Origin of the sequence: Pseudoruminococcus sp. (genome assembly GCF_047012705.1) — a bacterium.
In the GTDB taxonomy this organism is placed as follows: domain Bacteria; phylum Bacillota; class Clostridia; order Oscillospirales; family Acutalibacteraceae; genus Pseudoruminococcus.
Window position 1 is genome coordinate 170,530 of record NZ_JBKXNW010000003.1, and the last position, 106,896, is coordinate 277,425.

Consider the following 106,896-nt stretch of genomic DNA (forward strand, 5'->3'; position numbering starts at 1 on the left):
TTCGGAATTTTCTGTGTGAGCGGTAACTTTTACAACTTCAGGAATAATCTCACCGGCTTTTCTGAGAACAACAGTATCCCCGATACGCAAATCTTTTTCTTTTATAAAGTCGATATTATGCAAGGTTGCTCGGCTGACAGTTGTACCGGCAAGAGAAACAGGGGAGAATATTCCGGTAGGAGTGAGAACACCGGTTCTGCCGACATTTATTTCAATATCGAGGAGAGTAGTTTCCTTTTCCTCAGGTGGATATTTATAGGCTTCTGCCCATTTCGGAAATTTTGCTGTACTTCCCAGTTCTGCACGCTGTGCAAAGCTGTCAATTTTAATAACCGCACCGTCCGTCTGAAAAGGAAGCGACTGACGAACTTCACCGACACGCTCTATTTCATCAATAACCTTTTCTATATCATTAAAATCATTGTAGAAAGGCAAAACAGTAAAGCCTAATTCCTTTAAGAAGTTAAGGCTTTCTTTGTGGCTACTAAGAGTTACACCATCTATTTGCTGAATGTTGAAAACAAAAATATCAAGAGAACGGGCTTTTGTGATTTTAGCGTCTTTTTGACGGAGAGAACCAGCAGCGGCATTTCTTGGATTCTTGAAAGGTTTTTCACCGTTTTCGTCTTGAGCGGTGATTATTTTCATAAAGGTATCGTTTGACATATAAACCTCGCCACGAACCTCAAGATAGGGAATAGATTTATTGAGTTTCATAGGAAGTGATTTTATAGTCATTAGATTTTCTGTAATATCTTCACCGACAGAGCCGTCACCACGAGTTGAACCACGCACAAATATTCCGTTTTTGTATTCAGCGGATACTGAAAGTCCGTCAATTTTAGGTTCAACAACATAGGTTGGATTTAATATAGTTTCACGAACCCGCTTATCAAAATCTCTTATTTCGCTATGTGAAAATGAATCGTGCAAACTTTCCATAGGGACTGTGTGCACAACCGGAGCAAATTTCTCGCTAGAAGCATTTCCTCCAACCTTTTGTGTTGGAGAATCTGTTGTAATCAATTCGGGATAGTCGGATTCAATATTTTCAAGTTCACGAAGAAGTTTGTCATATTCAAAGTCATCAATTTCAGGAGCATCTTCGTTGTAGTATTTCTGATTGTGGTAATTTATAAGCTTGCGGAGTTCTTCCGCTCTTAATTCAGCATCATTTTTATTCAAAATATCATACCTTTCTATTGTTAGGACAAACATAGTTTGCCCCTACATTTCTTCATTTAAGATAATTAAAGTTTAGGTCAAGCCTTTTTAAAGGCTTGCAGGATCGAGGGACGGAGTCCCTCGTGGGTTTTAAGGGCAAAGCCCTTAACATCTCATTTTCTCAAGAGGCGGATTTTATCCGCCTTTTAATACTTTCGGTAGTTTTCTATATAGATTATATCCGAAATTCTATTGTAAGGCAAGAAATAATTGTATTTAGCGAAGAACAGAAACCTTGAATTTTATATAAATTTCTAAGAATATTGTTTATTATTGTAATAAATGCCGTATTTAAGGGTATTTGCTTGACAAATTGTTGTAGTTAGTCTATGCTAAATTTGAAAGTTAGCAATGATTAACTTAACTTTTAAAAATTAAATAAATTTCCAGATGAGGGAGTAGTAGGCGTACATTTTATGTATGTAGTAAGTCAACATAATGACCTTTCAGGTCTGGCTTACTTCAAATTACGAGACTCATATATAACTTAAAATAGCTATATGTGTGTTAGTGTTGAGGTCTTGAATATAGCTTAAAAAGCTGTTTTCAAGGCTTTTTATTTTTGTTAATTGTATTTTATTTAAAAATATTATTGACAAATGAATTTTCCTAAGTTATAATTACGATAACATATGAACATATATTCATATGTTAAATAAAAAATAGGAGGAACGACTGATGTTTTTGGAAATTCAGAATATTGAAAAATACTTTGGTGAGGGCGACACACGAACACAAGTTCTTAAAGGAATAAGTGTAGGCATAGAAAAAGGAAAAATCTGTGTACTTTTAGGTCCATCTGGTTCAGGTAAATCTACTCTCCTAAATATTATAGGAGGAATTGAAACAGCTGATGCCGGAAATATAATAATTGATGGAGAAAAGCTTGAGGCTATGAACGAGAAAAAGCTTTCGCTATATCGCAGAAAGCACCTTGGTTATGTTTTCCAATCATATAATCTTATTCCTAATCTTACAGTCAAAGAAAATATAGAGGTAGGAGAATATCTAAGTGATAACCCACTTCCGCTTGATGACTTATTACATACTCTTGGCTTATGGGAACACAGAAATAAGATTCCGAATCAGCTTTCAGGCGGTCAACAGCAGAGAACTTCTATTGGTAGAGCGATTATTAAAAATCCAAGTATATTACTTTGTGATGAACCAACAGGTGCTTTGGATTATAAAACCTCTAAGGAAATTCTTAAGCTTATAGAAGATGTAAACCAAAAATTCGGAAACACAGTTGTTCTTGTTACTCATAATGATGCAATTAAAAATATGGCAGACCAAGTTGTTCGACTTCGTGATGGTCAGATTCGTCATAACGATATAAATAAAAATAAAATTTCAGCTGTCGATTTGGATTGGTAAGGGGGTGTATTCAAAATGAAAAATCCTCTTAGAAAAAGGGTTTGGCGAGAAATTGTTCAGGATAAAGGAAAATATATAGCTTTGTTTTTGTTCCTCACAATTATGATAGGGTTTATTTCAGGTTTTCTTGTTGCAGACGGAAGTATGAAAACTGCCTACGATAGAGCTTTTGAGAAATATAATGTTGAGGACGGACATTTTGTTCTTGCAATGGAAGCTGATGATAGTCTTATAAAAAAGCTTGAAGAAAAAGATATAAAAATATATGAGCTTTTTTATAAAGATAAAGAACTTGATAATGGAAATTCAATTCGAATTTATAAAAATCGCAATGATATAGACAGAGTATCAGTTATTGAAGGCAAAGTCCCAACAGAAAATAACGAAATTGCCATAGACAGACTTTATGCCGAAAATAATGAGCTTGCTGTTGGTGACTCAATTAAAATTGATGATAAAAGCTATAAAATCAGTGGTTTGGTTGCACTTTCCGACTATACAGCATTGTTTAAGAATAATACAGATACTATGCTTAATGCAAATAGCTTTACAGTTGCTGTTGTAACAGATAAGGCTTTTGAAGATATGAGCGATGGTGGCTTAAAATACTGCTATGCTTGGGATAATAACAAAAATCTTTCTGATAAAGAAAAGAATGACCTTACGGAAGATATAACAGAGATTCTCGTTAAAAATACGATTATTACTGATATGGTTCAACAACTTGATAACCAAGCAATCATTTTTGCGGGAGATGATATGGGCTCCGATAAATCTATGATAACTTGGATGCTTTATATTGTTATAGTAATTCTTGCATTTGTTTTTGCAATTACCATAAAAAGCACAATCGAAAAAGAATCCGCAACAATAGGTACACTTCGTGCATCAGGCTATACAAAATGGGAGCTTATCAGACACTATTTAACGCTTCCTCTTTTTGTATCTCTTGTAGCGGCAATTATCGGAAATATTTGTGGTTATTCATTTATGAAAGAGGTAATTGTTAAGCTTTACTATCATAGTTATTCATTACCTACATATGAAACAATCTGGAATACAGAAGCCTTTGTCCTTACAACAGTAATCCCTTGTATAATAATTCTCATAGTTAATTTAATAGTTCTTTCTTCAACTCTTTCTTTGCCACCGCTTCAATTTTTGCGTCACGAGCTTAAAAGAAAGAAAAAAAACAAAGCAACAAAGCTTCCGAATTTCAAATTTCTTACAAGATTCAGAATAAGAATTATCATTCAAAATATTCCTGCATATATAACAATGTTTATCGGAATACTTCTTGCAAGTATTATGCTTATGTTTGGTATGATTATGACACCTATTCTTGATAATTTCAAAACTGAGGTTTTAGATTCAAAATTTGCAGATTATCAATATATTTTGAAAGTACCCGTTGAAACTAAAAACAAAAATGCAGAAAAATATTGTGTTACGGCTCTCAAAAAGGGAGATTCTGAGGATATTAGCGTTTATGGCATAAGCGATAATTCAAAATATCTTACAAATCTTGATTTACCGAAAAATAAAGATGAGGTTATAGTATCTAATGGATATATGGAAAAATTCTTACTTAAAGTAGGGGATACTATTACACTTTCTGAAAAATTTGAAGGTACGGAGCATAAGTTCAAGATTGTAGGAAGCTTTGACTATGCCGCATCGCTTGCCGTATTTATGACAAAAGATAATTTTATAAAAGAGTTTGATTTAGATAAAGACTATTTCACAGGTTATTTATCAAACGAAAAGATAGATGATATAGACGATATATATATTGCTTCTACTATTACAGAGAAAGACTTGACTGCTCTTGCAGACCAGGTAAATGATTCCGCTGGAGCAATGTTGCCAATGTTTGGTGCATTTGCAGTAACTCTCTATGTATTGCTTATATATCTTCTTGCAAAGATGATTATAGAAAAGAACTCACAATCTATATCTATGATAAAGATACTTGGTTATAGCAATAGAGAAGCAAGTAAACTTTATAATAGAGCAACGGCTTTAGTAGTTATATTTTCTTTTATAATTAGTCTGCCGATTTGCAGTCTTGCTATGAAGGGCATATTCTTTATGTTTATGCAGGAAATGAATGGTTGGCTTACATTCTATATAGCTCCATGGATTTATCCTGCTATGCTTGGAATAGGTATAGCTTGCTACGCAGTTGTACATATGATACAAATGAGAAAGATAAAGAAGATTCCTATGTCACAAGCTCTGAAAAATGTAGAATAAAATTTTTAGTATTTCGTGTGAAAATATGAGTAAAGCCATAGTTCAGTATCGGACTGTGGATTTCTTGTCGTAAAAGGCGATTTTTAAAATGCCGTTGAAAAATTGCAAAATATGAGTTATAATTGGAAGTATAATTTTAGAGCAAGCTACATTTTGTGCTTTGAAATTAAATACTTTAAATGCTGCAAAGCTCAAAAATGAACTCTGTGGCGGAATGGAGATTGTTTATGGATAAGCTATTAACACTTCTTGAAGATAACGCACAATTTACCTATTCACAGCTTGCGGCGATGCTCGGCGAAACAGAAACCGAGATTAAAAAAAGAATTGAAGATTATAAGGAAAAAGGCGTTATTAAGGGTACAAGTACCATAATAGACAGAAGCAAGCTTCAGAATGCAGGCGTTAATGCTATTATTGAAATTAAGGTTACGCCAAAGGCAGAAACAGGCTTTGACGAAACTGCAAAAATAGTTGCGTCTTTCGATAATGTAGATAGTGTATATCTTGCGGCGTCAGCGACATTTGACCTTATAGCGTTTGTCAGAGGAGCTAATATACAAGAGGTTTCGAGCTTTGTCGCAAAACAGCTTTCTACCTTAGATTCAGTTGTATCAACGGCGACACACTTTGTTCTTACAGAATACAAAAAGAGCGGAATTTCTTTTATTGATGATTGTAATGAAGAACAAAGGAGTATGGAACTTTAATGGATTACAATAGATTTATTAACGAAAAAATACGAACAGTAAAGCCTTCGGGCATAAGAAAATATTTTGATATTGCAAACGAAATGGGCCATGTAATTTCTCTTAGCGTCGGTGAGCCTGATTTTCAGACACCTTGGCATATTCGTGAGGCTGGTATAGATTCACTCCAGCGAGGAAAAACATGGTATACACCAAACAGAGGTTTTTCTGAATTAAGACAGGAAATCTCAAAATACTTTGAGCGTCGTTTCCATGTAACATATAACCCTGATACACAGATTCTTGTAACTGTTGGTGGTTCAGAAGCTATCGACGGTGCTATAAGAACAATAGTTTCAGAGGGCGACGAAGTTCTTATACCAGAACCAAGCTTTGTATGTTATAACCCTTTAACAAGACTTGCAGATGGTGTGCCTGTTACAATAGAAACAAAGGCAGAAAATGGTTTTAGGCTTACTGCTGAGGAACTTGAGAGTAAAATTACACCTAAGTCAAAGCTTCTTATCTTGCCTTTCCCTAATAACCCAACAGGTGCGGTTATGAGAAAAGAACATCTCGAAGAAATCGCAAAGGTTGTTCGCAAGCATAATTTGTTTGTGCTTTCTGATGAGATTTATGGTGAGCTTACATATGGAAATACATCACATATATCTATCGCATCACTTGAAGGTATGGCAGAAAGAACAATAGTTATAAGCGGATTTTCAAAATCATATGCTATGACAGGTTGGCGTTTAGGTTATGCGCTTGGTCCGAAAGAAATCATAGAGCAGATGACAAAACTTCATCAATTTGCTATTATGAGTGCTCCGACAACTGCACAGTATGCCGCAATAGAGGGGCTAAGACATGGTGACGGCGATATTGAGTATATGCGCAATGAATATAATATCCGTCGCAGACTTATAGTAGACGGTTTTACACGAATGGGTCTTACCTGCTTTGAGCCGGAAGGAGCTTTCTATGTCTTCCCATCAATCAAAAGTACAGGTCTTACAAGTGATGAATTCTGTACAAAGCTAATAAAATCAAGACGAGTTGCCGTTATACCGGGAACAGCTTTTGGTGATTGTGGAGAAGGATATATTCGAGTATCATATTCTTATTCACTTGGACATATTATGGAAGCATTAAATAGAATTGAAATGTTCATAAATAACCCTGATGCCCCTGAGATAGAAGCATAAACAGTGATTTTTTGAAAGGATGTTGCTCTAAATGAAGGTTAATGTTGATGCCCCGGCGAAAATCAACCTTTTTCTTGATATAAGAGGAAAACGCAGTGACGGCTATCATATAGTTTCTATGGTTATGCAGTCTATTAGTCTTTGCGATGAGATAACGGTTTCTCGTACGGACGATGGAGAAATTAAAATCGTATGTTCAGATGAGAATATTCCGCTTGATGAAACCAATACAGTATATAAGGCTGTTGAGCTTTTCTTTAAAGAAACAGAAAAAGAAAATAAGGGCATTGAGATTAAGATTAAGAAAAATATTCCGACAGAGGCAGGACTTGGCGGAGGAAGTACAGACGCAGCTGCAGTGCTTCACGCATTGAATAAACTGTATGATACACAGCTTTCTCGAAAAGAGCTTGCAGAAATCGGAGCAGAAATTGGTGCTGATGTTCCGTTTTGCGTTTACGGTGGAACAATGTCTGCGAGCGGAATAGGAACAATCTTAAGTCCGTTGCCGGATTTACCGGAATGTTATTTGGTGATTGTAAAGCCAAATATTGGAGTTTGCACTAAGGAAGCCTATGAAAAATCAGATTCACCAGAATTTTCAGCAATAAAAGGAATGGATAAAATTACAGAATCCATTTGCGAGGCAAATATAAAAAGTGTTGCTAAACATCTTTATAATAAATTTGAAGTCGTTATGGCTTTGCCAGAGGTTGAGAAAATCAAGCAGATAATGCTTGATTGCGGAGCTTTAGGTGCGGCTATGACAGGAAGTGGTTCAGCGGTATTCGGAATTTTCGATAATGACGATATGCGTGATGATTGTGCAAAAAGGCTCGATGATGATTACGAGTATGTATACAAAGCAGAACCGGTTTCAGAGGTCTTTTTCGGATAAAATTATATAAATTTAATGATAGTGGTTATTTAATAATAGCTTTTAAAGGGCTTGAGTAAAACTTTTATTTGTTTTATTCAAGCCTTTTAATTCATTGATGGTTTTCTCAATTCTGTTAACTATATTCCAATGTTTCACTATGAGCGAGATTTGTCGAGCAATTCTGTATTTTCTCATAGGAAACTCATTTCGTTGGAATGGGTTTCTACCCTCCTGCACTTAGAGGAGCATAAAGTGTTTCGCTCTCTGCGGAGAGCGACCAAAGGCTCTGACGTAGGTGACTACCTTTGAAAACTGCAAGCTTTTGAAAAAGCTTGAGCAAAACTTTTAATTTTATTGAATTTACATAAGAATAAAATTATAAAATCCCGTCCATAATCTTTGCATAAGTAAAGAAAAGGACGGGATTTTTTATGAAAATAAAAATTATACTTAAGATTGTAGCAACAGCATTAGTTATGGCATTTGCGTTTTCGGTAGTATCATTTGCGGGAGCTTGTGAGGATATAGAATCAAGAGTTTTGCGACTACATATCTTGGCAAATTCAGATTCAGAATCAGACCAAGTATTAAAGCTAAAAGTCAGAGATGCTATTTTAGAAATAAGCCCAGAAATTTTTGGTAATACATCATCAAAGCAAGAGGCTATAAAAAGGGCAAAAGCAGATTTGCCGAAAATAATAGACGAAGCAAAGCGTGTTATCAAAGCGGAGGGCTGTAATTATAATGTCAGAGCCGAAGTTGTAAATGATAAATTCAATACTCGTGTTTATGAGAATTTCACACTTCCTGCCGGAGATTATGACGCTGTAAGAATTATTATAGGTAGCGGTAGCGGACATAACTGGTGGTGTGTGATGTTTCCAGCACTATGTTTGCCGTCAGCGGAGGGCAATGAATTGCAGAATGAACTTCCAAATTCTGAAAAGTGTATAGTTGATAACAACGAGAATAGCAACGGCTACGAAATTCGTTTTGGAGTAGTAGAGGTGGTTTCGAGTTTTTCAGATTGGCTTTGTAGCTTGTTTTAATAGTTTATTGTTCTGATTTTAACTTTTCTATTTCGGCTTTCAAAGCTTCGAGGTTTTCAGATTTTTTATTTTTTTCCTTAGAGTAGGAATGTTCCATAAGAACAAAAACCAAAACTATGATAGTTACAATAAAGAATGGATTTTGCACAAATGAGATTACATACCCGACCTTTGGAAAAATTTTAATAACCTTTCCCTTAACCTGCTCTATTGAAATAGACTTATCTCGTACATTATTAGCATCGCCCTGAGTGATTATTTCATCATCAGTGATTTTTATTATTCTATGAGTTACAAGCATATTATCATTATCTATAAAGGTTATAATATCGCCGACCTCATAGCTTTCTTGCTCGTGTATAATAAGCCAATCATTAACGCTGATTGCAGGTTCCATACTTCCTGAAAGTACAACAGCATTTCCGTATCCTGCAAGCATAGGTAATTGTTCATGAAGAAGTAACCTTGAATTCATCATAAAAACACAATAGCCTATCATAATTGAAACTATAAGAAATCCAAATATTTTTGAAGTATATTTCAAAATCTTCTTAATCATTTTTTGAAACTCCACTGTGCTTTTTTCTGAAAATGGTAATCAATGCGAGAATTATAACACTAAAAACTGCTATAACGATATATAATGTAAAGCTTCTGCTATCACCTGTTTTAATAGTTGAATTATCTGATGGAGTATCACTTGAATCAGACTCAACAGAGCTTTCATCATAATCATATTCAGATATAACATTGATATTTATATGGCAAGCTATTTCTTCATCAACTGCCTTATTTCCAAGAAAGGTATCGTAATCGTCAGTACCATTTTCAAAAGCCCATTTCCAACGGATTTGATACTGTGTGCTTGAATAAGGCTTAACACTGCCATCGGAGCTTATAGAATTAAGCTCTTTAATAGGCTTCATATCTCCAGAAAGAGAGTTGCCATTAGCATCAAGAATCTGAACCATAACAGGAATTTCATATTCACTATCATTTTCGCCTGATATATTCAGGTTATATTTAATTGCGTATTCCTTGTCATTGTTAAGACTAAATACATAGTTGTTTTCTGTTCCGGGAGCTATTGTATGGTTAGTACTTCCAGTTCCGTCAGTTGAAACATGAGGGTCGTTATGCTCAAAGATATTTACTGTTGTGTTGGTAGTCCATGTCTGTTCAGAATCAGAAACAGACAAACCACCATTTTTTGATGAATCAGAAATATATTCTTGTGAAAGGGGAGAGCTTTCCATACTATTTTGCACATAGGCTTTATTATAAATGGGAGCATTATTTGTAAGGCTTATGGTTTTGTTTGAAGTTGGATTGGTGCTTGCAGAGAATGCAATATTTATTACAATATCACCAGTTATAATAATAAAGAGTAACAAAATCATAGCTACAGACCAAGATTTCTTAGCTTTATTCATAGCGATACCTCCTTTCAAAAAATTCAGTCCATATGCGAACCAACTGCCCCGAAGGACAGTTGGCTCAGTATAGATTGAAGTTTTTAGTATTATTAGTCGATTTGGTCTACTGTAATAGACATATCGAAACCTACATTGAGGTTATAATCGTCATTTTCTGCGACTGCTGAATATGTTGTACCGTCATCAGCAGTTTTGACAACGATAGAACTTGCAGCAATATCACCAAGGATAGTATCTTTGGTATCGGTATCAGTATCTTTACTAAAAGTCCATTCCCAAGTTATAGTTTTTGTACCAATTACATTAGCAAGGTCTGTGTTTGCTTGATATGTAGCATCAAGATTATCAACAGCAGTAGCAATATCAGCTATTTTTGAGTAGGTTTGTCCATCATAGCTGTATGCTATAGGGTAATAGTCGTCTGTAAATGTAACCGTATTGCCAACTACTTTATAATATGTAGCTGAGGCATTGTAGCCTTCAGGATGCTTATATGTTGCATTATCAAGAATATAGAGATTAGCAGCTTCAAAATTTTCCTCAGTTACATTATTAACTTGTGATAAAACAGCATATGAGCCAGCTTTAAGATATACATCTTTAATTTTGCTGTTATCAATATTTGCTGTAACTTGAACATCAACCTCAGGTTTACCAGCTACGGTGAAACCTAAGCCAGTATCATTTTTAGTACCAGGAGCAACAACATTTTCTCCCTGTGCAGAAACCTGTACAGTACCTGTGTTTGTGTCGCCACTAAAGTTGATAGGCTTGTTGCCATTAGCAGCATCTGCGTATTCTTCACCAAAAAGTGAACCGTCGGCAGTTACCGTAACGCCGAATTTTGCTACTCTTGCAGAATCCTCTGCACTGTCGCCTGTTGTATACTTAGCAAAGGTTCCTGCTGTCATGCAAGTAGTAAGCATGGTTGCAAGAAAAAGTATACCTGCGGCACGAAGTGTCTTATTCTTTTTCATACTTTAATCTCTCCTTTATTAAGTATTTACCCAAGCAGACCGTATGAAGTTTTCTGTTTCGGGCATTTTGAGTAAGTAACTACTCGAGTTTATTAAAAAATCTAATCGGTAGTTAGACTTCTTAATCAGATTTAATTTTTGCTGTCTGATTCAAGCTTAGCTTTTTCACTTTTAAGCTTTTCGATTTCAGCCATAAGTGCGGCAGCTTCGGTTTGTTCGGATTTTTGAATGTGTCTGCGTCTTAAAATGTCATAAATAACAAAAATAGCGAGTGGAAGAATAACACATATAATCAATCCGGGAATAGTTTGCATAAATAAAGCAACATTTCCCAAACCCGCTATTCTTCCTTGATATGTACCTATAATTTTTTCCGGATAAACAAGCTTTGCATCGGCGGTGGCGTTGGCATCACCTTTTGTACGATAGGCAAGTTTTCCGTTATCATCTTTAGTTACTTCTATAATTCTGTGGGTTACAAGAGAACCACCCTCTGCTTTATCCCAATATACGATAATATCACCTTTTTTAAAGGCTGAGGTATCTTCGGCAGTATGTGCGAACATCAGGTCTCCCGTTTCGATAGTACCGCTCATAGAACCTGATTTTACTATAAGCGGAAAAGTTCCGCCTATGTTTGGAATAGAATTACTATCTACGGTAAAACCCTGTATAATCAAAATTATATTTAGAATCAATATAGGTGCAAGTATGATGCAAGCAACAATTCCAAGAATAGTAAGAGTTTTATTAGATGAATTATTCTTATTCTGCTTGGAATCTGACTTGGAACTTTTATCGGAAACTGATTCAATAGCAGTTTCCGTAGAATTATCGTTCATTGTATTCATTCCTTTTTAGCTAAAAATTCAATTATAAATAAGTTATGTTTAGCAATATTGTAACATAGAAAAATAAAAAAATCAATGAGTTAGTAATAAATACTAATTTTTATATACAAATATATATTATAATTGCAAGATTACATTAAAATTCTTATTAAGAAAAATAAATTAGTATTCTATGATATAATTATAACAAAATATAATGTTATATTTATACATAATTGTAAAAAATGTAAAGACTTTAAATATAATTTCTAATTGTTTAAGGAGGCAATGTTAATATGAAATTTAAAAATACAAAGAAAAAGCGAGTAATTTCATTTGCATTGGTAATTTTAATAGTTGGAGGACTTATTCCAAGCGATATGCTTTCTGGATTTTTCGGTTTGTTTGCACCTCTTTTTGCAAATGCAGCGGATAATAATGCTCCAGCATATCAATATATGAATGAGCTTTACGATGGTTCGGATGCTATTTCACCATTGCCTACATATGTTGAATATAAAGAGCAGACAGGTTATATTGAGCCTAAGCGAATATCTCTTACAGATTTTCGTGAAAAAGTAGGCGAGGCTTTGCTGTTCAATATGGGTACGGCACAGAATTATATGTCACAGGGCTATAAACTGATGATTTGTGATGCTGAAGAATTATATCTCTATTCGCAGATTGTAAATGGTAAAGGCTCGTCTCCAGCAGAAGCTAAATTTTATCTTTCTGCTAATATCGTACTTGGTAATAATATTGAATATTCAGAGGTCAGCTATAATGAACGATATTTTATGCCTATAGGTGGAGACGGTAATCCGTTTACCGGCACATTCGATGGTCAGGGCTTTGAAATTCGTGACCTTTATTTTGATACAGATTATACACCTGTAACCGTAGGATTTTTCGGTGTAGTTGGTGCTAATGCAGTTGTAAGAAACTTTGGCATATATCATCCTACAATAGATTCTACAAACAGTGCCGCAACCTTTACTGCGGTAATTGCCTCAAGAAACTATGGCACTATTGACGATGTATATGCTATCGCTCAAGAAGTTCAGCCGGAAAAAGATGCTATCGCAAATGTCAATGTTGTAAAATCTGCAAACTCTACCGCCGGTGGACTTGTTGCTATAAACTATGCAAGTGGCAAAATCACAGACTCATATTTTGCAGGTATGCTCGATGCTCGTGAACCAGTTGTGCAAAATCCAGTATGCCCTAATAATAATGGTACTATATCAAACTGCTACTATGATAGCGATACCTTCAAGGTCGGTACAACTCCTAATCAATTAGACAATCCCGATGAAGAAAATATCATACCTCGCACAAATTTACAGCTTAAAACCCTTGATGGTGTTACAGGCACAGAATTTAAGCCACTTAATAATAAAGCTGCCAGAAGTAATAAAAGGACTTATGATTGGACTTATCCACGAATCTATGGTTTTAGTGGTATGGGTACAGAGAGTGACCCATTGATAATTTCTACTCCTGCACAGCTTATTCATTTCCCTTGTTCATATGAGTATACACAGACATATTATTTTAAAATAGATAGATGTATAGATATGAATGAAGTTGCTCCGAATGCCTATAAACCAAAGCTTGATATAACAGTGACATCAAATTGTATAGAGAGTAAACGTTGGGTTAACAAAACAAACACTTCAACAAATATATCTTTCTGGGGTAAGCTTATAGGTACAGCTGATGATGGCGATGAAAATTGTCCTATTCATCATACTTCATCACTCGGAAACGACAGTAATGGCAAAAAGCTGAGAGATAATCATATAATCCTTAATCTTACAATAAATACACCAGCCACAACAACCAATAATAAAAGTAATAAATTTACTGCTCTTATAGCACAATCTAACAGTAGTAAAACTATTCAGTATAATTCTTGTGTTAAAGACTTATCTTTTGTTGGTGGCGAAATTTCGAGCGGTGATGCCGACTGTATGCCAACTACAAATACAGATAGCTCTTTTAATGTAAGAAGTGCAACAGTTGTTGCAAATTCAACCTATATTGATATGGAGAATGTACATTCCTCGGCAACTGTTAAGCTTGGAACAGGCTTACAGCGTTCCACAGCGATAGGTGGACTTATTGGTGGAGGATCATACCATTTTATAACAGACTGCACCAATAGCGGAGATATTATCGGCGGTGCATTAGAAATGGTACCGGATATTTTCAGCTATAATGTTCGTGTAGGTGGTTTGCTTGGTTCTGCAGGCACAGGTCACAATTCACAATGGGGATACCATGGAAAGCTTACTCATGTTGCTAACTACGGTAATGTTTATGGTGCGTATATGATAACCGATGAAAGCAACGATTGGAAATTGATAAACGGCAGTTTTAATACAGCAGGCATTACAACAGGTCAGGTAGGAAACAATTTTACCGGCTTAACTGGAGAAAATGGTTCTAAGCCTGCCATAAATATAAATGATTCTGTTCGTGCAATCAAAATTGCCAATTTTGGAAATATATATGATGTTCCGGTTCTTAAAAATGAGCTTACAGGTGAAGTTATATATGATGAAAACGGCAAGCCCACAGCCGAAGCAATTCCAAGTGGTAAACGCTTAGTAAATAATGATTCCAAAGCAAGGTCGAATATGTGGGGAATAGGTAATAATATTATTTGCAATGCCTATAATGAAGGCAATTTCTATTCCGTTGCAATAAATAAGTGCCTTATGAGCGGTATAGGCTATATGAGTAGTGCTAAAGGTACAAATAACGGTCAATATTATAATTATAGAAACTATAATAAAGGTAATTTCTATATGTATAATGGTGGTATAGGTATTTATGGTATAGCACAGGGTTATACTTATAAATCTTATAACTGCGGTAATATCTATTTTTATGGCGGAACTATTTTTACTAATGGAAATAATAGTGTTATAATTGATAATGGTGGATATTTTGTTGGTATCTGTGGTATGGATACAGAATATTCCTATAATGCAGGCGACATTTATATGGCACCAACAAATCGTGAGCGATGCAACAGTAATCCTACCTATTGGTACACTTCTACTGACACAAATAGTGCTGCATATATAGGTGTTATGGGAACTTCTATGCGATATGCAGACCATACTACAAACATAGGAAAGCTAACCGTTGACCTTGATAAGAATAATTTTGACCCTGTTTACGGTACATCAAACCTTACTTCGGAAGACTATTTCCCTCATATTGCAATGTATTCTAATGGTTTGGGTTCGTATAATTCAAGCTATGGAGAAATAAATTTCATTCCAAATAAAAAAGATACTAATAAAATGATAAGACTTGCAATATCAGGTTGTTTAAGAAGTACATATGGCAATGATTGGTATAATAACAGCAATTATAATCGCAACTATGTTGATATTACAGTTGATACAACTGAAGCTCCGGATTGCGTAAGAAGTTTAGAAATAACCGGAATAGGCTATAATCATACAACAGACTATAACGAAAAGAATCAGAACCAATTTACCTTTAATAATAATATTAACTATGGAAATATCACTGTTAAAGGAAAATATAATGGTGCAGTTACAATTCGTACAATTGGTTATCAGGCACTTTTCGCAAATAATAACCTTAATCTCGGAGATGTTACAGTAGACGCTGAGATTACCGGAACACTTACCGTATTTGGTTATCAAACGATGAATCAGAACACTAACCGACAATCAAAGATAAAAAATATAGTTAATGGTTGGTATGATGGCTGTTATATTCCAGATGGTATGAAGTCAGATAAATGGAACGAAGTTTTTAATAGCCTTGATAAATCCCGCAGATATGGAAAAATAAATATTTCTGGCAAAACTAAAGCTATAATTGTATATGGTGTATTATATCAATATAATAGTTATCAGGCGGAGAAAACAGAAAATCTTATCAATAATGGCGAGATAAATCTTACTAATCTTATGGTTGAGGATTCAAATATAACTGTTTATGCTGTTTCAAATAGTATTTGTTATAAATCAAGGAATTATGCTCCTATGACAATCCGAGACAGCTACTTTAATTATATAACTAATAATTATAATGTCTATCTTAACGGTGGCTTATCGGGTGAGAATAATATAAATTTTGCACCTATTACAGTTGAAAATTGCGTTAATAATGCAAAATATAAAGATTCTGGTTTATATTTATCGGGTATAACACATAGCGGAAGAGCTATTCATAGTGAAAACAGAGGAAAAATCACAGTAAGAAATCTTTATACAGCTAATGTCAATGGCACAGAGTATATAAGCTCGTGGTGTAAATCTTCAGGAGCTTCAGGCTTTGGCTGGTATGTTCATATCGGTGGAATCAGAAGCATAGGAGGAGAAACAGACTATTGTGTAAACTATGCTGATATTTCCGTAGAAAATGCAGACGCATATCGTGTAGGAGGCATTGTTGGGTATGTTACTTCAACTTCAGCTATATCGAATAGCATAAATTATGGTGATATAAATATTAACGAGAGTGGTGGTGAAGGTTTTGTTGGTGGCATTGTGGGATATGTCAGTGTTGCAAAATTCACTTTAAGCCATTGTTATAATTTTGCAAATGTCAATGTAACAAATCCAACATCATATTCTTGGGGTACTGGTGCAACTCTTTATATGGGAGGCGTTGCTGGATATTTAAATGCAGCTTCTATAACTCAGTCAGAAAATTTCGGAAAGCTTTATTATAATAATGATAAGCCTTATAATACTGATAATACCAATGATAATACAAGAAAAAGCTATATGTTTATTGGCGGTGTAGTAGGTAATGCACAATCCTTTGATTACATAAACTCGGTTTTGAATTATGGTGATATAGAAATTGGTACCGAACGAAACCGTACTGCAACACATGTAGGCGGTATTATAGGTATAAATGATAGATGGAATGATAAAAACCAAAAGTATATAGGTTATAATATGATAAACTACGGTAATATAAGCGTTGGTTATCTTGAGAGTGGTGGCTTATATGCGGGCGGAATAATCGGATATGCCTATCCATACAATACAAACAGTTTAGGCCCAAGACTTACTAATGGCATAAATTATGGTACAGTCGGATATAAGGGTGATAATAAAAATAATAAGATTTATGTAGGCTCTATTCTTGGTGTAAATGCTCATGGCACACCTATATATCTTAATAATATGGTAGACCTTTCAGAAGCACCGGAGGGTGTAAGCGATTATCCTGTTATAGGTGGATACTTGAATAATAACGGAAAGGTTTATGATAATTTAACTCTCTATACCAAAAATAAAGCTGCATATGATTCTAACGACCAAAACAGATGTAAATTAAAGCTTGTGACTCTTGATAAGACCGATACCGAAGATACAGTAGCTATTTATAGCAATAACTTCATATTCAGAAAAGAGATTATCCACGAGCTTACAGACTACGATTCTCACCAAAATAATGCAATGGTTTATCAGGATTATGATAATCTTTCACCATATTTGCAGGCTTATTTGACAAGTCGCTTTGGCGATGAGGTTAAAAGCAACGGCGCATATGTAATTATAGATAAGGCAATAAATGAGTACAGAAGCGTAGACGTATTTATGCCAAGAAGAAAAAGTATTGAGGATAGCTATAAGAATATACAATTCGGTGTTCAGTATGATGAAAAGAGCGAATCAGCTTGCTTTGACAGCTCTCTCGTCAACGATAACGAACTTAACTCATTATATTCCTCTATGGTTTCTCCGTCAGAGAGAACCCTGCAAAAGGACCTTGATATTTATGCACAGCAGATTAAGGATAGTAGTCTTGATGAGCTTATCGAATATAAAATGCAGACAAAGTGGGAATATACAAATAATGATACAACCTACTATCAGTTCTTTGATAACTATTTGAGCGATATAGAAACTCATTATGCACAGCTTTCTGACGGAACATATTCCGATAAGATTAAGTATACGGATATAAATGTCTATATGTCTATAGATGATATAGATTCTTCTGTAGCTCGCAGAAAAGTTCGTGATTCTCAGACCGGCAAACCGATAAAGGATGAAAACAATAACTATGTTTATGAAGATGTTGATACAAATGAATATATCTATATTTCTCCTAATATAGAAAGTATATCAGAATATTCAAAAATTCAATTCTATCAAGGCGATACAGTAGATACTACCAAGCGTCTTAAAAAGATGAATCATTATACCGACCCATATCCAAAGAATTTATGGCTTGACGCTAATAATCTTGAGGATAAGCTTTCTGACGAAAATGTAAAGTGGAGTAAATCCATTAACAGCTATAATGGCGATTCAAAAGTAATATTTAATGATAAGCAAGAAAGTATCGAATATCGTGATATGTGGGAAATTGCTGTACCATATCGAACCAACAATGACCTTGATAATATGTATACTAAGGTTCTTGGCGTTATAACGGCAGAAGACGGAATTCATAAAAATATAGTTGTTGTCCATGTTGTTATAGATAAATATAAGCCTTATGCAACTCTCGATTCTGTATCACTTAATACACCAACAGATGGCATAGTTACAAGCACAACAGATAATGGCGGACTTGAGATTGACCCTGATAAGCATGATTCGGTTACAGATAAGGATAAAAGCGATCAAACAAAGCCTGCACAGGATGTTATATATTATTCTGTTTCAGATAATTATAAAAATTCAGATGAAAATAGTTTGAAAGGAGAGAATATACAGACTTATAAAACTTATTCAAAGGGAAGTAATATCAGTAAATATCCGATGATAACCGTTACAACTCATAATATGAGCAAAGGTGATAAGATTTGGGCAAGTGTCTATAGGCAGGACAGACTGCCGTCTGCCGAAAATACAAGCTATAACAAGCTTAAATGGAATGAAGACAAAGCTGCTAATCATTATAAAAACTCCTACAAAATTGAAGTCGGTGAAGTTGAATATGACGAAGACCAAAAGAGTACGGGTAAGGTAGAGATAAGCATTGACGGCTTGATAAATAATTCGGATTGTTTCTATGGTGGTTTATATAAGGTGGACCTTATGTATGAGCGAACCAAAAATTCGGGTTCAGGAAAGCATTTTGCAACAATATATTTCTGCAAAGAACATTCGCCACTTAATGCTATTCAAGGAACTGGTTGGGGTTATATAAGTTTAGGAGGCTCTCAATATTATCCGAGCCCAGCTACATATACGCGTTACTGGGGAGCTGAAATTAGAGTTTTAGACCCTCTTTCATATGATAAGCTATATGGAAAATCTGCTGATGGTTACCAACAGGGTTTACTTTTTGTAGGTAGACCAACATATGGTATAAATCCACTCAGATATTATTACTATTCTAAAGAAGACAACGATGCAACACGAATAGTTACTAATTCAAATAACTATGGTACATATATGAGCCTCAAAGCCTCTATTGCTAATAATCCAACTTCTACTTACTATGTTGATGCTGATAATCCTATATATAATAAGGAAGAAGAAACAGGTGAGGGAACAGGCGAAGAGACTGACGAAACACCAAAGGGAAAATCTGTATCACTCGAAAATGCCGTAGATAAAATCTATGTCAAGAGCGATGCTAAAACAGGGGCTTACTATCCAACAAAATATACCGGTCATACAGATATTATGGCTGAGAATGGTGATATTCGCCGTTATATCTATGAACAAATTCATATGGGCGAATACGGAAAAAAAGAAGACGGTACGGCATGGGGTACATATGAAAATGAGCCAAAAGTAATAATAAATTCAGCAACAAAAAATGGCTATACCATTTTTGATAAGAATGAGGACGGCTCATATGTTGGAAAGGTTCTCGGAAACGAAACAAGCGATGTAACCTTTACTGCACAATGGATGAGTTCTAATGTTTCTATGGCAAGAACAGACTCTACCGCCTATAGTGATGCAAAGTATAGTGGAAGTGGTTATGCTGCTGACAGAATAAAGATTTATTTCAAGGGAATTTCCTCTGATGATTATACCGAGCTTACAACAGAACAGATAAATAAATATTTCCAAAATTCCAAAGGAGAAACAGGCATATCCGTAACAGGTAATAATAATTGGACATTTATTCTGAAAAATAGCGCACCTGTTGGCACATACAAAATTGTTCCGTATTTCAAATATCGTATGGACTTTACTGATAAAGCTGTAAACAATACGGCAGTTAAGCTTTATGATTATGATACAGGCGAATATCTTGAGAATAAAGATGCTCTTAATTTTACATGGACAATTCCTTATAGTGTTCCATTTATTATAGAAAATATCCCTAATGATGAAACCTATATAAAAGAATTTAAGGTAAATAATCAGCAGTATACACCTTTCATCTTTGAAAATAGCAATATAGATGGTGCAGATTCAAGAGATGTAACTATTCTTAAAGCCAGCGAGAGCGGAGAAATTGTCTATAAAGGCTATGAAAATGTTATGACAGGTGATAATAGAGTAGATACCTTTAATGTATTTTCATATGTTAAAAAAGACCAGCAGGAGAGCAAAATAACCCTTCGAGTGCCTTATAAAGCTAAGCTTCAAAAATATACAGGAAAGATTTCCGGTGAAGATTCTTACCCGAGCTTTAGTGATAGCAAGTGGGAGAGTGCCGATGCAGAAGAAATTCTTGTTTATGATGAAGAAGGTAATGTTGTAGAAAACGATTATAAGCAATATAGCTTTACAGTAACATATAACGCATATGACGAAGAAGCTAAAAATTATAGCTATTCTCCATCTATAACATATTATAAGGCTATTGCCGAAGACGGCAAAACCGAAACTCTTTATAAGGTTTCAGTCGTTCCTGGTGTAAGAAATAAGAGTACGACGCTCGAAGTTGCACAGGAAGGCGAAATAGAAAAGCTCGGCGGTGAGGATGAATTCAAAGAAAAGATGACAAAGATATTCCAAAAAAGCGATGAAATCTATAAAGAAATTATAGAGAAATATGGAATGATTTCTGCAACTATCAAAGAGCTTAATGGTGATGAAGTAGACGTTTACCAGACAAAATATCTAAGCGGAACTTCATCAGGCGAATCTCAGCCATATATATATAACCTCAAAAGCTTTGCTTATGATATAAGCGTAGATTTACCTGCGGGGTATACATATGATGTGTTGGTTTTCAGTCAAAGTATGGACAATGCAAATACTCTTAAAAATTCTCAGAATGGCTTTGATGGCAAACAGCTTATTCTCAGCAGTAGCAGTAAGCAAGATTTGAATATCCGAATAGTCATAAAGAGAGACACTTCAAGTACAATTTGGGGCGTTGAGTATATTTGGAATATGAATAACGCCGCAAAAGATAGTAGTAATATTGCAATACTTGGCAAGGGCGGAATTTTCAATAACTATGTTTATAGGCGTGAAATAAATCCATAATCAGTTAATGTTATAGGGCGTGATTTATTGTGAAAAAGCTGTTTCATAACCGTTACTTTTCATTTCTTATGATATATCTTTGTATAATCTCGATGGTAGGTTTGAGCTTATCTTTTTCCCGTTATACAAGCGGTGATACTAAAACGGAAGATGCACGAGCGGCAATTTATGATGTTGAGATTCATAGCGGTGATTTGCAGTCTGTTGAACAGAATATGACAATGACTGTTTATGCAACGAGCAAAATATCAGAAACAAAAAGTATGATAGATGGAACCTATGAAAAGAAACAAGTAAATATTCATAATTTCAGCGAATGTGATATTTCACTTTCTGATATGGGAATTCAAGACCAATCGGGAAATTTATACGAAAAGCTTATTATTCCTATGAATGAAGAAGAAATATCCGCTTATGAAACAAAGTGCGGAAGTATTCCACTTATGGTTTTAGATTATCTCGGAAAAACTGAAGCTGAACTTGCAAATTATACTGATGTAAGAAATATTATAAATGAAAAGAACAAAGAATCTTTTAAAGCGATAGAAAATAGTGGAGCTATTGATGCAGGGGAAAGCAGAACGTTCTTTATAATTTCTTGGGTAGAGCATGATAATATATACAAAGCAGATGCAGACATAAATGAGGATAAAATTTCTCATAAAACATTAAAAGAACTTAATTCTGAGTCAGAAAGTTTTGCTGTTAAGCTTACTTCAGCACAGGTAGATTAAAAGAAAAGGAGAGAGTATGATGAATCTTATCCAATTTAAGAAGTATATAACAAAAAGAAATATTATACTTGCTGCCTTTTCGCTTTTAATGATAATTGGTTTGATATGCGCAAGTACATTTTCAAGGTATAAATCATTAGAACAGCTTGAAGCTGATGCTTATCTTGAAAATTTCTATGCTATTGCAAGACTTTATTATATAAAGGACGGAGAAACAACCAGACGAGAGGCGACTATAAACGATGAAGGCTATATAGAGCTTACTCCTAAGGAATTTCAAACGATAACAGTTGATGTAGAATATACCGGAAAGGCAAAAACATATTGTCGTTTTAAGCTTGATTGTAGTTGGATTCGCAGTGCCTCAGAAACTGTTCCGGACGAAAATGGCAGAACCGTTAAAAATGATTATATTGAATTAGTTCCTCACGATTACCCTGAATATACTTGTAGTGATGAAATTTATAATAATGTTGAAAAGGACGGATATTTCTATTTTAAGGATATTTTAGAGTCTGAAGAAAATGTTGTAGAACATTATAATGTAATCACTAAAGTGAACTCAGTTGGTAAAGATGTTGAAGACCTTATCAACCCTGATAAAGACTATTCTCAGCGAGTAAGAATAAGCTTAGGTGTTGACTGTGTTCAGTATAATAGAGTTTCAGAGCTTTGGAAGATGAATAAACTTCCTTGGTGGTAATAAAATTATAAAAGCATATTTGCACATTCTGTATTGTAGAATTGTGCAGATATGCTTTTTATGTTATAATAAATTCAAGTGATTTTAATATGAATTAAAAGTTTTGCTCAAGCTTTTTCAAAAGCTTGCAGTTTCCAAAGGCAGAGCCTTTGGTCGCCGTCCTTAGACGGCGAAATACTTAATGCTCCCTAAAGCGCAGGAGGGTAGAAAAACATTCCAGTGGAATGTTTTTCGTAGGGAACCCTCGCAGGGGGTTCCCTGGTGAAGTGCTTCCGTTGTAAAGATATGAAATTGTTTGACAAATCTTGTTCGTAGTGAGCGTGGGAAGATATTTGATGCAATCGGAGAAACTACCAAAATGATTTTATAGCAACAATGAGGTGAAATTTAATGGTGCATATAATAAACGGCAGAAGTGGCAGTGATAAAAGTACAGTTTTATTAGATACTATTTGTGAGAGAGCAAAAAATAATGATAATATAATTCTTATTGTACCTGAACAAGCATCATTTCAGAATGAAAGTGAAATATTAAATCGACTTGGCGCAAAAAATGCCAGAAATATAGATGTATTAAGTCTTCAGCGTCTTTGTGACCATATAGAAAGGAAATATGGCAAAGATTCCAGAAAAGAGCTTTCTGATGGTGCAAGGCTTATTTTGATGAGCCTTGCTATTGAGGCTGTTCAGGATAAGCTTGAGCTTTATGGCGAGCGTACAGGAAAATCGGATTTAACCTCACTTATGCTTACAGCAGTTTCCGAATATAAAATATGTTTGATTACCCCCGAAAAGCTTATGGAGCTTAGTAAGAAGGTTCCAGAGGGCAGACTTAGAAAAAAACTCCATGATAGTGCATTGATTTATGAAGCTTATGACGCACTTATTTCAGAAACATATGTAGACCCTTTGGATAAACTTATTTCGGCAAGTTTGGTTATTGCGGAAAAGAGTTTTTTTAGCGGAAAGGTTGTTGCGATAGATTCTTTTCACAGCTTTACTGCCGAAGAATTGGGAATTGTTTCTCTTGCGATTCAGCAATCAAAGGATTTTTATATAACGCTTTGCAGAGATATAGAAAACAACGATAATGATTCAATGTTCTATTTTGTAAATCGAACACACTCCGTAATAAAAAAACTTGCTTCGGAAAATGGCATAAAGTGTGAGGATATAAATCTTTCCGTAGATAATAATAAGCGTTATAAAAATGATGATTTAAGATATGTTGAAGAACTGATTTTCCGCAATGAAGATTTAGAGCAGGATTTTGGCGGTTCAGTTATGCTATATGAAGCGGAAGATATTTACGATGAATCCGAACAAGTCGCTCGTGATATTAAAAAGCTTGTTGCAGATGGATATAGATATGATGAGATTGCAATAATATGCCGAGATTCGGAAATGTATAGAGGAATAATAAATTCGTCATTTACAAAATATGATATTCCGCTTTTTGTTTCATATCCGGAAAGATTAGAGGCAAAGCCGCTTATGCGATTGGTACTTTCAATGCTTGAGGCGGCAGTCGGAAATCTCACAACCGAATCAATACTTACTATATTAAAAACAGGTATGACATCAATTCCAGATGATGATATATTCACTTTAGAAAATTATGCTTTTGTGTGGAATTTAAAAGGTTCGGATTGGAATAAATCTTTTACAAGAAGTATAGATGGATTTGTAGATAGAAGCGGAGAAGACGGTGCGAAAATTTTAGGAAAGCTTGAAACTCATAGAAAGCTTATTTCAGAAACCCTTTTAAGATTGCGTGATAACCTAAAAGATGCCGATGGTGCAGGAATGACAAGTGCAGTTTTTAAGGCACTTGAAGATTTTGGAGCTTTTGAAAAGGTTAAGCAATTATCCCTTTATTTTGAACAAAATGATGAAAGTATACTTGCTGAGGAAGAATTGAGAGTATGGGATATGCTTATGCAGTTATTTGATACTCTTTATGAAACTCTAAAAGAAAAATATATATCACCGAAAAGATATTTTGAACTTATAGAAATGATAATTTCGCAAGGAAATATATCGACTATTCCAAGAACTCTTGATGAAGTTACTCTCGGAAATGCAGATACAATTCGTCCTGATAAACCGAGAGTAGTATTTATAATTGGTGCAGTTGATGGAATTTTTCCAAAAACGCCAACAGATAATGGAATTTTCACAAGCTTAGAGCGTGATGAGTTGATTTCAATGGCACTTCCGCTCACAGATTCGATAGGAAATATCTATCTTCAAGAGGAATTTTTCGCTTATAAGGCGTGTTCATATGCAAGTGAAAAGCTATTCATAAGCCGATATTTAGAGAATACCGCAGGCGAAACTACAATAGAATCTAAAATTATATCCGAAATAAAAGCAATATTTCCTGATATAAAGATTCGTGCAAGGTCTGATATGCCTATAACAGATATAGTATGTTCAAAGACAACTGCTTTAGAGCAGTATGCGCTTTTAAAGCATAGAGAACCATCAACTTCTGAAACAATCAAAGAATGTATAAAAAAATATCCAGAACTTTCGGGCAGAATTGATTCAACAGACAGAGCCTTTGAGAAGAAACCTTTCCAAATATCGGACAAAAAAATTGCAAAAAGCCTTTTCGGCAATAATATGAATATTTCTGCGACACAGATTGAAGAATATTACCATTGTCCGTTCAGATATTTCTGTCACTATGGAATAAAAGCCAAACCAAGTGAAAGAGCAAAATTTGACCCTCGACAATACGGAAGTGCGGTACATTATATATTTGAAAAGCTTCTTTCAAAGGAATATGGTGTAGAAAAGCTTTCAGAACAAAGCTATGAGGGAAGAAAGAAAGCTGTTGAAAATGTTTTAGACAGCTATCTTGAAAGCTTAGGCGGAGAGGATGAAAAGTCTGCAAGTTTTATGCGTATGTATAAGGGAATAATTTCATCAGTTATGATTATTCTTGAAAGACTTATTGCAGAACTTACGGAATCTGAATTTAAACCTGTTGAAGTTGAACTTCCGATAGGCGGAGATGAAGCCAGAATTTCATATAAGATTATCCTGCCTGATGGTGGAAGAGTATTTATAAGAGGCTCGGTCGATAGAGTTGACAAAATGGAAAAAGCTGATGAGAGCGGAAAAGCCTGTGATTATATAAGAGTAATCGACTATAAAACGGGCAATAAGAAATTTGTGCTTGATGATATTCTTTGCGGAATAAATGTTCAGATGTTGCTATATCTTTCAGCGATAACCAAGAATGGAAATGAACTTTTCGGCGATAATATCATACCTTGTGGAGTTTTATATGTTCCGTCAACAAGTGGTTATATAGATTCAGAAAATAAAAGCTCTGATGATATAGTTGATGAGCGAGAAAAAGAGCTTTCTATGAACGGAATAGTTATAAATGATGAAAGCATACTTTCTGCTATGAACGGAAGTAAGGGGTTTGTTAAGTTTGGAAAATGGGGAACTAATGGCAGAAGAACGCCGATTGTAGAAACTTGTTCAGATAAGGATTTTGAAAGTATATTTGATAAAATAGATGAAGTTATTTCAGATATGGCTATGGAGCTTCGTGGCGGAAATATTTCAGCAGAACCTCTGGAAATCAAAAAAGGTACTAAGGTTGATCTCGATGGTTGTGAATACTGCATATATGACAGTATTTGCAATTTTGAGGATAGTATGAAAAGAAAAACTCATATGAGAATAGACAAAGCGGAAAATGTTCTTAAAGAGATTAAGGAAGACGAAGAAAATAATGACGGGAAGGAGTGATAATCTTGCCTAAAAGAATATATACGGAACAGCAGAAAAAAGCAATAAAGGCAAGAGGCGGAAGTGTGCTTGTTTCTGCGGCGGCAGGTTCGGGCAAGACAAGTGTTCTTACTGAAAGAGTTATAAGACTTATTACAGATAAGGAAAATCCGATAAGAGCAGATAGACTTCTCATTGTTACATTTACAAAGGCATCTGCGGCAGAAATGAAACAAAGAATAATTTCTGAACTTCAAGAATATCTCAAAGAGGATTCGCATAATACTGAACTTAAACGCCAGCTTATGCTTTTGCGTAATGCTGATATATGTACAATAGATAGCTTTTGCAGTAAGATTGTTCGTGAAAATTTCTTTGAATTAGGCGTTAAGCGTGATTTAAGAATAGGTTCAGAAAGCGAACTTGCTATTGCAAGCAATGACGCACTTGATGAAGCATTAGAGGAGCTTTATAAAGAGAGTGAAGAACAGAATGGCAATGATGATTTTAATAAACTTGCCGATGCTCTTGCAACAGTTAAATCTGATAATAACCTTAGAAGTGTCATTCTTTCGATTTATGGAAGTATACTTTCTCACCCATTTCCCGTTGCTTGGATTGAAAATGCTGTTAAGATGTATGAAACAGATTTGCCATTCAAAGAAACAGAATGGGGAAAGGTGGCTATTTCAAGGCTTGAACATATAAATAGCTATATGGAAAGATTGTTAAAATATATTTTAAGGGTAATTACTGAAAGATTAGTTGATTTTGAAGGTTTAGCTTCTACGATTTTGGCGGCTACAAGTAAGCCAAAGGGAGAAGATAAGAAAATTCTTACCTATGTTGAAAAATTGAATGCTTTCAAGAATTGTTTTGAAGATTATGCGAAACTTTCAGAAAAACTTTCTAAAGAACTTTCTTGGAATGAAATTGTAGCTACTATTTCGGAATTTAGTCCTACATCTGTTTCTTTGCCATCAAAAGTTCCTGAGGGGGAAGAAGAACTTAAAAAAGAGATAGCCAACTATCGTGAAGAGCTTGTCTCAGCTGTAAAGGAAATTAAGGATTTATTTTCAAGAACCGAGGAACAGTGCAAGGAGGAAATTAAGGATTCTGAAGGTCTTGCAAGAGGACTTTGCAAGGCGATTAAGCGTTATGATGAGAAATTCAAAGAAATAAAGAATGATAGAGGAATTGCGGATTTCTCCGACCTTGAACATATGACACTTAACCTACTTCTTGAAGAAAAAGACGGCAAATATATTCGCACGAAGCAAAGTATAGAAATTGCTGCAAAGTATGATGAGATTATCATAGACGAATACCAAGATACAAATATGGTTCAGGATATGATTTTTACTTCTGTTTCTAATAATGAGGATAATCTCTTTACTGTTGGTGATGTTAAGCAGAGCATTTACCGTTTTAGAGAGGCTATGCCTGAAATATTTCTCAACAGGCGAGAAAATTACCGCCAAAAAAATCGTAAAAATTCAGATAGCAAGAGTTATCCACCGATTTTTCTTTCCGGCAATTTCAGAAGTCGTAAGGGCGTTATCAGCAGTGTAAACTTTATCTTTGAGCAGATTATGTCAGAAACAGTTGGTCAAGTTAAATATGATGACGAAGAAAAGCTTATTGCAAAGGCTGATTATTCTGAAATAGATGAACCTGAAACTGAGTATCACATAGTTGCCTCAAAGCCTGAAAATCCATGGCAGATTGATGAGGCAAACCATATAGCAGATATAATCGAAAATACCGTTGGTAAGCTTCAAATTAAGGATAAAAACGGTACACGCCCCGCTAAATATAGCGATATTTGTATTCTTATGAGAAATCTTCAGAATAATATTGATACATACGCAGACATATTCGAGCAGAGAGGTATACCTGTTTCAAGAAATAATAGCGGAAATTTGTTTGAACGAAGTGAGATTAAGCTGCTTATTTCATTTATTACGGCTGTGGATAATCCGCAGAAAGATATTCCGCTTACAAGTATAATGATGAGTCCTGTTTATGGCTTTACTCCTGATGATATGGCAAAGCTAAGACTTACAAATCGTTCGGGTAAGATATATTCTACGGTGATAGAATATATAGGTTTGGAAAATCCGGAAGATGAACTTTTGCAGAAAAAGTGTATAGATTTTAATAATGAAATGTACTTTTATAGAAAGCTTTCATCGACAGTTCCGTCTGATAGTTTTCTTGATGTGTTTTTTGCAAGAAGTGGTTTTCTTTCTATTATTGGTGCTGAGCTTGACGGTGAGGCAAGAATAAAGAATGTAAGAAAACTGCTTAATCTTGCGAGAGAATATGAGAAAAACGGTTTCAGAGGTCTTTCGGGCTTTATACGAATGCTGGAAAGACTTAAAGAAACTGGTGGAGTGCTTTCGAGTAGTCAAAATAAATCTGATGGCGATGTTAAGATTATGACTATTCACAGTTCTAAAGGACTTGAATTCCCTGTTTGTATTCTTGCGGGAACTGCCGCACAGAGAAATTCTGATGCGAATGCTGTTGTATATCACCCGACACTTGGAGTTGCATTCAAAAGCTATGACCGAGAAAATATGCTTTCAAAGACAACAGAAGTTCGCACTATCGTTTCAATGGAGAAAGGGCGTGAGGCGATAAGTGAGGAAATGCGAATACTCTATGTTGCATTGACAAGAGCAAAGGAAAAGCTTTATCTTGTAAATACGGTAAATGAAACGAAAACAAGAGGCGTTGGCGATTGGTTTTTGAGCTTGGTTAGTAAGTTGCCTGTTTATGATGAATTGAACGATTCGGATAATACAGCAATAGACCCTTATGCTGTTGAAAGCTGTAAGACCTTTGCACAGTGGATAGCACTTTGTGCCTTGCGTCATCCGTCAATGTCGGCTCAGTTAAATAGCTTCGGTGTTGAACATATTGAAACAATTCCGACAGATAGCATTTGGAAAGTTGTTGTGACGGATTCTGATTCTATCGAATATGAAAAAGAATCAGAAGATAAAATGATTGATATTGCAATAGATAAAGAACTTGAGAAAAAGCTTACTGAAAATATAGAAATAAAATATAAGTATCAAGACCTCGTTGCTATTCCTACAAAGGTTTCTGCATCATCTGTCAGCCATAAAAGTACAGGAAAGAGTTTTATTGTAAAAACCAAGCCAAAATTTATGAACACAGGCAAGATTAAAGGTGCTTCGAGAGGTACAGCTTTTCACGAATTTTTGCATTATGCGGATATTTTCTCGGATAACTTTGATATGACTGCTGAACTTAAAAGGCTTGTGTCTGATGGTTTTCTTAGTCAGGAACAGGCAGATGCAATAGACAAAAATGCCGTAAAGAAATTTATGAGCGGAGAGCTTTTTGCGAGAATGAAATCAGCGGAAAGAGTTATGCGTGAATATCGTTTTGCTGTTATGATTCCTGCGAAACTTGCAGAGATAGCCGTAACAGATGAAACAGCAGATACACCGATTTTTATGCAAGGTGCGATTGACTGTGCATTTATTGAAAACGGAAAGGCTGTTATTGTGGACTATAAGACAGACAGAATTGATTCTGTTGAAAGCTTGGCGGAAAGCTATTCAAAACAGCTTTTACTTTATAAAAATGCTTTAGAACAATCCGAAGAGATAGAGGTTTCTGAGTGCATAATTTATTCATTAGAACTCGGAGAACAGATAAAAATATGCTAAGTGAATTATATTATTATAAACTAAATAATATAATTTACTAACAGACTTTTCTGAGACAATTAAAAGTTTTGCTCAAGGCGAAGTGCCTTCGCTGTCAAGTCGCGGAATCGGTTTTGCAAGCAAAACCTCGACATTGACAGAGAAAGTTCATTGACGCGAATTAAGAATTTATCAATGAATTATCGCTTAGACAACAAACTTCCCAAAGATACTTAAAAGTTTTGCTCGAGCCTTTTTAAAGGCTCGCAGTTTCCAAAGGTATTCACCTACGGCAGAGCCTTTGGTGGGTTTTAAGAACGAAGCTCATCTCACACTCTCTAAGAGGTGAACGAAGTTCGCCTCTTAATTTCTTTTGATATAAAAGGCTGACCTAAACTTTGAGTGTCTTGAGGAAAGATTGTTAGCTATTGACTGTTTTTTTGTATAATGGTAAAATTATAATTGATAAACTGAATGGCGGAATATCATCTTATTTTATTATATGATGGTAAAATATTTTGCGGAGGATTTATAAATGCACTTTAAAAAAATAAGTATAGAGTTTGACGGAGAGTGGATTTTAAGACACAGACTATCTAAAAAGCTTCCGATAAGCACTTTTATTGATTTAATAAATGATAGATTCAATGGTGAAATTGAGGTACTTTATACTTCCTTTACCGATTGCGAAATTTCTGTTAAAGTTCCCAATATTTCAAAGGAAGATATAGCATATGCCATTGATGAGATTTTATCAGAAAATTTTGATATAGAAAATGATGAAATAATAAATCTTCGTATAGATGATTTTTCTGAAGATAGTATTAAGAACAAAGAAAGTATAGTTGAAGAAAAGAAACCTGTTATTGTTGAAAGCAAAAAGGCAACAAGACCTGCGGCTCTTGATAAGATAGAGGATTTGATAGGTGCGGACGATTTTAAGGCACTTATCAGAGAAATAGTTACTATTGCACCGGGTATTATCAGACATAATACTTTTGAGGCGTTTGCATTTCAAAACTATCTTTTTTCTATAAATGACGGTTGCGGATTTACAACATATCTCAATCTTTTTGCAGAGCTTTTAGAAGAATTGAAGCTATTTAAATTCAGAAACAGACAGAAGGTTGTTGAAGTAAAGCTTCCACCGCAAGGAAATGACAGGGTAGACCCGTTTGCGGGGGTTATGAATTGTTTTCAATCACATACCAATAACAAGGGTATGCTTATTTCGATAGATATAAGCGAATGGATGACAAAGATTACTGAAAAGCAATTCCGTGATTTCTTGCTTTATCTTGAGGACTATACTAACGATAATGTTATTGTTTTTAGAATACCATTTGTTGAAAAAGATGTTCTTAGAGATATAAATACCGCTTTACAGGATATTCTTTTTGTGAGGGAGGTTTCCTTTCCGCCTTTGGGAATGGAAGAACTTACAGAATGTGCTGAAAGATTTCTTACAAGGATGGGCTTTACTGCAAATAATGATGTATGGGATGTTTTTCATGCAAGAGTTATGGAGGAAAAAAGCGACGGAAGATTTTATGGCATAAATACTGTCAATAAAATTGTTCGTGAAATGATATATCGCAAACAACTTAGCGATGCACAGAATAATAAAGATAATTCAATTATAAGAAAAGAAGATATTCTTTCACTTTCGCAGTCTTATAGCAATAATAGTAGTAAAGGTATGGATATGCTTGATGATATGATTGGTATGGAGCAGATTAAGCATAGTGTAGAAGAAATTATAGCACATATTAAATTTTCACGAAGGATTCCAAATATAAGCTATCCTTGCATACATATGAGATTTGTCGGTAGTCCTGGAACTGGTAAAACGACTGTCGCAAGAATAATCGGAAAGATTTTAAAGGAAAACGGCGTTTTAAGAAATGGTAATTTCTTTGAATATTCTGGCAGAGATTTCTGTGGAAGATATGTCGGCGAAACGGCTCCCAAAACTGCTGAAATGTGCCGAGATGCTTATGGTTCTGTGCTGTTTATAGACGAGGCTTATTCACTTTACAGAAACGAAAATAATACACACGATTTCGGGCAAGAGGCACTTGATACGCTGATTTCAGAAATGGAAAATCATAGAGATGATTTTGTTGTTATTATGGCGGGATATACAGACGAAATGAATGAGCTTATGAAGGGCAATAATGGTCTTGCAAGCCGTATGCCTTATGTTATAGAATTTCCGAATTATACCAGAGAACAGCTTTGCCTGATTTATTTTAAAATGCTTGGCAATTCCTTTGAGTATGACGAAGATTTCAAGGCTGCTGTTACTGAATATTTTAATTCTATCAGTGATGAAACTCTTGCGGCTAAGGATTTCAGCAATGCGAGATTTGTTCGCAATCTTTTTGAGAGAACTTGTGCAAAGGCAAGTATGAGAATGCAGTTGAGTGGAGTAAGTAAGCTTACTCTTACAGTAGATGATTTTAAGCTTGCTTCAACAGAAAGAGCTTTTCAGGCTTTAATTGCTAAGAAATCAAGAATAACAATCGGATTTTAATTGTAGTTAATGAGAGGTAATTTTATAATGTCTGACAAGAAAAAACAGATTGATTTTGTTTTGAAAAATATTATTAAAGCTCTTGATGAGGAGGGAATAGAATATTCAAAGGATGAGGAAAATCTTAGCATAAGCTGTATGACGCACAAATTTGGTTTACATATAGATTTTATATTTAAAGTAAATGTAGAGAATATGTCTGTACTGCTTGTATCTGAACTACATTGTATAATTAAAAAAGATAGAATAGAAGATTTAGCGGCAGCGGTTTGTTTTATCAATAACTTTACTGCAAATGGTTGTTTCGATTTTGACATTGATAATGGAAAGATATTTTTCCGAATGGCAAATTGTTTTTTTGATAGCCTTATTGGAAAAGAAGCTTATGAGTATATGATAAACTGTTTGTTGAATATGTTAGATGAATATAGCGAACAGTTTAAATTGCTTGCTGAAGGCTCAATAAGTCTGGACGAATTTGTTGATAGAAATGGTATTTAGGAGTGTAGATTATGGCTGATAAGAATGAAATGATTTCTGCTAATAGAGTTTATGAGTCACTTTTGAATATCGTTAGAAAGAATAAATACGATTTCGATGACGATGAAGAAATAATGACAGTAAATTTTGATGTTCAAAGTAAGGAAAGTACTGTACCATTTACTATGACTGTTGATGTTGAAAGACAGCTTATAAGACTTTATTCGCCACTTGATGTTCAGATTGACGAGAATAACAGGTTTGAAGCTTGTGTGAACATTTGCAAGTGTTCTTGTGAATTGGATATGGGCAGTTTTGATTATGATTTATATAGCGGCTCGATAGAATTTAGAATGACGACTTCGTTTAATGGAAGTTTAATAAGCGATAGGCAAATGGAGAATATGATTTCGTATACTTGTGAAGTAGTAAAGAAATATACGGATAGGCTTTGTAGCTAACAAAATTTCCCAAGGACCTCAAAGTTTAGGTCAAGCCTTTTTAAAGGCTTGTGGATTTCAAAGTTAAAGCCTTTGTTCGCTCTACGCAGAGAGCGAAACATTTTTGGGCGAAGCCAAACATTCTTTACTTTTAAGCGGCGGATTTTATCCGCCGCTTTTTTCTTTTGTCAGCAACATTAGTAACACAGGGCCCCCCCTGCGAGGGTTCCCTACGCTTAGAGGAGCATAAAGTATTTCGCTGCCTGCGGACGGCGACCAAAGGCTCTGCCTTTGGAATCTGCAAGCTTTTGAAAAAGCTTGAGCAAAACTTTGCGGCGAGCCGCCGCTCACAAGACGCGGAATCGGTTTTGCAAGCAAAACCTCGGCATTTGCATAGGCAGTTTATTGACGCGGATTAAGACTTTAGCAATGAATTACCTAATCAACAAGAAGAAACTTAAAAGTTTGTTAGGTAGCTCGCTACTTGAAATAAAAAGAAAAATTCTTGCAAAAAAATTGTTGAAATTTTGTGAAACTATCATATACTAATTGAAATTATGAATTTTAATAAAAAAATATTGCATAAAAGCTTGACAAACAAGAATATATATGATATTCTAAACGAGTAAATGAGTATTGGGAATAATGGCGTTCACCAATTTGGGCTCATTCCGCACAAAATTGGGAATGAGCTCTAATGGTGGACGCATTTTTTGACCTATAAATCAACTGTAAAGGAGAATTACTTCTGATGGATAATTTCAGAAATCAGGAACCTTTCGCAAAACAGGGACTTTATGACCCTCGCTTTGAGCATGATAACTGCGGTATAGGTTCCGTAGTCAATATCAATGGTATAAAATCTCGTCAGGTTGTAGATAATGCTTTGAGCATTGTTGAAACTCTCGAACACAGAGCTGGTAAAGATGCAGAGGGCAAGACCGGTGACGGTGTTGGTATTCTCTTGCAGATTTCACACGAATTTTTTAAGGCTGAAACAGCTAAGCTTGGCTTTGACATTGGCGGAGAAAGAGATTATGGTGTCGGAATGTTCTTCTTCCCACAGAATAACCTCAAAAGAATGCAGGCTATGAAGCTTTTTGAAATCGTTATAGAAAAAGAGGGTATGGAGTTCCTCGGTTGGAGAGAAGTTCCTACAAACCCTTCTGTTATCGGTCAGAAAGCTCTTGATAGTATGCCGTACATTATGCAGGCTTTCGTTAAGCGTCCTGTAAATGTAGAAAAGGGTCTTCCTTTTGATAGAAAGCTTTATGTTGCTCGTAGAGTTTTTGAGCAGAGCAACGAGGAAACTTATGTTGTTTCACTTTCAAGCAGAACTATCGTTTATAAAGGTATGTTCCTTGTTAAAGAACTTCGTAAGTTCTTTTATGACCTTCAGAGTGAAAAATATACTTCTGCTATTGCGACTGTTCACAGCCGTTTCAGTACAAACACAAATCCGAGTTGGCAGAAGGCTCACCCGAATCGTATAATCGTTCACAATGGTGAAATCAATACTATCACAGGTAATGCCGACAGAATGCTTGCAAGAGAAGATTCAATCTCAAGCGACATTTTCAAGGACGATATTGATAAGGTTTTCCCGATTGTTGATACAAACGGTTCTGACTCCGCTCGTCTTGATAACTCTCTTGAGTTTATGATGATGGCCGGTATTCCACTTCCGCTTGCGGTTATGATTACAATTCCTGAGCCTTGGGAAAACAGCAAGACAATCTCAAACACAAGAAGAGATTTCTATCAATACTACGCAACAATGATGGAGCCTTGGGACGGTCCTGCATCAATTATCTTCTCTGATGGCGATATCGTTGGTGCAGTTCTCGATAGAAACGGTCTCAGACCTTCAAGATATTATATTACAACAGACGGCTTCCTCGTACTTTCATCAGAGGTTGGCTGTATAGACATTCCACCTGAAAAGGTTCTTGTAAAAGAGCGTTTGCGTCCTGGTAAGATGCTCCTTGTTGACACAACAAAGGGTAAGCTTATTGATGATACTGATATTAAGGACTACTACTCACATAGACAACCTTACGGTGAATGGCTTGATAATAACCTCGTTCACCTCAAGGATTTGAAGATTCCTAATAAGAATGTTATCCACTTTGATGATGAACAGCTTGTAAGACTTCAAAAAGCTTTCGGTTACACATATGAGGAAATCAGAACAAGTATTCTTCCTATGGCTAAGAATGGCACAGAGCCTATTGCGGCTATGGGTGCAGATGTACCAATTCCTCCGCTTGCTGATGAAAAAGCTCCGCTTTTCAACTATTTTAAGCAGCTTTTCGCACAGGTTACAAACCCACCATTTGATGCAATCCGTGAGGAAATAGTTACTGATACAAGCGTTTATATTGGTTCTGATGGTAATATCCTTGATGAAAAGCCTGAAAACTGTCATGTACTTAAAATTCATAATCCTATCTTGACAAACACTGATATGCTCAAGATTAAAAATATGAATGTTCCGGGAATTAAGCCGGCAGTTATTCCTTTAACATATTATAAGAATACAAACCTTGCTAAGGCTATTGACCAGCTTTTCTTAAAGGCTGATAAGGCTTATAAAGACGGTGCAAATATTCTTATTCTTTCAGATAGAGGCGTTGACGAATATCATGTTGCTATTCCGTCATTGCTTGCAGTTTCTGCACTTCAACAGCACCTCGTTTCTACAAAGAAGAGAACTTCTGTTTCTATGCTTCTTGAGAGTGCAGAGCCTTGCGAAATCCATCATTTCGCAACACTTCTTGGTTATGGTGCTTGTGCTATTAACCCATATCTCGCACAGGAAACTATCCGCCATCTTGTTGATACAGGTGCTTTGGATAAGGATTACTATGCAGCTGTATATGACTACAATTCAGCAGTTCTTCACGGTATCGTAAAGATTGCTTCTAAGATGGGTATTTCTACAATCCGTTCTTATCTTGGTTCTAAGATTTTTGAGGCTATCGGTATCTCTAAAGAGGTTATCGACAAATATTTCACAAATACAGTAAGCCGTGTAGGCGGTATTACTCTTGATGATATAAGCAAGCGTTCAGAGAAACTTCACTCCGCAGCATATGACCCACTTGGACTTAATGTTCTTCTTGAGGTAAATAGTGCAGGTAGCCACAAGCTCAGAAGTGGCAAGGAAGAGCATCTCTATAATCCTGAAACTATACATCTTCTTCAAGAGTCTACAAGAACCTGCAACTATGATATGTTTAAGCAGTATTCTGAGGCTATCAACAAAGAAGACAGACATATGAATCTCAGAAGTTTGCTTGATTTCAACTTCCCAGAAGATGGCGGAATTCCTATTGATGAGGTAGAGAGCGTTGAGAGTATTTGCCACCGATTTAAGACTGGTGCTATGTCTTACGGTTCAATTTCACAAGAGGCTCACGAAACAATGGCTATCGCTATGAATACTATCGGCGGTAAGTCTAACTCCGGTGAGGGTGGTGAAGATGTTGAGCGTCTTACAATCGGTAAAGACGGTCTTAATCGCTGTTCTGCAATCAAGCAGGTTGCTTCTGGTCGTTTCGGCGTAACTTCTGAATATCTTGTAAGTGCTAAGGAAATTCAGATTAAGATGGCACAGGGTGCTAAGCCTGGTGAGGGTGGACATCTTCCTGGTAAGAAGGTTTATCCTTGGGTTGCTAAGACAAGACATTCAACACCAGGTGTTGGTCTTATCTCTCCGCCACCACATCATGATATTTATTCTATCGAAGACCTTGCACAGCTTATCTATGACCTTAAAAATGCAAACAAGAATGCAAGAATTTCTGTAAAACTTGTTTCTGAGGCTGGTGTAGGTACAATCGCAGCCGGTGTTGCTAAGGCTGGTGCAGGAGTTGTATTGATTTCCGGTTATGACGGCGGTACCGGTGCTGCTCCGAGAAACTCAATCTATAATGCCGGTCTTCCTTGGGAGCTTGGTCTTGCTGAAACTCATCAGACACTTATTATGAACGGTTTGCGTTCTAAGGTTGTTATTGAAACAGATGGTAAGCTTATGACAGGTCGTGATGTTCTTGTTGCAGCACTTCTTGGTGCAGAGGAATACGGCTTTGCTACTGCTCCGCTTGTTACAATGGGTTGTGTAATGATGAGAGTATGTAATCTCGATACATGTCCTGTTGGTATAGCAACTCAGAACCCTGAACTCAGAAAGAGATTTAAAGGTAAGCCTGAGTATGTTATAAACTTTATGCACTTTATTGCACAGGAACTCAGAGAGTATATGGCTAAGCTTGGTATCAGAACTGTTGATGAGCTTGTTGGCCGTTCTGATCTCCTAAAAGTAAAAGAAACTGAGGACGGTTCTAAAGAAGGCAAGATTGATATGACAAATATTCTCCGTAATCCTTATATTGGAGAAGATGTACCAAGAATATTCAATCCTGCTGATAAGTATGATTTTGAGCTTGAAAAGACAATAGACGAAAAGGTTATTATGAAGAAGCTCGGTTCTGCTCTTAAAAATAAGACCAAGAAATCTATTGATATTGATGTTACAAATACAGACCGTTCAGTTGGTACAATCTTTGGTTCAGAGATTACAAAGCGCTATCATGATAACACTCTTGATGACGATTTCTTCGTTGTAAGATGTCATGGTGCAGGTGGTCAGAGCTTTGGTGCATTTATTCCAAAGGGCTTGACACTTGAACTTGAGGGCGATAGCAACGATTACTTCGGTAAAGGTCTTTCTGGTGGTAAGCTTAAAGTTTATCCTCCAAAGGGTTCTAACTTCAAGAGAGATGAAAATATCATTATCGGTAATGTCGCACTTTATGGTGCAACAAGCGGTAAGGCATTTATCAGCGGTGTTGCCGGTGAACGCTTCTGCGTAAGAAACTCCGGCGCAATCGCTGTTGCTGAGGGTGTCGGCGACCACGGCTGTGAATATATGACTGGTGGTAGGGTTGTTATTCTTGGAAAGACTGGCAAAAACTTTGCCGCAGGTATGAGCGGCGGTATTGCTTATGTTCTTGACGAGGATTCCGACCTCTATATGAAGATGAATAAGGAACTTGTTTCTATCGGCGGTGTTAAGGATAAGTATGACATTGCAGAGCTTAGAGATATTATCCAAGAGCATGTTGATGCAACAAATTCTCCTAAGGGTAAGGAAATTCTTGATAACTTCGAGTATTATCTGCCTAAGTTCAAAAAGATTCTTCCAAATGATTATGCTAAGATGATGCAGGCTATCTTTGTTCTTGAAGAAAAGGGTATGAGTCCTGAGCAAGCAAAAATCGAAGCATTCTATATGACAACTAAAAAGTAAGGAGGCGGACAAAATGGCTAAACCAACAGGTTTTATGGAATTTGAGAGAAAAAATAACAAAGGTTCAGAGCCTTCGGAAAGAATAAAGAATTTTAACGAATTTCATACGCCTATGCAGGCTGATGAGCGTCAAAAGCAGGCTGCAAGATGTATGGACTGCGGCGTACCGTTTTGTCAGAACGGCAGACCGATTATGGGTATGGTTTCGGGCTGTCCGCTCAACAATCTTATCCCAGAGTGGAATGAGCTGGTATATACAGGCGAATTTGATGCGGCTGCTCACCGCCTTTTGATGACTAATAACTTCCCGGAGTTTACTTCAAGAGTTTGTCCCGCACTTTGTGAGGCGGCTTGTACTTGTGGACTTAATGGCTTGTCGGTAAGCGTTAAAGAAAATGAAAACTTCATTATCGAAAACGCTTTTGAAACCGGTATGATTAAGCCTAATCCTCCGAAAGTCAGAACAGGCAAGAGGGTTGCTGTTATCGGTTCAGGCCCTTCTGGTCTTGCTTGTGCAGCACAGCTTAATATGAGAGGTCATAGCGTTACTGTATATGAAAAGGACGATCGTCTTGGCGGACTTCTTATGTATGGTATTCCTAATATGAAGCTTGAAAAACAGATTATCGAAAGACGAATAGAGCTTATGAAAGCAGAGGGAGTTAATTTCGTAACAAACGCTAATGTCGGTGAAAATTACGATGCTAATTCAATTCTCAATGATTACGATGCTGTTGTTCTTGCTTGTGGTGCAGGAAATCCTCGTGATATAAATGTTTCTGGCAGAGATGCAAACGGAATCTACTTTGCAGTTGACTTCCTTACATCAACAACAAAAAGTCTTTTAAATTCTAATCTTGAGGACGGAAATTATATTTCTGCAAAGGATAAGAATGTTATAATTATCGGTGGCGGTGATACAGGTAATGACTGCGTTGGTACTTCTATCCGTCACGGTTGTAAGTCTGTTATTCAGCTTGAAATGATGCCTAAGCTCCCTGATAGCAGAGCAGAGAATAACCCTTGGCCTGAATGGCCTCGTGTCTGTAAGACAGATTACGGTCAACAGGAGGCTATCGCTGTATTTGGTTCAGACCCAAGACGCTATCAGACAACCGTTAAGGAATTTGTCAAGGACGAAGGCGGTAATCTCAAGGGTGTTGTTATTGTTAATGTTCATTTCGTCAAGGACGAGAATGGTAGAAATGTGATGCAAACAGTTGAAGGCTCAGAGCAATATCTTGAAGCAGAGCTTGTACTCATTGCAGCAGGTTTCTTAGGTCCTAAGGGATATATTGCAGACGCTTTTGGTGTTGAAACTAATGCAAGAAGTAATGTTGCAACTGAGGCTGGTAAGTTTAAGACAAATGTTGAAAAGGTATTCACAGCAGGAGATATGCATAGAGGACAATCTCTCGTTGTTTGGGCAATCAGAGAGGGCAGAGATGCTGCCGCTGATGTAGACGAATATCTTATGGGCTATGCAGGCTTAAAGTAATATATAAGCAAAATTAAGAAATGCGAATCTCAAAACGAGGTTCGCATTTTTCTTTTTAATGATATTTATAATTGAGTGGAAAATAATTCCTCTTTAGAAATTTCAGCAATTTTACAGATTGCTTTTATATTGGTAATATAGTTATTTTTTGTTTCAGCAAGATAAACCTTGCCAGATTCTTCGAGATGATAGTATACTCTGGTTCGCCTTTGACCTATTTTTTCTATTCTACTTGTAATATAACCTTTTTCCATAAGCTTATATAAAACAGGGTACATTGAACCTTCTTTAAGGCATAGGTGGCCATCGCTCAAATCTAACGTTTCTTGAGAAATCTGATAACCATACTTATCTTCATTTTTTAGCATGGCGAGCAAAAGTAATTCTACAACGCCAAATTTAAAACTATCTTTAGCAGCCAAAATTTTCATCATCCTTTTATTATATATTTTATTTATCATAATATATAATAAACTATAAATAAAAATAAACTATATCAACTAATTTATACTTTTTAAACAACATTAAATCTTAATTATTGCTTTTTCAAGCAATAATGCGTAATTTTCGTACAAAAGTTGCTTTTTTTATAAATAGGTGTTATAATGTTCAAGTAGGAAAAAATTATCGGAAATTTTTTAGGAGGAAAATATTATGAAAAAGTTTCGTGCAGTTATTGCGTCCGTTTTTACAGCATTGACACTTATTTGTGCTTCAGCAATGAATACATTTGCTGCTGAATTAGGAAAGTCAACAATTGTGAAGCCTGACGACATAAATAATACAGTAAAAACAGGCGACAACAGCCAGACTATTATCTTGATTGTAGCTGGTGTTGCTGTTGTTGCACTTGCTGTTATTATTATCAGCATTGTTGCAAGCAAAAAGAAAAAGTAATAATTATGCAATAAAAATTTAACTCGGCTTGTCTACTTAAAAACAAGCCGAGTTTTTTATTTTTGCAATTTATAAAAGCTTCCGATTTTTATTGCTTTGGAATCTTTTGAATGTCCAATTTCTTGCGTTCTTACAATAGGAATATCTTCGTTTTCTATTTCACGCAAGATTATTTCTTCTATTGATGGTTTGCAGTTATTTTCTGTCATATATGTAAATTGTCCTAAAATGACTCCTTTTATACGATTGAAAACTCCAAGCTGTCTGAGTTGACTTAAACATGCTACTGCTCGTTCAACACCTCCGCCTAAACTTTCAAGAAATAAGATTTTTTCTGAAAAATCAGGCATATACTCAGTTCCTGCAAGCTTTAATAAGCAACGAATATTTCCGCCGACAACAATTCCACTCATGGACTCTCCTCGAATAAAGCTGTAATCAAAATTAATAAGTGAATTTTTACCAAGCATTATTGTATCAATAAATCTTTTTTGCTGTTCATTAGAATATTCTGAGGCAATGTTTTTTATTTGGTACAGATATGATATATTTCCTGTTTTGGTATAAATTGCATTTATGATAGCAGTTAAATCGCTATATCCGAAAAATATTTTATTGCTTTCTTTGATGATGTTATAATCAAGTTTATCCAATAGCTCATTGCACATATCTCCGCCGGAAATATCAAATATGGCTTTAATGCGATTATCAGTATAAAGCTCCATAAGTGCATTTGCTTTTTCTTTGATACTCGTTGAAAAAGTATCATTATTTGCATAAATATATTTACTTGTAATAATATTTAAGCCCATATTTTTTAAAACATTATATAGCTCATCAATGTTTTTTCTTTCAGATTCTTTTCTACCATCAGAGCAGGCAGATATTCCAATATAATCTCCTTTTTTAAGCATAAAACCACCTTTGCTTATTGACTTAATCTCTTTATAATGATACTATTTCAAATGAATAAATTCAAGATTTAAAAATGATTTAGCAATATAATAAATAGTAAAATAAGATTTTAGTATAAAATTTATTTTACTATATTATATAAGATTTTTAAAATTATATTCCAAATGTTGTAAATAATAAAAATTATTTAAAAAGATAAACGGCGAATTTTTTCCATAAAATCAGCAATAATTATATTATGACAAATTCAATTATACATTATACAAATTCAAAAATCCTAAAAAAATTGAAAGATAGCATTTGACAATAGCGTATAAGTGTATTATAATGAAATTAATCCACCGATTTTCGCGAAATTTTAAGATTAAAAGTTACTTTTGTGTAAATTTTACGACATATCGTATTATATAAAAATTTATTCAGAAAAGGAAGTTAAGTATGTTACTACACAAATTCTTACCGAGAACCGAATTTGACTCATATGAGGATTTTAAGGCTAATTATAAGGTCAATATCCCAGAGGATTTCAACTTTGGTTTTGATGTTGTTGACGCCTGGGCAGAGGCTGATGAAAACAAGAAAGCTCTTGTATGGTGTAATGACCACGGCGAAGAAAAAACATTTACGTTTAGTGATATTAGCCGTCTTTCAAATAAGACTGCTAACTATTTCAGAAGTCTTGGTATCAAAAAAGGCGATGTAGTTATGATGATACTTCGTCGTCGTTGGGAATACTGGATTTGTGCAACCGCACTTCATAAGGTTGGCGCTATTTTAATTCCAGGTTCACTTCAGCTTACTAAGAAAGATATAGTTTATAGAGGTAATTCAGCTGAGGTTAAGGCTATTATCTGTATAAATGATGATTTTGTTATCAATCAGGTTGAAGCGTCTGAAAAGGAAATTCCAACACTTGAAAATAAAATTGTTGTTGGCGAGCCTCGTGACGGTTGGCGTTTCTTTGAAGATGAAATCGAACCTTTCTCAGATAAATTCCCTCGTCCAACAGGCGACCAGGCTACTAACTGGAACGATATTATGCTTGTTTACTTCACAAGTGGTACAACAGGTATGCCAAAGATGGTTCAGCACAATTTTGCTCACCCTCTCGGACACATTGTTACAGCTAAATATTGGCAAATGGTTCAGGAAGATAAGCTCCATATGAGTGTTTCTGACTCAGGTTGGGCTAAGTTCGGCTGGGGTAAAATTTACGGTCAATGGATTTGCGGTGCAGTTATCTTCGCTTATGATATGGATAAATTTATCCCTGCAAAGCTCCTTGAAGTTATTTCTAAGTATAAGATTACTACTTTCTGTGCACCTCCTACAATGTACAGATTTATGCTTCAAGAGGACTTGAAAAAGTACGACCTTTCAAGCATTCAGCGTTGCTGCACAGCAGGTGAACCTCTTAATCCTGAGGTTATCAAGAAATGGCAAGAATATACAGGTCACTTCATTTATGAAGGTTTCGGTCAAAGTGAAGGCAGCGTTCTTCTCGCCAATTTCCAATGGTTTGAGCCTCGTCTTGGTTCAACAGGTAAGCCATCACCTATTTATGACATTCACCTTGTTGACAAGGATGGAAACGATGTTAAGCCAGGCGAGGAAGGCTCTATCGTCGTTATGGATGTTAAGAATCATCCTCCTGTCGGTCTTTTCACAGGTTACTACAAAAACCCTGAGATGACAGAAGAAAAGCTTCTCGGAAAGTTCTACAACACTGATGATATGGCATCTTGCGATGAAGACGGCTACTATTGCTTTATCGGTCGTGACGATGATGTTATCAAGTGCTCCGGTTACCGCATTGGACCTTTCGAGGTTGAAAGCGCATTGCTTGAGCATCCATCTGTTGTTGAGTGTGCTATTACAGGCGCTCCGGACCCGATTCGTGGTCAGGTTGTTAAGGCAACAGTTGTTCTTGCAGCTGGTTATACACCAAGCGAAGAACTTAAAAAGGAACTTCAAAGCCATGTTAAGAGAGTAACTGCTCCTTATAAATATCCAAGAGTTATTGAGTTTGTTGATGAACTTCCTAAGACACTTGGAGGTAAGATTAAGCGTGGTCAAATCCGTAAGTCTGATGAGGACGCAGCTAATAAATAAATTTTAATCGAATATAATTACTAAAAGGCTAACCGATTTTATTGTGAATTGGTTAGCCTTTGCATATTAAACGGAGTGCCTCCGCTCCCAGGACGCGGAATCGCTCGACAAGTCTCGCTCGTAGAGAATTAGACAAGATTATTGCCGCGGTCGATGAATTTTCCAATGAACTACCGATTAGTTTCATAACTTATCTAAGACAATTAAAAGTTTCGCGCGAGCCTTTTCAAAGGCTCGCGGATTCCAAAGGCAGAGCCTTTGGTGAGTTTTAAGGGCGAAGCCCTTAACCTGTTTTGCTCCCTTAGGGGTGAACTTTGTTTGCCTCTAAATTCTTTTGTTAGCACCATTAGTTATTAGGTGCGGACAAAGTCCGCACTTAGAAAGCAAAGAATGTTAAGGGCGTTGCCCTTAAAACCCATGAGGGACTCCGTCCCTCAACCCTGCAAGCTTTTGGAAAAGCTTGTGCAAAACTTTTCGGCGAGCCGCCGCTCCCAAGACGCGGAATCGCTCGGCTTTGCCTCGCTCGTAGTTGATTAGATAAGATTGTTTCCGCGGTTAAAGTAATTACCAGTGAATTACTTTTTAGATAGAAGTAACTTCATTGTGCATAATGCTGAAAATTGCTTTTAATTATGTGCAGTTTGCACGAAGATTTCCGTTTTGCTGTTGACTTAATCTTAATAATATTAGATAATATATTAGTAGATTTCTTGAAATTTCGAGAAATGAATATTATCTTATCCCATAATAGAAACGAGATGATAAAAATGATAAAGAGTATGACAGGCTTTGGAAGGTTTGAGGGTACTGCTGGAGGAAGAACTATTTCTGTTGAGATTAAAACGGTAAATCATAGATTTCTTGACTTTACTTGCAAGACTAACCGAGGATATGGCTTTCTTGAGGAGCGTTTAAAAGGCTTTATATCTGATTATATTGCAAGAGGTAAGGTTGATGTTTTTGTAGGAGTTTCTGAGGACGAAAACACAGAATCTATTGTTCAAATCAATCATTCGCTTGCCGCAGGCTATGTAAATGCTTTGCATGAGCTTGCACAAAAGTACAATATAAGAGAGGATATTTCAGTTTCACTTCTCTCAAGATATAATGATGTTCTTACTGTTCGTAAGCCTCCTGAGGACGAAGAGCAGGTATGGCTTTTGGTTAAGGAATGTGCTGAAAAGGCAGTTTCCGGACTTGTAGCTATGAGAGAAAAAGAGGGTGAAAAGCTGAAAGAAGATGTTCTTTCGCGCTGTGATATAATACTTTCTCTTGTTGAAAGTGTTGAAGAACGTTCTCCCAAAACAGTTGAAGAATATCGCCAGAAGCTTGTACTTCGTATGCAGGAGATTCTCAACGGAGTAGAAATTGATGAACAGAGGATTCTTACAGAGGCAGCAATTTTTGCTGATAAAACTGCTGTTGCTGAAGAAACAATACGCTTGCGTTCACATATTGCTCAGATGCACGAAATGCTTGAAAGCGATGTGCCAATCGGACGAAAGCTTGATTTTATCGTACAAGAAATGAACCGAGAGGCAAATACAATCGGCTCTAAGGTCAGTGACGCTGATTTGGCGCATATTGTCGTTGACATTAAAGGCGAGATAGAAAAGATTCGTGAGCAGATTCAGAATATTGAATGATGAGGGATTAAGATGCGACTTATCAATATAGGATATGGAAATCTTATTTCGTCCGAAAGAATGATAAGTGTTGTTTCGCCTGATGCCGCACCTATTAAGCGTATGGTTCAGGATGCAAGAGACAGAGGAACACTTATTGATGCAAGTTGTGGAAGAAAAACTAAAGCAGTTATATTTACCGATAACGGTTATATCGTTTTATCAGCTTTGCAGCCGGAAACGATAGCTAATCGTGCTAATAGTAAAGAAGAAAATTCTGACAAGGTTATAGAAAGGAGAAATTTTAATGAAGAATAAAGGCTTATTGTTTATACTTTCAGGTCCTTCCGGAGCAGGAAAAGGAACTCTCGTAAAGGAGCTTGTAAAGCTACCTGAAAACGAAGTTTCTGTATCTGTTACGACAAGAAAACCAAGAGAGGGAGAAATTGATGGTGTACATTATCATTTCTTTACAGTAGATAAATTCAGAAAGCTTATAGATGAAAACGGATTTCTTGAGTATGCACAATATTGTGAAAACTACTATGGAACTCCTCTTGCACAGATTGAAAAGTGGCTTTCTGAGGGCAAAAATGTAATTCTTGAAATTGATGTTCAAGGGTGCCGTCAGGTTAAGGCAAAGCGTCCTGAGACTGTTACATTATTCATCGCACCACCTTCTATGGAGGTTCTTGAACATAGACTCAGAAATAGAGGTACAGAGGATGAGAAAACTATCCAGAAGCGCCTGAATGCTGCTAAGAGCGAAATGCAAAAAGCGGGTGAATATGACTATGTGGTCATAAATGGCCCTATTGAAGAATGTGTTGAAGATGTTCTTGCAATTTTCAAGGCTGAGAATATCAAGGCTCAAAATTCAGAAAGTATTAACCTTTAATTGATTATAGATAAAATTTATTAAGGCGAAGGTTTTGACTATTCGCCGCTGATATTATATTTTTGAGGTGTATTATAATGATAAAATCATCACTTGACGATATGTTAATGGGAAGACAGAGCCGTTATGCTCTTGTTATTGCAGTTGCTAAGAGAGCAAGAGAACTTTCAGAGGAAATGGCTGAGGGTAAGATTGAAAAGAATGAAAAGCCTGTTCTCGTAGCTTATGAGGAATTTAAAAATCATAAGTATGCTATCTATGAAGCGGAAGTAGATGACTAAGCTTATTGCAGGAATTGCCGTTGAAAAAACGGCTCTCCACTTTGATAAAATTTACGATTATATAATTCCGGAAAACCTTTTGGAATCGGCACAGGTAGGCTGTCGTGTTATAGTTCCGTTTGGAAATAGTCCAAGGAGACAGGGCATAATTGTTTCAATCTTTGAGGAAAAAGAGGCTAAAAAAGGTCTTAAAAAAATAAAAGAATTGCTCGATAGCGAGCCTGTTCTTTCTAAAGAAATGCTTGCTATGGCTAAATTTATGAAGGAACGCTATTATTGTACCTTTTATGAGGCTTGTGCGGCAATGCTGCCTGCCGGCTTGGGTATGAAGCTGACATATGCTTATACCTATACTCAAGACGGTGCAGAGGCTGAAAATCTTTCTGCTGATGAGAGTATGCTTATAAACTTTCTTATGGTAAGAAAAAAGCCGGTAAGACACGATATTCTATTGAAGAATATGGGCTTTTCTGATGACGGCATTTTGATTAAGTTATGCAAAAAGGGCTATATTCTGAAAAAAGAAGTTATTAAGAAACGCTTTCTTGAACCGACCATAAAAATGGTTCGTATATGTGAGGATGCAGATATTCCAGAAAGGTTATCACCTAAGCAAAGCGAGGTTATTTCACTTTTACAGACGGCCGGAGAATGTTCTGTTAAGGAACTTAATTACTTTCTTGGTGTAACTTCGGCGGTTTCAGACGGTCTTGTCAAAAAGGGAATATGCGAATATTTCGAGGAGGAAGCTCCAAAATATATTCCAAGTGTAGAATCCAAGCCAAAGCAACAACCTGTAATATTTCTTACTGACGAACAGCAGAAAGCTTATGACGATTTACTCGAAAGACAAAATTCCGGAAAGGCGTCTGTTTCCTTACTCTATGGAATTACAGGAAGTGGAAAAACTTCTGTATTTATGAAGTTGATAGATAATGCGATTGATGTAAATAACGGAAATGTCATTGTAATGGTTCCGGAAATTTCACTGACACCACAGCTTTTGGACAAGTTTACTACACGCTACGGCGATAGAGTTGCTATATTTCATAGTGGATTGCCGATTGGCAAGCGTCTTGAAGAATGGAAGCGTGTCAAAAATGGCGAGGCGAAAATAGCTGTCGGAACTCGTTCCGCAATATTTGCACCATTTGATAAAATTTCGCTCATTGTAATGGACGAAGAACAGGAATATACCTATAAATCTTCTGCAACACCGAGATTTCACGCAAGAGAACTCGCAAAATTTCGTTGTGCTGAGAATAATTGTTTACTCTTACTTTCTTCTGCGACACCTTCTGTTGAAAGTTTTTACTTCGCAAATGAGGGAAGATACGGCTTGCAAATCTTAAAAACAAGATACGGCACAGCCAAATTGCCAGAAGTAATAACAGCAGATATGAATATTGAGCAAGAACAGGGCAATATGAGTGCGTATAGCTCAAAATTGCTTGGGTCTATTGAGGAAAATCTGAAAAATCAAAAGCAATCTATTATTCTTTTGAATAGGCGTGGTCATAATACCTTTGTTTCGTGCCGTTCGTGCAAGGAGGTTATATCTTGTCCGAACTGCTCAATTTCGCTGACCTATCATTCTGCGAATCATAGGTTGATGTGTCACTATTGCGGATATTCTATTCCTGTTCCGAAAAAGTGTCCTGCTTGCGGAAGTGAAAAACTTCGTTTCGGCGGAACTGGTACTCAAAGGGCAGAGGAAGAACTTTCGGAAATTTTCCCAAGTGCAAGAGTTCTTAGGCTTGATACAGATTCTACTATGCAGAGATTTGCTTATGAGAAAAAGCTTGCACAATTTGCGAATGGTGAATATGATATTCTGCTTGGAACGCAGATGGTTGCAAAGGGACTTGATTTTCCGAATGTAACTCTTGTCGGAGTTATAAATGCAGACCAGATGCTTTATGGCGGAGATTTCAGAAGTTATGAGAGAGCATTTTCGCTCTTGACACAGGTTGTCGGTCGTTCGGGCAGAGGTGATTTCGAGGGAAAGGCCATTATTCAGACCTATGCTCCTGAGAATCCTATTATAGCTCTTGCAAAATCTCAGAATTATGATAAATTTTATAGTAGTGAGATTAAGCTAAGAAAGGCAATGATATATCCGCCGTTTTCGGATATAGGTGTTGTGGCTTTTGTCGGAACAAACAGAAATCTTGTTGAAAAATCAGCACAGCATTTTTCGGAGCTTTTAAAAGAAAAGCTCGCTAATGAATATAAGGGTATGCCCCTTGTTATATTAGGTCCTGCACCTGCGCTTGTTTCTAAAATAAGCAATAAATACAGGTACAGACTTATATTGAAATTCAGAAATAATAAGGCATTTCGCAGTCTTTTATCATCTTTACTTTGTGAACTTGGTGCAGACAGAAATTATTCTGAGGTTACTATTTATGCAGATATTAACCCGGAAAATGTAATGTGATTTGCCGAAAAGGAGTCTTTAAACTATGGCACTTAGAAATATTGTTAAAGAGGGCGACGAAATTTTAACAAAAAAATGCCGTCCTGTTGAAAAGTTTGACGAAAGACTTGCATCTTTGCTTGACGATATGTACGAAACAATGATGGCAGGAAATGGTGTTGGTCTTGCTGCACCACAGGTAGGTATGCTAAGACGAGCATTTGTTATAGACATCGGCGAAGGTAAGCTTGAGTTTGTCAACCCTGAAATTATTAAGACAAGCGGCAGACAAGAAACAGGCGAAGGCTGTCTTTCCTGCCCCGGTGAATACGGAATAACTGTTCGTCCGAGATTTGTTACTGTTAAGGCTCAGGACAGAAACGGCAAGGAATTTACTATGGACGCTTCTGATTTGCTTGCAAAGGCAATTTGCCACGAAAATGACCACCTTGATGGAATACTTTTCAAGGCTCATGTAATAAGAATGTTAGATGAGGACGAATTGGAGGGATAAATATTGCGAATAGTATTTATGGGTACTCCTGAATTTGCTGTTCCTTGCTTATCAGCCCTTATTGAAAAATATGAGGTTCTTGCTGTTTTTACTCAACCGGATAAACCAAAGGGCAGAAAGCAGATTCTTACACCGCCTCCGGTTAAAGAAGAGGCTTTAAAGCATAATATCCCGATTTATCAGCCAAAAACTCTCAAGGACGGCGAGGCTTTTAAGATTCTTTCAGAGATTAAGCCTGATGTCATTGTAGTAGTTGCATATGGTAAAATCTTGCCTAAGGAAATTCTTGAATTGCCGAAATATGGCTGTATAAATGTTCACGCTTCACTTTTGCCTAAGTATCGTGGAGCGGCTCCGATTCAGTGGTCAATCATTGACGGCGAAAAGGAAACAGGCGTTACAGCTATGCAGATGGATATTGGTCTTGATACGGGAGATATGATTAAATCTGCATCACTTACTATTGGTGAGAATGAAACTGCCGATGAACTTCACGACAGACTTTCCGCACTCGGTGCAAAGCTTATTATTGAAACACTTGAATCTGTTGAAAATGGTACAGCAACACGCACAAAGCAAGATGATAGCTTATCTAATTATGCGTCTATGCTTTCTAAGGACATTTCACCGATTGATTTTACACAATCTGCACAAGCAGTTCATAACAAGGTCAGAGGACTTAACTCTTGGCCGTCTGCAACTGCGATTATGGATGGTAAGCGTATAAAGATTCATAAGACAAGGCTTGCTGATGCTTGCGGACAGGCCGGAGAAATAGTTTCGCTTGAACCTTTTATTGTAACTTGTGGGAGTGGTGCTATTGAAATTCTTGAACTTCAGCCTGAGGGCAAAAAGAAAATGAATGCGGCGGACTTTTTGAGAGGCCATAAAACAGAACTTCATTCATTTTTGAAATAAGGAGATTTTTGTATGGGATTTTATTATTTTGATTATACTTATCTGCTATTTGTAGTTCCCGGACTTTTGATTTCGATTTATGCACAATATTGTGTTTCGACTGCTTTTAATAAGTATTCTAAGGTTAGAAATTCTGCAGCTATGTCGGGTAGAAATGCCGCTGAAATGGTTCTTAGAATGAATAATGTTCCGCCTATTCCGATAAATCCGATAAGCGGAAATATGAATGACCACTTTGACCCCCGTTCAAATTCTATAAGACTTTCTGACCCTGTTTATAACAAGACAACAGTTACAGCAATGTGCGTTGCGGCACATGAAGCAGGACACGCCGTACAACACGCAACAAGCTATGCACCTATGACTATAAGACGAGCATTAGTTCCAATAACACAAATAAGCTCATCTCTTGCTTGGCCAATGGTTTTAATAGGCTTGATACTTCCTGTACAATATGATTTCTTCATTTACCTTGGAATTTTGCTCTATGGCGTAGCACTTCTTTTCTCTATCGTTACACTTCCTGTTGAATTTAATGCAAGCCGCAAAGCAATGGTTGCACTTGAAAATTCAGGTCTTTGTACTGCGGAAGAATTGGCAGGAGCAAAAAAGGTACTTCGTGCGGCCGCTATGACCTATGTAGCATCTACACTTACAGCAATGCTCAATTTGCTCAGAATTATTTTTATAGCAAATAACAGACGGAGATAGTATGGATAACAATATAAATGGCAGAACCCTTGCATTTAATGCTTTGTTAAGAGTGCTTGAGGACGATGCTTATTCAAACATAGCCTTTGATACGATAATTTCAAGGTCAGAGGCAAATCCGAGAGAAGTCGGACTTGCGGCGGCTATATTCTATGGTGTGCTTGAGAGAAAGCTTACTCTTGATTATGTAATCTCAAAATTCTCAAAAACACCTATAAAGAAGATTGAGCCAAAGGCATTAATAATTCTTTATATGGGTATTTATCAGATAATCTATATGGATAGAATACCTGATTCCGCCGCAGTAAATGAGTGCGTTAAGCTTTGCAAAAAACAAAAGCTATTTTCAGCGAGTGGTTTTGTAAATGGTGTTTTGCGTTCGGTTTCGAGAAGCGGTATGCCCGAAATTCCAAACAAAAATAAAGCTAAGTATTTTTCTATAAAGTATTCATTCCCGAAAGAGATAATCGCTCTTTGGCAAAAATCATATGGTGAAGAAATTACTGAAAAGTTGCTTGAATCTCAATCGGGCAGACCGCCTCTTTGTGCAAGAGTAAATACACTCAAAACTAATACCGATGAGCTTATTAAGTTACTTACTGATAAGGGAATTTCGGTTGAAAAAAGTAAAATTCTTGAAAATGCTATTCTTATAGAAAATTCTGGTTCGCTTACAAGGCTTGCTGAATTTAAGAAAGGCTTATTTCATATCGAGGATATTTCGAGCCAACTTTGCTGTGAGGTGCTTTCTCCGAAAAAAGGTGACAGAGTGCTTGATGTTTGCGCCGCACCTGGTGGCAAAAGCGTTACTATGGCAGAAATGATGCAAAATGACGGTATGATTCTTGCCTGCGACCTTTATCCGCAAAGGCTCAAACTCATAGAAGAAAATGCAAAAAAGACTTCTGTTGATATTATCAGAACGAAGGTTGCTGATGCACAAAATCAGGATTATGAACAAAAATTTCAGAGAGTTTTGTGCGATGTGCCATGCTCAGGTTTTGGAATTATAAGAAGAAAGCCTGAATTACGATATAAAAGCGTTACAGGGCTTGACACTCTGCCGGATTTGCAGTACCTTATATTATGTAATGTTGCGAGATTTGTTGCGGACGGTGGAGTATTAGTTTACTCTACCTGTACGCTAAATCCAAACGAAAATGGTAAAAATGCGGAACGCTTTTTAAAAGAGCATAACGACTTTAAGCCTTACGATATAAAGCTTGATAATATTGTAAGAGGAATAGATGAGCCAAACAATCAGCTTACACTTTTCCCTCATACAAATGGCACAGATGGTTTCTTTATATCTGCATTTGTGCGTAAATAGGCTGTTAGTTAATGTGAATTTGATAATAACTGTTAGTTTATAATTAAAGTTGAAAAGTCTTGAGAGAGACTTTTCGAGTGATTTCTCATCTTGGGAACGGAGGCTTGCCGTCAGGGAACCCTCTGCGAAGGTTTCCTACGATTAGATGAGCATAAAGTGTTTCGCTCTCTGTGGAGAGCGACAAGGGCGTTGACCTACGAGTAGCTTTCATCAACGAAGCTTGTGTAGAAAAGGCTCGAGCGAAACTTTTAATAAAAATTGCTTGAAAGAAAACTGAAAGGAGGATAGTTTGTGATAGATATAAAGTCTTTGACTCTCGAGGAATTGCAGGCAGAGCTTAAAAATATGGGACAGCCATCATTCAGGGCAGGTCAGATATTTAAATGGCTTCACGAAGGGGTAAAATCCTTTGATGAAATGACTAATATTTCTAAGAGCTTAAGAGAAGAACTTGGTCAAAAGTGCTATATATCCTCTGCAACTATTGAAAAAAAACTCGTTTCGGATTATGATGATACAGTAAAATATCTCTTTTCATTCAGAGATGGGGAAACCGTAGAATCAGTTTTGATGAAATATCATCATGGATATACAAGCTGTATATCAACGCAAGTTGGCTGTAAGATGGGTTGCACCTTCTGTGCAACAGGTATGGGCGGATATGTTAGAAATCTTACACCGAGCGAAATGCTTGCACAGCTTCAAGCTGAACAGGCAGATAGAAATATCAGAATTTCAAATATCGTTCTTATGGGTATGGGAGAACCACTTGATAATTTCGATAATGTAATACGCTTTCTGAAGCTTGTTTCTGACGATAAGGGAATGAATATCGGTATGCGGCATATATCGCTTTCAACCTGTGGAGTTGTGCCGAAAATATATGAGCTTGCAGATTTGAAGCTTCAACTTACACTTTCAGTTTCACTTCATGCACCAAACGACCAGATAAGAAGTAAAACTATGCCTGTAAACAGAAGATGGGGGATAGATGAACTTCTTGAGGCTTGCCGATATTATCTTAAAATGACAAACAGACGCATATCATTTGAATATGCGATGATTGATAATGTAAATGACAGCGATGCCTGTGCAAGAGAATTAGCTAAAAAACTGCATGGAATGTTGGCTCATGTCAACCTTATTCCTGTTAATGCAGTAAATGGCACAGGATATAAAAAGAGTAAGGCAGAAAGGCTTAGGGCTTTTTCTAATATACTTGAAAAAAGTGGAATCACCGTCACTGTACGAAGAACCCTCGGAAGTGACATAAATGCCTCGTGCGGGCAGTTGAGGCGGGGTACAAAATCTGAAACGGCTAAAAAGGGGGCTGAGAATGATGCAGGTATTCAGCAAGAGTGATACGGGAATTGTCAGAAAGCAAAATCAGGACAGTTGCAAAACAGGTGAGTTTGATGAAAAGACCGTTTGGGCTGTTGTCTGTGATGGTATGGGCGGAGCAAATGGCGGAAGTGTAGCAAGTGCAACTGCTGTTGATGAAATCTCGCAATACATATCAGAAAATTATGAGCTTGACTTTGACGAAGACCGCATAAAACAACTTCTGGCAGATGCAGCTACTGTTGCAAATAATGCAATATATGCAAAGTCTGTTAGCTGTCAGGAGCTTAGCGGAATGGGGACAACGCTTGTTGCTGCAATCGTCAAAGAAAATAAGCTTTATATTATTCACGCAGGTGACAGCCGAGCCTGTCTTATAGATGGTGAAAGCTTTATTCAGCTTACACAGGATCACTCTATTGTTCAGGAAATGGTTGATATGGGAGAAATCACTCCTGAACAGGCAAAGGTTCACCCTAAGAAAAACATAATAACAAGGGCTTTGGGAGTAGAACCGAGGATAAGGCTTGATTTTACCGTTTCTGATTTTCCGGAAAACTCGATTTTTATGATATGTACTGATGGACTTACAAATTATCTTAGTCCAGAAAGAATGGTCGAGCTTTATAAGAAATTCAACGGTGATGAGCTTACTGAGGCTATGGTCGCAGAAGCTAACGAGCAAGGCGGAGGTGACAACATAACTGTTGTCATCATAAACCGATAATCGGTTGAAAGGGGTTATTTTTAAATGGATAAATATGTTGGTAAAAGGCTTGACGGCAGATATGAGCTTCAAGAGCTTATAGGCGTCGGCGGTATGGCAACGGTTTATAAAGCATATGACACTATTGATGATAAGATTGTTGCTGTAAAAATCTTGAAGGAAGAATTCCTTGGCAATGATGATTTTATTCGTAGATTCAAGAATGAATCTAAGGCTATTGCAGTGCTTTCTCACCCAAATATAGTTAAGGTTTTTGATGTCAGCTTTGGCGATAGGATTCAATATATCGTTATGGAATACATTGATGGTATAACTCTTAAAGAATATATTGAGCATCAGAAGGTTATAAACTGGAAAGAGGCTGTACATTTCACAGTTCAGATTCTTGAGGCTCTTGAGCATGCTCACGAAAAGGGCGTTGTCCATAGAGATATTAAACCTCAGAATATAATTCTTCTTCAGGACGGAACTATTAAAGTTACAGACTTTGGAATAGCTCGTCTTACAACAAGCGAAACTCGTACAATGACAAATACAGCTATTGGCTCAGTTCATTATATCGCACCTGAACAGGCTCGTGGCGATTTGACAGACGGTAAGGCTGATATTTATTCTGTTGGCGTAATGCTTTATGAAATGCTTACAGGTAAGCTTCCTTTTGAGGCTGATAGTGCCGTTTCTGTGGCTATTATGCAGCTTCAAACAGAGCCAAGTCCTTTGCGTGATATAAATGAGGAAATTCCTGAGGGACTTGAAGAAATTACCCTCAAGGCTATGAGAAAAGACCCTGCACAGCGTTATGAAACAGCCGCAAAAATGCTTGAGGCTCTCGAAACTTTCCGCAGAAATCCAAGCGTTCGCTTTAATTATAAATATTATGATGACACCACAAGCGGAGACACAAAGTTTGTTGAAACCTCTATAAAAAATAATAATGCACCCGCTGTCCCTGACCAGCTTTATAATGATAATTATGATTATGATGAGGAAACATCAAGCGATACACGCTCAAGAACCGCAGTAAAATGGGTAACAATAGGAATTGCTTCTGTTGTTGTTATTGCTATTGCAGTTCTGATATTTATGTTTACTTCAAAATCTTGTCAGGGCGGTTCATCAAAAGATGTTGAAATTCCGGACTTCATCGGTCAAATGCTTGATGATGTTCAGTCGAACAAATCATATAAATTTAACTTCAAGATTGAGGTTAAATATGACGCTTCAAAGCCTCTTATGATGATTCTCGACCAAGACCCTAAGGCAGGAACTAAAACTGTTAAGGAAAATTCTGAAATTATTCTTACTGTCAACAGTAGTGAATCTAAGGTTAATGTTCCGATAGTTAAGGGACTTAGCCAAAAGGATGCTGAAGAAAAGGTTCAAAATGCAAACCTTTATACAGAGATTAAGAAGGTTTATAGCAATGTAGTTGATAAGGGCTATGTAATTGACTGCTCACCTGGAGAGGGTACTGAACAGCAAATCGGTACAAAAATTACTTTGTTTATAAGTGATGGTCCTGAGGGCGAAACAGTTCAGATTCCTACAAAGCTTATTGGCAAGACTAAGGACGAGGTTAAGGCAGAGCTTGAAAAGCTTGGTTTAAAGACAGAGTTTAGCGAACAGCCTTCTACTGAAAAGAAAGATATAGTAATTAACCTTGAGCCATATGAGGGCAATACAGTTCAAAAGGGTACACTTGTTACAATCTATGCAAGTAACGGTAAACTTCCGACAGGTTCAGAAAGAAAAATTGAACTTGACGTGGGTTGGCCAAACGAAGAAGCAAAGGTAAATCTTGAAGTATTTATCAATGGTATTAAGGACGACAGCCTTTCAAATGATTCCGTATATCTTCCTGATGTAGGAAAGCTTAAAATTACTGGCAGAGATAAAGATGTAAAGGTTAAGATTAATATTAACGACAGCGAATATAAGATTTTCACAATCGACTTTACTAAGGACCCGCCTGTTGCAACTCTTACAAAGGAAAATCCTTACACATCAAATTCATTCAAGGTTCCATCCGTTGCAGGTTCTTCTGAGGAAGATGCAAGAAAGGCTTTGATTTCAGCTGGTTTTGATGCAGCAAATATCTCTGTTGAAGAAGAAACAAGCGATACAGTTTCTAAGGGAAATGTTACAAGAACAAATCCTTCAGAGGGTTCAGTTGTTTCTGCACATTCTTCAATTACAATCTTTGTAAGCACAGGTAATGGCGAATCTCTAGATGAATCATCTGAGCCATCTTCTGGATCATCAAATGAGGAATTTAATGATATTATCGGCAGCACATTCAGATATGTATATGATAAGTATGGTGCAAATTATCGCTTTAGCTATGAGGGCAATCCTTCTGACAGTACAACGATAAAGAGCTACTCTGTATCTGGTAACGAAATTACACTTTATTTCAATGAGGAATCATCGGGCGAAACAACTGATGTTCCATCAAATAACCAATAAGTTTAATAACAATAGTTAAGTGATTAAGGTCTGCTTTGCGGATATTCGCAGAGCAGACCTTATCTATAGAGAATTTTTAAGAAGGTGTGAAATGAAAAAAATAGATGGATTGCTTATAAAGGTTTTGGGCGGTTTTTATTATGTAGAGGCCGAGGATAATATGTATGAGTGTAAGGCTCGCGGAAGCTTTCGCAGACAAAAGCTTTCGCCGTATGTTGGCGATAGAGTGACGATTTCTATTCCTGATGACGGCTACTGTGCAATAGAAAGCATTGCAGAGCGTAAAAATTCCCTTATAAGACCACCTCTTGCAAATATAGATACTTTGTTTATTGTGGCATCTACGACCGAACCGGAGCCAAATATGCTTGTTATTGATAAAATGACAGCGGCAGCAGTTTCAAAGGGAATAGAGCCTATTATAGTTATTTCTAAGACGGATTTAAGCGGTGCGGAAAAGCTTAAAGAAATTTATGCGACAACAGGTTTTAAGCTTATAGAATGTTCTAAGGAAAATAACGATGGAGCAGAAGAGATTAAGTCTATGCTTGGAGGAAAAATTTCAGCTTTTACCGGAAATTCAGGTGTAGGAAAGTCTACTATACTTAATTCTATTCTTCCTGAGCTTGAACTTGAAACTGGTGATATAAGTCGAAAACTTGGTCGTGGCAGACACACTACTCGTCATACAGAGCTTTATAAAATTTGCGGAGGTTATATAGCCGATACACCAGGATTTTCTACAGTTGATATAGAACGATATGAACTTATTCGCAAAGAGGATTTGCCGAATTGCTTTCCCGAGTTTGAACCTTATATCTGTAATTGTAAATTTACTTCGTGTGCTCACATAAAGGAAAAAGGTTGTGGCGTCCTTGAGGCACTTAACGAGGGAAAAATAAGTCAATCAAGGCATAACAGTTATGTTATGATGTATGACGAGGTTAAAGACATCAAGGATTGGATGAATAAATCATAAGGAGAATAATATGAGTCGTTGCGTTATTATATCTTCCTCACCCAAAATAGAGATTCCGTTTTTGCTGGGTGAGGTTCGTTCTGATGATTTTATAATATGTGCTGATGGCGGATATAAACACGCCGAAAAGGCAGGTCTTACGCCTGATATAATTATTGGAGATTTCGATTCCGCAGAAGCACCGTCAAATACAAATGCTAAGGTTTTGAAGCTTCCTACAAAGAAAGATGATACAGATACTTTCAGATGTGTTAAAGAGGCTCTGAACCGAGGGTTTGACGAAATAATTATATTTGGCGGTACAGGTGGAAGAATGGACCATACCTATGCAAATATTTCTGTTTTAAGTTATATCCGTTTGCACAATGCAAGGGGAACTCTTATTGATGAAAGCAATTCATTGACGGTTATTTCTGATGAGGAAATTCTTATAAATGGTAAGTGCGGAGAGCGATTTTCAATTTTTCCTTTTGGCTGCAAAAGCTGTGTTGTTACGCTTTCCGGTTTTGAATATGAGCTTGAAAAAGGCAGACTTTTTGCAGAAATACCATTAGGAATAAGCAATGTTATAACTGCTGATACTGCAAGAGTGAAAATTGATGAGGGCAGTGCCGTAATAATTTTTTCAAAGGAATAGGCACAAAAATTACACCGCCGAGTATTATGTACTAAGAGCGTTACGAAAGGCTCAAATACATAAAAAAGGCGGTGTTATTTATGGCAAGAAAGCGAAGGGGCTGCAATAACTGCAATAGCGGAAAAACAGCGCTTGCGTTTGCTTTAGGGCTTTTGATTTCACTGCTTTTCCCACAAAGATGCCTTTTGATTATCGCAGCGATAATTGTAATAATACTTGCGATTGCGTTGTCGAAATGCTGCTGAATTTATGGAGGTATACTTATGAAAATTGTTGTAGTTGACAGACCAAAATTCTTTTCATTCTTTTTAAGAAAGATGTTCGGAATTAAAAAATTAAAGCCTGAGGAAATTTAAAGTTTATTTTCTATATTTTTCAATAAACGGGAGCGGATATAATCCGCTCTTTTTTGTGTGAATAATTATCCTGAATATATGCATAATAATTGTATATATAAAATTAAAAATCGTGTCGAATCTTTGGTCGATTGATAAATTATTAACAAACATATACTAAAATCATTGTTAAAATTTAGACAAATTGTCTTATTGCACAAAAAACTAACTAAAACTTAATGCACATTACATCTATCTTTTATTCAAATTGTGTAGTATAATAACAACATCAGATACAGAAACACTTGATTCTAAGAAATCTGTTAAACTAAATATAAAAGCCGAAAGGGGACTTAATTTATGACATTCGAAAAAGTTTTAGCTGAACGCAAAGATAAGGTTATTTACAAAAATGGCGACACTACTATAAAAGTATTTGACAGCAACTATCCTAAGTCAGATATTCTTAACGAAGCTCTTAACCACGCAAGAGTTGAGGAAACAGGTCTTCCTATCCCTGCAATTAAGGCAGTTTCGGTTATTGATGGCAAGTGGGCTATTTCTATTGAGTATGTAGAAGGTAAGACACTTGAAGAAATTATGGAAGAAGACCCGGATAATTTCGATAAATATCTTGAACAATTCGTCGACCTTCAGCTTATGGTTCAGAGCAAGAAAGCCCCTCTCCTTAATAAGCTAAAGGATAAGATGAACAGAAAGATTTCAAGCCTTAGCAATGAGATTGACGCAACAACTCGTTATGAACTTCATACAAGACTTGAATCTATGCCAAAGCACGATAAGGTTTGCCACGGCGATTTTAACCCGTCAAATATCATTGTTGCTCCTGACGGCTCAATGCATATTCTTGACTGGTCGCACGCTACTCAGGGAAATGCTTCCGCGGACGCAGCAAGAACATATCTTTTGTTTGCTCTTAAAGATAAGACTGTTGCTGATAAGTATCTTGACTTGTTCTGCAAGAAGTCTGACACTGCTAAACAATATGTACAGCAGTGGTTGCCGATAGTTGCAGCCTCACAGCTTGTAAAGCATCGCCCAGAAGAAGAGGATTTCCTCAAGACTTGGATTGATGTTATCGACTATCAGTAATATTTAATTTCGATTATAAGTTTTCTTTTTTCTTCCTTTCTTTTTTTCATAAACAGGAATGCCAACCGAGCTTTTCGGTTGGCATTTTTGTATTTCAATATGAATAGTAATAAAAATAATTATTTTGTGCTTTAATCATAAATCTTATGTTCAACATACATCATCATTTTATTTCTGAAAAAAATATATTCTATAATACCGATTAAAGAAATTCCTGCGATAAATTCAGGGCGATGAAAAATTCCAGCAAAAATAAGAGCAATAATGTTTAAAATAACTACAAATAGAATTAAGGCTAAATGCTCTTTAAGCCATTTTGATTTCCAGAATTTATACTTTTCATCAAGTGAAAATGTTGCTTTCATAAATATCACAACTTTCAATTTTTATTTTATAATTAAAATATACCAAATAAAAATGATTTTGTCAATATTTATTCAATCCTTATTGTAAATCGTAGATATATCATTTTTTCAAGTGTTGCAACAAGCTTGAATTTTATAGGTATGTGTGGTAAAATTGCCTTATGTAAATTGTTGCCTATCCGATAAATTGAGGATATTTTTATATATAAATAAAACAAAATTAAATATAAGGAGAGATAAAATGGAAAACGCCATTCCCCAGAATACGCTCCTCGGCAACAAAAAGGGGCATTATTATCTAAAAGCATTTTTGATTCCTGCTATAATAGCAATCGTGCTTTTTCTTCCATTTATTATAATGGATAAAGGATATTTTCTTTATTACGGTGACTTTAATGTTCAGCAGATACCGTTTTATCAGATGATTCATGATTCCATTCAGAGCGGAAATTTTGGTTGGAGCAATACCACAGACCTCGGAGCAGATATAGTTGGTTCATATAGCTTTTATATGATAGCAAGTCCGTTCTTTTGGCTGACAATGCTTTTCCCAAGTACAGCTGTACCGCATCTTATGGGACCACTATATGTTCTGAAATTTGCTTGCTGTTCACTTTCAGCTTTTGTATATCTGAAAAGATATGTCAAGAATAAAGACTATGCAGTTATCGGTGGTATACTTTACGCATTTTCAGGCTTTGGAGTTTATAACATATTCTTCAACCATTTCCATGAGGCAATGATTACATTTCCACTGCTTCTTGCAGCGGTTGATGAGGTTATGTATACGGGACGCAAGGGTGTACTTGCAATTACAGCATTCCTAAGCTGTACTATAAACTACTATTTCTTTGCAGGACAGGCTGTTTTTGCGATCATTTATTGGTTAGTAAAGCTTGCTTGCGGAGATTTTCAGCTTACACTTAAAAAGTTCTTTCAGCTTGCCTTTGAGGCAGTGCTTGGCTTTGCCGCAAGCTCATTCATATTCTTGCCAACACTTGCAACTATAACAGAAAATCCTCGTATATCAAATTCTCCGAGTGGTTGGAGTGCTTTGTTATATGGTTGGGAACAGAGATATATGCACATTATAGAATCTTTCTTCTTCCCACCGGATTTGCCGGCAAGACCAAACTTTACTCCGGATTCAAATGCAAAATGGGGTTCTGTTGCAGCATATCTGCCGATGTTCAGTATGGTTGGCGTATTCAGCTTTATGAAACTTAGAAAGAAAAAGTATAAGTGGTTAAAATATCTACTTCCGATACTTTTCCTTTGTGCTTTAGTTCCGATATTAAACAGTGTATTCCAGTTGTTTAATGCATCATATTATGCAAGATGGTATTATATGCTTACGCTTGTTATGGCTCTTGCAACTATACTTTGTCTTGATAGTGAAAGAGCAAATTTCAAATATGGATTGAATTTTACATTCGGAATTACCATAGGCATAGCGGCAGCTATCGGACTTATGCCCAAAACAGAGAAAGTTAACGGTATAGAAACTACCACATATGGCTTAATGGAATATCCTGAACGCTTCTGGATTTATGTTGCTTTTGCACTTATAGGACTTGTTCTTACAACCATTGTACTTTATCTTTGGAAAGCTAAGAATAAAAACTTTATGCGAGTTACATCTATCTTGCTTTCAATCTTCTGTGCGGGTTATTCCCTTTATATTGTTGGTACAGGTAAAGACCAAGGACAATATAAGAGTGATTTTATAACTTCAGATGTTATTGATGGTGGCAATAGATTAGAGCTTGACGATATAAAAGATGTTCGTTCAGATTTCTATGATTGTATGGACAATATGGGTATGTTCTGGCAGATTCCTACTATTCAGGCATTCCAGAGCGTTGTGCCGGGTTCTATAATGGAATTTTATGAATCTGTCGGTGTAGAGCGTTCAGTTGCATCAAGACCTGAGGCAGATTATTATGGTTTAAGAAGTTTCCTTTCTTGCAAATATCTCTTTAATTACAATGGCAAGTTCAGAAATGTTGTCACAAAGGAAACAAAGATGCCATACTGGACATATCTCAATAAGCAGAATAATTTCGATGTTTATACAAACGATTGCTATATTCCATATGGCTTTACCTATGATGAATATATCACAGAAAAACAGTATGAACAGTGTTCCGAATCTAACCGTCATTTGCTCTTGCTGAAAGCTATGGTTCTTACAGATGAGCAAGCTGAAAAATATGGTGATATTCTTACTAAGGCAAAGAATATCTATAAGTATGAATATACCGAAGAAGCTTATAAAAAGGACTGTGAAAACAGAAACAAGCTTACCTGCACAGACACAAAATTTGATAACGGCGGCTTTACTTCTCACATTACAACAAAGGACAGCGATGAACTTGTATTCTTTAGCGTACCATACACAAAGGGCTGGACAGCATATGTAAATGGTAAGCAAACTGATATTGAAAAGGTAAATGTTGGCTTTATGGCTATAAGAGTTCCTGCTAATACAAAGTGCGAAATTCGTTTTGATTATAAAACACCTAATTTTACACTTGGTTTAGGTATTACAGGTGCTTGCGTAGTTATCTTTATAGCTTATATGATTGTCCCTGCAAAGCTTAAAAAGAAAAAAGAGGGAAAACACGCTCTTGCTGAGGATAATACCGAAACAGATGATGTTGATATTTCCGGCTACGCAAATTCAGAGGTTGAGGAGAACATTCCGCAGGAAAATGAAAAAGAACCTGAAAATAGTTCTCAAGATAAAAATAATGAATCCGATTTAGAATAAAATATTAAATAAGGATAGGTGATATTATGAGTTTTGGTGAAAAGATTCTTGATTATAAGGAAGATATTTTAAAAGACTTAGATGAACTTTTAAAGATACAGTCTGTTTCGTCCAAAAGCCAGGAAGATGCGTCTGAGGCATTAAAATTCATTCTTAAGAGAGCAGAAGAAATGGGACTCACAACAGAGAATGTAGACGATATTGCCGGTCATGCAGAATATGGCGAGGGAGACGAGATAGCCGCTGTACTTTCTCATGTTGATGTAGTGCCGAGCGGTGACGGTTGGAGTGTTGAACCATTTGCACTCACAAGAAAGAATGGCAGACTTTATGGCAGAGGAATCGCTGATGATAAAGGTCCTGCAATAATTGCACTTTATTGCTTAAAGGCATTAAAGGATAGCGGAGTTCCATTTAAACGCAGACTTCGCACTATCTTTGGTGCCTCTGAGGAAGTCGGTATGGCTGATATGGATAGATATTTCTCAAAACAGCCACTTCCTAATATGGGTTTTACTCCAGACCTTGAATACGGAATCTGCAATGTTGAAAAGGGTATCCTACAAATTGAAGTTTACTCCAACGAAAACAATGCAAAAACTCTTACTGCTATGAAAGCAGGAAACGCAATTAATGCAGTTGCAGCAAAGGCTTATGCACTTATAGACTGCTCCGAAACAGAAGACCATCAGCTCCGCCGTTTTGCTGATGCAAAACCGGGCGATTATGATTTCGATTACACAATAGACGGTATGCAGATTATCTCAAAGGGTAAGGCGGCTCATGGGTCAACTCCTGAACTTGGTTTTAATGCGGCAACAAATCTTATAAGACTTCTTGCCGCTAATTTCGGTCAAACAGTTCTTGGTGGACTTTGTGCATTTATTGATGATGCTATAGGTCTTGAAACAGACGGTTTCTCACTTGGAATCAAGTGCAGTGACGAACAATCAGGAGCTTTGACAGTAAATGTTGGTACAGTAGATATTGGCGAAACTTATATGAAAGCTACTCTTGATATAAGATATCCGGTATCAGCGGATAGCGATGATATTATCTTCAAAATTCGTCAGCGTGCCGCATATGATGGTTTGAAAATTAAGATTAAAACAAATAATCCTCCGCTTTATGTTCCTGAAACTGCTCCGATTATCGAACTTCTCAAGGATGCATATAAGACTGTAACAGGAGAAGAAGCTAATCTTTTCTCAACAGGCGGCGGCACTTACGCAAGAACTCTCAAAAATAGAGGAGTTGCGTTCGGTGCAATTATGAATGAGGAGTGCAACATTCATGCCGTTGATGAGAGTATGGACGAAGAAAAATTCTTCCTCCATGCGCAAATTTGCCTTGAGGCTATGTATAATCTCGCAACAAAATAAGAAAATTAGAAATTTCTTCTGATATTTATAAATAAAAGTTAAAAAAGTGCTTGCATTATTTTTACTATTGTGATAAAATAATAAAGCTATTGAAATGAATTTACTTATTTTTGTTTATAGATTTTAGGAGGAAATTATCAATGAGTATTTGGGAAATCGTTTTGGGTGCAGTTCTTCTTCTTTTGGCAGTTGTAATTATAATTATCATCATGCTTCAAGAGGGACATCAACAGGGTATGGGTGCAATTATGGGCGGAAGCTCAGATACATTCTACTCAAAGCATAAGTCACGCTCACTCGATTCTTTCCTTGCAAGATGGACAAGAATAATTGCTATTGTATTCTTCCTCTTGGTTATAGCTCTTAATGCTATCGCATTCTTCTCTTAATCAGAGAAATATAATAAAGATTTTAACGGCATAGCTTGTAGGCTGTGCCGTTTTTATGTTATTCTGAATAGGTGATAAAATGAAATTTTTTAAGCATTTAAAAACGATAAATCATCATAAATGGCTTGTTATGAAACATTGTTTTAAGGCCGGCTTATATAAGCAGGGACTCTTGCACGATATGTCGAAATATTCTCCGACGGAATTTTGGGCAGGCGTGAAATATTATCAAGGAACAAGAAGTCCAAACGATGCTGAAAGAGAAGATAAAGGCATAAGCTATGCTTGGCTTCACCATAAAGGCAGAAATAAGCATCATCTTGAATATTGGATAGATTATTCGCTTGATAAAGGTAAGCAGATGGCAGGTCTAAAGATGCCTATAAAATATGTTGTAGAGATGTTCTGCGATAGGGTTGCCGCAAGCAAAAATTATAATGGCGATAAATATACCGACGCTGATGCTTATAATTATTACCTAAGGTCAAAAGACCACTATATGATTCACCCGGAAACGGCAGCCTTGCTTGAAAAGCTTTTAATAATGTTAAGGGATAAGGGTGAGGACGAAACCTTTGCATATATAAGAAAAGAAATTCTCGGAAAGAAAAAATAAGCTTTGTTTCTTATTAGCTAATAAACTTGTCTTAGACAATTAAAAGTTTCGCTCGAGCCTTTTCAAAGGCTCGCAGGGTTGAGGGACGGAGTCCCTCATGGGTTTTAAGGGCAACGCCCTTAACTTTTCTTGCCTTTAAATGGCGGACTTTGTCCGCCATTTTTATTTATGTATTTGCTGAATAAATTAAGATGTATATAAATCCCACTTCGTAAACAGTTTGTAAAATTATGTAAAATATTTAAGCTTTACTTGCGGAAATTTTGTCGAACTGATATAATAAAAACAATAACGCTTATATCTGTAGATAGGGGGTTCTTTTGTGAATAAACGAAAAAATGTAAAGGAAAATAAAAATATTGCCGCTGTTATAACTATTGGTTCGGAATCCGTAAATATGAAAGTAGCAAGTCTTTCTCTTGGTGAAATAAAACTTGTAGATACATTATCCTATCCGCTTAATCTTGGACATGAGGTTTTCGCCACAAAGAAAATCAGCTTCGAAAGCCTGAAGGAGATTTCAAAGGTTCTCGATGGCTTTATGAGAATTATGGACGAATACGGTATTACGCAATATAAAGCGGTTGCGACTTCTGTTTTTAGAGAAGCTACTAACCGTGAATTTGTAATCGACCAGCTTAAAATCAGAAACGATATAAATATAGAGGTCTTTGGTCTTGACCGAGCAAAAAGCTTGATTTTCAATGAAATCATAAGACGCTCAGGTATTGATGAAAGCAGTCTTGCGAATACTCTTATTTCATATCTCGGAACAGGAAGTATTGCCCTTTCTGTTTATAAAAAGGGTACTATGGAATACACAAGAAATTTTTCTATAGGTTCAATGAAGCTTATGGAAATCCTTGATATGGACGATGGAACTCTTGATGAATACTATACCGCCCTTGATGAGTATATAGATTCTGTTCTTGATAAGGTTGTATATGAAAATGTAAATAAGGGCATAAACAATATAGTTTTGTCTGGCTCAATGGTTAGGACTATTGCAAAACAATGCGGCGTAGAATCTACTAATGGAAATTATCGTATAAAGCTTGAAGCAATAGAGAATTTTTATAATCAGTTAAGAAAAATGCCGCTTAATGATATGTGCAAAAAATTCAATATAACAACCGCAGACGCAGAACTTCTTTATACAGCTTCCGCACTTTATATACATCTTTTAAAGCTAACAAAAGCAAATGAAATTATCGCAGTAGATACCCATATATCTGATGCACTTATGGCACAGCTTTTGCTTAAATCTGAAAAGAATAGCTATGAAGAACATGTAGCAAAGAATGCAGCCTCCTGTGCAAGAGCTTTAGCAAAACATTATGGTTGTGATAGCAAACATTATGAGGCCGTATGTAAATATGCTCTTGCCATATTTGATAAACTCAAGAAACTTCATGGTCTTAACGCAAGGCGTAGACTTATCTTAGAGCTTGCCTGCATACTGCATGAAAGTGGTTCATTCATAAATACACATCACAAACTTCTTGGTACATATGATATTCTAAAAAATACAGAATTTTACGGACTTACTGCAGAAGAGTCACTTCTTATTGCTACAACGGCAAGTACCGATGAAATGCACCTGATAGATATAACAGAGCCTTTTGAGAATCTTTCTCATAAAAATAGCCTTGTTGTAACAAAGCTTTGCACTATACTTTGCGTAGCAAACGCCTTAGATAAATCCCAAAATTGCAAATTTGATAATGTAAGCTTAAAGCTCAAAGAAAACGAGCTTATAGTTTATGCTGAAACAGATAAAAATGTTCATCTTGAGAAGTGGGCGTTTGGCGAGTGTACAACGCTATTTGAAGATGTTTTTGGAATAAAACTAAGACTTGTAGTAAAAACACCGTTTTTTAAATAAAGGGGGAGAACGCTGTGTCAGATAAGATTAAAAAGCAAAAGGAAAAAGATAAAGAAAAAAATTATCCATTCAATAATCGTGAACTAAGCTGGATGGATTTCAACTATAGAGTTCTTGAGGAGGCACACGAAAAAGAAAATCCGATTTTGGAGAGAGTTAAGTTTCTTGCAATCACTGCCTCTAATCTCGATGAATTTTTTATGGTAAGAGTTGCAGGACTTATGGATCAAGTACATTCGGGTTATAAGAAAAAAGACCCATCTGGTCTTACACCTGCCGAACAGCTTGAAAAGCTCATAGAAAAGACGCATATATTTATGGATAAGCAATATTCATGCCTATCCCGTTCAATAATTCCCGCACTTAAAAAGCATAATCTTTTCTTTTTAAGATATGAAGATATGAACGAGAAACTCAAAGAAAAGTGTGATAGCTATTTTGATAAAGTGCTTTTCCCAGTATTAACTCCACTTGCAGTTGATACGAGCCGTCCATTTCCGTTTCTTGCAAATAAGACACTTAATATCGCAGTAAGACTTGCAAAGGATAGCGGAGATGCTTTCGCAGTAGTTCAAGTTCCGTCAATCATTCCAAGATTTTTTGAAGTTTCAAGCGAGAACGGCAGATACTTTGTTATGCTTGAAGACATTATTAAGAATAACCTCAATAAGCTTTTCCAGCTTTATACTATTGAAGCTTATGCAGATTTCAGACTTACAAGAGATTCAGACCTTGACATTGACGAAGAAGCAGAAGATTTGATGGTTGCTATTGAGAAATCTATCAAAAAGCGTCAGAGAGGCGAACCGGTCCGAGTTGAGATTGCTCAGAAGTGTGACCAAGCATTGAGAGAATTTCTTGTAGATATGCTCAAAGTAAATGAGAGCGAAATTTATGAAATTCCGGGACCACTCGATTTAACATTCTTATCAAAGTTTGGTTCTATTAAAGGCTGTGATGATTTAAGATTTGAGCCAATCAAACCGGTAACACCGCCAGCAGATTTCTATGGATATGATGATGTTTTCGAGGCTATTCGTGAAAAGGATAGACTTGTACACCACCCATTTGAAAGCTTTGATTCAGTTATTCGTTTTGTTCAGGCTGCCGCAGAGGACGAAAATGTTCTTGCTATCAAGCAAACACTTTATCGTGTCAGCGGAAATTCCCCGATTGTTGCCGCATTGATTCGTGCCGCAGAAAATGGCAAGCAGGTTACTGTACTTGTCGAGCTTAAAGCAAGATTCGATGAAGAAAATAACATCGTATGGGCGAAAAAGCTCGAAAAAGCTGGTTGCCATGTAATCTATGGTCTGCAAGGACTTAAAACCCACTGCAAAATTTTACTTGTTGTACGCCGAGAGGAAGACGGTATTCGCCGTTATCTTCACCTTGGAACAGGTAACTATAATGATATTACCGCAAGATTCTATACAGATATTGGTATGTTCACTTGTCGTGAATCTTTCGGTCGTGACGCATCATCATTATTTAATGTAATTACAGGTTATTCTGCACCGCCTGAATATCTCAAAATGAATGTCGCACCACTCGGACTTCGCACATTCTTTGAATCTATGGTTCAGAGAGAAATAGCAAATGCCAAGAATGACCTTCCTTCAGGCATTATAATTAAGGTTAATTCAATGGTTGACCCGGATTTGATTTCACTTCTGTATGATGCCTCAAGATCAGGAGTTAAGATTACACTTATCGTTCGTGGAATCTGCTGTCTTATTCCTGGAATAGAGGGAGTCAGTGAGAATATTACCGTAATAAGTATAGTTGGTCAGCTTTTGGAGCATAGCAGAATTTTCAAGTTTGAAAATGGCGGAGAACCGGTTGTATATATCGGTTCAGCAGACTGGATGCAGAGAAACCTTGATAAGCGAGTTGAGCTTGTTTTCCCTGTTGAAGATGAAGACTTAAAAAAGCGTGTTTTCGGTATGCTCGATATTATGATGAACGATACTATAAATGCAAGGGTTCAAAAAAGTGATATGACATATGTTATGATTGATAAGCGAGGAAAACAACCACTTAATTCCCAGCTTGAATTTTACAGACTTGCAAAAGAAGCTTTAGAAGAAGTCAAGAACGATAGGCAACAACCAATGTTCGTACCAAAAGAAAGTGAAAATAACTAAAAGCTATAACAAGGCGTGGAGATTATCTCCACGCCTTTAATATTTTTTAGAATCAAGTTGATGCGGTTGGAGAATTTTCCAATAAACTATCGAACTGGCGAACACAGTTCACCCCTACGATTTGTTGACCAATTTTCCCAAGGCAATTAAAAGTTTCGCTCGAGCCTTTTCAAAGGCTCGCAGGGTCGAGGGACGGGGTCCCTCGTGGGTTTTAATGGCAAAGTCCTTAACATTAAACATACCGATTCGCTAAATTTTGAAAACCCTTGAAGAAAAAGCCTAATTGTGATAAAATAATACGGAATACCTTTTATAAGGTCTATTTTTGCAATATTTTTAGGAACGGAGAGTTCATTTTGGATAATCAACTTAATCAAAATCTTAACACAGCCGATTTGAACGGGATTCACGAATATTCCGAACTCTTGAGCGATATTCTTAAATTTCGTGCAAGAGGCGAAGTACCGATGGCTCTTGTCAGAACATATGGATGTCAGCAGAATGTTGCTGATAGCGAAAAGCTAAAGGGAATGCTCAAAGAAATGGGTTGTGATTTTACCGAAGATGAAAACGAAGCAGATATTATAATTTTTAATACCTGTGCTATTCGTGAACACGCCGAGGATAGAGTTTTCGGAAATGTCGGTGCATTAAAGAATATAAAACGCCGTCACCCGTCATTGATTATAGCATTATGTGGCTGTATGATGGAGCAGGAACATATAGCAGAGAGAATTTATAAGAGCTTTTCGTTTGTTTCGCTTGTTTTTGGAACACACGAAATTCATAATTTCCCGAAACTGTTATATTCCACAATTACAGAAAATCATAGAATAGTTGCTCGTGGAAATGACGATGGAATGATTCACGAGAATATTCCAACCCTGCGTGACGGAACTTTCAAGGGTTGGCTTTCGATTATGTATGGTTGCAATAATTTCTGCACATACTGTATTGTCCCTTATGTTCGTGGCAGAGAGAGAAGTCGTGAGCCGGAAGTAATTATGCAAGAGGCTCGGGATATGATTGCCGCAGGCTATAAGGATATTACACTTCTCGGACAGAATGTAAATTCCTATGGAAAAACTCTCGAAAGCAAAAAGACCTTTGCATCATTGTTGGCAGATATAGCCGAACTTGACGGCGATTTCAGACTTCGCTTTATGACTTCACACCCGAAGGATTTATCAAATGAACTGATTGATGTTATTGCGTCACACGATAAGATATGCAACCATATTCATTTGCCTTTCCAGTCAGGAAGTGACAGAATTTTAAAGCTTATGAACCGCCACTATGACAGAAAGCGTTATATGGAGATAGTAAACTATGCCAAGGAGAAAATTCCGAATCTTTCTCTTACAAGTGATATTATAGTAGGTTTCCCTGGTGAAACTTATGAAGATTTTCAGCAGACCTTGAGCCTTATCAAAGAAGTTGAATATACCTCATTGTTTACATTCATATTCTCTCCAAGAGTCGGTACTCCGGCCGCAAAAATGGACGACCCGATTCCATATGAAGAAAAGTCAAAGTGGTTCTCCGAGCTTTTAAAGGTTCAGGAAGAGATTGCCGCAAAACGCTGTGAATCTATGGTTTCAAAAACATATAGGGTACTTGTCGAGAGTGCAAAGCCGAATGGCGAGCTTACTTCTCGAACAGAAGAAAATATAATAGTCGAGTTTGAAGGCAGTGAAGACCTCATAGGAACATTCCAAAATGTAGAGGTCACAAAGGCAAGAAACTGGATATTAAAAGGAAAATTAGTATAAAGGAGATTTTCAAAATGGCAGATGTAATAGAAATGGCAAGAGAAATCGGCAGACAGCTTCAGAAAGATGAGCTTTACCTCAAGCTTGAGCTTACAAGACAGCAGAGCGAGGAAGACGAAGAACTTCAGAATGCTATTGGCGAATTTAATTTAAAGCGTATGGCAATAAATAATGAAGCATCAAAGGCAGATAGAAGCGATGAAAAAATGCAGCAGCTCAACGCAGAAATGCGTCATGCTTATGCAATTATTATGTCTAACGAAAATATGATAGCTTATAATGAAGCTAAGGCAGAATTTGATGTTGTTGTAAACAGAGTTCTTGCAATTATCAATCAGTCAGCACAGGGAGCAGACCCAGAAACAGCCGATTATACACAAAGCAGCTGTTCAGGTAGTTGCGAAACTTGTGGCGGTTGCGGTGCGTGACAGCACAGGACAAGACACGGAATCGCTCGACAAGTCTCGTTTGTAGTAAGTATTAGAAGTTGGTTAACGCGGTCGAAGAAACTCTCGAGTAGCTAATAAACTTTCCTAAGACACTTAAAAATTTCGCTTAAAATTTTTTAACAGCAACACTCTTGTCGCTCTCCGCAGACGGCAAAATACTTTATAAATTTAAGGAGGTGATAGCAATGGCAGAATTTTCGCCTATGATGAAACAATATTTTGAGGTCAAGGAACGAAATAAGGACGCTCTACTATTCTATCGTGTCGGTGACTTTTATGAAATGTTTTTTGATGATGCCATCACCGCATCAAAAGAACTTGACTTAACCCTTACAGGCAAAGACTGCGGGCAGGAAGAAAGAGCACCTATGTGCGGAGTGCCTTTCCATAGCTGTGAGCCATATATTGCAAAGTTAGTTCAAAAGGGCTATAAAGTCGCAATCTGTGAACAGACGGAAGACCCTGCAAAGGCTAAAGGACTTGTTAAGCGTGATATTATACGAGTTGTAACTCCGGGTACAGTTATAGAGCCTACTATGCTTGATGAAGCACAAAATAGCTACATCGGCTGTATATACTGCGAAAATGGAATAGCCGGACTTGCTTTCTGCGATACGTCTACTGGTGAATTTGTTGCATCAACTATAAATGGCAAGGATATAATTCGCTCAATCAAAGACGAATTACTGAAATTCTCTCCAAAAGAAATATTAATCAGTACAGGAGTTCTCAACTTTAAAGAACTTGTACCATTTCTAAAGGAAAAAATTGTTTGCTCGGTAGAAGCTCTTGACGATACAGACTTTGACGAGTACAACGCTAATGAAATCCTTAAAAAGTATTTTGATGATACTATTGATAATATGCTCGGAAATTCATATTCCAAAGAAAGTAAGCTTGCGTCTGCGGCACTTTTAGGCTATCTAGAAAGAACTCAAATGACAGGCTTAGAGCGAATAACGAAAATTATCCCCTTTGCTGAAAGCGAGTATATGAGCCTTGATTTTTCAGCAAAGCGTAATCTTGAGCTTACCGAAACTTTGCACGAAAAAAAGCGTTACGGTTCGCTTTTATGGGTTCTCGATAAGTGCGAAACCTCTATGGGTAAGCGACTTTTAAAGAGTTTTATAGAAAAACCGCTTGTAAATATCGGCAAAATCACACGCCGACAAAATGCCGTTGCAGAGCTTTTCGAAAATGTTCAGATGCGAATTGATTTGAGAGATGCTCTTGGAGGTATTCCGGATATTGAACGAATTATGACAAAGATTGTCTATGGTTCTGCTAATGCGAGAGATTTAATTTCTTTGCTGTCAGCTTTCAATAAACTTCCTGAAATAAAAGAGGCTATCAAAAATTCCGAAAGTACGCTTATGAAAGAACAACTTTCAGAGCTTAATCTTCTTGAAGATTTGAAGGATTTAATTGAAAATTCCATTGTTGAAAGTCCTCCGTTTTCAGTTCGTGAGGGTGGAATCATCAAGGAAGGCTGTAATAAAGAACTTGATGAACTTCGTTATGATATGAATAACAGTGCGGAGCTTCTTTCAGGAATAGAATCAAGAGAAAGAGAACGCACAGGTATACCTAAGTTAAAGGTTGGTTATAATCGTGTTTTCGGATATTATATAGAGGTTACGAATTTATATAAAGATTCAGTTCCGAATGATTATATCCGAAAACAAACTCTCACAAACTGCGAAAGATACATAACAGAGGAACTTAAAGAAGTTGAGAGAAGAATACTCGGAGCAAAGGAGCGTTCGTTCGCACTTGAGTATACTATCTTTGAGGAAATCAGAAAGCAAACGGCAAAGCATATTGAGCAGATTGAAAACACAGCAAGAGCGGTTGCTATGCTTGATACAATTTCTTCACTTGCACAGACAGCCTATGACAATAACTATTGCCAGCCTGATATAACACAAAACGGAAAAATTATAATAAAAGACGGCAGACACCCTGTTGTCGAAAGACTTTTAAAGACTATGCCGTTTGTGCCGAATGATGTTACACTTGATTCGGCAGAAAATCGTGTTGCGATTATAACAGGTCCGAATATGGCAGGTAAATCTACTTATATGAGAAGCGTAGCCTTGATAGTGCTTATGGCTCAGATAGGCAGCTTTGTTCCTGCAAAATCTGCAGAAATATCAATCTGCGATAGTATTTTTACAAGAATAGGCGCATCTGACGATATGACAACAGGTCAATCTACATTTATGGTAGAGATGAACGAGGTTGCATATATTCTGAAAAATGCCACAAAGGATAGTCTACTTATTCTCGATGAGATAGGCAGAGGAACATCAACCTTTGACGGAATGAGTATTGCGAGAGCGGTTCTTGAATTTGTTGCAGATAAGAAAAAGCTTGGTGCAAAAACGCTTTTCGCAACACACTATCACGAATTGACAGTGCTTGAGGACGACCTTGACGGCGTTAAGAACTATAATATTGCCGTTAAAAAGCGTGGAGATGATATTACATTCCTGCGAAGAATAGTTCGAGGTGCTGCTGACGATAGCTATGGCGTAGAGGTCGCCAAGCTTGCAGGCTTGCCGACAAGCGTTATAAATCGTGCAAAGCTTGTTCTAAAGGAACTTGAAAGCGGCAGAAATGACGCTCCCAAAAAACAAACGGAGCCGGAAGAAGCCGAGGAACAGCTTTCATTTGTTCCTGAAACAGACGAAATTCGTGAAATGCTGAGAAGTACAGATATAAATACATTAACCCCAATAGAAGCTATGAATGTTCTTGTTAAGCTTATTGCTCTTGCTGAAAAGTAAATTATGATATATAAGCTTTAATCATTCAAATTACAGTAAGTCGGTGCTTTTGACTGAGAGATGAATTTGGAGAGGAAAACACAATATGAAAAAAGTAAAAAGGACATTGCATAATATGTTTATTGCGGTAGGGTTTGGAACAATGGTGTATGTTCCTATGCTTTTGCTTGATAAGGGTCTTAATGATACTATGCAATCGGTTCTTACTTGGGTATTTGCCTCTGTTCTATATGGACTATCATTTGAGATAATAAAAATTAAGTCAAAAATAAAATATCCGATACATATTGCAGTATGTTTTATTATTACAATCGCTACACGCCTGGTTTATTCATATATTGAGAATGGAACAGTCGATGTGATAAAAACGGTGATAATCACAATACCGATATTTGTGGGTGTTTATATCGCGCTATATCTATTTATGAAATATATTGGAAATGTAAAAGAAGAAAAGTAAAATTCTGATTTATATAAAGATATATTAACTGCGAGAAATCGCAGAAATAATAAAATTATGGAAAGCTTAGTCTTTCCGAAATAATGGAGGATTATAAAAATGGGTAAAAAAGGCGAAATCGTATCATTCAGACCTGATATAAAAGTTCTTGACGCTACAATCAGAGATGGCGGACTTGTAAACAATTTCTACTTCACTGATGAGTTTGTAAGAGATTTGTATAAGACAAATATTAAAGCAGGCGTCGACTATATGGAATTTGGCTATCGTGCGTCTAAAGAACTTTTCGATGTAGATAAGTTTGGCAAGTGGAAATTCTGCGATGAAGAGGACATAAGAAATATTGTCGGTGAGAATGATTCTGATATGAAGATTTCAGTTATGGCTGATGTTGGCAGAACTGATTTCAAAAAAGACATTATAGACAGAAAGGATTCTGTTGTTGATATGTATAGAATTGCAACATATCTCAATACAATCCCTTCAGCAATCGAAATGATTGAATACTGCCATAATAAGGGCTATGAAACAACTGTAAATATTATGGCTATTTCAAATGCAAATACAGCCGACCTTGATACAGCACTGGATATTCTCGGTCGTTCTTGCGTTGACGGAATCTATATCGTTGATAGTTACGGTTCACTTTACCCTGAACAGACAGCAGCACTTTCTGAGAAGTATCTCGAAATTGGCGATAAGTATGGCAAGCAAATTGGTATGCACGCACATAATAATCAACAGCTTGCTTTCGCAAATACAATAGAGGCACTTTCGCTCGGCGTAAACTACCTTGACGCAACAGTCAGCGGTATGGGCAGAGGTGCAGGAAATTGCTATATGGAACTTCTCCTTGGTTTCCTCAAGAATCCTAAGTATAATCTTATTCCGCTACTTGACTTCATCGAAGGACACATTCAGAAGCTCAGAGATGACGGTGTAGTATGGGGCTATGATGTTCCTTACCTCCTTACAGGCAGACTTAATAAGCACCCAAGGTCAGCTATTGAATTTATCAAAGAGCATAAGACAGGCTATTCCAATATGTACCTTGAGCTTTTAGAAAATAATATCTGAGTTTGTTTAGCGGTATAATTTTGTGTTATTGATTTAAGGAGGCTTTAAGATTGAAAATCGGGATATTAGAAAAAACCATGTGGACAGTATTTCGCCCAACATTTCAGAAAAACACCTCAATTATCGGTGTTGAAGATTCCAAAACACTTATGAAAAAGGCAAAGATAAAATACTATGAAATTCTGAAAGATATTCCCGAATACGGAGAAAATGATGTTCTTCTGATAAACCTGATTGGTTATACATAAGCCTTGAAAAAAAGCCAACTATTGACCAGCTTTCCGAATATTATGAGATTGCGATGAATTCAAATATTGTAATGAAAATATTTTTGAAATCATCAAATTACTATTCAAAAAAGTATCAGAATTCCTTGATAAAATCAGCGGAAAAAAGTCAGAAATCTTCAAACCCGTATACATGGAGATTCAAGGTTATACAAGGCGATACCTTAGAAAGCTTTGACGCTATTTTCGATAGATGCGGAATGGCATATGATGAATCAGCTTGGAATACCGGAAGCTACACCGGCTCTATGCAGATATGATTACGGTATGGCGAAGCTTACAAATACAGTTTTCACAAGAGAACAAACACTTGCGGGCGGCGGCACTATGTGCGATTGTCATTACCGAAAGAAAAAATAAGTGGGGAATTCTAAATGATAAGATTGCGTCCATATAAAGCCTGTGATGCAGAGCATATTATTAAGTGGATAAAAGATGAAGTTTCATTTCGTCAATGGTGTGCGGATAGATATGATAAATTTCCGATTACAGCCGATGATATGAACAAACACTACAACAATTTTGCTTATGCCGATAATTTTTATGAAATGACAGCATTTGATGAAACGGGTGTAGTTGGACATCTTATTATGAGATTTACAGATGAAGAAAAGAAAACACTCCGTTTTGGCTTTGTAATTGTAGACGATACAAAGCGCGGTATGGGCTATGGAAAAGAAATGCTTATACTTGCGATAAAGTATTCTTTCGATATATTAAAGGCTGAGAAAATTACTTTAGGTGTATTTGAAAATAATGAATCCGCCTATTATTGTTATAAGTCTGTAGGTTTTAAAGATGTTCAGTTAAATGAAACAGAATTTTATTATATTTTTAATGAAGATTGGAAATGCTTAGAGCTTGAGATGCAAGGATAATTTGATATATAAAGTGTTCCTTTGACAGCGGTGCAGACGCACGAATTTTAGAGGATTTGGCATATGGGCTGTTTGTGCACGGCTATTATGATGACATACATTCGGTTTATGAATATACTACACAGACTAAATTCCCAAGTAAGGGAGTATTTAATGTTTGGAGCTCATTACATAACATCTGGGGTTTAGAAATTTATCTGTCTCCTAACGAGCCTGAACGCAATTATAATTGCCGAGATAGAGAAACATATAGTAACTGCTCATATGTATAATGAGCTTTCAGAAAAATTAAGGCGTGAAAGAATAGATTTTGAATTTATTTTCTGTGAGAATAAGTTTGAACCTGATGATAAATCTGCCTTTGCTATGGGTTACAGACTTATCGGTTTACAGGAAATGATAAGTATGACCTCCATAGGAATTTACCCTAAGCTTTTAGCTGATAAACAAAGAATAGGCGAAAACATAGAAGAGTATCTTGAGATATTGAGAACGGTAAAGTAAAATTAACCTATAAGGAGTAATAATGTCTGTAACAGATAGAAATGTAATTGACCAGATGGTAATAGATGAGAATAAAAAATTAAGGCTTATTATCTTTGATTATTTGCAGTGGAACTGTGTTATAAGATAGAATCATACACATATTCTTAAGGATAAGATAAATGATTATCTGAATTTTATTGTAAGTGGTCAGATAAATGAAAGCTATGGCAGCTCGCAGTATGAAAGAATTGTAATAACAATAGTCGCACAATATTATTACAGTAAATACTGTATAGAATTTTTAGAGAGATTTAAGAACGCCATAAAGCAAAACGGCGACTTATGCGAACTGGAATGGACGCATCTGCCTTCCAAGCAGGAAAATGGAAACTTTGATGACGGTTTCAGCGATGACTATGTTTTTGACCCTGAAAAAATTTATCCCAAACTGAAATATAACTTTGCAAAAAATCCCTTAGAAGCTGTTGAGGTTATGTTTACAAGTAATAATTCCGGTGATAATTCAACAGGAAAATCCAATAATATGACTATGTTCAGAGTTTGGGATAAATATGTAATATTCCTTGTTCAGGATGTTGGTAATGTGTTTAAATATATTACCTATGATGATATCCCGAAGGGCTATACAGCTGAGCAGTTAGAGCATAAAGCCTTTGAAAATTTATACCGAGATATAAATTTCAGACTTGCTGAAAGCAGTGTTAAGCATGGTGGCGTATATGGAATACTTGCAGGAGGAGATTTCGAGGCTGAAGCCCTTTTAACAAACATATGGAGTGATGTAAGCCAAACGCTTGGCGGTGATTTACTTATAGCTGCTCCAACTAAGGATATTGTTTTAGTCGTATCCGCTGACAATTCAAGAATAGTAAAGAGAATGCTAAAGTTCGCAAGAAAAATATTCAGTGATAATATAAATTCGAGCAGAGAATTGATTTTCACAAAAGATGTCTTCAAGTATAGCAGAGATACCGATAAAATTGAAATAAGCTCAAAATATAAGCTTTAAAAAATAAGAGGTGTTCAATATTGTTATTTTCAAAGGCTGAATATAAAGAAATTATTTTACCGTTTAAATATGAGCGTGAAGAAATTCGTATTTCAGAATTGCAGGGTGGAAAATATTCTTATGAAAAAGATGAGATATATAGAGGTTCAATAGGCATAGAGGCTTACGGTAATATATTTGGCGAGAGTAAATATTGCTATTCGCTATATTCAGCAGATGAAAAAATTATTGATGAAATAGTAGATTTATTAAAAAATAATCCTGATAAGACCGTAAAAGTTATTTTAAAAATAAAAAAGGGAAAACTTAAAGATTTCAAAATAAATTTGGATAGTTTAGCCGAAGTATACAATAACGAAAAATTTAAGTCATTAGAACTTCTTGGCTGGGGGTTAAATGATAAGAGCTTTGAAGATATCAAATAGTATAAGATTATCCTTTAAAATTGGTGGTGAATTGTATGGGAGTAATTAAGCTTTTAGATAAGCATATGTCAGAGCTGATTGCCGCAGGTGAGGTAATAGAAAGGCCTTCGTCCGTGATAAAAGAACTTGTTGAAAATTCAATAGATTCAGGTGCTAAGCATATAACTGTAGAAATACAGCATGGCGGAATTACTTTTATGCGAGTTACCGATGACGGTTGCGGAATATCAAGAGAAGATATTCCGACTGCATTTTTGCGTCATGCAACCAGTAAAGTTCACGAAAAACAAGACCTTGACGCAATCGGAACACTTGGTTTCAGAGGAGAAGCGTTAGCGTCTATTGCCGCTGTTGCAAAGGTTACTATGCTGTCATGCAGAGAAAATGAAGATATTGGAACAAGATACGAAATTCATGGCGGCGACGAGATAGAAATTGATGACGCAGGTTGTCCGAAAGGAACAACAATTATTGCTCGTGATATTTTCTATAATGTTCCTGCGAGAATGAAATTTCTTAAAAAAGATGTTTCCGAGGCTAATAGCGTTTCGGGAGTTATGGATAGAATAGCACTTTCGCATCCGGAAATATCCTTTACATTCATTCGTGACGGAAAACAAACAATGAAAACCCCGGGTGACGATAACCTAAAGAATGCTATTCTTTCAGTTTTTGGCAAGGATTTTACATCAACGCTTATCCCTTTGAATTATCAGCACGAGGGAATAAAAATTCAAGGTTATATAACCCGTCCGATTTCATCTCGTGCAAATAGAAGTATGCAGCTTTTCTTCATAAACGGAAGATATATAAAAACCCGTACAGCTATGGCAGCGCTTGAGGAAGCCTATAAGGGCAATATAATGACCGGAAAATTTCCGGGCTGCGTTCTGCATATGACCATGGATTGCTCTACTCTTGATGTTAATGTTCACCCGTCAAAGCTTGAGGTAAGATTTACGAATGAAAGACCTATTTTCGATGCGGTTTATCATGGAGTTAAATCTGCACTTTTAAGTGGAGATAATCGTTCTCCTATAAAAGAGGAAGAACCTTTAAAACCTGAAATCTTAGAAAAAACGGCCACAAAAATTGAAAACGAGCAGTTACAGTTCATTTATAAGCCAAAAGAAGTAAAACCTGTTGAAAAATCCGAAAAAATTTCTGAAAAAGATTCAGTTCTTAAAGAAGATTTAAAGAAGGAATTTGTTCAGAAAAATGTTGAGCTTGATAATCTTGAAGAATCTAAAAGTGAGCCTGAAATATTTATGCCTAAGCCCTCAAACTTTTCTCCGATGATAGTTTCCGATTGCATTACGGTTGACCCATATACGGCAAGCGTCCGTAAAAAATTAGAAAAGGCAACGGCAGAAACAGGTGGAGAAAACGAAGAAAAAGAAACTCAGGTTAAAACTGTTAAAGAAGATGAAGAAAAATTCTCCGAACCTACTATATCACAGAAAGATAATGAGCCGTCTGTTGTTAAAAATCAGGACAAGCTTATTGATTCATTTCTGAGTATAGCGGGTGTAAGACTTGACAGTGAGCGTGATGCTCCTATGAAATTCTTAGGCGAAGCTTTTGCGACATATATAATCCTTGAAAAAGGTAATGCGATTCTTTTTATCGACAAACACGCCGCTCACGAAAGACTTTTATATGAAAAGTTAAAGCGTGATTGTGGTAAAAATTATGCTCAGATACTTCTTGAACCTATAACTGTAATGCTTGATAAAACCGAATATGACGCACTTTTAAATAATCTTTCAGCTATGGAAGATGCGGGCTTTGAAATTGACGATTACGGAATGGGTACGGTTGTAGTCAGAGCAGCACCTCAGATTGTTGAGCGTGACGATATAGCCGACACTGTTGTAGAAATGGCAGGTTATCTTGCAAAAAATAAGCGGGATATTATGACAGAGAAGATGGATTGGCTTTATAAGAATGTTGCTTGCCGAGCCGCTATAAAGGCCGGTGATAAAAGCAGCGAGGGAGAGCTTATGGCTCTTGTCGAGGAACTTATGAAAAATCCTGATGTAAAATATTGTCCGCATGGCAGACCGATTTGTTTTACAATGACGAGACACGAACTCGAAAAAAGATTTATGAGGGTATGATATAAGATATGAATAATAAGATACCGCTTCTTTGCATAGTAGGTCCGACAGCGTCGGGCAAGACAGGACTTTCGGTAGAACTTGCCGAAAGATATAATGGAGAAATAGTTTCCTGTGATTCAATGCAGATTTATAAGGGTATGGATATTGCGACAGCAAAGGTTACAAAAGAAGAGGCTCGTGGAATACCGCACCACCTTGTAGATTTTTTACCGATAGGAGAAGCTTTTAGTGTTTCGGACTATGTCAAGCTTGCCCATAAGGTCATTGCAGAGATATACGAAAGAGGAAAGCTTCCCATACTCGTTGGTGGAACGGGACTTTATTATTCATCTCTTGTCGGAAATATAACATTTTCCGAAGAAAAGATTGACGAAAAACTTCGTGCGGAGCTTAACGAACAATATTTGCGAGAGGGTGGAGAAGTTCTGCTTAAACAGCTTGCAGAGTTTGACCCGGAAACTGCGTCAACACTTCACCCTAATAATGGCAAACGAATTATTCGTGCGATTGAGATTTATCGAAATACAGGAATAACAATGAGCGAACAGATGAAACGCTCAAGAGAAAAGCCTTCGCCATATAATCATCTTACAATCTGTCTTACTTATAAGGATAGGCAAAAGCTTTATGACAGAATAAATCTTCGTGTTGATAAAATGCTTGAAGCCGGAATACTTGATGAGGCAAAAGCTTTCTTTAATCAGAACCCGAGCAAAACAGCCTCAGCGGCTATCGGAATAAAGGAATTTAAGCCGTATTTAGATGGCGAATGTTCTCTTGAAGCTTCGGTAGAAAAACTAAAAATGGAAACCAGACGCTATGCAAAGCGTCAGCTTACATGGTTCAGAAGATGTGAAGATATAAAATTTTTAGAATGCGATTGCTGTAATATTCTTTCAGAGAGTGAAAAGCTTATCAATGAATGGAATTATGAAAAATTGTCCTAAAGTATGCCTGTATTAATAACAAAAATCCGTCAAATATCATAATAAACGCCAAAAATCGTGACAATCGGAAGATGATGTAGTATAATCATAAGGTAGATTGATTCAGAGAGGTGAGTATGTGGATAAATCTATAATCAGAAGAATAATTATTGCCCTGCTTTCTGTGCTTTTGCTTGTTTATGTAATTTATCTTTTGAGTAATGCGAGCTTTAAGAATATAAGAACAGAATCTGCAACTTACTCTACTATGACAGAATCCCTTGATGTAGACGGATATTTTATTAGAAGTGAAACCGTTATGAATTCAAAAAATGTTGGCGGTGTAATTTCCTATAAAGCTGATGATACAGATAAGGTCGCTAAAGGAGAAAAAGTTGCCGAGCTTTATAATTCGGCAGAGGACGCACAAAAGCAAGCCGAACTTCAAAGCCTTGAACAGCAGCTGTCTGTTTTAAAGGAATTGCAAAGTAGTGCAGAAAATCTTTCAGTTACCCCTGATGTTATTGATGAGAATATATCAACATATCTTATTGATATGGCGATAAACAAAAATGATGGCAATCTTTCAAAATCTGATGACAGCATAGACCAGATAATATATAATATCAATGAGCGACAAATCCTTACAGGAAAGATTAAGAATTTTAGCGAGAAAATTTCAGAACTTGAGGGTAAGATTAGCAATATGAAAAAATCCTCAAGTAAGAAGATTTCAGATATTACAGCTCCGGCTGCTGGCTATTTTACAAGTGAGCTTGATGGCTATGAAAATGTTCTTAATATAAAGAATATCAATTCTATTATGCCTGAAGATTTAAATAAGGCAAAAAATTCAAGCAAGAAAACTTATGATAATGCTGTTGGAAAGGTAGTTTCCGATGTATTTTGGTATGTTGCCTGTCCTGTAACCAGCGAGCAAGCTATTAAGCTTAATGAATATAAAGATAATCAGATGACGCTTACAATGCAGTCGGCATCACTCAAGAATATCAATGTTACTCTTGTAAGTATAAATCGTAAGGATAGCAAGTCAGATGGAGTTGCGATTTTTCTGGGAACAGATATGAATGAAAATTTGCTATCTGTTCGTTCAGGAACTGTTGCAATAAATATGAATTCTTATACAGGAATTTCCGTCCCGAAATCAGCAATTCATCAGGATACAATTACAATAACAACCCAGGATAAAGATGGTAAGGAAAAGAAAGTTAGCAAAAAAGTTTCAGGCGTCTATGTTCAATATGGAAATGAAATCAATTTTAAAGAGGTTATTCCGCTCTATTCCGATAGCGGTTTCGTAATCTGTAAGCAAGACCCTGGTGACGATGAGTTGTTTTCTGGTTCTACGATAAATGTTTATGACAAGGTTGTTGTTGAAGGAGTGGATTTATATGACGGAAAAGTTATCAACTGAGTATGAGCAAAGGCTCTTACAAGTCAAACAAAATTATGAGCACATTATGGCAAGAATAGCTGAGGCAGCTGAAAAGTCAGGAAGAAAGCCGGAAGATATAAAGTTTCTTGCCGCTACAAAGACAGTTTCCTATGATATTATAAATTATGCTATTTCTCTTGGCTTGAAATATATCGGAGAGAATAAGGTTCAAGAGCTTAATTCTAAATATGATGATTATAAGCTTGGCGATTGTGAGCTTCATCTTATCGGACATTTGCAAACGAATAAAGTTAAGCAGGTTGTCGGCAAAGTAAGTATGATTCAATCTGTTGATAGCGTTAAGCTTGCAAAGGAAATTGCAAAGGTTTCATCAAATCAGGGTATTACGACAGATGTACTTATAGAAGTAAATATCGGCAGAGAGGAAAATAAAACAGGACTTAATCCTGATATGCTTTATGAACTTCTCGAAGAAATATCATATTTTGATGGAATAAAGGTAAGAGGACTTATGGCTATTCCGCCAATTTGTGCAGAAAAAACAGAATTATGTAAATATTTTGAAGATATGCACAATTTATTTGTTGACATTTCGGGCAAAACAATGGATAATATATCTATGGATTATCTTTCTATGGGAATGTCTGCTGATTACTATGAGGCTATTCTTTGCGGTGCTAATATGGTAAGAATAGGCAGCGGGCTTTTCGGAGCAAGAAGCTATACATAATCTAAGGAGGAAATTTAAATGGCAGGTATTATGAATAAATTAAAAGATATGTGGAAACCACCGGAGGACGAAGTGGAATATACAGAAGATAATAGCTATTATGATAATGAATCCGCAGTTGATGACGGCGGAGTTTATGAAACAGAAGAGGAGTACGGCCCGGCATATGAAGAGCCGGAACCACCTCAACAGCATGTACAAAGACAAGCGTCAAGGCAAACTGCACCAAGATCATCTCAGTCTGGCAATAAGGTTGTTAATATCAATGCAACCGCTCGTTTGCAGGTGGTATTATTCAAGCCTGAACGTTTTGGCGAAGAAACAAGGGATATTGCTGTTGAGCTTATGAAGATGCACACAGTTCTCCTTAACCTCGAAAATACAAATAAGGATATGGCAAGAAGAATTCTCGATTTCCTTAGTGGCGTAGCATTCGCAAATCAGGGAAAAATCAGCAGAGTTGCTTCTAATACATATATGATTACTCCGAATAATGTTGACCTCACAGGTGAAGAAGTTCTTGATGAACTCGAGAGCAACGGACTTTATATGTAAAAACTATAGAAGCTTATCCGCTTCAAATTTCGGACAGAGGCATTATTGCGTCTGTCCGATACTGTCATTATAAGGAAAGGGAGATTATATGCTTACACTTGAAGAAATAAAAAATGTAACCTTTCATAAAGCACGAAATGGTTATCAGACAGAGGATGTCGATGATTTTATAGATGGCGTTATTGAAACTGTAGATAATATTCTCCGCGAGAGAGACGATTATCTTAAAAAGCTTGATATTTTTGCAAAAAAGGTTGAGGAATATCGCTCCACAGAAGAAAGCGTAGGAAGCGTTCTCCTAAGTGCACAAAGACTTGCAGATTCTAATATCAGAGAAGCAAATCATAAGGCAGATGTAATTCTCAGAGATGCTAAGGCTAAGGCAGACGCTATGGTTAAGGAGGCTAAGGAGAAATCTGAGGCTATGCTTACAGAAGCTCAGGAAAAGTCTGATGCTATGATGACAGACGCAAAGCAAAAGTCTGATAAGCTCATTGCTGATTCAACAGCAAATAGCCGTCGTGCAATAGCTGCCGGCAACCTTGAGCTTGAAAGACAGAAAGAACTTCTTAAGAAGATTACAGAAGATGTAAAGAGTTTCCAAACGCTGCTTATAAGAAGATACAGAGCTCAGTTTAATGCTATTAGGAATATTACGGACATTCAGGAAAAAATTAGAACTGATGAGGAACTTGATAAAGAATATCCGACCCCTAAAAAAGAAATAATAGCTCCAAAGGCAGAAGAAAAAACAGCTGAAAAAACAGAAAATAAGCCAGTTGAAAAACCTGCGGAAGAAATTAAAACTGATGAGGAAGTAAAGCCGGCAGAAAAAAATCTTGTCGAAACTCCGGTTGAAGAGAAAAAAGAACCGACTAAAGAAGTAGTAGAAAAGCCTGTAAGAACATCTGTTGAACCAATTTTTGCTTCAGTAGAGCATAAAAAAGAAACAGAAAGAAAATCTGCTATTGAAGATACAGAGGATAATATCGATATCAGTAGTTCATCTCCATCAGTAAAGAGAGAACATATTGAGCAGAGTTCAGAATTTGCAGAAGAAAAAGAAGTTAGATTTAACGATTTTAAGTTTGGTTCAGATTTTGATATTCACAGCAAAAAGTGATAATTTTATAAAAAGGGAGCGTAACAGATAATGGCTCAAGATTATAACAGCACATTAAATTTACCAAAAACGGACTTTCCGATGAGAGCAGGACTTCCAAAGTCAGAGCCTCTTATGTTAAAGCATTGGGAAGAATCTTCCGTTTATGAAAAGCTTATGGAGAAGAACGAGGGCAAGCCTCTTTTCGTACTTCATGATGGACCTCCATACGCTAACGGTAATATCCACCTCGGCACAGCACTTAATAAGGTTCTCAAGGATATTATCGTCCGCTATAAGAATATGTCAGGCTTTAAAGCACCATATGTTCCTGGTTGGGATACACACGGACTTCCGACAGAACTTAAAGCAAGAAAAAAAGCAGGTGTGGGCAATTCCACAACTATTGATGATATAGAGCTTAGAAAAATCTGCCGTGAGTTTGCACTTGGTTATATTGATGACCAGCGCAACCAGTTCAAGCGTCTTGGCGGTATCGGTGAGTGGAATAATCCATATATCACACTTCAGCACGAGTTTGAAGCAAAGCAGATTGAGATTTTCTCAGAAATGGCTTGCAAGGGTTATATCTATAAGGGCTTAAAGCCAGTTTACTGGTGTCCTGAGTGTGAAACAGCACTTGCAGAGGCTGAAATTGAATATGCGGAAGACCCATGCCATTCAATCTATGTAAAGTTCAAGGTTACAGACGATATGGGCAAGCTCAAGGCTCTCGGAGCAGACCTTGATAAGACATATTTCGTAATCTGGACAACTACAACTTGGACACTTCCTGCTAATGTAGCTATCTGTGTTGGCCCTCGTTTTAACTATGCTTTGGTTAAGAGCGGCGACGAATATTTCGTTATGGCAGAAGAGCTTTATGCATCTGCATTTGAGGCAGCAGGAATCACAGATTATGAAGTTGTCGGCACAATTATGGGTTCAGAGCTTGAGTATATGAAGACAGCTCACCCATTCATCGACAGAACATCTCTCGTAATCGTTGGTGACCATGTTACTCTTGAAAGCGGTACAGGCTGCGTTCATACAGCACCTGGTCACGGTCTTGATGACTATGAGGTTTGTAGAAATTATCCTGAAATTCCGATTGTTGTACCAGTTGATGCTCATGGCAAGCTTACAGAAGAAGCAGGTCAGTTTGCAGGACTTACAACAGAGGAGGCAAATAAGCCTATTGCACAGCACCTCGAAAAAATCGGTGCATTGTTTGCATTAAAGAAGATTATTCACCAATATCCACACTGCTGGAGATGTAAAAAGCCAGTTCTTTTCAGAGCAACAGAACAGTGGTTCTGCTCAGTTGAAGATTTCAAGGACGAAGCAGTAGAAGCAATCAAGGGCGTTAAGTGGATTCCTGGTTGGGGTGAAGACAGAATCATAAATATGGTTCGTGACAGAAAAGACTGGTGTATCTCCAGACAGAGAAAATGGGGTGTTCCGATTCCGATTTTCTTCTGCAAAGAATGCGGCGAACCTTATATCAATAAAGAAGCTATGATGGCTGTTTCCGAGTTGTTCAGACAAGAGGGTTCTGACGCTTGGTTCAAGAAATCTGCAAGCGAAATCCTCCCAGAGGGTACAAAATGCCCTAAGTGTGGTGGCACAGATTTCGACAAAGAAAAAGACATTATGGATGTTTGGTTCGATTCAGGCGTAACACACGCAGCAGTTTGCGGTCAAAGACCAAACCTCAGAAGACCTGCTGACCTTTATCTTGAGGGTGCAGACCAGTATAGAGGTTGGTTCCAGTCATCACTCCTTACATCTGTTGCAACAACAGGTGAAGCACCATATAAGGCAGTTGTAACTCATGGTTGGGTTGTTGACGGAGAAGGCAAGAAGATGTCAAAGTCACTCGGCAACGGTATCGACCCTTCAGATGTTGTCAACGATTACGGTGCAGACATTCTTCGTCTTTGGGTTGCGTCTTCAGATTACCATGCTGATATCAGAATTTCTAAGGAAATCCTCAAGCAACTTTCAGAGGCATACAGAAAGATTAGAAATACAGCAAGATATATCCTCGGAAACCTCAACGACTTTGAGCCTGATACAGATTCAGTATCTTTCGATAAGCTCCTTCCTATTGATAAGTGGGCTTTGATGAAGCTTGACGAGCTTAATGATAAGGTTCGTGAGGGCTATGAAAGCTTTGAGTTCCATCAGGTATTCCACGCTGTTCATAATTTCTGTGTTGTAGATATGAGTAACTTCTACTTTGATGTTCTCAAGGATAGACTTTATACAGAAAAGAGCGACGGTGAACTTCGTCGTGCTGCTCAGACTACAATTTATACCATTCTTGACGCTATGACAAGAATGATTGCTCCAATTCTTGCTTTCACTTCTGATGAAATCTGGAAGTATATGAAGCACAGCAAGAAAGACGATGCAGAGAATGTAGTATTTAACTCTATGCCTGAAAAGACAGGTATCAATGCTGATGAAGAATTTATCACAAAGTGGGATAAAATCCACGAAACAAGAGATATTGTCAAGAAGGCAATCGAGGTTGCTGTTAAGGCAAAGGAAATCCGTTCTTCACTCGAAGCAAAGATTACACTCAAATGCACAGGCGAGATGTACGACTTCCTTAAGTCCGTAGAAAATGAGCTTACAGCTGCATATATCGTTTCTGAAATTGAAATCGTAAACGATGAGAGTGCAACAGAGCTTAAGGTTGAAGTATCTCACGCAGCAGGTGAGAAGTGCGAGCGTTGCTGGTGCTTCAGCAGCACAGTTGGCAAGAATCCTAAGCACATCACACTTTGCGAGCGTTGTGCAAAAGTTCTTGAATAATCGCATATAATATAGTATAATAAATTCGCTCCAACCCATAAATTTGGAGCGAATTTTTATTATATGTTTAAAGCTTTTAACAGAACGCATTTATATTTGGGAGGAGTTATTTTGGCAGCAATTATTACGGCGGTAATTTCCGCAGTTCTTGTTATCATTGACCAGGTTATAAAATATTTCGTCTTAGGAAACCTACACAGCGGAGATAATGTTCCATTCATAGGCAATCTTCTTACACTCACATATGTTGAAAACCGAGGTGCTGTTTTTGGCATTATGCAGAATATGAGTTGGCTTTTTGCAATTATCACAATTCTTATGATTGCACTTTTCTTTTATGTAATCATTAAGAAGAAAATCACCAATAAGCTATTTCTTACAAGCGTAACGCTTATCATCGGCGGCGGAATAGGAAATCTCATCGACCGACTTTTCAGAGGTTTTGTTGTAGATTATTTGCAGCTTTCATTCTTTCCGCCGGTATGCAATTTTGCCGATTATTGTATAACGATAGGTGCGGTACTTATGGTTGTTTTTGTACTGTTTTTCAGCGATAAAAAAGAAGATAAGCCAAAGAGGATAGATTCTGATGAGTGAGATAATTTTAACTGCTGAAATTTCTGATGAGGGAACAAGACTTGATAAGTTTATATCTGATAATTCCGAGCTTTCCCGTTCACTTGCACAGAATATCATTGAAACAGGTAGCGTAACTGTTAATGGCAAAACTGTTGCGAAAAGCTGTAAGCTTAAAAATGGCGATAGAATTTGTTTCAGCGAGCCTGAACCCGAACCTCTTGAGATTGAGCCACAGGATATTCCGCTCGATATTCGCTATGAAGATGATGATTTGCTTGTTGTTAATAAGCCAAAGGGAATGGTTGTTCACCCAGCACCGGGTAACAATGATTCAACACTTGTAAATGCCTTGCTTGCATATTGCGGTGACTCACTTTCTGGAATAAATGGTGTTCTCAGACCAGGTATTGTACATCGAATAGATAAAGATACAAGTGGTTTGCTGATAGTTGCAAAAAATGATTTTGCACATAGAGGACTTGCTGAACAGATTAAGGAACACAGTTTCACAAGAAAATATCAGGCAGTCGTTTATGGCAATCTGAAAGAGGATAATTTCACAGTAGATTTACCAATAGGCAGACACCCAAAAGATAGAAAAAAGATGGCTGTCACCTATAAAAATAGTAAAAATGCGATTACTCATGTAAAGGTTCTTGCGAGATATAACGGCTTTACTCATGTTGAGCTTACTTTAGAAACAGGCAGAACGCATCAAATCAGAGTTCATATGGCACAGCTTGGACACCCTGTCGCTGGAGATATTGTATATGGACCTGCAAAAAATCCGATAAAGTCTTTGAATGGTCAATGCTTACATGCATATTATATCAGTTTTGAGCACCCAAGAGATAAACGTATAATAACAGTAGAAACCGAATTGCCGGAATATTTCAAAAAGTTTTTGGCTACTTTAATTAGCTAACGGATTTCTAAAAAAGATTTAGGGGCGAACTTTGTTCGCCCGTTTTTTGTGCATAACTAAATAGTATAAGATTCCAAATCATTTTTAGCGGCGAGCCGCCAACCCCAGACGCGGAATCGGTTTTGCAAACAAAACCTCGATATTTATAAGAAAAATTTGTTGCCCCGGTCGAAAAGATTACCAATGAACTACCGATTAGCTAATAAATTCCCAAAATCTTTATAAGATACTTAAAAGTTTCGCTCAAGGCGGCGAGCCGCCGCAGCCAAGACGTGGAATTGGTTCTGCAAGCAAAACCTCGGTATTTATAAGAAAAATTTGTTGCCGCGGTCGAAAAGATTACCAATGAACTACCGATTAGCTAATAAATTCCCAAAATCCTTATAAGATACTTAAAAGTTTCGCTCAAGGCGGCGAGCCGCCGCAGCCAAGACGCGGAATCGGTTTTGCAAGCAAAACCTCGGTATTTATAAGAGAAATTTGTTGCCACGGTCGAAAATATTACCAGTGAACTACCGATTAGCTAATGAATTCCCAAAATCCTTATAAGATACTTAAAAGTTTCGCTCAAGGCGGCGAGCCGCCGCAGCCAAGACGCGGAATCGGTTTTGCAAGCAAAACCTCGGTATTTATAAGAGAAATTTGTTGCCGCGGTCGAAAAGATTACCAGTGAACTACCGATTCAAAAGATACAAGACTTGATTTTCAGGTTTTGTATCTTTTTTGAGTTTATGTCAGAAAATATCAAATTTCGACAAAAGTTTTTCTCAATCTATTATAAAAATTGCAATTTTTTAAGAAAAATATGTTATTATTTTGTAGTAATTTCAAGAATTTTGTAATTTTCTTGTTACAAATTTGCCTAAATTACTTGAAATAGTGAGAAACTTGTTATATAATTGTAATGGATAAAATTTAATAAGGAGAGTTTCTATATGCACGCAAAAAGGTTAGCACCAGAAATTAAACCGATGAAACCACGTTTTGCAATAAGAACTAAAATTATTGCTTCTTTTTGTGCGTTTATGCTTGCAGCCTCTGTTACAGTTACGGCTATACCGTCAACTACTGCTAATGCAGATACATATGTTATGGCAACCTCAACGGTATATCTGAATGTAAGAGAGTCGGCAACAACCTCTTCTGCTGTCATTACTACGATAGACCCGGATACAAAGGTCACCGTTATTGGTGATAGAAATAAAGACTGGGTTCATGTTAAATTGAATGATGGAAGAACAGGTTATTGTTTTGCAGAGTATCTCAAAATTGATGATGTGTCAATTAAGTTGTCAAGGTCATCGAGAGATCTTGCTATAGGAAGCACAAAGAATATGCCTGTTACATCAAGCTGCAGCAGTAACAATATTAAATGGACAAGTTCTAACACTAAGGTTATGAAGGTTGACCAAAATGGTAACATGACAGGAGTTTCAGCAGGAACAGCAATAGTTACGGCTACCAACCAAATCACAGGAGGAAGCTCAACCGCTAAAATAACAGTTAAACATCCGGACTTTGATAAGATTTATGTTGACCCTCCTAAAAAAATTTCAATTGGTAGTTCGGTAAATGTCAATGCAAAGGCATCTAAAGAAGGAGGAAAACTTTACTACTTTACCTCTGATTCAACAATAGCAAAGATTACATCAAATGGAGTTATTAAAGGTATTAAAGCTGGTAGAGTAAGAGTAAGAGTAACTGAAAGCACAGGAACGATTTCAAAATTCTTCTATATAGATGTTGTAGAACCTGTTGCAACAAGCGTTTCACTTTCGCCTTCTACTGCAAAGGTTGCGGTTGATGCAAAGAAAACGCTTACTGCTAAGGTTTCACCGGTTGCCGCAGACATTACATATAAATCATCGAATACTTCAACAGTAAAAGTTGATAAATCAGGTGAATATAAAGGTGTGCATGAGGGTACTGCAACAATATCGGCATCAAATTCACAGGGTAAGGTTCTTGCAACAGCTAAAGTTACAGTTAAATATCCCGATTACAGTTCAATCACACTTACAAATGCACCATCATCTGTTACAGTTGGTAAAAGCTTTAATGTAGGAGCTAAAACTTCAACAGGAAGCGGTAAGATTTATCATCGGTCTAGTGATACATCAGTTGCAACGATTTCAGCTGATGGTACGGTTAAGGCACTTAAGGCTGGTACAGCAAGAATTTATTCATATGATGATACAGGTTCTGTTTATAAAAACTTTAACCTTAATGTAGTGCCAAATTCAAGTGTTACGCTTTCTAAGACATCTGCTACTATAACAAGAGGCGAAAATGTTAAGCTTACTGCAACAGTAAAACCTTCAGGTTCAGTTACTTGGAGTTCAAGCAATACTTCAGTTGCAACTGTAAGAAACGGTGTTGTAAGTGGTCTTAGAAAGGGTACAGCAACAATTACGGCCAAGACTTCTGCCGGAGCGACAGCGAGCTGCAAGATTACTGTTAATGATGTTTACTCGAACGGAAAGATTTCTCTTAATCAAACTTCTGCAACAGTAAACAGAACAAGAACGCTTTATCTTGAAGGCTATTCTTCATCAGGAATTACTTGGACAAGCAGCGACCCTTCTATAGCTACTGTTTCTGATGGCTTTGTTACAACAAAAGAAGTTGGTCAGGTTGCTATTACAGCTAAGGATTCAAATGGAAACAAGGCTGTTTGTGTAGTAAATGTTCTTGCGGCTACTCCGTTGAAGTTTACTTATACAAATCCAAATTCCGCAACTCTTAATTCAACAGTTACTTTCATTGCTATTACAGATAAAAAACGCACAGCTGTTAAGTTTAATGTTACAGTCGGAGATAAGACTTATGTTGTTAATGCAACTTCTAAAACTTCAGACGGTAACGATTATATCTGGAAGGGTACTCTTAAGATGACAAAGTCAGGTACATTTAATTACACTGCTTACGCATATCTTAATAATAAATGGAGTACTTGCAGCGATGCGAAGGGAACAGTATTTGTTTCTAATGTTACAAGCAAAAGCACAACGGCTATTCAGTCACTCAGAGCAAGTAATGATTTGATTTCATTTATTGCTGAGAAAGAAGGCTTCCTCTCGCACTATGAGCGTGACCAAATGGCTTATGACCCGGTTCCTACAGTTGGTTATGGCGTTGTTGTTTATCCGGGCGATATTTTCTATAATTCGCTTACAAAGAACGAGGCTTATGCATGGTTGGTTAAAGAAGTTAATGAGGGTGCATATACAAGTGCAATCAACAGATTTTCTAAGAATAATAACATCAAGATAAATCAATATCAATTTGATGCTCTTGTAAGTTTCTCATATAACCTCGGAACAGGCTGGACATATGGTGGCTGGGATATTTACGACTTTCTTACATCTTATAGTGATTTAAATAAGGTTAATCAGACAAAGCTTGTAAATACATTTGCTGTTTATCATCATGCAGGAGGTCAGCTTTATTGGGGACTTTATTACAGAAGAATAGACGAAGCTGAAATGTTCCTTAAGGGAGATTATATTTCAGATGGCTATAATAATAAATATGGTTTCAATATAAGCACCTGTTGTGTTTAAAATTTAAGATTTTTTAAAGGGAAAATCACGATTGCTGATTTTCCCTTTTCTTATGCAATGGTTAGTTTTTATAGTAAGTTTAGTAATTGACAACACCACTAAACTTTTATCAATTTATTAATTATAAGCTTAACTACTCGAACTGACGCTAAATATGTTTGTTTATAATTTTCTTGTTTTTGTCAAAAATAAAAATAGCAAATTCTCATTATAAGAATTTGCTATTAATAGTTAAGCCTTTTGTGGAGATATATTTTCAGGTTTGCTTATCATAAATTCGGAGTATTCAAGGAGTGCGTGTTTAGCTGATTCTGTCATTTTTTTATAATTCTTTATAAGCATATTAAGTATTTCATCTGTTATTTCGGTGGTTTTTTGAGAAATTTGGATTTGCATTGATTCTGGCTTAGATTTGACATCATAACCCATAAGCCATGCTTCAGATACATCTAATGCTCTTGCGAGAACATACAGCTTATTTTGACCTGGTTCAACCTTTCCCGAAACATATTGACTGAGGTCAGATTTACTTAACTTTACGCCATATTCATCGCAAAATGGCTTGGCACGATTTATAATATCAATTTGTTTTAATCCGTTTTTTTTCATAAATTCGTTAAGTCTTAACGCTGTATTTGATGTTTTCATTAAATCTGCACTCCTGTATTTCTTGTGTTGTCTTATTATATCAAAGTAGAAATAACAGTTCAAGCATATTTATCAAAAAATTTAAAATTTTGAACGATTTTGTCATTATATGATATTTATAAAAGCAGTATAAGCATAAGTTTCTTTTTACTACCTAAATTATTGGTTAATAAAAAGGTGGGGCAATAAGCTCCACCTTTTTTGCTATTAGTGTTATTTTAAGAAAGAATTATATCACTGAGTGGCTTTCTATCCTTATCGTGTCTATCAGGACTTTTGGGTTCGCAATCTGCATAGCCGATTGCAAGAATATTGATAGGCTCAACTCCATCAGTAATATTAAATTCTTCTTTGATTACCTGTGGCTTAAATCTGCCTATCCAGAGAGTGCCGAGTCCGAGTTCTGTTGCCATAAGCATCATGTGGTCTGTAACTATTGTTGCGTCTATATCGCCAAATTCCTTGCCGTCATATTTACGCTTCCACGATGTTGATGTATCATTGCAGACAATTAAAACGCAAGGCGCTTTATAGAAATTTGTTGCCTTAGAAACCTTTTCTAAGCCTTCTGTATCAGTTACAACTATAATTTTAATTGGCTGATAATTTACAGCTGAAGGTGCAATTCTTCCTGCTTCAAGAATAGTATCAAGTTTTTCCTTTTCAACCGGCTTTTCGCTATATGAGCGAACAGAATATCTTTTTTTTGCTAATTCGAGAAAACTCATAATAATAAACCTCCAGTGGATTTTGTTTGTTTAGATTATAGCATAAATTTGAAAAATAATAAACATCACTTTTGTGCTTACATATAGGAGAAATATAAACCATATTTTTTAGCGTATTTTTCAGTGTTAGAGCCTTTTTTAGCTACAAGTGTAACCTGAGTATTTGTAAAAATAGTGTCTTTATTATTATCAAGAGGAACGTCTGTATTTTCTATAAGATGTACAACCGCTTCTTTGTCCTTATATAGAGATACTGTCTCATCAAAAGTTATATTATTATTTTCGATTGTGCAAGTATCAAGTAGAGTACAGTCTGCAAAAGCATACAAACGAATTCTATTTACACTTTTTGGAATGGTAATTTTTCTAATAGATGAACAATCATAAAAAGCGGTTAACCCTATTTCGGTTATACCATCTGGCAATGTTATTTCAGTTAAAGCTTTACAACCGGAAAAAAGTGACCATTCAATTTTCGTAATGCCTGAAGGAATATTTATTTTTTTTAGAGATGCACAATCCAAAAAGGCTTTTGCTTTCATTGTTTTAAGACCTTTTGGAAGTGTTATTTCTGTTACAATTCCATTTCTTTGGAAAGCACAAAAACTTATTTCAGTAACACTTTCGGGAACAGTATATGTTTTATCTGATTTATGAGATGGATAGAAAAGTAATTTTGTAACATCTTTATTATATAATACACCATCAATAGATGTGAAATATTTGTTTTCCTTATCAACATAGATATTTTTCATATAAACACAATTGTAGAAAGGATTATATGATTGTGTATTATCTAGATTATCAAGAGAGATTGACTGAATATTTTTTGAGATAGTTACACTCTTGATTTGTGAGCAATTCTCAAATGCCATCGGGTCTATTCCTGTGACAATTTTACCTGAGTGTTTTTCAGGTATTACTATATCTTCAAGCTTACCGTTATATCCTACTATGTGTAATGTACCATTAGAGTATTCTTTATATACATAATTTTTTTCATCAGCTTTTATCTCTTGTGAACGGAGCTCTTCGGAAGTTGGTTCGTGTGAGCTTTCAGTATTTGATGTTATTGTGATTGGAGTTTCTGTCATACCGTCTATAGAAATACTACTATTTTTGGCGGCATTTGAAATATAATATAAAGTTACGCCCGCTACAACGACAAAAGCCACACCTGCAACAGTAGCGATACCGGCTTTTGATTTAAGAAATTTACTAAGCTGTGAAGGTTCTTTATTTTGTTTTACATCTTGCTTTTTAACTTTCTTTTTAGGGGTATTACTTACACTGAAATTCGATTCTAATGTTCTCTGATATGGTTGAGGTTTTTGAGGAGCGTTGTTTGATGGCTGTTCTGAAACCGCTTGAACATTCTGCGTTTGTTTTGCAGTTGGTTCCTGTTGAGCTGGCTGTTGAGCCTGTTCGTAAGGATTGGAATATTCCTGTTGAGTTGGCTGTTGAGCCTGTTCGTAAGGATTCGCATATTCCTGCTGAGTTGGTTGTTGAGCCTGTTCGTAAGGATTTGCATATTCCTGCTGAGTTGGCTGTTGAGGCTGTTCATAAGGATTCGCATATTCCTGTTGAGTTGGTTGTTGAGGCTGTTCATAAGGATTGGGATATTCCTGTTGAGCTGGTTGTTGAGGCTGTTCGTAAGGATTGGAATATTCCTGTTGAGTTGGCTGTTGAGGCTGTTCGTAAGGATTGGGATATTCCTGTTGAGCTGGTTGTTGAGCCTGTTCATAAGGATTCGCATATTCCTGTTGAGTTGGCTGTTGAGCCTGTTCGTAAGGATTGGAATATTCCTGTTGAGTTGGCTGTTGAGGCTGTTCATAAGGATTGGAATATTCCTGTTGAGTTGGCTGTTGAGGCTGTTCGTAAGGATTTGCATATTCCTGTTGAGTTGGCTGTTGAGCCTGTTTATAAGGATTCGCATATTCCTGTTGAATTGGTTCGGGAGTTTGTTTATCAGCTTCAGTATTTTGTGATTGCTGTTCAGGCTCGGCAGGGGACGGAATGTTTAAAATTGATTGTATATTGTTTGTTTCTTCAATTACAGCCTTTGAACTCGTTGGTGGTGTAATTATATTGCTCATAGGCGGTGCAGGGTGGAATAAAAATTGAGATTTTGCTAATTCCATAAGTGTAAATGGAACTGCACCGAGAGATACTGAACGCATAAGTCTGCCTTCTGATTCGGCTCTTGCAATTTCTTTTTTTATTTGCTCTCTTGCGGAGGAAAGTATGCACATTACTGTAGTTTCCGGTAAATCTATTGTTGAAGAAATAGCAGATACAGACATTTCCTGATAGTAGTGCATTATAGTAAGAAGTCGCTGGTCATCAGGAAGATTTTCAAGTATATCTTTTACAACATTTCTTGTATCTTTATCATCAATAGTTTCCTGTGGAAGTTTGTCGAAGTTATCTTCATCGTTCCACTCAAAGTTTTCAACGATATTACTAAAAGCTGTTGAATTTTTTTCTGTTATAAATATGTAAGCAGAATATGCGGCAATTCTATTGAGCCATATATCGAAGATTTCAGGTTTATCGAGAGTATCTAAATTTTCGAATGCGTGGGTATAGCTTTCTTTCATTATATTTAGTGCATCTTGGTCGTTTTTAGTTATGTTAAGTACAGCAAAAAATAATGAGTCTTTTGTTAGATTATATAGTGTTTCATAAGCTGTTTCATCACCGGTTAAGGCACTATGAACATATTTTGAGAAATAGTTATCCATAATTAAACCTCCGAGCCGTAGGTGTTTTATTATACGGCGAAATAATTAAAAAGTTTAAAGAGTTTTCAATTTAACTTATTAACTTTTATACATATCTATATTTTAACTAAAAATTAGAAAAATTTCAATCTGTTTAGAGAAATTATATCAAATAAATATTATATTTTTTATCTGAGTAAGCTTTTTTATTGAAAGTTTAGTTTGTAAATGTTAAAATTAGATTGTTTGATTTATGTTAGATGTTTTGAGGGATTACCCACAAATTAGATTATCAGAAATGGAGAAATAATATGTCGCTTAAAAACAGAGAATATCCTCGTGCAGAAATTTCAAGAAAGGCGGAAACTTCACTTATTGGCGGAAGCACATGGGTTTATGATACAGAAGTTAAAAAGATTTTCGGAGAAATCGAGGACGGAAATCTTATAGATGTTGTAAACAATCGTGGAAGATATATGGGTACAGGATATTATAACTCCCACTCGAAAATTCGTATAAGGGTTATTTCACAAAATGCAAATGACCGTTTTGATTATTCATTCTATGAACGCAGAGTAAGATATGCTTGGGAATATCGCAAGACTGTTATGCGTGATGACCTGAATTGCTGTCGTATTATATTCGGTGAGGCTGACGGTTTCCCTGGACTTACTGTGGATAAGTTTGATGATATACTTGTAACTCAGACGCTTTCTCTTGGAACAGAGCGTGTTAAGCCTTTGATTTTTAAGGCACTTGTTAAAATTCTTACTGAAGACGGCTTTAATATTCGTGGAATATTTGAAAGAAATGATGTTGGTATTCGCCGTCTTGAAGGAATGGAGGAAAACAAGGGATTTTTTAAGATTGACGGACTTGATATTCCTGATTCAACTGAGGTAACTATTGTAGAAAATGGAATTAAATATTATGTGGATTTTGAAAATGGTCAGAAAACAGGATTTTTCCTAGACCAAAAATTTAACCGCAGGGCCGCTGCAAAATTGGCAAAAGGCAGACGAGTTCTTGACTGCTTTACACATACAGGTTCTTTTGCACTTAATTGTGCTTATGGCGGAGCAGAGCATGTTTGTGCTGTTGATATTTCTGAGGACGCAGTTGGTTTTGCAAAAAGAAATGCCGAACTTAATGGTCTTGAGGATAAGATGAGCTTTAAAGCAGTTAATGTTTTTGATTTGTTGCCGAATCTTCCAACTGCAGATGAAAAATATGATTATGTTATTCTTGACCCACCTGCTTTTACGAAATCTCGTGCAACTGTTGATAGTGCAATTCGTGGATATAAAGAAATAAATCTTCGTGCTATGAAGTTACTGCCAAGAGGCGGTTATCTTGCTACTTGTTCTTGTTCGCACTTTATGACAGATGAACTTTTCCGCACAATGCTTAAATCTGCCGCATTTGACGCTCATGTTGAGCTTCGTCAGATAGAAGCTCGTCAGCAAGCTCCTGACCACCCGATACTTTGGAATATGCAGGAAACAAATTATCTCAAGTTCTATCTCTTCCAAGTTGTTTGATGATTTTAAATAGAAAATTCGCACAGGCTTTTAACGGCTTGTGCGAATTTTTTTATTTTAAATCTTCTGTTTTGAATAAATCATAGCCTTCATAATGATAGCTTGCGTCAATGCCTTTCATATAGATATTACGATCATTGATTTTATCTATAAGAGCACTTTTTAATAGAAATTTGATTTCAATATCTTTTACTGGACTTCGTTCCATAGCAAGTAAATAATCCTCTTTATTAACTTTGCTCCAATCAATAACCTGACCTAATTCTTTCTTTAAAATAGCGTCAAGCCATATTCTTGTACTTCGTCCGTTTCCCTCTCGAAATGGGTGAGCAACATTCATTTCAACATATTTTTCAATGATTTCATCAAAGGTAGATTGTGGCATTTTTGAAATGCTTTCAAGTGCCTCAGAAAGATACATTATAGAGGCAAATCTGAAACCGCCCTTAGCAATATTTACTTCACGAATTTTGCCTGCAAAATCGTAAATATCTTCAAATAGATATTTATGAATCTGCGATAGACCTTTAAATGTGCCAACCTCAAAAGTATCTAATAAGCCGGTTTCAAAAAGTTCAAGAGCTTTTGTTTTACTGATTTTTTCTTCTGTGTGGGCAAGTTCTAAGGAATCTGTAATGCCTAATTTATTTTTAAAAGTCATATAAAAAGCTCCTTTTAATGATGTTTATGCTATGAAAATTTTCAGTATTTAATAAAGTATAATATAAAATTTTGATGTTTTCAATATGGTTTATTACATAAGGTGGCACTTGGCTTTTGCAAGAATATTATGTTAATGTGCTGGATGATTATGTTTATTTTTCCGAAAATCGGACAAGAATAATATTGCCGGCACAAAATAAAATTTCGGAGAGTGAAAGCTGTGAATATTAAACGAGGAGATATATATTATGCGGATTTAAGTCCCGTTGTAGGCTCTGAACAAGGCGGCGTAAGACCTGTTTTAATCATTCAGAATGACATCGGCAATAGATATAGTCCAACTGTAATTGCTGCGGCTATCACAAGCCGAAGCACTAAGGCGAACTTGCCAACGCATATTCGTCTTATGGCCAATGAGAGCGGTCTTGCTAAGGATTCTGTTGTGCTTTTGGAACAGATTCGCACAATAGATAAACGCAGACTAAAAGAGCGTATGGGTTCTCTCGACCTTGGCGAAATGGGAAAGGTTGATGAAGCACTTTCTATTAGTTTTGGTTTGGGTGTTGAGCATAATACGATTACATAAATAATATGTAATCGTAGAATTTTGAGTTAAAATATTTAGGAATACTTTTAAGGGGAATTTTTATGGATAGTAAAAATATTAATAAGGTCGATTTAAACAGGGCAAAACATTATCCTAATGATAAGGAAACCGAAGCTCGTGAAGAAGCTTTAAAACAGTTTAATCCTGTTTCAAGCACAACCGATTGTACGGGGCTTATTCCTTTTGCAGCTCAGGGTGAGGGAGAACTTGAATCATATCGTGAGATAATTCAATATACGCCGCCTTATGAAAAATAATTATAGGTATTGCTATGATAAATATAAAAATCTTGGGGAAAAATAAAGAACTTTTTAACTGTGTTTGCAAGTCTATTGAGCGTTATGGCGATATGATTTGCAAACAAAGGAGTATTTCGATATCTACTGCCTCGGAAGCTTTTAACGAGCTTTCGGGCAGTTCTATTGCTGTTTTTTGCAGTGGCTTTAAAGGAAAAATATATGGAGAGAATTTTCTTGCGATATTTTCTTCGGAAAATCGCAATGCTATAGATATGCTTAACGGCAGCAGTAATATTGCAATTTCGTGCGGAATGTCGCTAAAGGATACATTGAGTACGGCAAGCATTGCTGATGAAATGAATATGGTGAGTTTGCAAAGAGCAATACGCACGATTGACGGAGAACTTATTGAGCCAAGAGATTTTTATATTAAGGGTAATTGTGAACTTTACTCCTCTTTAGCTTCAAGTGCAATTCTTCTCTTGCTTGGGGTTACACCCGAAAACGGTTTTGAGTTTTAAGATAAAAAATTCCAAAATAGATAAAATTTACATTTAATATTAAGCTTATAACGACATAATATAATAGTGCAAACGCAAAACAACAAAATCAAAAATCAAAACATCAAAAAAATTTAAAAACAAAGGAGAAATAATTATGTCAAGCAACAACAATCAACTCAATGTACCACAGGCAAAGGAAGCTATGGAACGTTTTAAGATGGAATGTGCAAGCGAAGTAGGCGTAAATCTCAAGCAGGGTTATAACGGCGACATCTCTGCAAGAGAAGCAGGTTCAGTAGGCGGTCAGATGGTTAAGAAGATGATTGAAGCTTACGAGAACGGTATGAAATAAGCAGTGCATTAAAGCACCTTATGATTTAAACTTCTAAACAAATTTGAAATAAACTAAAAAGCGTGGCGAAGAATACTTCGTCACGCTTTTGTTTATATAAAACATAAGTTATATAAAATGAAAAGTTTCTTTCAAACCTTTTCAAAGTTATTATGAATTAACAGCTATTATTGAACTCACTTATAAAGATATTGCTGAGCTTATTGGAACATATCCTTATCAGGCTTATTTTTTACTTTTTTATAGCTGGTTAGCTTATCGTTACTATCACAGACCGCAAGAAATACATCAGAAATTCGGTTTATATTTTGCTCTTTAAGCTTTTTGTTTAGCCAAGTAATATCTTTACCGGAAAATTTCAGATTGCCTGTCAGGACTTTGCCGTCAATTATAAGAGTTATAAGAGGTTCGTCTTTATCAGGGAAAAGGGCTATATCTTTAGGGATTAACGGGCGTGACTCGGATTTTGGAAGGACAGAAAGTTTTCCGTTTTCTTCGAGAAAAGCCGCTTCTAATTCGCTTATATTAAAATATCCGTTAATTCTTAGCTGTGAAAGAAATTCGTTCATATCTATACGGGCTTTTTTGAAATTTTTATAGAAAAGCTTATTGTTTTTATATAATACAAGGGTTTTACCATTTAAAAATCTTCTGAGCTTTATATTCTTGTTGGCAAGAATCGAAATTAAAACAGTTACTACTCCATAGATTATCATTGCAAGAAGTGGCTTGAGAAAATCGTCCTCAAGAGAGGTTGCCATTTCTGCGGCAATAGAGCCAATAGTTATTCCGTTAATATAATCAAACATATTAAGCTCTGACATCTGACGGTTTCCAATGAGTTTTGTAAGCAAAAAAAGCACTATAATAGAACCTATTGAGGTTAGTGCAACATTAAGTAAATCCACAAATATTCCTCTTTTCTTATAATAATACTGGAATTATTTTAACCATATTATCCCGAAAAATTCATTTTTATTCAGACGACCAAAGCTGAGTGCAGTTTAGATACCATTAAATGCATTTTACCTGAATTTGGTTTACGCAACGATTTTTATGTGATATAGTTTATTTGTAAGGAGGTTATGAGATGAAGCTTATTATAGAGCAGGATGGAAATTTTAAAGAAACAGAAATAATTATTCGCTGTTCTGAAATAAATTCCGAACTGCAAAAGATTATAGATGCGATTAAAATATGCTCCTTTACCATAACCGCCTATAAGGACGGATATTTGCAAAAAATCAACCATGAAGATGTCTGCTACATAGAAAGTGTAGATGAGAAAACATTTATATATTGTGAAAACGATGTTTATGAAAGTAAGATGAAACTTTTTGAATTTGAAGAGGCTCTTATAAATTCAAGCTTTGTGCGTATAAGTAAATCGTGTATTTTAAATATAGATTTTATTGAGAAAGTAAAGCCAATGCTGAATGGAAAGTATGAGGTACTTCTCTTAAACGGAGAAAAGCTGATAATTAACAGACACTATGTACCTATTTTCAAGAAAAAATTTGGTCTTTAAGGAGGTTGTCTAATGGCAAGATTAAAATATTATATGAATATATTTTTTTCATCATATACAATAGCTTCGCTTATAGTTGCTTTTATAAACACTTTAAATTATTCCACAAGCTTTGGTGTGGAATGGATATTCCAAATGGCTTTGCTTTGCTTTATAATTACGATTCTTATGTTTATAACGGATATAGTTTCTGAAAAGTTTTTTGGAAATATTCCTGTTTTTGTTTTTATTTTAATTGGTTTAATTGAGGTTTCAGCCTGTGTATTACTTATGGGTGGTTTATGGTTTGAATGGTTTACGCTGAATGTTAATTGGATATCAGAGGTTATTGTAATAGATACGGTGGTATATTTTTCGGTATTTGTAATTATGTTTTTTCAAGAGAAAAAATCTGCAGAAAGCATAAACAAAATTATTAAAAATGGGAGGAATAAAAATGGAAAAGATAATTGAAGTTAAAAATCTGAAAAAATCATATGGCGATGTTCAGGCTGTTAAATCACTCAGCTTTTATGTAGAAAGCGGAAAACTATTTGCGTTCTTAGGTCCTAACGGTGCAGGTAAATCTACTACTATTGATATGATTACCACATTTTTAAAGCCGGACAGCGGAGAGGTTACTGTTTGTGGCAGAAAATTAGGATACGAGGACGATAAAATTCGCAGCCAGATAGGTGCAGTGTTTCAAGACGGGGTACTTGACCCTTTGCTTACCATAAAAGAAAATATTATGATTCGTGGCGGATTTTACGGACTCAGCGGAGATAAACTCCGTGAAAATGTTGAGAAGGCTATGGCTGTTTCAGGTGTTACTGAAATTCAGAACAGAAGATATGGTAAGCTTTCAGGCGGTCAACGCAGAAGGGCAGACATTGCAAGAGCCTTAGTCAATACGCCTAAGGTACTTTTCCTCGATGAGCCGACAACAGGTCTTGACCCTCAAACAAGAAAATCTGTATGGGAAACTATTCGTAAACTTCAGCAGGAAACAAAGATGACGGTTTTCCTTACAACGCATTATATGGAGGAAGCGGCTGAGGCAGATTATGTTGTTGTTATTGACGGAGGAGAAATCTCTGCGAAAGGCACTCCGGCAGAGCTTAAAGAAAAGTATGCCGGAGATATTATGATAATTTCGCCAAAGAGAAATAGCACTGGTGTTAAAGAATATCTGCAAAAGAATAAAATTGATTTTGCCGAGGTTGGCGCAGATATAAAAATCAATATTAAAAGCACTATGGACGCTTTGCCGATTCTTGACGCTTGCAGAGATTACATAGAAGGTTTTGAAGTGTTAAATGGAACTATGGACGATGCCTTTATTGCAATAACAGGAAAGGAGATAAGAGAATGATTTTATTTGCTAAAAGAAATTTAAAACTTTTTTTCAGAGATAAGAGTTCGGTGTTCTTTTCTTTGCTTGCAGTTTTAATTGTTATAGGTTTATATGCGTTTTTTCTTGGTGACCAACTTGTAAGCAGCTTTGACGATGTTGATGGTGTAAAGGTTGAAGGTGCAAAATTCCTTATGGATAGCTGGCTTATTGCAGGAATTCTTGCAGTAACCTCAATTTCTACAACCTTAGGTGCATTCGGCGTTATTGTTGATGACAAGGTTAAGAAAATAGATAAGGATTTTCGTTGCGCACCGATTTCAAGAAGTTCTATTGCGGGAGGATATATCATAAGTGCATTTGTTATTGGTATAATTATGAGTGTTATTGCCTTTGCAGTCGGGGAGCTTTACATAGTTGTAAGCGGTGGAGAGATTTTACCTTTCGATTCGATTCTAAAGGTCCTTGGAATGATTCTTCTTACTGTTCTTGCCGGCTCTTCAATGATGTTCTTTGTGGTATCGTTCTTTAGCAGTACAAATGCGTTTGCAACTGCAAGTACAGTTATCGGAACACTGATTGGTTTTATTACCGGAATATATCTTCCTGTTGGTTCTATGCCTGATAGTGTTGCTATGGTTGTTAAGATTTTCCCTATATCTCACGCAGCGTCTATTTTCAGAAAGATATTTATGGAAGTTCCATTTGAAAAATCTTTTGACGGTGTGCCTGCTATGATTTCAGATGTTGCAATACCGTCAATAAGAGAAGAACTTGGCGTTGATTTTACAATAGGCTCTTGGGAGGTTTCCACTCTCGACAGCATACTGATTTTAATTGCAACATCAATTCTTTTCTATATCCTTGGAATAGCTGTTATTTCGAGAAAAAAGAGATAAGATAGCGTATTAGCTAATAAACTTCCCTAAGACACTTAAAAGTTTTGCTCAAGCTTTTTCAAAAGCTTGCAGTTTCCAAAGGCAGAGCCTTTGGTCGCTCTCCGCAGAGAGCGAAACACCTTTGGGCGAAGCCCAACATTCTTTACTTCTAAAGCGGTGGACTTTGTCCACCGCTTAATTTTTTCTTGTTAGTAACATTAGATATAAAGGGCGGACGAAGTCCGCCCTTAGAGAGAAAGAGATGTTAAGGGCTTTGCCCTTAAAACCCACGAGGGACTCCGTCCCTCGACCCTGCAAGCCTTTAAAAAGGCTTGAGCGAAACTTTTATCTGTCTTAGGGTAAGTTTGTTAATTAATCGGTAGTTCATTGATAATTTCGTTATCCGCAGCAACAAGTTTCCCTTAATCAATTACGAGCGAGACTTGTCGAGCGATTCCGCGTCTTGACGGCGGAGGCACTCCGCCTTGAG

Annotated in this window: 85 protein-coding genes and 1 pseudogene (1 of these 86 only partly in view); 73 read left to right on the forward strand and 13 right to left on the reverse strand. The window is 36.4% G+C overall.

The window, feature by feature from the left end; all coding sequences use genetic code 11:
• On the reverse strand, nt 1-1,218 hold the 5' portion of the coding sequence (gene ligA / locus ACLU24_RS04295) for an NAD-dependent DNA ligase LigA (protein WP_412610551.1). The gene continues 816 nt to the left of window position 1, outside the view; 1,218 of the gene's 2,034 nt are visible here — the first part of the coding sequence; it begins with the start codon at nt 1,216-1,218; its stop codon lies off the left edge, out of view.
• Between the two features lie 684 nt (nt 1,219-1,902).
• Between ligA and ACLU24_RS04300 the strand changes: the two genes are divergently transcribed.
• From ACLU24_RS04300 to spoIIR, 6 genes are all read left to right on the forward strand, one after another.
• On the forward strand, nt 1,903-2,601 hold the full coding sequence (locus ACLU24_RS04300; protein WP_412610553.1) for an ABC transporter ATP-binding protein: 699 nt from the start codon (nt 1,903-1,905) through the stop codon (nt 2,599-2,601).
• A gap of 15 nt (nt 2,602-2,616) precedes the next feature.
• Nucleotides 2,617-4,857 carry an ABC transporter permease gene (locus tag ACLU24_RS04305; protein WP_412610555.1) on the forward strand — a complete coding sequence of 747 codons (2,241 nt, stop codon included), beginning with the start codon at nt 2,617-2,619 and terminating at the stop codon, nt 4,855-4,857.
• Between the two features lie 227 nt (nt 4,858-5,084).
• Complete coding sequence (locus ACLU24_RS04310; protein WP_412610557.1) at nt 5,085-5,567, forward strand: Lrp/AsnC family transcriptional regulator; 483 nt, start codon at nt 5,085-5,087, stop codon at nt 5,565-5,567.
• Nucleotides 5,567-6,754 (forward strand): aminotransferase class I/II-fold pyridoxal phosphate-dependent enzyme, encoded by a 1,188-nt coding sequence (locus ACLU24_RS04315; RefSeq protein ID WP_412610559.1) that lies wholly within the window; start codon nt 5,567-5,569, stop codon nt 6,752-6,754. The genes ACLU24_RS04310 and ACLU24_RS04315 overlap by 1 nt, the downstream gene beginning before the upstream one ends.
• Nucleotides 6,755-6,785: 31 nt before the next feature.
• The gene (gene ispE, locus ACLU24_RS04320) at nt 6,786-7,652 is read left to right on the forward strand and encodes a 4-(cytidine 5'-diphospho)-2-C-methyl-D-erythritol kinase (protein ID WP_412610560.1); all 867 of its coding nucleotides are present in this window, start codon (nt 6,786-6,788) and stop codon (nt 7,650-7,652) included.
• Nucleotides 7,653-8,065: 413 nt separating this feature from the next.
• Nucleotides 8,066-8,683, forward strand: coding sequence for a stage II sporulation protein R (gene spoIIR / locus ACLU24_RS04325; RefSeq protein WP_412610561.1), 618 nt, complete (start codon nt 8,066-8,068; stop codon nt 8,681-8,683).
• Between the two features lie 4 nt (nt 8,684-8,687).
• On the opposite strand, the gene ACLU24_RS04330 is transcribed toward spoIIR, so the two are convergent.
• The 4 genes from ACLU24_RS04330 to ACLU24_RS04345 all read right to left on the reverse strand — a co-directional run bounded on the left by ACLU24_RS04330 (nt 8,688) and on the right by ACLU24_RS04345 (nt 11,938).
• Nucleotides 8,688-9,242 carry a signal peptidase I gene (locus ACLU24_RS04330; RefSeq protein ID WP_412610563.1) on the reverse strand — a complete coding sequence of 185 codons (555 nt, stop codon included), beginning with the start codon at nt 9,240-9,242 and terminating at the stop codon, nt 8,688-8,690.
• Nucleotides 9,235-10,116 carry a hypothetical protein gene (locus ACLU24_RS04335; RefSeq protein ID WP_412610565.1) on the reverse strand — a complete coding sequence of 294 codons (882 nt, stop codon included), beginning with the start codon at nt 10,114-10,116 and terminating at the stop codon, nt 9,235-9,237. The genes ACLU24_RS04330 and ACLU24_RS04335 overlap by 8 nt, the downstream gene beginning before the upstream one ends.
• Nucleotides 10,117-10,208: 92 nt before the next feature.
• Entirely contained in the window at nt 10,209-11,096 is an 888-nt protein-coding gene (locus ACLU24_RS04340) for a hypothetical protein (protein WP_412610567.1), read from the reverse strand.
• A gap of 131 nt (nt 11,097-11,227) precedes the next feature.
• The gene (locus ACLU24_RS04345) at nt 11,228-11,938 is read right to left on the reverse strand and encodes a signal peptidase I (protein WP_412610569.1); all 711 of its coding nucleotides are present in this window, start codon (nt 11,936-11,938) and stop codon (nt 11,228-11,230) included.
• A 284-nt stretch (nt 11,939-12,222) separates the two neighbouring features.
• Here ACLU24_RS04345 and ACLU24_RS04350 point away from each other — a divergent pair, with 284 nt between their 5' ends.
• From ACLU24_RS04350 to ACLU24_RS04395, 10 genes are all read left to right on the forward strand, one after another.
• Nucleotides 12,223-21,348 (forward strand): hypothetical protein, encoded by a 9,126-nt coding sequence (locus ACLU24_RS04350; protein ID WP_412610571.1) that lies wholly within the window; start codon nt 12,223-12,225, stop codon nt 21,346-21,348.
• A gap of 29 nt (nt 21,349-21,377) precedes the next feature.
• Entirely contained in the window at nt 21,378-22,082 is a 705-nt protein-coding gene (locus ACLU24_RS04355; RefSeq protein WP_412610572.1) for a hypothetical protein, read from the forward strand.
• Nucleotides 22,083-22,098: 16 nt separating this feature from the next.
• A complete protein-coding gene (locus ACLU24_RS04360; RefSeq protein ID WP_412610574.1) occupies nt 22,099-22,785 on the forward strand; it encodes a hypothetical protein in 687 nt (228 codons plus the stop codon).
• Between the two features lie 390 nt (nt 22,786-23,175).
• Complete coding sequence (locus ACLU24_RS04365; protein ID WP_412610576.1) at nt 23,176-26,559, forward strand: PD-(D/E)XK nuclease family protein; 3,384 nt, start codon at nt 23,176-23,178, stop codon at nt 26,557-26,559.
• Nucleotides 26,560-26,564: 5 nt separating this feature from the next.
• Nucleotides 26,565-30,245 (forward strand): helicase-exonuclease AddAB subunit AddA, encoded by a 3,681-nt coding sequence (gene addA / locus ACLU24_RS04370; RefSeq protein ID WP_412610577.1) that lies wholly within the window; start codon nt 26,565-26,567, stop codon nt 30,243-30,245.
• Between the two features lie 514 nt (nt 30,246-30,759).
• Nucleotides 30,760-32,760, forward strand: a complete 2,001-nt coding sequence (locus ACLU24_RS04375) for an AAA family ATPase (RefSeq protein ID WP_412610578.1) — start codon at nt 30,760-30,762, stop codon at nt 32,758-32,760.
• 27 nt (nt 32,761-32,787) lie between these two features.
• A complete protein-coding gene (locus ACLU24_RS04380; protein ID WP_412610580.1) occupies nt 32,788-33,261 on the forward strand; it encodes a hypothetical protein in 474 nt (157 codons plus the stop codon).
• An 11-nt stretch (nt 33,262-33,272) separates the two neighbouring features.
• On the forward strand, nt 33,273-33,701 hold the full coding sequence (locus ACLU24_RS04385; protein WP_412610582.1) for a type III secretion system chaperone family protein: 429 nt from the start codon (nt 33,273-33,275) through the stop codon (nt 33,699-33,701).
• Nucleotides 33,702-34,431: 730 nt separating this feature from the next.
• Nucleotides 34,432-38,994, forward strand: a complete 4,563-nt coding sequence (gltB, locus tag ACLU24_RS04390; RefSeq protein ID WP_412610583.1) for a glutamate synthase large subunit — start codon at nt 34,432-34,434, stop codon at nt 38,992-38,994.
• A 13-nt stretch (nt 38,995-39,007) separates the two neighbouring features.
• Entirely contained in the window at nt 39,008-40,492 is a 1,485-nt protein-coding gene (locus ACLU24_RS04395) for a glutamate synthase subunit beta (protein ID WP_412610584.1), read from the forward strand.
• 65 nt (nt 40,493-40,557) lie between these two features.
• Here ACLU24_RS04395 and ACLU24_RS04400 read toward each other — a convergent pair whose 3' ends face one another.
• Nucleotides 40,558-40,923, reverse strand: a complete 366-nt coding sequence (locus ACLU24_RS04400) for a PadR family transcriptional regulator (protein ID WP_412610686.1) — start codon at nt 40,921-40,923, stop codon at nt 40,558-40,560.
• A gap of 223 nt (nt 40,924-41,146) precedes the next feature.
• On the opposite strand from ACLU24_RS04400, the gene ACLU24_RS04405 reads away from it, so the two are divergent.
• The gene (locus ACLU24_RS04405; protein ID WP_412610586.1) at nt 41,147-41,389 is read left to right on the forward strand and encodes an LPXTG cell wall anchor domain-containing protein; all 243 of its coding nucleotides are present in this window, start codon (nt 41,147-41,149) and stop codon (nt 41,387-41,389) included.
• Between the two features lie 56 nt (nt 41,390-41,445).
• On the opposite strand, the gene ACLU24_RS04410 is transcribed toward ACLU24_RS04405, so the two are convergent.
• The gene (locus tag ACLU24_RS04410) at nt 41,446-42,303 is read right to left on the reverse strand and encodes a S66 family peptidase (protein WP_412610588.1); all 858 of its coding nucleotides are present in this window, start codon (nt 42,301-42,303) and stop codon (nt 41,446-41,448) included.
• 439 nt (nt 42,304-42,742) lie between these two features.
• On the opposite strand from ACLU24_RS04410, the gene ACLU24_RS04415 reads away from it, so the two are divergent.
• From ACLU24_RS04415 to ACLU24_RS04500, 18 genes are all read left to right on the forward strand, one after another.
• Complete coding sequence (locus ACLU24_RS04415; RefSeq protein WP_412610589.1) at nt 42,743-44,416, forward strand: AMP-binding protein; 1,674 nt, start codon at nt 42,743-42,745, stop codon at nt 44,414-44,416.
• 767 nt (nt 44,417-45,183) lie between these two features.
• The gene (locus tag ACLU24_RS04420; protein ID WP_412610591.1) at nt 45,184-46,062 is read left to right on the forward strand and encodes a YicC/YloC family endoribonuclease; all 879 of its coding nucleotides are present in this window, start codon (nt 45,184-45,186) and stop codon (nt 46,060-46,062) included.
• A 6-nt stretch (nt 46,063-46,068) separates the two neighbouring features.
• Complete coding sequence (locus ACLU24_RS04425) at nt 46,069-46,359, forward strand: DUF370 domain-containing protein (protein ID WP_475495303.1); 291 nt, start codon at nt 46,069-46,071, stop codon at nt 46,357-46,359.
• The gene (gene gmk, locus ACLU24_RS04430) at nt 46,349-46,939 is read left to right on the forward strand and encodes a guanylate kinase (RefSeq protein ID WP_412610593.1); all 591 of its coding nucleotides are present in this window, start codon (nt 46,349-46,351) and stop codon (nt 46,937-46,939) included. Before ACLU24_RS04425 ends, gmk begins: the two co-directional genes overlap by 11 nt.
• A gap of 77 nt (nt 46,940-47,016) precedes the next feature.
• Nucleotides 47,017-47,220, forward strand: a complete 204-nt coding sequence (gene rpoZ / locus ACLU24_RS04435) for a DNA-directed RNA polymerase subunit omega (protein WP_412610595.1) — start codon at nt 47,017-47,019, stop codon at nt 47,218-47,220.
• Nucleotides 47,213-49,660 (forward strand): replication restart helicase PriA, encoded by a 2,448-nt coding sequence (priA, locus tag ACLU24_RS04440; RefSeq protein WP_412610596.1) that lies wholly within the window; start codon nt 47,213-47,215, stop codon nt 49,658-49,660. Before rpoZ ends, priA begins: the two co-directional genes overlap by 8 nt.
• Nucleotides 49,661-49,685: 25 nt before the next feature.
• Nucleotides 49,686-50,153: a peptide deformylase gene (gene def / locus ACLU24_RS04445; protein WP_412610597.1), complete on the forward strand. Its 468-nt coding sequence runs from the start codon at nt 49,686-49,688 to the stop codon at nt 50,151-50,153.
• 3 nt (nt 50,154-50,156) lie between these two features.
• Nucleotides 50,157-51,071: a methionyl-tRNA formyltransferase gene (fmt, locus tag ACLU24_RS04450; protein WP_412610599.1), complete on the forward strand. Its 915-nt coding sequence runs from the start codon at nt 50,157-50,159 to the stop codon at nt 51,069-51,071.
• 12 nt (nt 51,072-51,083) lie between these two features.
• A complete protein-coding gene (locus ACLU24_RS04455; RefSeq protein ID WP_412610601.1) occupies nt 51,084-51,782 on the forward strand; it encodes a zinc metallopeptidase in 699 nt (232 codons plus the stop codon).
• Between the two features lies 1 nt (nt 51,783).
• Nucleotides 51,784-53,112: a 16S rRNA (cytosine(967)-C(5))-methyltransferase RsmB gene (rsmB, locus tag ACLU24_RS04460; protein WP_412610602.1), complete on the forward strand. Its 1,329-nt coding sequence runs from the start codon at nt 51,784-51,786 to the stop codon at nt 53,110-53,112.
• A 291-nt stretch (nt 53,113-53,403) separates the two neighbouring features.
• Nucleotides 53,404-54,474, forward strand: a complete 1,071-nt coding sequence (gene rlmN, locus ACLU24_RS04465) for a dual-specificity RNA methyltransferase RlmN (RefSeq protein WP_412610604.1) — start codon at nt 53,404-53,406, stop codon at nt 54,472-54,474.
• Nucleotides 54,449-55,180 (forward strand): Stp1/IreP family PP2C-type Ser/Thr phosphatase, encoded by a 732-nt coding sequence (locus ACLU24_RS04470; protein ID WP_412610606.1) that lies wholly within the window; start codon nt 54,449-54,451, stop codon nt 55,178-55,180. Before rlmN ends, ACLU24_RS04470 begins: the two co-directional genes overlap by 26 nt.
• Before the next feature lie 24 nt (nt 55,181-55,204).
• Nucleotides 55,205-57,646, forward strand: coding sequence for a Stk1 family PASTA domain-containing Ser/Thr kinase (gene pknB, locus ACLU24_RS04475; protein ID WP_412610607.1), 2,442 nt, complete (start codon nt 55,205-55,207; stop codon nt 57,644-57,646).
• A 91-nt stretch (nt 57,647-57,737) separates the two neighbouring features.
• Nucleotides 57,738-58,625: a ribosome small subunit-dependent GTPase A gene (rsgA, locus tag ACLU24_RS04480; protein ID WP_412610609.1), complete on the forward strand. Its 888-nt coding sequence runs from the start codon at nt 57,738-57,740 to the stop codon at nt 58,623-58,625.
• A 10-nt stretch (nt 58,626-58,635) separates the two neighbouring features.
• A complete protein-coding gene (locus ACLU24_RS04485; RefSeq protein ID WP_412610611.1) occupies nt 58,636-59,262 on the forward strand; it encodes a thiamine diphosphokinase in 627 nt (208 codons plus the stop codon).
• Nucleotides 59,263-59,342: 80 nt separating this feature from the next.
• Nucleotides 59,343-59,507, forward strand: a complete 165-nt coding sequence (locus ACLU24_RS04490) for a hypothetical protein (RefSeq protein ID WP_412610612.1) — start codon at nt 59,343-59,345, stop codon at nt 59,505-59,507.
• A gap of 18 nt (nt 59,508-59,525) precedes the next feature.
• Nucleotides 59,526-59,618, forward strand: coding sequence for a stage V sporulation protein SpoVM (gene spoVM, locus ACLU24_RS04495; RefSeq protein WP_022264875.1), 93 nt, complete (start codon nt 59,526-59,528; stop codon nt 59,616-59,618).
• Nucleotides 59,619-59,957: 339 nt separating this feature from the next.
• Nucleotides 59,958-60,710, forward strand: a complete 753-nt coding sequence (locus tag ACLU24_RS04500; protein WP_412610613.1) for a phosphotransferase — start codon at nt 59,958-59,960, stop codon at nt 60,708-60,710.
• 131 nt (nt 60,711-60,841) lie between these two features.
• On the opposite strand, the gene ACLU24_RS04505 is transcribed toward ACLU24_RS04500, so the two are convergent.
• Entirely contained in the window at nt 60,842-61,075 is a 234-nt protein-coding gene (locus ACLU24_RS04505; RefSeq protein ID WP_412610615.1) for a hypothetical protein, read from the reverse strand.
• Nucleotides 61,076-61,316: 241 nt separating this feature from the next.
• Here ACLU24_RS04505 and ACLU24_RS04510 point away from each other — a divergent pair, with 241 nt between their 5' ends.
• From ACLU24_RS04510 to ACLU24_RS04650, 29 genes and pseudogenes are all read left to right on the forward strand, one after another.
• Nucleotides 61,317-63,848 carry a YfhO family protein gene (locus ACLU24_RS04510; RefSeq protein ID WP_412610617.1) on the forward strand — a complete coding sequence of 844 codons (2,532 nt, stop codon included), beginning with the start codon at nt 61,317-61,319 and terminating at the stop codon, nt 63,846-63,848.
• A gap of 26 nt (nt 63,849-63,874) precedes the next feature.
• On the forward strand, nt 63,875-65,230 hold the full coding sequence (locus tag ACLU24_RS04515; RefSeq protein WP_412610618.1) for a Sapep family Mn(2+)-dependent dipeptidase: 1,356 nt from the start codon (nt 63,875-63,877) through the stop codon (nt 65,228-65,230).
• Between the two features lie 140 nt (nt 65,231-65,370).
• Nucleotides 65,371-65,619 carry a preprotein translocase subunit SecG gene (gene secG, locus ACLU24_RS04520; RefSeq protein WP_412610619.1) on the forward strand — a complete coding sequence of 83 codons (249 nt, stop codon included), beginning with the start codon at nt 65,371-65,373 and terminating at the stop codon, nt 65,617-65,619.
• A gap of 79 nt (nt 65,620-65,698) precedes the next feature.
• Nucleotides 65,699-66,235, forward strand: coding sequence for a DUF5662 family protein (locus ACLU24_RS04525; RefSeq protein ID WP_412610621.1), 537 nt, complete (start codon nt 65,699-65,701; stop codon nt 66,233-66,235).
• A 322-nt stretch (nt 66,236-66,557) separates the two neighbouring features.
• The gene (locus ACLU24_RS04530) at nt 66,558-68,120 is read left to right on the forward strand and encodes a Ppx/GppA phosphatase family protein (protein ID WP_412610623.1); all 1,563 of its coding nucleotides are present in this window, start codon (nt 66,558-66,560) and stop codon (nt 68,118-68,120) included.
• 14 nt (nt 68,121-68,134) lie between these two features.
• Nucleotides 68,135-70,267 (forward strand): RNA degradosome polyphosphate kinase, encoded by a 2,133-nt coding sequence (locus ACLU24_RS04535; RefSeq protein ID WP_412610624.1) that lies wholly within the window; start codon nt 68,135-68,137, stop codon nt 70,265-70,267.
• Between the two features lie 356 nt (nt 70,268-70,623).
• The gene (gene miaB / locus ACLU24_RS04540; RefSeq protein ID WP_412610625.1) at nt 70,624-72,039 is read left to right on the forward strand and encodes a tRNA (N6-isopentenyl adenosine(37)-C2)-methylthiotransferase MiaB; all 1,416 of its coding nucleotides are present in this window, start codon (nt 70,624-70,626) and stop codon (nt 72,037-72,039) included.
• 14 nt (nt 72,040-72,053) lie between these two features.
• Nucleotides 72,054-72,467 carry a YlbF/YmcA family competence regulator gene (locus ACLU24_RS04545; protein ID WP_412610626.1) on the forward strand — a complete coding sequence of 138 codons (414 nt, stop codon included), beginning with the start codon at nt 72,054-72,056 and terminating at the stop codon, nt 72,465-72,467.
• Between the two features lie 206 nt (nt 72,468-72,673).
• Entirely contained in the window at nt 72,674-75,277 is a 2,604-nt protein-coding gene (gene mutS / locus ACLU24_RS04550) for a DNA mismatch repair protein MutS (RefSeq protein WP_412610628.1), read from the forward strand.
• 85 nt (nt 75,278-75,362) lie between these two features.
• Complete coding sequence (locus ACLU24_RS04555) at nt 75,363-75,737, forward strand: hypothetical protein (RefSeq protein ID WP_412610630.1); 375 nt, start codon at nt 75,363-75,365, stop codon at nt 75,735-75,737.
• A gap of 99 nt (nt 75,738-75,836) precedes the next feature.
• The gene (locus ACLU24_RS04560) at nt 75,837-76,814 is read left to right on the forward strand and encodes an aldolase catalytic domain-containing protein (protein WP_412610632.1); all 978 of its coding nucleotides are present in this window, start codon (nt 75,837-75,839) and stop codon (nt 76,812-76,814) included.
• A 50-nt stretch (nt 76,815-76,864) separates the two neighbouring features.
• Nucleotides 76,865-77,062: a hypothetical protein gene (locus ACLU24_RS04565; RefSeq protein ID WP_412610634.1), complete on the forward strand. Its 198-nt coding sequence runs from the start codon at nt 76,865-76,867 to the stop codon at nt 77,060-77,062.
• Nucleotides 77,063-77,115: 53 nt separating this feature from the next.
• A complete protein-coding gene (locus ACLU24_RS04570) occupies nt 77,116-77,361 on the forward strand; it encodes a hypothetical protein (RefSeq protein ID WP_412610636.1) in 246 nt (81 codons plus the stop codon).
• A gap of 7 nt (nt 77,362-77,368) precedes the next feature.
• Nucleotides 77,369-77,461: a hypothetical protein gene (locus ACLU24_RS04575; protein WP_412610638.1), complete on the forward strand. Its 93-nt coding sequence runs from the start codon at nt 77,369-77,371 to the stop codon at nt 77,459-77,461.
• A gap of 14 nt (nt 77,462-77,475) precedes the next feature.
• Nucleotides 77,476-77,979, forward strand: coding sequence for a GNAT family N-acetyltransferase (locus ACLU24_RS04580; protein ID WP_412610639.1), 504 nt, complete (start codon nt 77,476-77,478; stop codon nt 77,977-77,979).
• A gap of 264 nt (nt 77,980-78,243) precedes the next feature.
• The gene (locus tag ACLU24_RS04585; RefSeq protein ID WP_412610640.1) at nt 78,244-78,483 is read left to right on the forward strand and encodes a hypothetical protein; all 240 of its coding nucleotides are present in this window, start codon (nt 78,244-78,246) and stop codon (nt 78,481-78,483) included.
• A gap of 142 nt (nt 78,484-78,625) precedes the next feature.
• Nucleotides 78,626-78,790, forward strand: a pseudogene (locus tag ACLU24_RS04590) (DUF6572 domain-containing protein); the annotation flags it as partial.
• Nucleotides 78,791-78,958: 168 nt separating this feature from the next.
• Nucleotides 78,959-79,495, forward strand: coding sequence for a hypothetical protein (locus ACLU24_RS04595; protein WP_412610642.1), 537 nt, complete (start codon nt 78,959-78,961; stop codon nt 79,493-79,495).
• Nucleotides 79,496-79,515: 20 nt separating this feature from the next.
• Nucleotides 79,516-79,920: a hypothetical protein gene (locus ACLU24_RS04600; RefSeq protein ID WP_412610643.1), complete on the forward strand. Its 405-nt coding sequence runs from the start codon at nt 79,516-79,518 to the stop codon at nt 79,918-79,920.
• Nucleotides 79,921-79,955: 35 nt separating this feature from the next.
• Nucleotides 79,956-82,040, forward strand: coding sequence for a DNA mismatch repair endonuclease MutL (gene mutL, locus ACLU24_RS04605; RefSeq protein ID WP_412610644.1), 2,085 nt, complete (start codon nt 79,956-79,958; stop codon nt 82,038-82,040).
• An 8-nt stretch (nt 82,041-82,048) separates the two neighbouring features.
• Entirely contained in the window at nt 82,049-82,990 is a 942-nt protein-coding gene (gene miaA, locus ACLU24_RS04610; RefSeq protein ID WP_412610645.1) for a tRNA (adenosine(37)-N6)-dimethylallyltransferase MiaA, read from the forward strand.
• Between the two features lie 118 nt (nt 82,991-83,108).
• Nucleotides 83,109-84,404 (forward strand): biotin/lipoyl attachment domain-containing protein, encoded by a 1,296-nt coding sequence (locus tag ACLU24_RS04615; RefSeq protein ID WP_412610646.1) that lies wholly within the window; start codon nt 83,109-83,111, stop codon nt 84,402-84,404.
• Nucleotides 84,382-85,116: a YggS family pyridoxal phosphate-dependent enzyme gene (locus ACLU24_RS04620; RefSeq protein WP_412610648.1), complete on the forward strand. Its 735-nt coding sequence runs from the start codon at nt 84,382-84,384 to the stop codon at nt 85,114-85,116. Before ACLU24_RS04615 ends, ACLU24_RS04620 begins: the two co-directional genes overlap by 23 nt.
• 18 nt (nt 85,117-85,134) lie before the next feature.
• Nucleotides 85,135-85,671 carry a cell division protein SepF gene (locus ACLU24_RS04625; RefSeq protein WP_412610650.1) on the forward strand — a complete coding sequence of 179 codons (537 nt, stop codon included), beginning with the start codon at nt 85,135-85,137 and terminating at the stop codon, nt 85,669-85,671.
• 88 nt (nt 85,672-85,759) lie between these two features.
• Nucleotides 85,760-86,794, forward strand: coding sequence for a DivIVA domain-containing protein (locus tag ACLU24_RS04630; RefSeq protein WP_412610652.1), 1,035 nt, complete (start codon nt 85,760-85,762; stop codon nt 86,792-86,794).
• 30 nt (nt 86,795-86,824) lie between these two features.
• Entirely contained in the window at nt 86,825-89,596 is a 2,772-nt protein-coding gene (ileS, locus tag ACLU24_RS04635; protein ID WP_412610653.1) for an isoleucine--tRNA ligase, read from the forward strand.
• A gap of 111 nt (nt 89,597-89,707) precedes the next feature.
• Nucleotides 89,708-90,193, forward strand: a complete 486-nt coding sequence (gene lspA, locus ACLU24_RS04640; protein WP_412610654.1) for a signal peptidase II — start codon at nt 89,708-89,710, stop codon at nt 90,191-90,193.
• Nucleotides 90,186-91,100: an RluA family pseudouridine synthase gene (locus ACLU24_RS04645; protein WP_412610656.1), complete on the forward strand. Its 915-nt coding sequence runs from the start codon at nt 90,186-90,188 to the stop codon at nt 91,098-91,100. Before lspA ends, ACLU24_RS04645 begins: the two co-directional genes overlap by 8 nt.
• 935 nt (nt 91,101-92,035) lie before the next feature.
• A complete protein-coding gene (locus ACLU24_RS04650) occupies nt 92,036-94,663 on the forward strand; it encodes an Ig-like domain-containing protein (RefSeq protein ID WP_412610657.1) in 2,628 nt (875 codons plus the stop codon).
• A gap of 231 nt (nt 94,664-94,894) precedes the next feature.
• Here ACLU24_RS04650 and ACLU24_RS04655 read toward each other — a convergent pair whose 3' ends face one another.
• From ACLU24_RS04655 to ACLU24_RS04665, 3 genes are all read right to left on the reverse strand, one after another.
• Entirely contained in the window at nt 94,895-95,311 is a 417-nt protein-coding gene (locus tag ACLU24_RS04655; RefSeq protein ID WP_412610659.1) for a helix-turn-helix domain-containing protein, read from the reverse strand.
• Nucleotides 95,312-95,529: 218 nt separating this feature from the next.
• Nucleotides 95,530-96,039 carry a nitroreductase family protein gene (locus tag ACLU24_RS04660; protein WP_412610661.1) on the reverse strand — a complete coding sequence of 170 codons (510 nt, stop codon included), beginning with the start codon at nt 96,037-96,039 and terminating at the stop codon, nt 95,530-95,532.
• A gap of 77 nt (nt 96,040-96,116) precedes the next feature.
• Nucleotides 96,117-98,783: a sigma-70 family RNA polymerase sigma factor gene (locus tag ACLU24_RS04665; RefSeq protein ID WP_412610663.1), complete on the reverse strand. Its 2,667-nt coding sequence runs from the start codon at nt 98,781-98,783 to the stop codon at nt 96,117-96,119.
• A 290-nt stretch (nt 98,784-99,073) separates the two neighbouring features.
• On the opposite strand from ACLU24_RS04665, the gene ACLU24_RS04670 reads away from it, so the two are divergent.
• Nucleotides 99,074-100,303 carry a class I SAM-dependent rRNA methyltransferase gene (locus tag ACLU24_RS04670; RefSeq protein ID WP_412610665.1) on the forward strand — a complete coding sequence of 410 codons (1,230 nt, stop codon included), beginning with the start codon at nt 99,074-99,076 and terminating at the stop codon, nt 100,301-100,303.
• Nucleotides 100,304-100,355: 52 nt separating this feature from the next.
• Here ACLU24_RS04670 and fic read toward each other — a convergent pair whose 3' ends face one another.
• The gene (gene fic / locus ACLU24_RS04675; RefSeq protein ID WP_412610666.1) at nt 100,356-100,964 is read right to left on the reverse strand and encodes a protein adenylyltransferase Fic; all 609 of its coding nucleotides are present in this window, start codon (nt 100,962-100,964) and stop codon (nt 100,356-100,358) included.
• Nucleotides 100,965-101,186: 222 nt separating this feature from the next.
• Here fic and ACLU24_RS04680 point away from each other — a divergent pair, with 222 nt between their 5' ends.
• From ACLU24_RS04680 to ACLU24_RS04695, 4 genes are all read left to right on the forward strand, one after another.
• On the forward strand, nt 101,187-101,552 hold the full coding sequence (locus ACLU24_RS04680) for a type II toxin-antitoxin system PemK/MazF family toxin (protein WP_412610667.1): 366 nt from the start codon (nt 101,187-101,189) through the stop codon (nt 101,550-101,552).
• 62 nt (nt 101,553-101,614) lie between these two features.
• On the forward strand, nt 101,615-101,830 hold the full coding sequence (locus tag ACLU24_RS04685; RefSeq protein ID WP_412610668.1) for a hypothetical protein: 216 nt from the start codon (nt 101,615-101,617) through the stop codon (nt 101,828-101,830).
• A 14-nt stretch (nt 101,831-101,844) separates the two neighbouring features.
• Nucleotides 101,845-102,333 carry a hypothetical protein gene (locus ACLU24_RS04690; protein ID WP_412610669.1) on the forward strand — a complete coding sequence of 163 codons (489 nt, stop codon included), beginning with the start codon at nt 101,845-101,847 and terminating at the stop codon, nt 102,331-102,333.
• Nucleotides 102,334-102,469: 136 nt separating this feature from the next.
• Entirely contained in the window at nt 102,470-102,667 is a 198-nt protein-coding gene (locus ACLU24_RS04695; RefSeq protein ID WP_412610670.1) for an alpha/beta-type small acid-soluble spore protein, read from the forward strand.
• 200 nt (nt 102,668-102,867) lie between these two features.
• Here ACLU24_RS04695 and ACLU24_RS04700 read toward each other — a convergent pair whose 3' ends face one another.
• A complete protein-coding gene (locus ACLU24_RS04700) occupies nt 102,868-103,575 on the reverse strand; it encodes a DUF421 domain-containing protein (RefSeq protein ID WP_412610671.1) in 708 nt (235 codons plus the stop codon).
• A 182-nt stretch (nt 103,576-103,757) separates the two neighbouring features.
• On the opposite strand from ACLU24_RS04700, the gene ACLU24_RS04705 reads away from it, so the two are divergent.
• Genes ACLU24_RS04705 through ACLU24_RS04720 form a run of 4 tightly spaced genes read left to right on the forward strand, consistent with a single transcriptional unit; the run spans nt 103,758 to nt 106,427 of the window.
• On the forward strand, nt 103,758-104,195 hold the full coding sequence (locus ACLU24_RS04705) for a LytTR family DNA-binding domain-containing protein (protein ID WP_412610672.1): 438 nt from the start codon (nt 103,758-103,760) through the stop codon (nt 104,193-104,195).
• A gap of 12 nt (nt 104,196-104,207) precedes the next feature.
• Nucleotides 104,208-104,648, forward strand: a complete 441-nt coding sequence (locus ACLU24_RS04710; protein ID WP_412610674.1) for a DUF3021 family protein — start codon at nt 104,208-104,210, stop codon at nt 104,646-104,648.
• A complete protein-coding gene (locus ACLU24_RS04715; RefSeq protein WP_412610676.1) occupies nt 104,632-105,549 on the forward strand; it encodes an ABC transporter ATP-binding protein in 918 nt (305 codons plus the stop codon). Before ACLU24_RS04710 ends, ACLU24_RS04715 begins: the two co-directional genes overlap by 17 nt.
• Entirely contained in the window at nt 105,546-106,427 is an 882-nt protein-coding gene (locus ACLU24_RS04720) for an ABC transporter permease (protein ID WP_412610677.1), read from the forward strand. Before ACLU24_RS04715 ends, ACLU24_RS04720 begins: the two co-directional genes overlap by 4 nt.
• Nucleotides 106,428-106,896: the final 469 nt, after the last annotated feature.

Coding starts and splice junctions, on each gene's coding strand:
- ACLU24_RS04300 (WP_412610553.1), top strand. CDS start 1,903: ATGTTTTTGGAAATTCAGAATATTGAAAAATACTTTGGTGAGGGCGAC.
- ACLU24_RS04305 (WP_412610555.1), top strand. CDS start 2,617: ATGAAAAATCCTCTTAGAAAAAGGGTTTGGCGAGAAATTGTTCAGGAT.
- ACLU24_RS04310 (WP_412610557.1), top strand. CDS start 5,085: ATGGATAAGCTATTAACACTTCTTGAAGATAACGCACAATTTACCTAT.
- ACLU24_RS04315 (WP_412610559.1), top strand. CDS start 5,567: ATGGATTACAATAGATTTATTAACGAAAAAATACGAACAGTAAAGCCT.
- ispE (WP_412610560.1), top strand. CDS start 6,786: ATGAAGGTTAATGTTGATGCCCCGGCGAAAATCAACCTTTTTCTTGAT.
- spoIIR (WP_412610561.1), top strand. CDS start 8,066: ATGAAAATAAAAATTATACTTAAGATTGTAGCAACAGCATTAGTTATG.
- ACLU24_RS04330 (WP_412610563.1), bottom strand. CDS start 9,242: ATGATTAAGAAGATTTTGAAATATACTTCAAAAATATTTGGATTTCTT.
- ACLU24_RS04335 (WP_412610565.1), bottom strand. CDS start 10,116: ATGAATAAAGCTAAGAAATCTTGGTCTGTAGCTATGATTTTGTTACTC.
- ACLU24_RS04340 (WP_412610567.1), bottom strand. CDS start 11,096: ATGAAAAAGAATAAGACACTTCGTGCCGCAGGTATACTTTTTCTTGCA.
- ACLU24_RS04345 (WP_412610569.1), bottom strand. CDS start 11,938: ATGAACGATAATTCTACGGAAACTGCTATTGAATCAGTTTCCGATAAA.
- ACLU24_RS04350 (WP_412610571.1), top strand. CDS start 12,223: ATGAAATTTAAAAATACAAAGAAAAAGCGAGTAATTTCATTTGCATTG.
- ACLU24_RS04360 (WP_412610574.1), top strand. CDS start 22,099: ATGATGAATCTTATCCAATTTAAGAAGTATATAACAAAAAGAAATATT.
- ACLU24_RS04365 (WP_412610576.1), top strand. CDS start 23,176: ATGGTGCATATAATAAACGGCAGAAGTGGCAGTGATAAAAGTACAGTT.
- ACLU24_RS04375 (WP_412610578.1), top strand. CDS start 30,760: ATGCACTTTAAAAAAATAAGTATAGAGTTTGACGGAGAGTGGATTTTA.
- ACLU24_RS04380 (WP_412610580.1), top strand. CDS start 32,788: ATGTCTGACAAGAAAAAACAGATTGATTTTGTTTTGAAAAATATTATT.
- ACLU24_RS04385 (WP_412610582.1), top strand. CDS start 33,273: ATGGCTGATAAGAATGAAATGATTTCTGCTAATAGAGTTTATGAGTCA.
- gltB (WP_412610583.1), top strand. CDS start 34,432: ATGGATAATTTCAGAAATCAGGAACCTTTCGCAAAACAGGGACTTTAT.
- ACLU24_RS04395 (WP_412610584.1), top strand. CDS start 39,008: ATGGCTAAACCAACAGGTTTTATGGAATTTGAGAGAAAAAATAACAAA.
- ACLU24_RS04400 (WP_412610686.1), bottom strand. CDS start 40,923: ATGAAAATTTTGGCTGCTAAAGATAGTTTTAAATTTGGCGTTGTAGAA.
- ACLU24_RS04405 (WP_412610586.1), top strand. CDS start 41,147: ATGAAAAAGTTTCGTGCAGTTATTGCGTCCGTTTTTACAGCATTGACA.
- ACLU24_RS04410 (WP_412610588.1), bottom strand. CDS start 42,303: ATGCTTAAAAAAGGAGATTATATTGGAATATCTGCCTGCTCTGATGGT.
- ACLU24_RS04415 (WP_412610589.1), top strand. CDS start 42,743: ATGTTACTACACAAATTCTTACCGAGAACCGAATTTGACTCATATGAG.
- ACLU24_RS04420 (WP_412610591.1), top strand. CDS start 45,184: ATGATAAAGAGTATGACAGGCTTTGGAAGGTTTGAGGGTACTGCTGGA.
- gmk (WP_412610593.1), top strand. CDS start 46,349: ATGAAGAATAAAGGCTTATTGTTTATACTTTCAGGTCCTTCCGGAGCA.
- rpoZ (WP_412610595.1), top strand. CDS start 47,017: ATGATAAAATCATCACTTGACGATATGTTAATGGGAAGACAGAGCCGT.
- priA (WP_412610596.1), top strand. CDS start 47,213: ATGACTAAGCTTATTGCAGGAATTGCCGTTGAAAAAACGGCTCTCCAC.
- def (WP_412610597.1), top strand. CDS start 49,686: ATGGCACTTAGAAATATTGTTAAAGAGGGCGACGAAATTTTAACAAAA.
- ACLU24_RS04455 (WP_412610601.1), top strand. CDS start 51,084: ATGGGATTTTATTATTTTGATTATACTTATCTGCTATTTGTAGTTCCC.
- rsmB (WP_412610602.1), top strand. CDS start 51,784: ATGGATAACAATATAAATGGCAGAACCCTTGCATTTAATGCTTTGTTA.
- ACLU24_RS04470 (WP_412610606.1), top strand. CDS start 54,449: ATGATGCAGGTATTCAGCAAGAGTGATACGGGAATTGTCAGAAAGCAA.
- pknB (WP_412610607.1), top strand. CDS start 55,205: ATGGATAAATATGTTGGTAAAAGGCTTGACGGCAGATATGAGCTTCAA.
- rsgA (WP_412610609.1), top strand. CDS start 57,738: ATGAAAAAAATAGATGGATTGCTTATAAAGGTTTTGGGCGGTTTTTAT.
- ACLU24_RS04485 (WP_412610611.1), top strand. CDS start 58,636: ATGAGTCGTTGCGTTATTATATCTTCCTCACCCAAAATAGAGATTCCG.
- ACLU24_RS04490 (WP_412610612.1), top strand. CDS start 59,343: ATGGCAAGAAAGCGAAGGGGCTGCAATAACTGCAATAGCGGAAAAACA.
- spoVM (WP_022264875.1), top strand. CDS start 59,526: ATGAAAATTGTTGTAGTTGACAGACCAAAATTCTTTTCATTCTTTTTA.
- ACLU24_RS04500 (WP_412610613.1), top strand. CDS start 59,958: ATGACATTCGAAAAAGTTTTAGCTGAACGCAAAGATAAGGTTATTTAC.
- ACLU24_RS04505 (WP_412610615.1), bottom strand. CDS start 61,075: ATGAAAGCAACATTTTCACTTGATGAAAAGTATAAATTCTGGAAATCA.
- ACLU24_RS04510 (WP_412610617.1), top strand. CDS start 61,317: ATGGAAAACGCCATTCCCCAGAATACGCTCCTCGGCAACAAAAAGGGG.
- ACLU24_RS04515 (WP_412610618.1), top strand. CDS start 63,875: ATGAGTTTTGGTGAAAAGATTCTTGATTATAAGGAAGATATTTTAAAA.
- secG (WP_412610619.1), top strand. CDS start 65,371: ATGAGTATTTGGGAAATCGTTTTGGGTGCAGTTCTTCTTCTTTTGGCA.
- ACLU24_RS04525 (WP_412610621.1), top strand. CDS start 65,699: ATGAAATTTTTTAAGCATTTAAAAACGATAAATCATCATAAATGGCTT.
- ACLU24_RS04545 (WP_412610626.1), top strand. CDS start 72,054: ATGGCAGATGTAATAGAAATGGCAAGAGAAATCGGCAGACAGCTTCAG.
- mutS (WP_412610628.1), top strand. CDS start 72,674: ATGGCAGAATTTTCGCCTATGATGAAACAATATTTTGAGGTCAAGGAA.
- ACLU24_RS04555 (WP_412610630.1), top strand. CDS start 75,363: ATGAAAAAAGTAAAAAGGACATTGCATAATATGTTTATTGCGGTAGGG.
- ACLU24_RS04560 (WP_412610632.1), top strand. CDS start 75,837: ATGGGTAAAAAAGGCGAAATCGTATCATTCAGACCTGATATAAAAGTT.
- ACLU24_RS04570 (WP_412610636.1), top strand. CDS start 77,116: ATGAATTCAAATATTGTAATGAAAATATTTTTGAAATCATCAAATTAC.
- ACLU24_RS04575 (WP_412610638.1), top strand. CDS start 77,369: ATGGCGAAGCTTACAAATACAGTTTTCACAAGAGAACAAACACTTGCG.
- ACLU24_RS04580 (WP_412610639.1), top strand. CDS start 77,476: ATGATAAGATTGCGTCCATATAAAGCCTGTGATGCAGAGCATATTATT.
- ACLU24_RS04585 (WP_412610640.1), top strand. CDS start 78,244: ATGTATAATGAGCTTTCAGAAAAATTAAGGCGTGAAAGAATAGATTTT.
- ACLU24_RS04595 (WP_412610642.1), top strand. CDS start 78,959: ATGTTTACAAGTAATAATTCCGGTGATAATTCAACAGGAAAATCCAAT.
- mutL (WP_412610644.1), top strand. CDS start 79,956: ATGGGAGTAATTAAGCTTTTAGATAAGCATATGTCAGAGCTGATTGCC.
- miaA (WP_412610645.1), top strand. CDS start 82,049: ATGAATAATAAGATACCGCTTCTTTGCATAGTAGGTCCGACAGCGTCG.
- ACLU24_RS04620 (WP_412610648.1), top strand. CDS start 84,382: ATGACGGAAAAGTTATCAACTGAGTATGAGCAAAGGCTCTTACAAGTC.
- ACLU24_RS04625 (WP_412610650.1), top strand. CDS start 85,135: ATGGCAGGTATTATGAATAAATTAAAAGATATGTGGAAACCACCGGAG.
- ACLU24_RS04630 (WP_412610652.1), top strand. CDS start 85,760: ATGCTTACACTTGAAGAAATAAAAAATGTAACCTTTCATAAAGCACGA.
- ileS (WP_412610653.1), top strand. CDS start 86,825: ATGGCTCAAGATTATAACAGCACATTAAATTTACCAAAAACGGACTTT.
- ACLU24_RS04645 (WP_412610656.1), top strand. CDS start 90,186: ATGAGTGAGATAATTTTAACTGCTGAAATTTCTGATGAGGGAACAAGA.
- ACLU24_RS04650 (WP_412610657.1), top strand. CDS start 92,036: ATGCACGCAAAAAGGTTAGCACCAGAAATTAAACCGATGAAACCACGT.
- ACLU24_RS04655 (WP_412610659.1), bottom strand. CDS start 95,311: ATGAAAACATCAAATACAGCGTTAAGACTTAACGAATTTATGAAAAAA.
- ACLU24_RS04660 (WP_412610661.1), bottom strand. CDS start 96,039: ATGAGTTTTCTCGAATTAGCAAAAAAAAGATATTCTGTTCGCTCATAT.
- ACLU24_RS04665 (WP_412610663.1), bottom strand. CDS start 98,783: ATGGATAACTATTTCTCAAAATATGTTCATAGTGCCTTAACCGGTGAT.
- ACLU24_RS04670 (WP_412610665.1), top strand. CDS start 99,074: ATGTCGCTTAAAAACAGAGAATATCCTCGTGCAGAAATTTCAAGAAAG.
- fic (WP_412610666.1), bottom strand. CDS start 100,964: ATGACTTTTAAAAATAAATTAGGCATTACAGATTCCTTAGAACTTGCC.
- ACLU24_RS04685 (WP_412610668.1), top strand. CDS start 101,615: ATGGATAGTAAAAATATTAATAAGGTCGATTTAAACAGGGCAAAACAT.
- ACLU24_RS04690 (WP_412610669.1), top strand. CDS start 101,845: ATGATAAATATAAAAATCTTGGGGAAAAATAAAGAACTTTTTAACTGT.
- ACLU24_RS04695 (WP_412610670.1), top strand. CDS start 102,470: ATGTCAAGCAACAACAATCAACTCAATGTACCACAGGCAAAGGAAGCT.
- ACLU24_RS04705 (WP_412610672.1), top strand. CDS start 103,758: ATGAAGCTTATTATAGAGCAGGATGGAAATTTTAAAGAAACAGAAATA.
- ACLU24_RS04710 (WP_412610674.1), top strand. CDS start 104,208: ATGGCAAGATTAAAATATTATATGAATATATTTTTTTCATCATATACA.
- ACLU24_RS04715 (WP_412610676.1), top strand. CDS start 104,632: ATGGAAAAGATAATTGAAGTTAAAAATCTGAAAAAATCATATGGCGAT.
- ACLU24_RS04720 (WP_412610677.1), top strand. CDS start 105,546: ATGATTTTATTTGCTAAAAGAAATTTAAAACTTTTTTTCAGAGATAAG.